The sequence below is a fragment of the Microbacterium algeriense genome (genome assembly GCF_008868005.1).
Taxonomy (GTDB): domain Bacteria; phylum Actinomycetota; class Actinomycetes; order Actinomycetales; family Microbacteriaceae; genus Microbacterium; species Microbacterium algeriense.
Window position 1 is genome coordinate 676,868 of the sequence record NZ_WAAO01000001.1, and the last position, 110,271, is coordinate 787,138.

The window sequence follows — 110,271 nt, forward strand, 5'->3', positions numbered from 1 at the left end:
GCGGAGCAGGAGCGACCGTGACGGTCTCGGTGGTGCCGTCAGCGGACGGCAGCGTGATGGTGCCGGTGGTCGGCTCGTCGAACCAGCCCTCGATCCCGGTGCGTCGCTTCGAGCGCTCGCTGCGCACGAATCCCTCGCCCATCGACAGCCACCATGTGCGCTCGGCGGACTGCTCCCAGGCGACGAGCGACTCCTCGCTCGCGAAGCGGTACAGCATGTGCCAGACCTGCGAGTGCTCGCCTGCCCGCACCCAGCCGGAACCGAGGAAGCCCGGGTACTTGGTCGCCAGGTTCACGCCGGTCTGCACCCAGGCGGTCGCCTCGGTGATGCGATCGGGATCGACCTCGCGGCGGATGGACACGGTGACGGGTTCGGACATGGTGCGGTCCTCGGGGACGGGCGCCCTGGGTGAGGGTGCCGAAGCGGATGCGCCAGGGGTGGCGGCGCCTCGACGATTCTAGTTCCGTGACGGACGCGGGACGGCGGTCGCAGCGCTCGACGGGCGGAAACGGAGAGGACCCCCGCCGACCCGATTCGGCGGGGGTCTCGCGGCATGGGCGCCGCAACGGGAGCGAGAGTGCTCACCGTGCGCGCGATTGACGTGACACCCGATCCGGTCTGAGTCTCCGTCCGCGCACCTGCAGTTGTAATCGACCGAGATGACCGGGCGGTGAACGAGACGGGAACACCGTGGATCCGGCGCTGAGGGGGGCGGAAGCACATTTACAAGGACGTCCTAGTAAATGTGCGGGCGCCAGAGTAAACTCTCCAAAGTGCCAACGACGGCACGGAGGGATGTCACACAATGACTCGTACTATCCCGCACTTCGTGGGCGGATCGCTGCTGACCCCGGATGAGGGGCGCTTCTCCGATGTGTTCGATCCGAGCACTGGCGCCGTGCAGGCGCGCGTGCCGCTCGCCTCCGCCGATGAGGTGCGCAGCGTCATCGCGAATGCCGAGGCGGCTCAGGCCGCCTGGGCGGCGACGAACCCGCAGAAGCGTACCCGCGTGCTCCTGCGGTTCCTCGACCTGGCACAGCGGGAGATGACCTCGCTCGCCGAGCTCCTCGCGAGCGAGCACGGCAAGACCGTGGACGATGCGAAGGGTGACATCCAGCGCGGCCTCGAGGTCATCGAGTTCTCCGCCGGCGCTCCGCACCTGCTCAAGGGCGAGTACTCCACGGGCGCCGGCGCCGGCATCGACGTCTACTCGATGCGCCAGCCGCTGGGCGTCGTCGCCGCGATCACGCCGTTCAACTTCCCCGCCATGATCCCGCTCTGGAAGGCGGGACCGGCCCTCGCCGCCGGCAACGCCGTGGTCCTCAAGCCGAGCGAACGCGACCCCTCGGTGCCCGTGCGCATCGCCGAGCTGTTCCTCGAAGCCGGCCTGCCCGCCGGAGTCCTCAACGTGGTGCACGGAGACAAGGAGGCGGTCGACACGCTGCTCGCCGACGAGCGCATCCGCGCGGTGGGCTTCGTCGGCTCCACCCCGATCGCCGAGTACATCTACGCCACCGCAGCCGCCAACGGCAAGCGCGCGCAGTGCTTCGGCGGCGCGAAGAACCACATGATCGTGATGCCGGACGCCGACCTCGACCAGGCCGTCGACGCGCTCATCGGTGCGGGCTACGGCTCCGCGGGGGAGCGGTGCATGGCCATCTCGGTCGCCGTCCCGGTCGGCCAGGAGACGGCCGATGCGCTCGCCGCGAAGCTCGCCGAGCGCGTCGCCCAGCTCCGGATCGGACCTTCGCTCGCACCGGACGTCGACTACGGTCCGCTCGTCACCCGCGATGCGGTCGAACGCGTCAAGGGCTACATCCAGCAGGGTGTCGATGAGGGAGCGACCCTCCTCGCCGACGGTCGGGGGTTCACGGTCGATGGTCACGAGGAGGGCTTCTATCTCGGCCCGACCCTCTTCGACCATGTCACGACCGACATGGCGATCTATCGCGAGGAGATCTTCGGCCCTGTCCTCGTGATCGCGCGAGCCGCCGACTACGAGGAAGCCCTGCGTATGGCCTCGGAGCACGAGTACGGCAACGGCGTCGCGATCTTCACCCGCGACGGCGATGCGGCCCGCGACTTCGCCGCGCGCGTCGAGGTCGGGATGGTCGGGGTGAACGTGCCGATCCCGGTTCCGATCGCGTACTACACGTTCGGCGGATGGAAGCGCAGCGGCTTCGGCGACCTGAACCAGCACGGCGCCGATGCGTTCCGCTTCTACACCAAGACCAAGACCGTGACGAGCCGCTGGCCCACCGGGGTGCGCGAGGGCGCGAGCTTCGTCATTCCCACGATGCACTGACCCTTCGACCGGATCAGCCCTTCGACCGGCTCGGCCCTTCGATCGGCTCAGCCCTTCGACCGGCTCAGGGACCCAACTCCTAAGGAAAAGCGATGAGCATGACCACCGTGACCACCACCGTCGAGGAGCGCGAGGCGATCCTCGACGCCGTCCGCGAGTTCGCCGAGACCGAGCTCGCGCCGTTCGCCGCGGAGCGCGACGAGAAGCACCTCTTCCCCCGGGACTCCCTGACCCGTGGGGGAGAACTCGGGCTGGGCGGCATCTATGCGAGCGAGGAGTTCGGCGGAAGCGGACTCAGCCGCACCGATACCGTGGCGATCTTCGAGGAGCTCGCCAAGGCCGACCCCGCCGTCGCGGCCTACATCTCCATCCACAACATGGTGGTGTGGATGATCGACAGCTACGGCGACCAGACGCAGCGCTCGACGTGGCTGCCCGCGCTCACGGCGATGTCCGCCTTCGGCGGGTACTGCCTCACCGAGCCCGGCGTCGGATCCGATGCCGCCAACGTCGCCACCAGTGCCGTCCGAGAGGGCGACGAGTATGTGCTGACGGGGGTGAAGCAGTTCATCTCCGGCGCGGGAGAGGCCGCCGTGTACGTGGTCATGGCCCGCACCGGCGAGCCCGGAGCCCGCGGGATCAGCGCCTTCCTCGTCCCCGGCGATGCGGAGAACCTCAGCTTCGGTGCGCCCGAGAAGAAGATGGGCTGGCACGCGCAGCCGACCCGGCAGGTGATCTTCGACGGGGTGCGGGTTCCCGCCTCGGCGATGCTCGGCGACGAGGGACGCGGCTTCGCGATCGCGATGTCGGCGCTCAACGGCGGCCGGCTCAACATCGCCGCCTGCTCGCTCGGCGGTGCGCAGGCCGCACTCGACAAGGCCGTCCAGTACGTGCACGAGCGCGTCGCCTTCGGAGAGCCCCTGGCGGAGAAGCAGTCGATCCTCTTCGCCGTCGCCGACATGCGCACCGACCTGCAGGCGGCGCGGCTCATGGTGCGCGACGGTGCGCAGGCCGTCGACGACAAGGCGCCCGATGCGACGATGCGCTGCGCGATGGCCAAGCGCTTCGCCACCGATGCCGGCTTCGACGTCGCGAACCGCGCCCTGCAGCTGCACGGCGGCTACGGATACCTGCAGGACTACGGCATCGAGAAGATCGTCCGTGACCTGCGGGTGCACCAAGTCCTGGAGGGGACGAACGAGATCATGCGCCTGATCGTCGGACGCGAGATGCTCCGACCCGCGGGATCGACCAGCATGCGGAGCGCATCATGACCACGGTCGCGTTCCTCGGGCTCGGGCACATGGGGCTGCCGATGGCGAAGAACCTCGTCGCCGCAGGGCACGAGGTGCACGGGTTCGACCTCGTCCCCGCGGCGATCGACGCGGCGCAGGCGGCCGGCATCCCGGTCGCGGCCAGCGGGGCGGACGCCGTCGCCGACGCGGAGGTCGTCATCACGATGTTCCCGGCGGGCAGGCACGTCATCGACGCGTATCGCACGGAGCTGCTCGCGGCCGCACGACCGGGGACGCTCTTCATCGAGTCCTCCACGATCGCCGTCGACGAGGCGCGCGCGGCGCACGCCCTCGCTCTCGCGGCAGGGCACCGCAACATCGACGCTCCCGTGTCGGGCGGCGTGGTCGGCGCCGAGAACGGGACTCTGGCCTTCATGGTCGGCGGCTCGGACGAGGACTACACGGCCGCGCTGCCGCTGCTCGAGGTCATGGGCAAGCGCATCGTGCACTGCGGCGGGTCGGGGCTGGGGCAGGCGGCGAAGGTCTGCAACAACATGGTCCTCGCGGTGTCGCAGATCGCCGTCGCCGAGGCGTTCGTGCTCGGGGAGCGGCTCGGGCTGGAGCATCAGGCGCTGTTCGATGTCGTGTCCCAGGCGTCCGGCCAGTGCTGGTCCCTCACGACGAACTGCCCCGTGCCGGGCCCGGTTCCCACGAGCCCGGCCAACCGCGATTATCAGCCCGGATTCGCCGGCGCGCTCATGGCGAAGGATCTGGGTCTCGCGCTGCAGGCGATCGAGCAGACGTCGACGGATGCGCGGATGGGGCGGCTGGCGCAGGAGCTCTACGCCGCCTACGCCGCGGGCGACGGCGGCTCCCGCGACTTCTCCGGCATCATCACCGACATCCGCGACGGCCGCGTGTGACCCGAGCCGGGCGCCGAGCGCGCGGGTCGGAGTGCGCGGGGCCCCGGGACGACGGAAGATACTGAAGGACACGACGACGGAGAGGGTGACATGACCGAGTACGAGACGATCCTGGTGGAGCAGCGGGGCCGCGTGGGGTGGATCACCCTGAACCGTCCCCAGGCCCTGAACGCGCTGAACAGCCGCCTCGCGGAGGAGGTCACCGCCGCGGCCGTCGCCTTCGACGAGGACGACGGGGTCGGGGCGATCGTCGTGACCGGTTCCGAGAAGGCGTTCGCCGCGGGGGCCGACATCAAGGAGATGGAGGGCATGTCCGCGGCGGAGATGCTCGAGACCGATCACTTCGGGATCTGGCATGAGTTCGCGGCGGTGCGCACTCCGGTGATCGCCGCGGTCTCGGGCTTCGCGCTCGGCGGCGGCTGCGAGCTGGCGATGATGTGCGACATCATCCTGGCCGCCGACACCGCGACTTTCGGCCAACCCGAGATCAACCTCGGTGTGATCCCCGGGATGGGCGGAACGCAGCGCCTGATCCGCGCGGTGGGGTACTACAAGGCGGCCGAGCTCGTGCTCTCGGGGCGGTTCATGAAAGCGGACGAGGCCGAGCGCTCGGGTCTCGTGTCGCGTGTCGTGCCCGCTGCGGAACTCCTGGCGGAGGCGGAGAAGCTGGCCGGCACGATCGCATCGAAGTCGCTGCCGTCGGTCTACGCCGCCAAGGCGGCACTGGACGCCGCGATGGAGACGACGCTGTCCGAAGGTCTCGCACACGAGAAGCAGGCTTTCGCTGCCCTGTTCGACACCGCAGACCAGAAGGAGGGCATGTCCGCCTTCCGCGAGAAGCGGTCGCCCGACTTCCAGAACCGATGAGTTCCTGACCGGATGCGCGTCGGAGTCGAGGAGCGGTCAGCCGCGCAGCGCGTCGAGGATCTTCGCGATCCGGCGCTCGCGCGTCGCGTCCTGCTTGGCTTCTGCGATGCTCCGGGCGTGCTCCTTGCGGGCGGTGTACGACAGGGCGTCGAACTTCGCCCGCAGCGCGGGGTCGGCGTCGAGGGCTGCGGCGAGTCCGGGCGGAACGTCGACCGTGCGCTCGGCGGCATCCACGCGGATCACGGCGTCGACCTCCTGGCCGATCTCGAGTCCCAGATCGGCGCGCACGGCCTTGCTGAATCCGATCATGTTCTCGCTGCCCATCCGCGCCACGCGCAGGCGAGCGGTGCGCCCGCCGATGGTGACGGCGACGGGGAAGGCTCTGCCGGCGCCGAGCGACGCGACCTGCTCGTCGCTGAGCAGGATCGCCGCGGCGGGGCCGCGGCCGGTGAGGACGGTGTGCAGGCGCAGTTCGCTCATTCCGAAACACTACGCCCCGGCCCGCCGAATTCGGCGGTGAGGATCTGGTTGCGCTCCAGGATCAGTCGCCGCATGTACTCCCCGAGGAACATCGTGTCGACGAGGCGCCCGATAGGGCCGAGCGGAGAACGGAAGGTCACCGTGTCGCGCATGAGTGTTCCGGCCGGATGCTCCTCGAAGCGATGCTCATGGAGGAACGACGCGAACGGGCCGGAGATCTGCCGATCCGAGAATCCCCGTGGCGGATCGATGTCGAAGACGACGGAACGCAGGCGGAACGGGATTCCGAAGTGTCGTGCGCGCCATGTCACCGTCGAGCCTTCAGTGAAGAAGCCTCCCACTGGAGCTTCGACCATGGTCTCGCCGTATCGCGCCATGCTCTTCACGTGGAGCGTGGGATCGAGCGACGCGGCGAACACTTCGGCGGGCGGGGCGCCGATGAGGGTCTCGAGCGCGAACCGGGGCATGTCAGAGGGCTTCGGGCTGGGGACGCGGGTCGGCGAAATCGCCCGCATTCTTCCGGAGTCGGGCGACGATCGCCACCAGCTCGGCGGCGTCGTCGCGGCTCATCCCCGGGTCCGCGAACACGTCGGCGTTGAGCGCCTGGGTGGCGCGCTCGACGAGTTCACGGCCCGCATCCGTCAGCACGAGGAGCGCGGCGCGGCCGTCGTGCGGGTGCGGTTCGCGCGCGATCAGTCCGTCGCGGACGAGGCGCTCCGCAGTGCTCGTGACCGTCGTGGGGTGCACCTGGAGCCGGGCGACCACGCTCGACAGCGGCAGGCTGCCGGTGCGGCTGAAGGCGAGCAGGCGCAGCACCTCGTACCGGGCGAAGCTCAGGGCGAACGGCTTGAGGGCGGCATCGACACGAGCGAGAAGCAGCTGCTGGGCGCGCATCACCGATGTGACCAGGGCCATGCCGTCGGCGGCATCCGTCCAGCCGTGCGCCAGCCATTGCCGTTTCGCCTCGGCGAGCGGATCGATGGGGAGCGGACGGAGTCGGGCCACGTCTCTACGGTAGTGGCGGGAGAAGGCGGCGTCGCGACGGCGCGCGCCACGGCGCCTCGCCGAACCCGTGAGTCTCAGTCGCAGTTGTACTGGGACTCAGTATCGCGGACTAGAATCGCAGCAGTCGTGAGGAGCATTCGATGAAGATCTTCGTCCTGGTCAAAGAGGTGCCGGACACCTATGGCGACCGCAAGCTGAACCTCGAGACCGGCCTCGCCGATCGAGCCGCAGGAGACGTTGTGCTCGACGAGATCACCGAGCGGGCGCTCGAAGTCGCGCTGAGCTTCGCCGACAAGAACGAGGGCACCGAGGTGGTGGCCGTGTCGATGGCTCCGGAGAGCTCGACCGCTTCCGTGCGCCGTGCGCTCGCGATCGGCGCGGCGTCCGCCGTGCACATCGCGGACGAGCAGCTGATCGGTGCCGACCTGGGCCTCACCGCGGAGGTGCTCGCCGCGGCCATCCGCCGGGGTGCCCCGGACCTCGTGATCACCGGCAACCTGTCGACGGACGGGGCCGGCGGCGTGATCCCGGCCATGCTCGCCGAGCACCTCGGGTTCGCCCAGGCCACGGCGCTCTCCTCGGTCGAGATCACGGCCGACGGGGTGTCCGGGACGCGCGGAGCCGATTTCGGCAGTCAGCCCGTCTCGGCCCCGCTGCCCGCCGTCATCTCGATCACGGAGGCGCTCCCCGATGCGCGCTTCCCCAACTTCAAGGGCATCATGGCCGCGAAGAAGAAGCCGCTCGAAGTGATCTCGCTCGCCGACCTCGGTGTCTCGGCCGATCCGGCGGCCGCGCCGCGGACCATCATGACGGCCGTGTCGGAGAAGCCCCCACGGGCCGCCGGCGTGAAGATCACCGATGAGGGCGACGCCGCCGACAAACTCGTCGAGTACCTCGTGCAGAACAGGCTGGTGTGAGATGACCGCTCTCGAGAACCCGATCCTCGTCCTCGTCGACGTCGACCCCTCCGGAAACGCCGCGAGCAGCACGGCCGGCCTGATCGGCGCCGCGTCGAGCATCGGCACGCCCGTGGCGCTCGTCGTCGGCGGCCGCCAGGCAGCGGTCGACCAGGCCGCGGCAGCAGGCGCGGCCGTCGTGCTCACGGCGGACGGCGACGCCACAGCGCTCACCGTTCCGCTCGTGGATGCGCTGCAGGCCGCGGCCGAGCGCGTGCACCCCGAAGCCGTGCTCGTCTCGAACTCGATCTCCGGACGCGACGTCGCCGGACGCTTCGCGGTGCGCACGAAGAGCGCACTCGCTGTGGATGCGGTCGGAGTCTCCCGGGACGACGAGGGCATCATCGCCCACCACTCCGTCTATGGCGGCGCGTACCTCGTCGACGCCGCCGCGACCTACGGAACCCTCGTGGTGACCGTGCGTCAGGGGGCCGTCGATGCGCGAGCCGAAGCGGTCGCCTCCCCGCAGGTCGAACAGCTCACCGTGACTCCCTCCGGAGCGGTCGCAGCGACGGCGGGGCCGGTCGAGGCGGTCGAGGCGACGTCTTCCCGTCCCGAGCTGCGTGGAGCGACGCGAGTCGTCTCGGGCGGTCGAGGTCTCGCGTCCAAGGAGAAGTTCGTGCTCGTCGAGGAGCTCGCCGACGCGCTCGGCGCCGCGGTCGGAGCCTCGCGCGCTGCCGTCGACGCCGGCTACATCCCGCAGTCGCACCAGGTCGGACAGACCGGCGTCTCGGTCTCGCCGCAGCTGTATGTCGCCCTCGGCATCTCCGGGGCGATCCAGCACCGCGCCGGCATGCAGACATCGAAGAACATCGTCGCCATCAACAAGGACCCGGAGGCGCCGATCTTCGACGTCGCCGACTTCGGGATCGTCGGAGACGTGTTCACCGTGGTTCCGCAGGTGATCGCGGCGCTCGAGGCGCGGAAGAAGTAGCGATGGCAACGCGGATGCTGCGACGCGGTCTCCCGCGCGTGCCGGGCGGCGAGCCCTGGCCTCCTGCCGCGCCCTCACCGCTCTCCGAGCCGACGCCGTCGACGGTCGCCGAGCAGGTGCCGTCCGCGGTGGTCGAGCAGGCATCGCCCCCGGTGGCCGAGTCTGCGGCGTCCGCGGTCGCCGAGTCTGCACCGTCCTCGACGTCCGGACAGCAGCCGCAACCCGCCGCCGTTCACGCGGAGCGAGCAGGAGCGCCCGCCACCCGCCTCCGCCGCGGTCTGCCGCGGGTGCCGGGCGGAGAGCCGTGGCCCCCGGCCGATGCCGCTCCCGCCTCGGTCGCCGCACCGGCCGCCGCCGATACCGCACCCGCGGCATCCGCGGCGCCCCAGCCCGCGTCCACCCCGACCGCCGACGCTGTGCCCGTCGCTGCTGCTGCCGCGTCCCCCGCCGTGCCCGCGGCGACGGGTGGGGAGAGCGTCCGTCGCGGGCTTCCTCGTGTCGTGGGCGGAGAGCCCTGGCCGCCGGAGGGGACCGTTCCCGCGACGGCGTCGTCGGTGCCCGAGAACTCCGCTTCGCCTGCCGAGTCCCCGGCATCGGCGGCCGCCGCAACCGCTCCTGTGGCGCCGGTGATCGAGGCCCCCGACACCGGTCCGGCCCCCGGCGCGATCGTGCCCGTGCTGGCCGACCTCAGCTCCCCGCTGCCCGCACCCCGCACCGTGTGGGACGGGCGTGCTCCGCGCCACATCACGGCCTCTCCGGCATCCGGTCGCCGTCGTCCGACGTGGACGCAGGCGATCGCGGTCCTGTTCGGCGCCGCGGCGCTCGGAGTGCTCGCCGGTGCGGCGATCGCGCTCGTGCGGACGCTGCTGAGCTTCCCGTTCATGCAGGACTTCCTCGCGGCGTTCCCGGGCGAGTACGAGCCGCCGTTCCCGGTCGAGCCCGGGTTCGCGCCCTGGGTCAACTGGGCGCACTTCTTCAACATGTTCCTGATCGTCCTGATCATCCGCTCCGGTCTCCAGGTGCGCACCGAGAAGCGCCCGACCGTCTTCTGGACGCCGCGGGGCAACGCGAAGGGCAAGATCAGCCTGAACCTGTGGTTCCACCAGGCGCTCGACATCCTGTGGCTCGTGAACGGCGTGGTCTTCGTGGTGCTGCTGTTCGTCACGGGGCATTGGGCGCGCATCGTGCCGACGAGCTGGGAGGTCTTCCCGAACGCGCTGTCGGCCGCGCTGCAGTACATCTCGTTCGACTGGCCGCACGAGAACGGCTGGAACAACTACAACAGCCTGCAGCAGCTCGCCTACTTCGTCACGGTCTTCGTCGCGGCTCCGCTCGCCGCCGTCACCGGATTCCGGATGTCGGGACTGTGGCCCAAGCGCGCGGAGAAGCTGTCCAAGGCCTACCCCGTCGAATGGGCGCGGGCGCTGCACTTCCCGATCATGCTCTACTTCGTGGCGTTCATCATCGCGCACGTGGCGCTCGTCATGCTGACCGGCTTCCTGCGCAACCTGAACCACATGTTCGCCGCGCAGGATGCCGTCACCTGGACGGGCTTCTGGGTCTTCATCCTCTCGCTCGTGGTGATCGCGGGCGGGTGGGCGGCTGCCCGGCCGCTGGTGCTCGCTCCGATCGCGAAGGTGTTCGGCAAGGTCTCCGGTCGCTGACGGCCCGGGCTAGCCTGGGCGGATGAGCGACAGCACCGACATCGACGCCTTCTGGAGCGCGGCCAGGCAGGCGACGCCCGGACTCCCGGCGACTCTGCCCGAGGCCTGGGCGTTCGGAGCCACCCCCGCGCACGCCGACGAACTGCTCGCGCTGGTGCTCGACGGGATCAAGGTCGGTACCGCGTCTTCGCTGTGGGACTACGAGGCGACCGGCGACCCGCTTCCGGTCGTGGGCGAGCTGAGCATCATCCTCGACGGCCGCGGAGCGCCGCGCGCCGTGATCGAGACCACCGCGCTCGAGACCGTTCCCTTCGACGAGGTCGACGCGGAGCATGCCTTCGCCGAGGGAGAAGGGGACCGCACGCTCGCGCACTGGCGAGAGGTGCACGAGCGCTTCTGGCGAGAGCACTCCGAGAACCCGCGCGGCTACGAACCGGACATGCCGGTGCTGTGCGAGCGGTTCCGCCTCGTGTATGCGGCCTGAACCGCGTCTGTCTCCCCCGACGGACGGGGTGATCACCCGCGACGCATCCGGCGCCCCGTCAGCAGCGCACCGCCGGCGAGCAGCAGCGCCGTCGCAGACGACAGCGCCGCCCCCGTCGCGTCGGGTACTCCACCGGTCGTGGCCAGGGAGGCCACGAGCAGGGCGCCCTCAGCCGCCGGGTCGGCTGTCGCGCCGTCGCCGGAGCCGAGGCTCTCGACGACGCTGATGTCGACGGCGGTGGAGGTCCCCTCCTCCGGGACGAGCACGATCTCGTGATCGCCGGGGGACGTGTCCACCGGCACGCGCCAGGTCAGTGTCGCGGTTCCGTCCGATGCCGCGACCACGGTCCCCATGTCGACGGGATCGGAGTGGAAAGCGAGGGCGGCCTGCGCCCCGCCGCCGAGGCCCGCGATCATGACGGTGACCTCCTCGCCGGCCGCGAGGCGCGTGCGGGACAGTGCGAGCTCCACCGCGCCCGTCGTCGATGACGCACGAGGTGCCGGCAGCGGCTCCGCCTGAGCCTGCGGTGGCAGCATGGTCGCCGTCGTCACCGTGAATAGCAGGGCGGAGGTGAGGAGCACGACCTGCGTGACGGTGGTCCTTCGTCTTCGACCCTGGCGGGACGAGGAGCGGACACGGTGCGTGCGGCGCACGTCCCTCGGCGACGGCGTGGAGTTCATGGAGCGTTCCTCTCGACGGTGAAAACGCCAAGAGTAGGCGGGGTGTTTGCGCTCTCACAACGCTCCCGCCCCGCAAGATGCCCATATTCCGTGGGGCCGGTGTCAAGCGGTCTGATGCAGGCGATGACGGGCGAACGCGATCGCCGCCGTGGCAGCGGCCAGGGCGATCCCGAGCAGTGCGCCGGCCGCTCCGATCAGGCTCACCGCGCCCAACCACCCCGCGATCGGATAGGTGAGCAGGAAGCAGGCGTGGGAGAGTGCGAACTGCGCGGTGTAGACGAGCGTGCGGTTCGCGGGGGTCGACGCGTCGGCCAGCAACCGCGACGACGGCGTGTTCACGAGCGAGGTTCCGATGCCCAGCAGCACCCAGGTGCCGAGGAGCGCGCTCCACCCTGCTCCGCCGGCTGCGGCGATCCCCGTCACGATGACCGCGGCGAGCAGCCCGGCGACGATCACGGCCGCCCCGATCGACATGGTGCGGATCACGCCCAGGCGTTCCACGATCCCGGGGATGCTCAGCGCGGTCACGAGGGATCCGATCCCGTAGCAGGCGAGCGCGAGCGCGAGGGCGGCGTCGTCGAGGGCGAAGACGGCGCGTGCGTAGACGACCGAGTTGACCAGCACGATCGCCGTGCCTGCGGCGACCACCATGTTCGTGAGCAGCAGGAAGCGCAGGGTGGGAGTGCGCGCGAACACCGCCGCTCCCGCCGGGAGGCGCTGCCAGAAGGAGGTGGCGGGAAGCCCGTCCTCGGCGCGGGGCAACGGTGTGCTCAGCACCAGCAGCGCGGAGAGCGCGAAGCCGATCGCCGTGCCCGCGAACAGATCGTGGAACGAGATCACCGTGAGCAGCGCTCCGGCGATGAGGGGACTGAGCAGCGCCTCGAGGTCGTACGCGAGTCGTGAGAGCGAGAGCGCGCGCGTGTAGTCCTTCGGGTCGGGGAGCACCGCGGGGATCAGCGACTGGAAGGCGGGCGTGAAGGTCGCGGACGCGGACTGCAGCACGAACACCAGCACGTAGATCTGCCAGGTCTCGCTGACGGCCGGGAGCAGCAGGGCGATCACGAGACGGACCGCGTCCGCCGTGATCAGGACCGCCTTGCGCGGAAGCCGATCGACCAGGGCCGCGATCAGGGGAGCGACGCCGACGTACGCCACCATCTTGATGGTGAGCGCGGTGCCCAGCACGGATCCCGCGGCGTCGCCCGCGATGTCGAAGGCGAGCAGCCCGAGGGCCACGGTGAGCAGCCCCGTTCCCAGCAGTGCGACCACCTGCGCCGAGAACAGGCGGGCGTAGACGGTGTCGCGCAGGACCCGGAGCACTACCGCGTCTGCTCGGGTGCGGGGTGTGCGCCCCGGTGGTGGGCGGGGTCGGTGCTCAGCGAGTGCTCCGCCTGGTAGATGGCATCGGCCACGAGCTGCCTGGCGTGCTCGTTCGCGAGGCGGTAGAACACCCGGGTGCCCTCCTGCCTCGTGACGACGATCCGGGCGAGCCGGAGCTTGGCGAGGTGCTGCGACACGGCGGGCGCCGGCTTGTCGACGATGTCGGCGAGGTGGTTGACGGAGAACTCCTGATCACGCAGCGCCAGAATGATGCGGATGCGGGTCGCGTCGGCCAGCATCGCGAAGACCTCGACGGCGAGTTCGACGTAGCTGCTGTCCGGCGTGAGGGAACATTGCTTATCTGCATGCATACGCAGATTATTGCATAAGCTGTGGACTGTCGGGCCAGCCCGCGATGAGGCAGGCTGGAAAGGTGGGACGCCGGCGACCACGGCGCCCGAGGAGGAGCAGCATGGCAGAGGCCTACATCGTCGACGCGGTCCGATCCCCGGTCGGCCGGAGAGGCGGCTCCCTCTCCGGAATCCACCCCGCGGATCTCGGTGCGCACAGTCTGACCGCGCTGGTCACGCGGACCGGGATCGACCCCGCCGCGGTGGACGACGTCATCCTCGGGGCGATCGACGCGATCGGAGGCCAGGCCGGGAACGTCGCCCGCACGGCGCTGCTCGTCGCGGGCTTCCCGGAGCACGTGCCCGGAGTGACGATCGACCGGCAGTGCGGATCGAGTCAGCAGGCCGTGCACTTCGCGGCGCAGGCCGTTCTCAGCGGCACGAGCGACCTCGTCGTCGCCGGCGGACTCCAGAACATGTCACGGATCCCGCTCACCGCGGCCGCGACCGTCGGGAAGGACTTCGGCTTCACGACACCGTATGCGGAGTCGCCCGGATGGCGGGCACGATACGGCGACCAGGAGATCTCGCAGTTCCGCGGTGCCGAGCTCATCGCCGAGCGGTGGGAGATCTCGCGGGAGGACATGGAGCGGTTCGCGCTGGAGAGCCACCGCCGTGCGGCTGTCGCGCAGGACGACGGTCGGTTCGCGAACGAGATCGCCCCGCTGAACGGCCTCGACCACGACGAGGGCGTGCGGCGCGATACGACGCTCGAACGCATGGCCGGGCTGCAGCCGCTCGCCCCGGGTGGGCGGATCACGGCAGCCGTGGCTTCGCAGATCAGCGACGCGTCGAGCGCGGTGCTCATCGCGAGCGAACAGGCCGTGAAGGACCACGGCCTGACGCCCCGTGCGCGCATCCACCACCTCTCGGTGCGGGGAGACGACCCCGTGCTGATGCTCACCGCGCCCATCCCGGCGACCAAGCACGCTCTGGAGCGCACCGGGCTGCGCGCCGACGACGTCGACCTGTTCGAGGTGAACGAGGCCTTCGCATCGGTCGTGCTCGCCTGGATGCGCGAGACCGGCGTCCCGCACGAGAAGGTCAACGTCAACGGCGGCGGCATCGCCCTCGGGCACCCGATCGGAGCCACGGGCACGCGCATCCTGGCCACGATGCTCAACGAACTGGAGCGCACCGGCGGCCGTTACGGCCTGCAGACCATGTGCGAGGGCGGCGGCGTCGCGAACGTCACGATCATCGAACGGCTCTGAGGGGGCACGCGAAAGGGCCGCCCCGCGGGGCGGCCCTTTCGGTGGTCGTGGCTGGACTCAGGGGCGGACGAAGCGCACCTCGGTCAGCGTCTCACCCAGGAAAGGCTCCGTGTGCGAGGCGCCGTCGAGATGGAAGCCGTTGCGCGTGTAGAAGCGGTGTGCGCGAGGGTTGTCCTCGGCGACCCAGAGGTACAGCGGCTCGTCCTTCTCCACGGCGGCGTCGAAGAGCTTCTGCCCGATGCCCGTGGAGTGATACGCGTCGAGCAGGTAGATGAAGTACAGCTCGCGGAATGCGGGAGCGTCCTTGTCGCGGGCCGGGCCGGAGCCGACGAAGCCCACGATCTCGCCGTCGACGAGCGCGGCGTTCATCTTGAACTCGGGGCCCTGCGCGGCCCAGTGCGTCCACAGCTCGGCCATGCGCCGCGGAGAGACCTTCTCGAGCGCTGCCTTGCTGATCAGGTGGTCGTAGGTCTCGTGCCAGCACTGGGCATGCACGCGACCGAGGGCTTCCGCATCCACATCACGGACCGGACGGACGATGACTTCAGGCTGGGCTTCGGCGCTCATGGTCGTGACTCTACGCGCGGCGTCCGAGAACAGGAAATCGAGCAGGAGCCGGATGACGCGGGGCGGACGGGCATGGAGGGTTCGCACAACGTTGTTCGCCGATCGTGCACTCCTGGCTACGATCGATCCTCGTGAATGTGATCTGGCGGACCCTCCTGGTGATCCTCGGCGCGCGCCGTCGCGTGCGGCAGGGCAAGACCCTCGATCCGACGTCGGTCGGCACCGTCACGGTGACCACCCTCCCCACCGACCTCGACATCCTGCGCCACATGAACAACGGCCGCTACCTGTCACTGTTCGACCTCGGCCGCTGGGACCAGCTCATCCGCACCGGGCTGTTCGACGCCATGAAGGAGCGCGGCTGGTACGCGGTCGTGTCGAGCGAGACGATCACCTTCCGCAAGTCGCTGCAGCTGTGGCAGCGGTTCGAGGTGCAGTCGCGGTTCATCGGCCACGACGACAAGGCGCTCTTCATGGAGCACCGCGCGGTCGTCGACGGCGAGGTCTACGCCAGGGCCATCGTCCGAGCGCGGATGCTCCGACGCACGGGCGGCACCGTCAGCAACGAGGAGCTCTTCGCCGCGGTGGGCAGGCCCGAGGGTGTGCCGGAGATCGACGCCTGGGTGCACGACTGGGCTGCCGCATCCGCCCTCCCTCCCGTGCGCACTCCCGCCCCCAGCGTCTGGCCCTGACGCCGCTGCAGGAGAGCGGGGTGGGCGATATATTGACCGTGTGCTGGCCATCCTGAGGACCACCGGGCGCGTGCTGTGGCGACACTGGCCCGCGCTCATGGCGTGGTACCTCGCCGGAGTGCTGGTGCATTACGTCTTCACCGAGGTCGCCGGGTTCGTGGGCGCCTCATCCGCGACGCTCGGGTTCCTCGTCCTGCCGATCGGCATCCTCGCGCGGCTGATCAGTCTCGTGGCGATGTTCCTGGTCCTGCGCGACGGTCTGCGCAATCTGCAGGAGATCGCTCCGCTGCCGGAATCGTCCGCGGAGCGGCGTCGCACCTTCCTGACGGCGCTGCTCGCGGGCATCCTGCCGTTCTTCGCCGTGTACTGGGCGCAGGGCCTGCTGAGCGAGGACATCCGCGCGTACTCCCTGCGCGCGCTCGAGGTGCGCCAGGGCATCGTCCTGACGGCGAGCGTCAACGGCGAGCCTCCCGTGGGCTCCGAGGACACGGTGCTGAACCTGCCGATCAACGTCTGGACCCTCTCGATCATCGTGATCGCGTTCGCCGGGCGGTGGGCGTGGTCGAAGTGGTCTCCGAAGCTCGCGGCCTGGCTGTCTCCCGTGGCGGTGTACTTCGAGGTCGTGTGGGTCTTCTTCTCGGTGATGGTCCTCGGCGACATCTTCGACGCGATCAAGGCGTGGGTCGACAGCCGTGCCGCGATGGCCTTCCTGGAGTCCGTCCGAGAAGGCGTCCTGGATGCGGTGGCACCGCTGCGCTGGCTGTGGGACGGGATCGGCTGGGTCATCTCCGAGGCCGGGCCCGTGCTTCTCGCACCGCTGGCCTGGCTCACGATCGCCGGAGTGGTCTTCGGTCAAGCGATCGTCGCCGAGAAGCTCCGCGTCGAGAGCGAGCTCGTCTCCCGCTTCCGGCAGCACACCGCCGTCATCCCCAACCGGCTCGTGCGCCGGTTGCGGGACCTCGGTGACGAGCTGGGAGCGCGCTTCCGTCCGATCGGCCGCGCCCTGCTGCTGATGTGGCGGGCGGGGCCGCTGCTCGTCGCCTCCTACGCCCTGCTCTACGTCGTGGTGAAGGCGCTCGAATCGCTGCTGGGGTTCGGCGTCACGCGACTGATCGGCCCCCAGGACTACGTGTTCTGGGCGGTGCTGGCGCCGCTGGTGTCCCTCATCCCGGTGCTGCTCGTCGAGCCGATCCGGATCGCCGTGATCAGCGGCGCGTACGATGCCACGCTCGGCAGGCTCCGTCGCCGCCAGCAGGAGCATCCGGCCTCGCCGACCGAGTCCACGGCCGAGTCCGAGATGCGCGCCGTGGCGGATGCGGCCGGACTCCTCCCGTCATCCGTCGACGCCGTGGCCGCCTCGGTCGTCTCCGCGCCGCCCCGCGATGCGGTCGGCGGTCAGGGGTCGAGCGTGAACCTCAGGAACGACGCGCCAGCGCCGTAGGGGCGCACATCGACCCAGAAGGGCCCCGTCGCATCCTCGGGGACGACGAACGGGACGATCAGCTCGTACGGATCCGCGCCTTCGCTGAGGCACGTCTCGGGTTCGTCGGCGCTCCAGGGCAGTCCGATCTCCAGACGCACCGGCCGCCACTCCCGCCCGGTCGCCTGCTCCACGAGCTTCGGCGTCTCGCAGCCGATGCCCTCGACGCTCGGATCCACCGGCACCGCGACGGCGATCAGGCGTGTGTCCTCGGGTACGTCCAGCCCCGAGACGTCGTCGATCTCACCGCCCCGGAGCGGCCCCCACTCCGCCCCGGCGAGTTCGGCGGTGTCGTCCGGGGCGACGGAGACGGCCGTGACCGGTCGCCCCCCGAAGCCGAAGAACTGGTACCACTCCTGCCATCCGACCGCCGCGGCGGTGAGCGGAGCGAGCACGAGCAGCGCCACGAGCGCCACGCGGTTCCGGCGCCACCACGAGGGCGGCTTCGAAACGGCGGGAGCCTCGTCGGCGGGGGCGGCTCCGGGATGCAGGGGAGGAGGGATCGTCATCAGCGCGCCCATCCGTTCTCGGCCAGGAGCACCTCGGGCTCGGTCGTGAGCTCGGCGAGGTCCAGCGGCAGGTCGATCACACCGTCCAGCTGCACGTCGGCCGACCCGCCCCCGGGAATGCCGAGCCGGAGCACCGCCTGATCATCCGTCACGTCGTCGGGGAGTTCGAAGGCGAGGCTTCCGGACCGCGGGACGCCCGTGACGAGGGCCTGCTTGAAGAACGTGGTGCCGCGGTCGGTCGCGCTGAAGGTGCGGTCGCCGACGGTGAGCTCGGCCAGCCGGAGGGTGCTCAGGTCCTGGGTGACCCGCGACGCCGCCGCCAGGTCGACGACGAGCCAGGTGCCGTCGGCGGACCAGTCCTTCGCGTCGGTCACTCGGTCGGCCAGCCGGACATCGGTGACGGTGACGGTGAGGTTGCGGGTGCTCGCCGGCTCGTCGATGCTCGCGATCTCCGGGAACGGGGCGCTCGCCGCGTCGTCGGACGGCGTGAGCTTCGATACGCCCCAGGCGCAGGCGAGCAGTGCGGCCGTCGCCGCCCAGACGAGCACGTGCTTCCTCACGGGGCGGCCACCTCCTCGATCGTCGTCGTCAGCGTCGCGCCGACACGGACGTCGTCCCAGAAGTCCCCCCGCACCACGGACTTGCCGACATAGTGCGTGGAGTCTGGGAGGGTCAGCGAGATCTCCTCGCCGTCGTGGAAGTCCTCCGGACCGACGATCCACGCCAGCAGCAGGCGGGCGGGAACATCCGGCTGCAGCACGGGGGAGGAAGTTCCGTCGTCGGCACGCGACACCGCGGCCTTCTCCTCGAGCCCGTCGATCCGGATGCCGTCGACCACGGCGGATGTCTTGTTGCCGGAGACCGACGATCGGGGTGCCGGGAAGGTGTTGACCACGTCGACGGTCACGACCAGCAGCCGCTCCTGCTCCTCCTCGTCGGGGTACAGGCCCGCCATCCCGCGCTCGTCACGCAGCTCGACGCCCACCACCGTCATCTCGAGGTCGGACCCGGCGAAGGTCTCGCCGACCGACGCTTCCGGCGTCGGATCCACCGCGGCGGCTTCGAGACCGCCGAACAGGGCGGTGCCGGCCAGCAGCACGGCACCCGCACCCGTGAGAAGCCAGGAGGTCGGGATCAGATCGATGCTCCGCCGTGCCCACCCGAGAACCTTCGCCCTGGCGCCCGCATTCGCGGCGGCGACGTCCGCGTCGGATCCCGGCCGGGAGCCCTCGGGCGGTGTCGTGGTCACGGCAACAGCATAGGACCGCAGGTGGAGGCGGGAGGCGGCCCGCCCGCGCATTCCCCGGAATCGCCGGAAGCGGATCTAGGCTGAAAGTCATGGCCGACCTCCCGCCGGATGCCGAGGCATCCGCTCCTCTCGCAGACCGCGCCGTCGAGCTCGCGCGGCGGTGGGCGATCGAGGCCGCGGCGGTCGATCCCGACCCGGCGGCGGCCCGTCTGGCCGGTGTGCTGCAGGATGCGAACGGCCTGCCGTTCACGCTCGGCTTCATCGACGGGGTGATGCGGCCGGAGAGCCTGACCGCCGCCGCCTCGCAGCTGCACCGGATCGCCCCGATCGTGCCGGAGTTCCTCCCCTGGTACCTGCGGTCGGTCGTGCGGCTCGGGGGAGAGGTCGCCCCCGTCCTCCCGTCACCGGTGGTGCCCATCGCGCGGCGGGTGCTGCGCGAGATGGTCGGGCACCTCGTCGTCGATGCCCGGCCCGCGAAGCTGGGTGCCGCGATCGAGCGGATCCGCGCCACGGGTTCGCGACTGAATCTCAACCTGCTCGGAGAGGCCGTGCTGGGAGAGGCCGAGGCGCGGCGACGGCTCGACGGCATCCACACGCTCATCCAGCGGCCCGACGTCGACTACGTCTCGGTCAAGGTCTCCGCCATCATCAGCCACCTGTCGATGTGGGCCTTCGACGAGATCGTGGACCAGGTCGTCGAACGACTGCTGCCGCTGTACATCACCGCGGCCGCCGACGGCACCTTCATCAACCTGGACATGGAGGAGTACCGCGACCTCGACCTCACGATCGCCGTGTTCACGCGCATCCTGGAAGACCCGCGGCTGCAGGCGCTCGAAGCGGGCATCGTGCTGCAGGCCTACCTGCCCGACGCGCTGCCGGCCCTGCAGGAGCTCACCGCGTGGGCGGGCGATCGCGTCGCGCACGGGGGTGCGCGCATCAAGGTGCGCCTGGTCAAGGGGGCGAACCTGGCGATGGAGCACGTCGAGGCGACGATGCACGGCTGGACGCCCGCGACCTACGACTCCAAAGTCGACACCGACGCGAACTACCTGCGCTGCCTGGACTGGGCGCTGCGCCCCGAGCACACCGCCGCCGTCAAGCTCGGGGTCGCGGGACACAACCTCTTCGGCATCGCCTACGCCTGGCTGCTCGCGGGCGAGCGCGGGGTGCGGGATGCCGTCGAGTTCGAGATGCTCCTCGGCATGGCGCAGGGACAGGTGCAGGCGGTCGCCCGCGAAGTCGGCCCCGTGCTGCTGTACGTGCCGGTGGTGGAGCCCGCGGAGTTCGATGTGGCCATCAGCTACCTCGTGCGGCGGCTGGAGGAGAACGCCTCCCCCGAGAACTTCCTCTCCGCCGCGTTCCGACTCGGAGAGGACGAGACCCTGTTCGCCCGGGAGCGGGACCGGTTCCTCGACGCGCTCGATCGTTCCGGCGACGACACCCTCTTCGTCGGTCCCCGCCGCACGCAGGATCGCCTCGCCCCCGTGCACGAGTCGGTGCGGCCCGCGCCCCTCGCCCCGCTGCCGGAGACCGATCTGACGAAAGCGGTGCTCGGCATCTCCCGCGGATCCGGTGACGGCGACCGGGAGGCCTTCCTCGAGACCGCGGTGTACTCGGCGCGCGAGATGGAGCAGGACGCCGGCGGTGCGCCCGGATTCTTCAACACCGCGGACAGCGACCCGGCGCTCCCGGCGAACCGGGATTGGGCGCGGGAGGTGCGCGAACGCATCAGCTTCTCTTCTCTGGGCGCCGACACCATCGCGCTCGCGCGGATCGCCGATGCCGAGGCTCTCGAACAGGCGATCCAGGGGGTCCGCCGTGCCGCGCCCGCGTGGGGAGGCCGTCCGGCCACCGAGCGCGCCGAGGTGCTGCTGCGCTGTGCCGCCGCGCTGGAGTCGCGCCGGGGCGATCTCATCGAGGTCGCAGCGTCCGAGACCGGGAAGGTCTTCGCGGAGGCCGACGTCGAGGTGAGCGAGGCCGTCGACTTCGCCCGGTACTACGCGGCCAAGGCACGGGAGCTCGACGCGATCGGCGGCGCGGTGTTCGTGCCCTCGTCGGTCACGGTGGTCACACCGCCGTGGAACTTCCCCCTCGCGATCCCTGCGGGCGGAGTGCTCGCTGCCCTGGCCGCCGGCTCCGGCGTCGTCTTCAAACCGGCACCGCAGGCGCGACGCTGCGCCGCCGTGATCGCCGAGATCCTGTGGCAGGCGGGCATCCCGCGCGATCTGCTGGCGCTCGTCGACATCGAGGAAGGCGAACTCGGCCGCGAGCTCATCACGCACGACGCGGTGGACCGGGTGATCCTGACCGGCGCGTGGGACACCGCCGCCCTGTTCCGCTCCTGGCGCCCCGACCTGCCGCTGCTCGCCGAGACGAGTGGCAAGAACGCGATCGTCGTCACCCCCTCCGCCGACCTCGACCTCGCGGTCGCCGACCTCGTCAAGAGCGCCTTCGGCCACGCGGGTCAGAAATGCTCCGCGGCGTCCCTCGCGATCCTCGTCGGACCGGTCGGGCGCTCCACCCGGTTCGCGCGACAGCTCGCAGACGCCGTGCGATCGCTGCACGTCGGACAGCCGACGGACCCGCTGTCCGAGGTCGGCCCGGTGATCGAGAAGCCCCAGGGCAAGCTCGCCTGGGCCCTGAACGAACTCGAGGGCGATGAGCAATGGCTCATCCGCCCGGTTCTCTCCCCGGACGACGACGGCAGCGGGCGGCTGTGGCGCCCCGGCGTCCGGGTGGGCGTGCAGCCCGGATCCCGCTTCCACACCGAGGAGTTCTTCGGCCCTGTGCTCGGGGTGATGCACGCCCCGACGCTCGCCAGGGCGGTCGAGATGCAGAACGCCGTGGCCTACGGCCTCACCGCGGGCCTGCACACCCAGGATCCCGACGACCTCGCGTTCTGGCTCGACCGGGTGCAGGCGGGCAACCTCTACGTGAACCGCGGCATCACCGGCGCGATCGTGCAGCGGCAGCCGTTCGGCGGCTGGAAGCGGTCATCGGTCGGACCGGGAGCGAAGGCCGGAGGCCCGAACTACCTCATCGGTCTCGGATCGTGGCGCTCCCAGCAGGGCGGCCCCGCGTCGAGCACCCTTCACCTGCGAGGCCTCGATTCCCGGATCACGGCACTCATCGAAGCCGCCCAATCCTCGCTCGAATACGAGTCGTTCGAGTGGCTGCGCCGCTCCGCGCTGTCCGACGCCCTGGCCTGGGACCGCGAGTTCGGGCAGGTGCGCGACGTCTCGCACCTCGGCGTCGAGCGCAACCTCTTCCGCTACCGTCCCGTGCCGGTCGAGATCCGGGCGACAGGCGATGCGGCGCTGCAGGACCTGCTGCGCGTCGTCATCGCCGGTGTCCGCTCCGGCGCGGACTTCATCCTGTCGACGCCGGTCGGGCTGCCGGCCGAGGTGCGCCGTGCCCTCGGCGACCTCGACGCTCCGGTGTTCCTCGAGAGCGACGACGAGTGGATGCAGCGGGTGCTGCGCGAGGGACACGACAGCGACCCCGCGGCACGACCGCGCCCCGATCGAGTGCGCCTGATCGGTGGCCGGACGCAGGTCGCGACGCTGCACACCGCGCTCGCGACGGCCTCCGGGGGAGACCCCGACCTCGCGGTGTACGACGGCGAGGTGACCGCGGCTGCTCGGATCGAGCTGCTGCCCTTCGTGCACGAGCAGTCGATCACCATCACCGCGCACCGCTACGGCAACCTCGACCCCTGGAGCGCCGAGGTCATCTGACTCCGCCCGCGGCCGCGCTCGCCCGCGGCTCTGCAACCGGGATGGAGCGTGGTGTAAAGAATTCTTGACACGGGATGGACCCGGGCGTAGCGTGAGTGTGTCAATAATTCTTTACATGGAGGGCGTCATGGTCTACGAAGAGCGCAACGCGTGGGCGGGTCTCATCGTCAGCCCGATCGTGATGGTCGTGTACGTCACGCTGGTGCTGCAGCAGGCTGCCGGAGGGCCGCTCACCGACGTGGACTGGTTCCCGCTCATGCTGTGGGTGATCGGCGGGGGCATCGTCGGCACGATCGTCCTCGGCATCGTCTGGGGCATGATCGCGGGTGTGAAGGACCCGGACGGCGTCGGGCGCTCGGACATCCGCGACCGGGACATCAGCCGGATGGGATCCCGCGTCGAGCAGGCGTTCGTCGTGATCGCGGGTCTCGGAGTGATCGTGCTCTGCGCGGTCGGGGCTGACGTGTTCTGGATCGCGAACACCATGTTCGCGGGGTTCGCCATCGCGGCGGTCGTCGGCGGCATCGCCCGCGTGACCGCCTACCGGCGAGGACTCGTCTGATGGTCAAGCCCACCCGTGTGTCGAACAGCATCCGTCTCCATCGCGAGCGTGCCGGGCTCACGCAGGCCGAGCTCGCCCGCACCATCGGCGTGACCCGGCAGACGCTCATCGCGATCGAGCAGGAGAAGTACTCGCCGACCCTCGAACTCGCCTTCCAGATCGCCCGCGCGTTCGGTGTCGGCCTCGACGAGGTCTTCGCCTACCCCGACGCGGAGGACGCATCATGAGCCGCACGATGTCCGCATGGCGACGCGAGAGCTACGGTCCCGCCGTCGGCATGACGCTCGAGCACATCGCGGTTCCGGTGCCCCGACGGGGCGAGGTGCTGCTGCGCGTGCGGGCCACGGCCCTCAACGCGGGGGATGTGCGGCTGATGCTCGGCGATCCGCTCCTCGTGCGCCCGGTCTTCGGCCTGACCCGTCCGAAGCACCCGGTCCGCGGGATGGAGGTCTCCGGCACGGTGGTCGCGGTCGGCCCCGACGTCGTCGGCGCCGAGATCGGGGAGGACGTCGTGGGCGAGCTGGTGGGCGGAGGCGGACTCGCCGAATACGTCCGTGTGCCCGCGTCGCGGCTCGTGCCGATCCCGCCCGACGTCTCGCCCGAAGCGGCCGCGTGCCTGCCCATCGCCGGAGGGACCGCGTGGCAGGCGCTCGATCTCGCGGGCGTCGGCCTGGCGCCGGGGACGGTGTCGCGGGTGCTGGTGATCGGTGCGTCCGGAGGTGTCGGAACGTTCACGGTGCAGCTCGCCGCGCTCCGCGGCGCCGAGGTCTGGGCGAGCTGCGGCTCCCGCAACGCGCCGCTGCTCGAGCGTCTCGGCGCCGTGCGCACCTTCGACCATCGGGAATCGCCGCTGAGCGACCTCCCCTCGGAGCGCTTCGACGCGGTCATCGACGTCGCCGGCGGGATGCCGCTGCGGGAGCTGCAGCGGCTGGTCGTTCCCAGCGGGCACGTGGTGCTGGTGACCGGCGACGGCGGTCGGGTGCTGGGCCCGGTTCCCCGGATGCTGCGCGCCGCGGTGCTGTCTCTCGGATCGCGGCGCATCCGCCCGCTGGCCGCGAAGCCGCGTCCGGAGGTCCTCGCGAAGCTCCTGGAGCTCGTCGCCGACGGTCGTGTGGTGCCCGTGATCGATCGCGCATACCCCTTCGCCGAAGCATCCGCCGCTCTCGCCCAGCTCGAGGCCGGCCACACGGTCGGCAAGGTCGTGGTCAACGCCCCCTGATGCGGCCCCGGGCGCGTACCTCTGCTCCGGCGGGAGCAGGGGGAGCGCGGGGCGAGGCGGGTGCTGGCGGGAGCGAGGGGTGGATGGCACAATGGATGCGGCGTGCCCGAGTCGCATCTTCCCCGCCTCCGACGGAGCAGCGGGTCGAAGGACCGCCGGGCCCCTGGACAGCGTCCGCCTCGCCCGTTCATCCGAGGAGCATCCATGTCGACGCCTGAAGCCGCCGTCTCCGCCGCACCCGCCCGCACCGCGCACCGCCGCCACTACCTGATGTGCCGTCCGGAGCACTTCACGGTGAACTACTCGATCAACCCGTGGATGGAGCCCTCGCGGCCCACGGACACCGCCAACGCGGTGGCGCAGTGGCAGAAGCTGTACGACCTGTACGTCGAGCTCGGACACGAGGTCGAGCTCATCGAACCGCTGCCCGGCTACCCCGACATGGTCTACACGGCCAACGGCGGCTTCCTCATCGACGGCCGCGCCTACGTGCCCGAGTTCCGGTTCGTGGAGCGACAGGGCGAAGCCCCCGCCTTCGCCGACTGGTTCCGCGCCGCCGGCTACGACACCGTCATGCCGAAGGAGGTCAACGAGGGCGAGGGCGACTTCCTGCTCGTGGGCGACGTGATCCTCGCCGGCACCGGGTTCCGCTCCACCGGCGACAGCCACCGCGAAGTGGGTGAGGTCTTCGGTCGCGAGGTCGTGTCGCTCAACCTCACCGACCCGCGCTTCTACCACCTCGACACCGCGATCGCCGTGCTCGACCCCGTGCAGGGCCTGGAGAACGGCGGACCGGAGCGGGCGAACATCGCCTACCTCCCCGGAGCCTTCGACGACGCCAGCCGTGCCGAGCTGGAGAAGCGGTTCCCGGACGCGATCCTCGTGTCCGACGAGGACGGCGCGGTGTTCGGCCTCAACTCGTCGAGCGACGGCTACAACGTGATCATCTCGCCGCGGGCCAAGGGCTTCGAGAAGCAGCTGCGCGAGCGCGGCTACAACCCCATCACGGTCGACCTCTCGGAGCTGCTCCTCGGCGGCGGCGGGATCAAGTGCTGCACGCTCGAACTGCGGGGTGCGAAGTGACCCTTCGACAGGCTCAGGGACCCATCGAGGGCGCTTCGACGAGCTCAGCGACCCAGGGGGGCGGCTCAGCGACCCAGGGGGGCGGCTCAGCGACCCAGGGGGGCGGCTCAGCGACCCAGGGGGGCGGCTCAGCGACCCAGGGTGGCGGGGCCGCGAACCGGGCGGAAGCGCACGTCGCGCACAACTACCACCCGCTGCCGGTCATGATCGCGCGGGCCGAAGGCGCATGGGTGACCGACGTGGAGGGCAAGCGCTACCTCGACCTGCTGGCGGCGTACTCCGCCGTGAACTTCGGCCACCGGCATCCCGCGCTCGTCGCCGCGGCCACCGAGCAGCTCGGCCGGGTCACGCTCGTCAGCCGCGCGTTCCAGAGCGACCGCCTCGAGCCGTTCGCGGCCGCACTGGCCGACCTCGCCGGCAAAGACCTCGTGCTGCCGATGAACACCGGTGCCGAGGCCGTCGAGACCGGCATCAAGGTCGCCCGTGCCTGGGGGTACCGGGTCAAGGGCATCGCCCAGGGCAAGGCGCGCATCATCGTCGCGGCAGGCAACTTCCACGGACGCACGACCACGATCGTCAGCTTCAGCGACGACGAGCAGGCACGCGACGACTTCGGCCCCTACACACCCGGCTTCGACGTCGTGCCGTACGGAGACGCGGAAGCCATCGCGGCGGCGATCACCGACGACACGGCCGCCGTGCTCGTGGAGCCGATCCAGGGCGAGGCCGGGGTCGTGATCCCGCCCGAGGGGTACCTGCGCCGGATCCGGGAGATCTGCGACGAGAAGAACGTCCTGTTCATCGCGGACGAGATCCAGGCCGGACTGGGCCGCGTGGGCGAGACGTTCGCGTGCGACAGGGAGGGCGTCGTGCCCGACCTGTACCTGCTGGGCAAGGCGCTCGGCGGCGGCATCCTGCCCGTCTCCGCGGTGGTCGGGAACACCGATGTCCTCGGTGTGATCCGCCCGGGTGAGCACGGCTCGACGTTCGGCGGCAACCCGCTGGCCGCGGCGGTCGGGCTGCGCGTGGTCGAGATGATGCAGACCGGCGAGTTCCAGGAGCGGGCGCGCGCACTGGGCGCCCACCTCGACGCCGCGCTGCAGCCGCTCCTCGGGAACGGCGTCGCGGCTGTCCGCATCGCGGGGCTGTGGGCCGGCGTCGACATCGACCCTGCGAAGGGGACCGGACGCCAGATCGCGCAGAAGCTCCTCGACCGCGGCGTCCTCGTCAAGGACACGCATGGCCAGACGATCCGCATCGCGCCGCCGCTGGTGATCCGCGCGACCGAACTCGACTGGGCGGTGGAGCAGCTCAAGCTCGTGCTCGCCTGATCTCCCTCGGCCGACCCACCCCCTCGCGCGCGAACCGCCCCCTCAGGGGTCGCCCGCAAGGGGGTGAGTCAGCCAAAGGAGCCGTCTCAGGCAGGCGGCGAGTCGGGATCGAGGGTCTTCAGCGTGTCTTCTTCGGCGGCGTTGTCGGCGTCGAGCTCGTCTTCGGTGCCCTCGTCTCCGCCGAGCGCGGAGCGGTGGCCCTGTCCAGCGTCGCCCTGGATGGCGCCGCCGGTCGACTCGCCGCGGGACGCGTCGCCCTGGATCGCGCCGCCGGTGCCGTCGCCCTGGCCGGAGTCCTCATCGGGAACGCCGACGCCCGGGGCGCCCTCGGCGGGGTCCTGCGGGTGGGGTGTGCTCTCCATGTTCTCGTCCATGCCCCCACCGTAGGAGCGCGGATCGACCCCGTGGAGGGCGTTGACAAAATCCGCCGGGAGGCTCAGGCTTCGAGATCGGGTCTTCTCGGCGTGCGGATCGGGGTCGTCACGGCCGCCTCGTCGCTGAACTCGATCGGATCGGGGCGATCGATGACGCTCAGCGGTCGCGTCTCGTCGAGGGTCAGCAGGAAGCGGCGGTTGTCGTCGCGACGCAGGCGCCCCGAGGTCGCCACCCAGATCACGCCGATCGCGCAGGCGATGAAACCGGCCGTGCCGCCGAGCATGATGGCGGCACGAGGACCGAACGTGTCGGCGACCCAGCCGGCGATGGGCGCGCCCACCGGCGTCGAGCCCATGATGACGGCCATGTACAGCGCGAGCACGCGGCCGCGCAGGGCCGGATCGGTCGTGATCTGCACGTAGCCGTTCGCCGTGGTGAGGAGCGTCACGATCATGAAGCCCGTGAAGGTGAGGGTGACGGCGTAGGAGGCGTAGCTCGGCATCGCGGACGAGACGAAAGCGGCGATCCCGAATCCTCCGGCCGCGAGGATCACGACACGCACCCGCGCCCGGTCGCGGCGAGCGGCGAGCAGGGCGCCGATCAGCGAGCCGATGGCGAGCACCGAGCTGAGCACACCGTAGCCGTCGGCGCCCGCCCCGAACTCCAGCGCCATGGTCGAGGCGAAGATCGGGAAGTTCATGCCGAAAGCGCCGATCAGGAACACCGTGACGAACACGACCTTGAGGTCGCTGCGTCCCCACACGTAGCGGAACCCGGCGGCCAGACCTCCGCGGTTCCTGCTCTTCAGCCGCGGGGCGAGCAGGCTGCGTCGCATCAGCATCAGGGCGAGCAGCATCGCGAGGAACGTCGCCGCGTTCACGATGAACACCCAGCCGGAGCCGATCGCGACGATCAGGAGTCCGCCGACGGCCGGGCCCACCATGCGGGCCAGGTTGAACGAGGCCGAGTTGAGGGCCACGGCGTTCGAGGTGTCGCCCGCCGAGACCATGTCGGAGACGAACGCCTGCCGCGCAGGGGCGTCGAAGGCGTTCACGATGCCGAAGCCGAGCGCGAAGCCGAACATCATCGGCAGGGTCATCAGATCGTTGAGCAGGAGCACGCCCACCGCGATGGCCAGCGCGAGCAGCGCCGACTGGGTCGCGAACAGGATGTGCCGCCGGTCGAAGCGGTCGGCCACCCATCCGGTGAGGCTCACCAGCACGAGCGGAGGCCCGAACTGCAGCGCCATGGTGACGCCCATGGCGGTGGCGTCGTTGTCGGTCAGCTCGGTGAGCACCACCCAGTCCTGGGCGGTCGCCTGCATCCACCCGCCGACGTTCGAGATCAGGGCGCCGGCGAACCAGATCCGGTAGTTGATGTTCGCGAAAGAACGGAACATGGCGCTCATCGCTCGACCGCCCTTCGCATCAGCGCGCTGGCTTCGCGGAGGGTCGTCAGCTCCGCCTCCGTGTAGTCGACCTCGCGCAGCATGTCGGCCAGCAGTTCGTCGCGCCGGCGGATCGTCTCGACGACGATCGCGGCTCCCGCATCGGTGATCTCGACCTGCACGCGGCGGCGGTCGTCCTCATCCGGCGTGCGCGCGACGAAGCCCTGCTCCTCGAGCCCGTTGACCGTGCTGGTCATCGAGGGCGCCGTCACCCGCTCGCGCTCCGCGAGGGCGGAGATGGTGCGTCGACCGTTCATGCGCAGGTCGGCGAGCACCGCGAGCTGCGCATCGCTCATGGAGTCGGCGGCGCGAGCGCAGCGGAGGCGCCGGGCCAGGCGGAAAGTGGCCATGCGCAGGTCTGTGGCGGTGAGGTGGAGGGATTCATCGGACGCAGACATTACTTAGATAGCCTATCTAATCTCCGCCGTGACCGACAGGGCAGGGGAGTGCCTCCGCACGCGGCACAATGGAGGGGTGACCCGAACGCTCGCGCTTGAAATCGCCGTCCAGGACCCCGCCGGAGTGCGCATCGCCCGAGAGGTCGGCGCTGCGCGCGTCGAACTCGCGACCGCCCTCGCTCTCGGAGGGCTGACGCCGTCGCCGGCCACGCTCGAGCTCGCGGTCGATGCGGCTGGAGCGGACGGCCCCGAGGTGCACGTGCTGGTGCGCCCGCGGGCCGGTGGCTTCCACTACGACGCCGACGAGCTCGCCGTCGCGGAGCGCGATGTGCGTCACGCGATCGCCGGCGGCGCCTCGGGCGTCGTGATCGGTGCGCTGGATGCCGACGGTCGCCTGGACGTGTCGGCGATGGCACGGCTGCGGGATGCCGCGGGCGGCGCGCCCGTCACCCTGCACCGCGCGATCGACGTGACGGCCGATCCGGTCGCGACGCTGCAGAGCGCCCGCGAACTCGGACTTCGCCGGGTGCTCACCTCGGGCGGCGCGTCCGCCGCGATCGACGGCATCGACACGCTCCGCGCGCTCGTCGCCGCGGCCGAGGGCGAGATCGAGGTCATGGCGGGAAGCGGCGTCGACGTCGCCAGCGCCCCGAAGCTCGCGGCCGTGGGCGTCGACGCGATCCACTTCTCCGCCAAGCGCGCCGTGACCGAGGACGGCGGCGTGCGCATGGGCTCGGCCTCCGACGGGGTCGGCGGCTACGAGGTGACCGACCGCGACATCGCCTTCGCGATCCGCGACGCCCTGGCCCGGTAGGCACCCGCGACGCGTGGTCGGTAGGCTCGCAGCGTGATGGATACCCGTGAGTTCACCGATGCCTACGGTGTCGACATCGTCTACGACGTCCATCCCGCCGAGGGGACACCCCGCGGCGTGGTGCAGCTGCTGCACGGCGTCGGCGAGCACGCCGGCAGGTACGGTGCGCTGATCGCGGCCCTCACCGGGGCCGGGTTCCACGTGTACGCCGACGACCATCGCGGGCACGGTCGCACCGGGATCCGCCAGCACGGCGGCCCCGAGCGGCTCGGCCGGCTCGGCAAGGGCGGACTGCGCGCGGCGAAGGACGCCATCTGGCAGCTGACCGGGATCATCCGCGAGGAGAACCCCGACCTGCCGCTCGTGCTGCTCGGCCACTCCTGGGGCTCGTTCCTCGCGCAGATGCTGGTCAACGACCACCCGGAGGCGTGGGATGCCGTCATCCTCTCCGGCTCCGCGCTGCGGACGCCGGGCTCTCTCAACGCCGCGCCGCTGAACACGCGCTGGGCCGCCGAGGGGGCGACGGGCCTGGAGTGGCTCAGCCGCGACCCCGCCATCTGGGCGGCGTTCGCCGACGACCCCCTGACCACGGACGTCCCGCTGCTCAAGCTCTTCGGCCCGATCGAGGCCGCCCGGCTCTACGGCCGCCCCGCGAAGAACCTGGGCCGCGACATCCCGATGCTGCTGCTGGTCGGCCGCGACGACCCCGTAGGCGGACCGCGCAGCGTGCACAAGCTGGCCGACGAATATCGCAGCCGATCCGGGCTGACCGACGTCACGACGCTCGTCTATCCCGATGCGCGGCACGAGATCTTCGCGGAGCTGCAGCAGGACGAGGTGCGCGCCGACGTGCTCGCCTGGCTCGACACGCACATCCCGTCGCGCTGAGAACCCTTCCCGGGCTTCCCGGGTGTGACGCGGCGTTACGCGCGGTGAAGGCGTGTGACGCGAGGCCATCCGGGTGCGGAGCGCCGCCGTAGATTCGGGGCAGTATTCCGCGTATGAGCGAGGATGCGCCCGCGCGGCGCTGCCCTCGCGGGGGAGGATCCGCTCGATGAGCTTCGTCAAGGACTGGCAGGACTGGCATGCGTCGCGCGAGCGCTATGCGGGCTCGGAGTACGGTCCCTCGGCGCTGGAATCGACGAACTGGCTCATCACCGAGGCCGCCGCGGTGGACGGCATCCCCGGGCTGTGGGCCCTCACCGGCGATGGCGGCATCCGCGGCAGCGAACTCGGACAGGCGGGGTCGACGGTCACGCTGCGCGGCACGGAGAGCATCCGGCTCGGACGACGCGAGCTGCGCGTGTTCGAGCGCCACGGCGCTCTCGCCCTGCGCGTGCTCAACCCGGCGCGTCCGCAGCGCGAGTGGTTCACCGCGATCGACGCCTACGCGCCGGATGAGCGGTGGCGACTTCCGGCGGTCTTCGAGGAGACCCCTGATGAGCAGATCGTGATCACCTCGGTCGACGGCGATGCCAGGGAGACACCGGTCGCCGGACGGCTGCGGTTCGAGCTCGCGGGGGCGCCGCAGACGCTGACCGTGACCAGGAACGGCCGTGGGGCGCTCGGCGCCGTCTTCGCGGACGGTACCAACGGGCTGGAGACGTATCGCTTCCGGTTCCTCCCGATCGACGAGCCCGCCGATGACGGGACCGCGGTGATCGACTTCAACAGGGCCTACCTGCCGCCATGCGCGTTCTCCGACCAGTTCGTGTGCCCGCTCCCTCCGCCCGGGAACCGCTACTCGACGCCCATCCGCGCGGGGGAGCGGGTCGTCGTGCTCGGCGGCTGACCCGCCGGATCGGGGCCGGCGCGCCTTAAGCTGGAGGCGTGCACGGAGAATACAAGGTCCCAGGTGGAAAGCTCGTCGTCGTCGACCTCGAGATCGAGGACGACCGGATCGCCCGCTTCCGTCTCGCCGGGGACTTCTTCCTCGAGCCCGACTCGGCATTGGACGACATCAACGAGGCGGTGAACGGCCTCCCTGTCGAGTCCGACGCGACCGCCATCGCCGCCGCCGTCCGCGGAGCGCTTCCCGAGGGTGCCCAGCTGCTCGGCTTCACTCCCGAAGCCGTGGGGACCGCCGTGCGCCGCGCCCTCGTCACCGCCCCCGGCTGGCGTGACTTCGACTGGGAGATCGTGCACGACAAGGCCGTCTCGCCGCGGATGAACCTCGCCCTCGACGAGGTCCTCACCGCCCGTGTGGGCGAGGGGCGTCGCCGTCCGACCCTGCGCATCTGGGAGTGGAACGAGTCGGCCGTGGTGATCGGGTCGTTCCAGTCGTACCGCAACGAGGTCGACCCCGAGGGCGCGGCCACGCACGGCTTCGACGTCGTCCGTCGCATCTCCGGCGGTGGCGCGATGCTCATGGCGGCTGGTCAGATCATCACGTACTCGCTGTACGTGCCGGCCTCCCTCGTCGCGGGCATGACGTTCGCCGACTCGTACGCGTTCCTCGACGACTGGGTGCTGCAGGCGCTGCGATCGCTCGGCATCGACGCGATCTATCAGCCGCTCAACGACATCGCGAGCCCCACAGGCAAGATCGGCGGCGCCGCGCAGAAGCGGCTCGCCAACGGAGGAGTGCTCCACCACGCGACCCTCTCCTACGACATCGACGGTCAGGTGATGACCGAGGTGCTGCGCATCGGACGAGAGAAGCTCAGCGACAAGGGCACCGCGTCGGCCGCCAAGCGCGTCGACCCGCTGCGCAGCCAGACCGGACTCGAGCGCGCCGAGATCATCGAGCGGTTCAAGGACACGTTCCGTTCGCTGACCGACGCCGAGACCGGCTCGATCACGGACGACGAGTACGCCGACGCCGAAGCGCTCGTGGAGTCGAAGTTCGCCACCGACGCGTGGCTGCATCGGGTGCCGTGACGACCCCGACCCCGACGACCTCTTCGACCCCTTCGACCCCTTCGACAGGCTCAGGGACCCAGGGGGAGGGCTCAGGGACCCAAGGCCCTTCGACAGGCTCAGGGGCCCAGGGGGAGGGCCCTTCGACAGGCTCAGGGGCCCAGGGGGAGGGCCCTTCGACAGGCTCAGGGACCCAGGGTGAGGGCTCAGGGAGCCAGGGGGAGGGCTCGGGGACCCGAGGGCGGGTGTCGATCATCGAGGGGGACAACCTCACGGTCGCGGCGACGCTGCCCTCCGGTTCCTTCACGCTCGTGTACCTCGACCCCCCGTTCAACACCGGGCGCACGCAGGGCCGGCAGGTCGTGACCGCCCGACGGACGGTCCTCGCACAGGATCCCGCGGAGGCGACCGGGGAGGCCCTCGATCCGGAGGCTTCCGCTCCGGACGCCGAGGTGCGGCACGGGTTCCACGGCCACGCGTACGAACGGGTGCGCGGGATGCTGCGCGCCTATGACGACCGGTTCGACGACTACGGGACCTTCCTGATGCCACGGCTCGAGGAGGCGTGGCGGCTGCTGGCCGACGACGGAACGCTCTACCTGCACCTCGACTACCGCGAGGCGCACTACGCGAAGGTCATGCTCGATGCCGTGTTCGGGCGGGACTGCTTCCTCAACGAGCTCATCTGGGCGTACGACTACGGCGCCAAGTCGCGCCGTCGCTGGCCCACCAAGCACGACACGATCCTCGTCTACGTGAAGAACCCGCGGGAGTACGTGTTCAACTCCGACGAGGTCGACCGGGAGCCCTACATGGCGCCGGGTCTGGTCACGGCCGAGAAGGCCGCGCGCGGCAAGCTCCCCACCGATGTGTGGTGGCACACGATCGTGCCGACGACAGGACGGGAGAAGACCGGCTACCCGACGCAGAAGCCGGAGGGGATCCTGCGGCGCATCGTGACGGCGTCGAGTCGCCCCGGCGATCGCGTGCTGGACCTCTTCGCCGGCAGCGGCACGACGGGAGCCGTGGCGTCGGCGCTCGGACGCGAGGCCGTGCTCGTGGACGACAACCCCGAGGCGGTCAGGATCATGACGGCGCGGATGCCGCACGCCGAGGTGCGCGCGGCCGACTCCTGAGGCCCGGCGCCTCGCCGCTCCCGGAGTGCGAGGCCCGACGCCGCTCAGGACGAGGGGGTGAGGTAGATCTTGCGCAGGGTCTCGGTGACGGTCCAGGTGGTGCGCATGCCGGCGGCGAGGCGCACCACGGAGCCGGGACCGACCTCGAGCGGAGGAAGCGCGGGAGACGTGAAGTCGATGCGCGCCCGTCCGGACAGCACCACGAACACCTCGTCGGCTTCGGTGTCGGTCGCGGTGCCGGGTGTCATCTCCCAGACGCCGATGCCGACGCCGCCGAGATCCCCGAGCTCGTGCACCGCGGTCGTCGGGTCCCCGGAGAGCACCTCGTCGACCGGCAGCGGTTCATGCGAGAGCGGCAGCGTCGTGGCATCCACTCCGGCGCCGGCGGCGAGGGCGCTCACGAGTCGAACCCCATGCCGAGTGCATCGAGCGTCTTGAGGAACAGGTTGCGCCTGCCTTCGTTGTGGTCGGCCCGGTTCATCGCGGCGCGCACCAGATTGACGCCGATCGAGGCCGCGGGCTCGGGCGGGAACGGGATCGGCTTCTCGCGCACCATCCGCAGCTCGGTGCGCTCGGTCCGCTCGCCGGAAAGCTTGTCGAGCATGACGTCGGCGGCGAAGCGGGCCGCTCCCACGCCGAGACCCGTGAAGCCGGTCGCATAGGTCACTCGCCCCTTGCGGGCGGTTCCGAAGAACGCGCAGAACCGGCTCGACGAGTCGATCGCCCCGGCCCAGCGGTGTGTGAAGCGCAGGCCCTCCAGCTGCGGGAACGTCGTGAAGAAGTGCGAGGCGAGCGTGCGGTGGCTCTCGATGCGGTCCTCGTACTCCGGGCGGATCCGGCCGCCGAAGTGGTAGATCGCGTCGTAGCCGCCGAACAGGATGCGGTCGTCCCCGGTGAGCCGGTAGTAGTGGAACTGGTTCGCGCTGTCGGCGAGCCCCTGTCGGTTCGACCAGCCGATGGAGGAGAGCTGCTCCGCCGAGAGCGGCTCGGTCATCAGGACGTAGTCGTACACCGGCACGGTCATCAGCCGGTTGCGCTTGAGCAGCGAGGGGAAGACGTTGGTGGCGAGCGCCACGGCGTCCGCGATCACGCGGCCGTTCGGGGTGGCCAGGGTGATCGGACCGGACCCGTCGCCATCGATCGCGCGGACGATGCTGTGCTCGTAGATCTCGACGCCGAGGTCGACGGCCACGCGGGCCAGCTCCACACCGAGCTTCGCGGGGTGCACCAGTGCGCACCCGTCGCGGTCCCAGTCTCCGGCGAGGAAGGTCTCGGAATGCACCTCGGCCTGCACGGCTTCGCGGTCGAGGAAGCCGGGCTCTTCGCGGTACCAGTCCACCTGGTGCGGCTCGACGGCGACGGCCAGCTGGCCGGTGCGCTCGAACTCGGCATCCATGCCGTAACGCTCGATCGTCTCCTCGATGCCGTCGAGGTTGGCGTGGCCCAGCTCTTCGAGCCGGTCGATCTCCTCCGGCCAGCGGTTCACTCCGTTCTCGTGCCCGTGGGTGAGGCTCGACTCGCAGAAGCCGCCGTTGCGACCGGACGCGGCCCACGCGATGCGCGAGGCCTCCAGCAGCACGACGCGGCGTCCGGGGTCGCGCTCCTTGGCGCGCACCGCGGTCCACAGTCCGGCGTACCCTCCGCCGACGATGGCGAGGTCGGTGCGGACAGTGCCGTTCAGCTGCGGGTGCGTCGGTCGGTCGACATCGTCGAGCCAGAACACCCGCAGGGCGGTGTCGCGGAGCGAGGCGTCGATGACGCCCGCTGCAGGCCGCTGGCGTTCGAAGACGGTGGTGCCCATGGTGTCCTCCGAGGTGTGCGGTCGCGCGTCAGCGCGTGCCCCAGTTGTAGAGGTCTTTGTAGAGGCCGGCGTAGAGCATGCTCTCGGTGTGCGCGACACCGGGGATGGTGCGGATGCGGGTCGCGATGAGATCGAGCAGGTGCTCGTCGCTCTCGCACACGGCCTCGACGAGGATGTCGAAAGCGCCGAGGGTGACGACCACGTACGCGAGTTCGGGGATCGCCGTGAGCTCTTCGGCGATCGTGCGGGGATCCCCCGAGACGCGTATGCCGATCATCGACATGCGGTGGAAGCCGAGCTGCATCGGATCGGTGACCGCGACGATCTGGATCACGCCCGCCTCCGTCAGCCGTTGCACGCGCTGGCGGGCGGCGGCCTCGCTGAGTCCGACCTCCCGGGCGATCTCGGCGTAGGGGCGGCGTCCGTCCTCCTGCAGCAGCTCAACGATCCGCTTCGAGATGTCATCGAGGGCGGGATGGGACGACTTCGCGCTCATGTGTCGATATTGTCACCGCCGAACGGTCTGCGCAACCGATTCAGTCGTCGCGTCCATTCTGATCTTCAGATTCCGCAGGGGAATCGATACCATGACCTCATGCTCAGTCAGCTTCTGAAGGATTCCGCGCCGCTGCAGAACTTCATCGGCGGGCGCTTCGTGCCCGCGCATGGCGAGGGGCGGATGCCTCTCATCGACCCGGTCACCGAGGAGACCTACGGTGAGCTCCCGGTCTCCGAACCCGGTGACGTGGATGCGGCCTACGCCGCCGCATCCGCCGCCTTCCCGCTCTGGCGCGACATGACGCCGGCCGAGCGGCAGCTCGCGCTGTTCCGCATCGCCGACGACATGGAGGCCCGCGCCGAGGAGTTCGCGGATCTGGAATCGCAGGACACCGGCAAGCCGCGGGGGAGCCTGGTCGCCGACGAGATCATGCAGTCGGTCGACCAGCTGCGCTTCTTCGCCGGCGCCGCCCGCAGCCTCGAGGGCAGGGCGGCGGGGGAGTACCTCGCCGGGCACACGTCCTTCGTGCGGCGTGAGCCCGTCGGCGTGATCGGGCAGGTCACGCCCTGGAACTACCCCCTGAACATGGCCGTCTGGAAGATCGCGCCCGCGCTCGCCGCCGGCAACACGGTCGTGCTGAAGCCCGCCGAGTCGACACCGCTCACCACGCTGCTGCTCGCTGAGATCGTCGCGCAGCACACGCCCGCCGGCACCCTCAACGTCGTGCTCGGCGACCGGGACACGGGCGTCGCGCTGGTCGAGCACCCGACACCGCAGATGGTCGCGATCACCGGCTCGGTGCGGGCCGGCATGGCGGTCGCGCGCTCGGCGGCGAACGACGTCAAGCGCGTCCACCTCGAGCTCGGCGGCAAGGCTCCGGCGATCGTGTTCGCCGACGCCTCGATCGAGAAGGCGGTCGAGGGCATCATCGCGGGCGCCTTCTTCAACGGCGGACAGGATTGCACGGCGGCGACCAGGGTGCTGGTGCACGCCTCGCGGCACGACGAGTTGGTGGCGGCGCTGGTCGAGCGGGCGCGCACGCATGCCCGCACCGGAGGTCCGCGCGAGGAAGGGGTGCTCTACGGGCCCCTGAGCAGTGCGGCGCAGCTCGCGCAGGTGCAGGGTTTCATCGATCGGCTGCCCGCCCACGCGACGATCGAGACCGGCGGTCGCCGCCAGGGCGATCGGGGGTACTTCTGGGAGCCCACGATCGTGTCCGGGGTGCGACAGGACGACGAGGTCGTGCAGGGCGAGATCTTCGGACCGGTCCTCACCGTGCAGGCGTTCTCAGCCGATGACGAGGCGCTGGCGATGGCGAACGACGTGCCGTATGCCCTGGCGGCATCGGTCTGGACGACCGATCACGCGCGGGCGATGCGGTTCTCCCGCGACCTCGACTTCGGGTGCGTGTGGATCAACACGCACATCCCGTTCGTGTCGGACATGCCGCACGGCGGATTCAAGCACTCCGGTTACGGCAAGGACCTCTCGCAGTACGGCTTCGACGACTACACGCGCATCAAGCACGTGATGAGCGCGCTCGACTGACGCGGAGCCGTGGGCGGGACGAGCCGGGCATGGAGGCTCAACGCAGGGGCTTCACCCGACGATGCTCGCTCATCGTGAGCTGCGGGCGCTCCTCGATCTTGATGGCGCCGTCCTCCACCCAGCCGTGCCGGGCGTAGAAGGCGTCCGCGCGCTCGTTGCCGTCGAGAACCCACAGATAGGCACGTCGGTATCCGGAGTCCGAGATGCGCTGCTCGGCGGCTTGGAGCAGCGCGTGCCCCGCGCCGGTCGACCAGGCCGAGGGGTCGGCGTAGATGCCGTACACCTCGCCGTCCGCGAGGCCGTCGGGGTCGCGGCCCGATCCGAACGACGTCCACGCGACGACCTGTTCGTCCCGCGTGGCGACGAGGAGTCCGAGCGTGGTCGGCAGCGGGTCGGCGATGTTGCGTCTCCAGCCGTCGGCCCGCTCGGTGATCGAGAGGCCGTCGAGGACCGACTGATCGATGAGCCCCCGATACGCGGCCTGCCAGGAGCGGACGTGCACGCCCGCGATCTCGTCGGCGTCTTCGGTGCGGGCGTCGCGGATCACCAGCGGGCTCATCCATCCACCCTAGAGGGCGGGCGGAGGCGAGGTCGCAGTGGCGCCGGACGCGTCGATCAGCTCACGTTGTTCTGAAGCCACGGCATCGGGTCGACGGGCACGGTGTTGATGTGGACCTCGAAGTGCAGGCAGGAGCCGAACACGTATCCCGTCGATCCGACGTCGCCGATGTACTGACCGGCTTCGACGCAGTCACCCACCTCGACCGCACGGCTTCCGTAGGTCATGTGCGAGTACACCGTGCTCACGGCCTGACCGTCGACGATGCTCTCGATCTGGATCGTGACGCCGTAGCCCTGGTAGCTCTCGGTGGAACGGGAGACGCAGCCCTTCATCGCGGCATTGATCGGGGTTCCGACGCCTGCCGCGAAGTCCTGGCCGAGGTGCGACCGTCCCGGGCGCGAGGCGCCGAAGCCGTCGCTGAACGAGTAGCTTCCGTCGGCCATCGGCATGACGATGCGATCCGCGACCGGGATGTCGATCGCGCTGCCCAGGGGCATGCCGGCCGCGACCGCAGCGGCAGCGGCGCGGGAGCGGGTCTGCTTGATCTCCTCGGGCGTCGTCGCCGAGAAGCTGCCGCGCGGAGCGATGTCGACGCGGATGCCGTCGTTCGCCGTGTACGACTGGGCGATCCCGTCCGCGCTCACGGCGACGCGCGCGGTGTCGTCCTGAGCCACGGCGGGCTCGATGGCCGGCAGGGCTGCTCCGGTGATGAGGGCGCCGACGGCGAAGGTCGCGCCGAGCGCCTTGGCCTTCGCCCACGGGCGCTGGGGCTGGGCGGTGCGAGAGGGGGTGCGAGGGAGACGGACGCGAGGCCGAGACGCGCGGCCCCGCTCCGGCTGCGGCGGGGTCTGCGGCTGCGGCTGCGGCTCTGCGGGCTGCGGCTCTGCGGTCGCGGAGCGCCGCAGGTCTCGCCGGAGGAGCGGTCGAGGGGAGGCGGGATTTTCGACGGGGGCGTCCGACGCGTTTCGGGCGCGCTCGGGAGGCAGGGAGTTCGTGGCGGGATCCTTCCGGGAAAAGCAGGCGTGCACGGCAGTCGATCCCCCCGGATGCCACCGTTACCGTTCTGTAACCTAAGCGACGCACCCGGGGGTCGTCAAATCGAGCGGGGGCCGGATCGCGCCGTCGTGCCTGTCGACGCGTGCGGGACGATGTGGCAGGCTGGGCGGGCACCGGCGCACGGACCAGACCCAGGGAACACATGTCCAGACCACTCGCGGGACCGCAGGGCCTGCTTCGCACGCTCAACGGTCGCGCGATCCTCGAGGCGCTGGCCGGCAGCGGTCCGCAGACCCGGGCGGAGCTGATGGCGAGGACCGGCCTGTCGCGCACGGCGGTCACCCAGGTGCTGCGGATGCTGGAGGCGGCGGGAGCCGTCGCCCCAGCCGGGGTCGACCGCGACACGAGGGGCCCTGCCGCCGGACGGGTCGCCCTGCACCCGAGACTCGGGTTCGCCGCCGCCGTGCACGTCGACCACCATGCGGCGCATGTCGTCCTCGTCGACCCCAGCGGCGCCGTGCGCGCAGAGGAACACGGCGACTTCCCGCCCAACGGCGATCGCGTCGCGCACATCGTCGCCCTCGTCGAGCGCTGCCGACGCGGAGTGCGGGCCGCGAAGGAGGCCATCCACCTCGCCGTCGTCGGCGTCCCCGGGATCGTCACCGCCGACGGGGGCATCCGCGACGATCTGGGCCCGGACGGCGGGGCGTTCCGATCGGCTCTCGCCGCCGCCCTCGGCTGCCCGGTCCGCATCGAGAACGACGTCAACCTCGCCGCGCTCGCCGAACTCACCTCCGGCGCCGGCGGCGACCTCTCCAGCTTCGCGCTCCTGCTCCTGGACGATGGACTCGGTGCCGGCATCGTGATCGACGGCACCCTGCACCGGGGCTTCTCGGGAGTGGCCGGCGAGGTCATGTACCTGCCGCAGACGCCGCTGCCGATCGGAGCGCCGGTCGTCAGCGACGCCGTCGTCGGGGACCTCGCGCTCGGGGTGGGCAGGGATGCCGACGCCCCTCTGGCGGAGCACCTGGAGGCGGCCGCCCGCGGAGACGAGGCCGCGAGCCGCATCATCGCCGAGATCGGCAGACGCATCGTGCTCGTCGCCGGCAGCGTGGGTCTCGTGCTCGATCCGGAGGCTTTCATCCTCAGCGGCGAAGCCGCGCACCCCGCCCTCGTCGCCGCGGTCGATCGGGTCGCCGGCGAATACGCCGCCCAGCTCCCGCTGCGGTTCCGCGTCTCGTCCTTCGGCCCGGAGGCCCCGCTGATCGGCGCGATCAGCGAAGCGGGGTCCGCGCTGCGGAGCATGCTCTTCTCCCGCATCCTCACCCCGGCGCCCCGAGCCGGTCGGTGAGCGTCCCCCTCCGCACCCGACAGGATCCGCGATGACCGCTCCCTCCGACCTCGCCGACCGTCTCGGCCTGCCGCCCGGCGCCAGGGCGATCATCCTGAACGCGGACGACTTCGGCATGTGCCATGCCGCGAACACCGCGATCGTCGACCTGCTCGCCGGCGGCGGCGTCGACTCCGCGACCGTGATGGTCCCCTGCTCCTGGTCGCCGGAGGCCCTCGCCTTCGCGGCTTCCCGCGCCGACCTCGACGTCGGGGTGCACCTCGTGCTCACCAGCGAGTGGTCGCGCTATCGGTGGCGCCCGCTCACGGGTTCTGCGACCAGCCTCGTGGATGATTCGGGATTCTTCCCCGCCGATGTCGCCGCGGTCGAGCGGAACGCGCACGAGGATGACGTCGCCGCCGAGATCTCCGCGCAGCTCCAGGCCGCGCTCGATGCCGGCGTCGACGTGACCCACCTCGACAACCACATGGGCTCGGTCTACGGCCTCATCACCGGGCGCGACTTCCTCCGTCCGGTCTTCGAGCTCGCGGCTCGGCACGGTTTGCCGTTCCGGCTTCCCCGGCGCATGGACGGCGTCGGCGAGGACCCCGCGCTGCAGGCACAGCTCGACGGGGCGGCTGCCGCGGCGGACGCGTTCGGGGTCGAGATCATCGATCGACTCTGGTCGCACCCCTTCGAGCTCTTGCGGGAGGGCTCGCCGGATGAGGAGACGTACGAGCAGGTGCGCGACGGGTTCATCGCCCTGCTGCGCGCCGTGCCGGCCGGCGTCACCGAGATCTACCTGCATCCGATGGTCGACGACGAGGAACTGCGCGCCGCGGTCGACTTCAGCGCGGCGAAGCGCGGCTACGAGGCGCGACTGCTCCGGGACCCGGCGGTGCTCCAGGCCGTGGCGGACGAGGGACTCGTGCGCATCGGCTGGCGCGCTCTGCGCGACCTGCAACGGGGGGCCGCCCAGTGACGTCGCTGAGCGAGCGCCTGCGCGACCGTCGCCTCGACGCCGCGCCCCGCCGCGCGCAGACGATCGCGTTCGGCGCATCGGGATTCCCCACGCAGCTGATGTCGCAGACGTTCTCGGCCTTCGTCGTCTACTTCTACGTGTCGCATCTCGCGGTGCCTGCGGCCTGGGTGGCGGTCGCGATGATCGCCCACGGCATCCTGAACGCCGTGCTGAACCCGATCGTCGGAGCGCTCTCGGACCGCATCCGCACGCCCTGGGGTCGCCGCATCCCGTGGATCGGCCTGGGCATCGTGCCGCTCGTCGTCGCGTTCGCGCTCGTGTGGATGCCGCCGGAGCTGCCGGCCGCCGGGCTCATCGTGTGGTTCCTCGTCGTCGTAGCCGTGTACGACGTCGCCTTCGTGGTGGTCGTGCTGAACATCTCGGCGCTGTTCCCCGAGATCTTCCGCACCACGGAGGAGCGCGCGCGGGGCAACGTGCCCCGACAGATCTTCGCGATCCTCGGGATGGTCCTCGGCACGGCCGGTGCCCCCGCCCTGTACAGCGCGCTCGGCTGGCCGGGGATGGCCGTCGTCCTGGCCTCTGTGTGCCTGGTGCTGCTCGTCTGGTCGTTCTTCGGCGGCATGATCGAGCGACGCGTCCCGGAGGCGTCGTCGGAGGCGATGCGCTGGCGCGACCAGCTCACGTACACGTTCCGCAACCGCGCATTCGTGCCGTACGTCCTCGGCTCGCTGTGCGTGCAGACCGCGATCGCGGTGATCCTCGCCGCCGTCCCGTTCTATGTGCGGTACTCGCTGCACGCGGCGGAGGGGGAGGGGAGCCTGCTGCTCGGGGCGATCTTCGTCACCGCGATCCCCTCGATCGTGCTGTGGAGCGCGGTGGTCCGTCGCACGTCGCCGCGGACGGCGCTGCTGTGGAGCGTCGCCGTCTTCGGTGTCGCCGTGCTCGGGTTCCTCGCGCCGTCGGACGTGCTGGGGGCGGCGCTGGTCGGCGTCGCGGTCGGCGTGGGCGTCGGGGGGCTGCTGCAGCTGCTCGAGGTCGTGCTCGCGCAGATCATCGACGAGGACGCCGTGCGCACCGGTCACCGCCGCGAGGGCGCCTACTTCGGGGTGAACGGCTTCGTGGTCCGCGGCTCCGTCGTGCTGCAGGCCGTGGTCGCCGCGGTGGTGCTGACGGCCTCCGGTTTCGACGCCGAGCTGGGGGACGCCCAGCCGGATGCGGTGGACGGCGCCATCCGGCTCATGCTGGCCGTCGTCCCTGTCGGCTTCACCGCGCTCGCCTGGCTCTGCTTCTGGCTGTACCCCATCCGCACGCGCGACCTCTGACACCGCCTCCGCGCTGTGTTTCGGAATACCGATGTGGGATGAGGGTCATCGGCCGACCCCGCCGCGCGTCGCGTGTTGGATGGGGGCGGCGGCCTGACCGGGGACGAGTGCGCGAGCACCGTTCCCCCACCGATGCGGAGTGACGACAGTGACCGAAGCGGGACGCGTCTCCGGCGATGTGCAGGTGGTCGCCGTGGACGATCTGTTCTTCTCGATGACCGATGATCGAGGGATCATCACGCACGCGAACACCGGGTTCGTGAAGTACGCACGGCATCCGCCCGCGCAGCTGCGAGGAGCGCCGCACAACATCATCCGGCATCCGAAGATGCCCGCGGGGGTGTTCTTCCTCATGTGGGAGACGCTGCGAGCGGGGCGGCCGTTCTCCGGCTACACGTACAACCTCGCCGCCGACGGCAGCACCTATTCCGTGTACGCCACCGTCACGCCGATGGACGGCGGCGGGTACCTCTCGGTCCGCCTCTCCCCGCAGTGTCCGGAATGGGAGAACACCGCGAACGCGGTCTACGCGACGGCCAGACAGCAGGAGGAGCAGCTGCGCTCGCAGGGGCTCCCGCGCCGCGACATCGCGCGCCGGGGAGCCGAGCATCTCGGCGCGCTCCTCCGTGACGCCGGGTTCGCGTCCTACGAGGAGTTCCAGTGGGCGACGCTCCCCGCGGAGATCGCCCGGCACGACCAGCTGTCGGTCGGGCTGCCGTTGCGCCCGTCCGCCGCGGGGTCCGAGGCCGCAGACGCCCTGGAGCTGGCGCATCACCTGCGGGGCGCGCTCGACAGCTGGTTCGGGGAGCAGGCCCTCCTAGCCGAACTGTCCGAGTCCCTTCAGCAGGTCGGTGCGAAGCTCGGGGTCGAACTCGGCGCGACGCTCGGCGGCGACGACGATCTGCTCGCGGTCCACGCGGCGAGCGATCCGCACTTCCGCGAGGCGCTGCAGGTGTGGACGCAGATGCAGCCGATCGTCCGGACCTCGGTGCGTGACCTGACGAAGACGATCCATCAGCTGCGCCTCGAGAGCGAACGCACCCGGTTCTCCGTCGCGCTCGCGCACCTGCAGGCGACGATGACGGCCACGTTCCTCGCCGAGGTCGTCGATCGCGGCGCCGAAGGCCGCGGATCCGTCGAGGAGGTCGTCTCCCTGACGGCGGCGCTGCGCCAGGGCCTGCGGGCGATGCAGGCTCAGACCGCCGCTCACCGAGCGCTGACCGCGAGCGCGATCAGCGCACTGGAGCGGACCTCGTCCATCATCAGCATCCCCCGGACCCTGCTGCTGAACTGGGCGTCCGAGGCTCCGGCCGTGACGGCGACCGGGGCGGGAGCGGCGATCGCGGCGGCCGTCTCCGAAGCCATCCATCGCACGGGAGGGACGTTCGCCGAGTTCACCGCTCTCGCCCGGCGGTGTCACGCGTCGGGACAGGAGCACGATTCCACGAGAGTCGGGGAGCTGCTCACGCGCCTGGAGGAGTCGGCGGCGCGATTGGGTGTTCCGCGGCCGGCTCCGGACGAGCGCTGACCGTCAGACGCGAGCGGCCTGCCGCGCCTCCCACCCGGTGCGCACCATCTCGTCGACGGTGTACCGCATCCGCCAGTCGAGGTCGCGGGCGGCCAGCTCGCCGGTCGCCACGATGCGGTCGGGGTCTCCGGGGCGACGCGGCCCGATCTCCGGCTCGAAGTCGATGCCCGTGACGCGCGCCACGGCATCCATGATCTGCTTCACGCTGAGTCCATCGCCGGAGCCGAGGTTGTAGGCCGCTTCGATGGGCTGGCCGGCCGTGAGGCGCTGGGCCGCTGCGACGTGGGCGGCCGCGATGTCGCCGACATGCACGTAGTCGCGCACGTTCGTCCCGTCCTCCGTGTCGTAGTCGTCGCCGTTGATGCGCGGGGTCTTCCCCGCGAGCAGCGCCTCGAAGACGATCGGGAAGAGGTTGTGCGGGCTGACGTCGTAGACGGTCGGATCGGCGGATCCCACGACGTTGAAGTACCGCAGCGAGGTGTGCCGCAGCGGGTGCTCCGAGTCCGCCGTCGCGATCGCCTGGTCGCGCAGCAGCCATTCGCCGATGAGCTTGGACTCGCCGTAGGGACTCGCCGGCTTCTTCGCCGTGTCCTCGACCACGAGAGAGACGTCGGGGGTGCCGAACACGGCCGCGGATGACGAGAACACGATGTTCGCGACCCCGGCGGCTTCCATGGCCTCGAGGATCACGCGGGTGCCCTCGACGTTCTGCGCGTAGGTGTGCAGGGGGCGCTGCACCGAGACCCCGGCGTACTTGAAGCCGGCGACGTGGATCACGCCCTCGGCCTCGTGCTCGCGCAGCGTCCTCTCGACCAGAGCGCGATCGAGGATGCTGCCCTGCACGAAGGGCACGCCCTCCGGGACGAACGAGGCGACGCCGCTGGACAGGTCGTCGAGCACGACCGGGGGAAGGCCGGCCTCGGCGAGGGCCCGCACGACGTGCGCACCGATGTAGCCGGCGCCGCCGGTGACGATCCAGGACATTGCTCTCCTCTTCCCCTGCCGCGGCGGCGCCACGGTCGGAACGACCATTCTCTCAGGCGTCTCGGTGCGCGCCGGCGGAGGGGGTCACCGGGAACAGGAGCGGGGTCGCGAACCCGGCGGCGGCGAACGCCGCATTCACGGCCTGCGACACCGTGCCGACGGCTTCCTGCTCGACCACGGCGATCGCCGCGCCCCCGAAGCCGCCGCCGGTCATCCGGGCGCCCAGTGCTCCCGCGGCCAGGGCGGCGTCGACGGCCGTGTCGAGCTCGGGGGTCGAGATCTCGAAGTCGTCGCGCATCGACGCGTGCGATGCCACCAGCAGGTCGCCGATCGCGCGGACGCCCCGCTCGTCGAGCAGTCGCACGGTGTCGAGCACGCGCTGGTTCTCGGTGACGATGTGCCGCACGCGGCGGAACGTCACGTCATCCATCCGCTCCTGCGCGCGCGGAAGGTCGGCGACGGACAGGTCGCGCAGCGCGGGGACGCCCATGATCCGGGCGCCGAGCTCGCACGAGGCTCTGCGTTCGCGGTAACCGCCGGTGGAGTGGGCGTGCTTCACGTGCGTGTCCATCACGAGGATCGCGAGTCCCGACGCCGCGACGGGCAGTGGCACGACGCGGGTCTCCAGCGAACGGCAGTCGAGGAAGATCGCGGCGTCGGGCTCGCCGAGCATGGACGCCATCTGGTCCATGATCCCGGTGGGCGCGCCGACGGCCTCGTTCTCGGCACGTCGTCCGATGCGTGCGAGTGCTGCGCCGTCGAGGCCCGTGTCCCACAGCGCATCGAGAGCGGAGGCGGTAGCCCCCTCGATCGCGGCGGAGGAGGAGAGCCCCGCGCCGACCGGGACGTCGGACGCGATCGCGATGTCGACCCCGCCGGGGAGAGGACCGGGGGAGTCCGTCGCCTGCCGCAGCGCCCAGGCGACCCCGAGCGGGTAGGCGGCCCACTCCGGAACGCCCGGCTCCTGTCCCTCCCGGGTCGGGAAGAGGTCGTCCAGTTCGCCGATGCCCACCTCCACCGCGTCGGCGGCGAAGGTGGAGCGCACCCGGATGCGGTCGTCCTCCCGGCGCCCCACGGCGGCGACGGTGCGCTGCGGGATGGCGAACGGCAGCACGAAGCCGTCGTTGTAGTCGGTGTGCTCGCCGATCAGGTTGACGCGGCCCGGCGCCGACCAGAGGCCATCGGGCTCGCGACCGGTGAGGTCGACGAAGAGGGCGCGTGCGGCATCGCGTGCGCCGCCTTCCTGCGGAGCTCGGCCGGTCATGCGGACTCTCCCTCGGCGGACGGGGCCGGCGAGGTGCGCGCGATCGCCTCGCGCAGTCGTGCGGCGCCGAGCTCCGGCGGGACCTCGGCGGCCCACGCTCCCATCGCGGCCTCCGATCCGGCGAGGAACTTGAGCTTGTCGGCGGCCCGGCGGGGGCTGGTCAGCTGGAGGTGCAGGCGCACCGTGTCGCGGCCGACGTGCACGGGGGCCTGATGCCAGGCGGCGATGTACGGGGTCGGGCTCTCGTACAGGGCGTCCACTCCGCGCAGCAGGCGCAGATACAGAGGGGCGAGCTCGTCGCGCTCGGCGTCCGACGTCTCCGCGAGGTCGGCGACATGGCGGTGGGGCAGGAGGTGCACCTCGAGCGGCCATCGGGCGGCGAACGGCACGAAGGCCGTCCAGTGCTCGCCCTGGAGCACCACCCGCTCCGACGCCTGCTCCGATTCCAGGATGCGCGCGAACAGGTCGGGGGAGGTGCGCGCGATCGACTCCCGCAGCCGGGTCGTGCGCGGGGTCACGTAGGGATAGGCGTAGATCTGCCCGTGCGGATGCGGCAGGGTCACGCCGATCGCCTCGCCGCGGTTCTCGAACGGGAACACCTGCTCGATGCCGGGCAGGCGCGAGAGCGTCGCCGTGCGGTCGGCCCAGGCCTCGATGACGGTGCGCGCCCGGGTGACGGACTGGGTGCCGAACGAGCCGGAGTGCTCCGGGCTGAAGCAGACGACCTCGCAGCGCCCGACCGCGGTGCGGGTGCGACCGAGGTCGAGCGTGGCCAGATCGTCGAGCCCCTGAGGGGCGTCGTCCGCCCGCGGTGCCGGGCCGACGGCTTCGGCGAGCGCGGGCCCGAAGGCGGGGGACCGGTTCTCGAAGACGGCGACGTCGTAGCGCGAGGGCACCTCGGACGGATTGCCCGGGGTCTGCGGTGCCAGCGGATCGGCGTCGGCGCCGGGCATCATGACCCGGTTCTGCCGGTTCGCGGCGACCGTGATCCAGTCGCCCGTCAGCACGTCCAGGCGCATGGTGGCGGTGTCGGGGCGCGGGTCGAGCACGCGGGCGTCGACCGCGCGTTCGGAGCCGAGGAGGGTGCCGGGGTCGTCGTAGTAGATGAGGTCGCGGCCGTCGGCGAGCGTGGTCGCGCGCTTGACGACGCCGGCGCCGAGGATCTCGACGCTCGGCTCGGGGAGATCGTCCGTGTTCACGTCAACATGGTAAGCGTCCCGCCGTGATAACGTCAACACGCGAAAGGTGCGTCCGGGCTTTCCCGGCCCGCACGACCGGGAAAAGGGAGTCCGTGGTGGCCGACGCGCGAAACGACGCCTCGTCGCCGACGTCGCGCCCTCGCGAGCTGCCCCCACGCGTCTCCATGGCCACGGTCGCCGCGCGAGCGGGGGTTTCGGGTCAGACCGTCTCCCGCGTGGTCAACGGCAGCCCGCGCGTCGACCCCGAGACCCGCGCCCGCGTCGAGAGCGCGATGGCCGAGCTCGGCTATCGTCCGCACCGCGCGGCCAGGGCGCTGCGCACCGGTCGCTCGCAGACGATCGGGCTCGTGGCCACCACGCTGGCGACGGTCGGCAATTCGCGCATGCTCCAGGCGACCGCGGAGGCCGCGGCCGAACGCGGCTATGCGCTCACCGTCGTCAGCGCCGCTCAGGGCGTCGAGGAGGCGTTCGACCGCCTCGCCGAGCAGGAGGTCGACGGCGCCGTGGTCCTGAACGAGGCATCGGCCCTGGTGCCGGGAGCGCGGCCACCCGGCGGCCTGCGCCTCGTCGTGGTGGACGCGCCCGCCGGAGGGAGCTTCGTCTCCGTGCACAGCGATCACCGCGGCGGTGCGGTGGCCGCGACCACTCGCCTGCTCGAGCTCGGCCACCCGACCGTGCATCACCTCGCCGGCCCCGTCGACTCCTTCGCGGCGAGCGAGCGCGAGCGGGGCTGGAGTGCCGCGCTCGACGCGGCGGGCGTGGTGCGCCCCGAGGTCGTGCGCGGCGACTGGAGCGCCGATGCCGGTTTCGCCGCGGGGCCCGCTCTCGCTGCGGCCTCCGCCGTGTTCTGCGCCAACGATCAGATGGCGCTTGGGGTGCTGCGATGGTTCGCGGAAGCGGGGCGCCGCATTCCGGAGGACGTGAGCGTGGTCGGCTTCGACGACGTTCCGGATGCGGCCAACTTCCGGCCTCCGCTCACGACGGTCAGGCAGGACTTCCGGGCCCTGGCGGAGCGGGCGGTCGCGACTCTCGTGGCCGAGATCGAAGGCGACGTGGCGTCTCCTCCTCCAGGACCGGTCGTGCCGACCCGCCTCATCGAGCGGGCGAGCACCGCTCCGCGTCAGTGATCTGCGGAATCAGCAACTGATATCGCCTGAAGGCTAGCAATCGCGCAGGCTCGGGTATAGATTCTCGCTCAGATCACTAAAAAGTGGTCCGCGATATGCCAATTTCGTAGTTCGCCGACGAGGCTGCCCGAGTCTCGTCCGCACCGAATGGAAAGAACGTGACCATGCACACGACCAATCCCACGACGAAGTGGGTGATGCTCGGACTGTCCTACCTGGTCCTCATCGCCTGCTTCATCCCCTATATCGGCTGGAGCGTCAGCCTTCTCGACATCTCGGCCGAGTTCTCGCTCAGCGCCGCGCAAGCAGGCCTCCTCGGATCCATCACGGCGCTCGTCGGCGGCCTCGTGCTCCCGTTCGCCGGCGTGATCGGCGACCGCTGGGGCATCAAGCGGATCATCCTCGTCGGCATCGCCGCCGCCATCGTCGGACAGCTGCTGTTCGCATGGGCCCCCGACTACACCCTCCTCATGCTCGGCCGCGCGATCAGCGGCATCGGCGTCGGCCTGCTCTTCGTCGGCCCGTACACGATGGCCGTCAACTGGTTCGAGCGGGAGCGTCGCAGCGGCATCGCCCTGGGTGTCATGTTCACCTCGGACGGCATCGGCACGGCCTTCGCGCTCTACGTCTTCGCGCTCGTGCTCGTCGCGGTCGGATGGCGCACCGGATCGGCGATCGGCGGAGGGCTGCTCGCCGTCGTGTTCGTCATCGCGGCGCTGTTCCTGAAGGATGCGCCGCGCGACGACGCGCCGGGCGTGGCGGAGGAGGCCGACGCCTCGGGCCGCTCGCTCGTGAGCTGGCTCCTCAGCCGCAACGTGCTCATCGCCGCGGCCTTCTTCATCGGCGAGTGGGGCATCTTCGCGGTGGTCGCGGTGTGGATGCCGACGATCCTCATCGAGGGGGCCGGATGGGATCCCGCGCTCGCCGGTCTCTTCTCCTCCCTGTACGTGCTGATCGGCATGATCACCTCCATCGTGTTCGGTCTCGTCTCCGACCGGATGGGGCGGCGCAAGGGGCTGATCGTGGCGGCAGGACTGGCGATGACCGTCTTCCTCGCCGCTCTCACGATGAGCCTCGCCGCCGGCGACTTCGTGCTGGTCGCGCTGTTCCTGCCACTGGTCGGCCTCGGCGTCTACACGGGAATGCCTCTCGCGCTCGCGCTGGCGGCCGAATCCGTGCCCACCCGCATGATCGGCGCGGTGAACGGTTTCGTCCTCGGCATCGGCTTCATCGTCGGCGGTTTCGTGTATCCGTATCTCCTCGGCGTCGTCAAGGATGCGACGGGCGACTACACGGTCGGCTTCGTCGCGATGGTCATCGCCACCTTCGCGCTGAACTTCGTGTGCGCGCTCTTCGCGAAGGACGTCCGTCGCGTCCCGCAGGAGGCCGTCGCCGTCTGACGCCTCCCGCAGGACAGAGGGCCCCGACCGCTCCGGCGATCGGGGCCCTCTCTCCTGCCAGGGGTCAGACGTCAGGAATCGAAGCCGAGCTTGCACTTCTCGAGGATCCACAGCCACAGTCCCTGCTTGCCGCCGCGCCGGTCCGATCGAGCCATCTGCGCGGCGGTGAAGCGGATCGCCGGCCAGGCGAACGGCTCCGGCGGGAACGGGAAGGGGCGTCGGCGGACGAGACGGGATCGGGTGCGCGGGGTGTCCTCGTCGTTGAGCAGGTCGAGCATGGCGTCGGCGGCGAAGCGGGTCGACGCCACCCCGAGCCCCGTGAAGCCCGACGCCGACACCGCCTGCCCGTGGAACGCCCGCGTGAAGAAGGCGAAGAAGCGGCTGCACGTGTCGATCATCCCGCCCCAGGCGTGGCTGAATCGCACGCCCTCGAGCTGAGGGAACAGGACGCCCAGGTGCACGGCCAGCCGCTCGAAGGTAGGTTCGCTGACGTCGTACTCGGGCGCGATCCGCTTGCCGAAGTGGTAGATCGCGTCGTACCCGCCGAGCAGCAGGCGGTCGTTGCCGTCCGCGTCCTTCAGCAGGCGCAGGTAATGGAAGCGGCTGTTCAGATCGGTGACACCCTGTCTCTTCTCCCAGCCCAGGCTCTCGCGCTGGGCGGGGGTCAGCGGCTCCGTCACCAGCGCATAGTCGTACACGGGCACCGTGAACAGCCGATTGCGACGGAGCAGCGAACGGAACCCGTTGGTCGCGAGGGCGGCGTGCGCGGCGCGGATGCGTCCGCGCGGGGTGCTGACCTCCACCCCGGCTCCGCGGCCGAGGTTCCTGATCCGGGTCGCCGGCGTCGTCTCGTAGACGCGGCACCCGAGGCGGATGCAGGCGTCGAGCAGACCCATGGCGAGCTTCGCGGGATTGAGCGTCACGCCCTCGGCGGTGGCCCATCCCCCCACGCGCGCCGCGGCTGTGCGCACCTGCGCCTGCAGCTCCTCGTCCGTCAGCACGACGATGGACGGATCGGCGGCAGCCAGGCGTCGGATCGTCTCCTCCTGGTGCGGCTCGGTGGCGAGCTTGATGACGCCGTGGGGCTGGATGTCGCACTCGATGCCGTACCTGTCCACGGTGGCGAGGAGCTCGGCGAGATTCTGCTCGCCGAGCTCGGCCGCCAGCTTCTCCTCGCCGGCGACGTGGATGGCCGCGTTCGCTCGACCGTGGGTCAGGCTCGGCTCGCAGAATCCGCCGTTGCGCCCGGACGCCGCCCAGGCGACGCGGTTCGCCTCGACGAGGACGACATCGCGGTCGGGGTACCGTTCCTTGGCGCGCAGTGCGGTCCACAGACCGGCATAGCCGCCGCCCACGACGACGAGGTCCGTCGCGGTGTCCTCCTCGAGGGGTGGCAGCGTGGGGCGACGGTCGAGGTCGTCCAGCCAGAAGGGGGTGCGGCGAGCGCCGGCGACCGCCGCGGCCGCCTTCCGGCGATCGGCTCGCTGCTCGGCTCGTTCGAAGCTCGTGGGTGTCTGCACGGCGGATGCACTCCTCTTCCGATTGTCACATCGAACACATTCGTGCCCAACATCTGTTGAATCAGCAACTCTGCTCGTCTCAGATTATTGGATCAATCACGAGTGCGCGATATCTATTGTCAATTCCGCAACCCGTGGCTAGGCTGACCATCATTCACGAAGGTCACCGACGACAGGAGAATCGCGCCATGTCCCTGCAGCTCCCCGCGCCCACACCTCAGCTCTTCATCGACGGGGCCTACACCGACGGCACAGGAGGCGACCGGTTCGAGGTGATCAGCCCGGCGACGGGCGAGCGGATCGCCGCCCTTCCCGTCGCCACCGACGCGGACCTCGACCGTGCGGTCGCCGCAGCCAACCGGGCGCAGCGCGAATGGCGCCGGGTGAACGTGTGGGAGCGGGCGCAGATCTGCCACCGCATCGGCGACACGATCTCCGCGCACGTCGAGGAGCTCGCGCTGCTGCAGACCCTGGAGCAGGGCAAGCCCCTGGCCGAGTCGCGCGCCGACGTCAACGAGGCGGCGCAGCTGTTCCACCTGCACGCCGAGGACGCCCTCCGGCTGTACGGCGAGACACTCCCGTCCTCCGACCCGCTCAAGCGGATGCACACCTGGCGGCAGGCCGTCGGCACCTGGGCCATCATCACGCCGTGGAACTTCCCGCTGCTGATGTTCACGGAATTCGCCGCTCCCGGACTCGCGACCGGGAACGCCCTCGTCGTCAAGCCGCCGATCCACACCTCGCTGACGGTGCTGAAGGCGATGGAGTACCTGGCCGAGGCCGGTCTTCCCGACGGACTGGTCAACATCCTGCCCGGCGAGGGAGCCTTCGGCTCGCGGCTGGTGTCGCACCCGGGCATCCACGCGATCGGCTTCATCGGGTCGTCGGCGACCGGCGCGAAGATCCAGGCGACCGCCGGTCTCAAGCGATCCGTCATGGAGTGCTCCGGCAACGGTCCCGTGGTCGTGCTCGACGACGCCAACATGGAGCGCGCGGCGAAGGCGGCCGTCGACTCCGCCTTCTACTGTGCGGGACAGGTGTGCTGCGCGACCGAGCGCGTGATCGTGCATCGCAAGGCGCACGACGCCTTCCTCGAAGCGGCCCTCTCCTACGCGAAGACCGTCAAGCTCGGCGATCCGTTCGACCCGGCCACCAACCTCGGCCCGCTCAACAACGCCGGCGTCGCCGACAAGATGGATCGGCACCTGGACGAGGCGCGCGCCCTCGGATTCGACGTCCTGCTGGGCGGGGGTCGTGCCTCCGGCTTCGCGACCGACCTGTACTACGACTTCACGATCGTCGACGGCGTGACCGAGCAGTCGCTGCTGTCGCGTGAGGAGTCCTTCGGGCCCGTGCTCCCGATCATCACCGCCCAGGACGACGACGACGCGCTCCGGATCGCGAACGCGGACTCGCTCGGCCTCCAGTCGGCCGTGTTCACGCGCGACATCGCCCGCGGCTTCCGCTTCCTCGAGGAGCTGGAGACCGGCCAGGTGCTGCTCAACGAGTCCAACGGCTGGTGGGACATCAACATGCCGTTCGGAGGCGCCGGCGGAAAGGGCACCGGCTGGGGGCGCATCGGCGGCATGTACACGCTGCACGACATGACCGATCTGCGCACGTCGGTGATCCACATCGGAGACTGACGCGGTGTCGGGGCGGCGGTCGAACGACGGGACGGCCGCCGCCCGTCTATAGGATGAGGGGCGTCACCCCGAGCCGAGGAGGATCTTGATGCCGGATCGCGAACAGGCCGCCACGCCGCTCGACCTCGATGACCTCGACCGGAAGCTGATCGCCGCGCTGCAGATCGACGGACGCACACCCTTCAGCGTGCTCGCGCAGGATCTCGGGGTGTCCGCCTCCTCGGTGCGCTACCGCGTGCAGCGGCTGCAGGACAGCGGACTGTTCCAGATCGTCGGCATCGCCAACCCGCTCAACATCGGCTTCGATCGCCTGGCGCTGATCGGGATCCGCTGCGCCGCCGGCACCGGACCGGACGTCTGCGAGGCGCTCTCCGCGCTGCCGGAGACGAGCTACGTCGTCCTCACCAGCGGCTCCTTCGACGTCATGGTCGAGGTCGTGTGCCGCGACATCGACCACTACACCGAGTTGATGTTCGGCACTCTGCAGAAGATCCCCGGCGTGGTCCAGACCGAGTCGTTCTTCGTGCTGAAGGCGCACAAGCTCGCCTACGGCTGGGGCGTCGGCGACAGCCGCTGAGCAGGGCGCCTAGGCGCTCCGGGCCAGTTCCGCCCTGTCGACAGGATGCGCGGCCGGTCGCCCGCCGCTGTACGCCTCGAGTTCATCGAGCGCGGCGTCGACCAGGCGCCGGGTCTCGGTGCCGAGGGAGCCGGCCAGGTGCGGCGTCACGGCGACGTTCGGCAGCCGGAGGAGCTCGGAGTCGGCGGGCAGCGGCTCCGGATCGGTCACGTCGAGGATCGCGTCGAGTCGACCGGAGCGGCATTCCCGCAGCAGCGCGTCGTGGTCGACCAGTGCCCCTCGCGCCGTGTTGATGAGGGTTGCCCCATCCGGCAGGGCGGCCAGCTGCGCGGGGCCGATCAGGTGCCGCGTCGACGGCAGCGCGGGGGCGTGCAGCGTGAGCACGTCCGACACGGGGAGCACCTCGGCCAGCGGAGCCAGTCGGGCGCCGGCGGCTTCGACCGCACGGCGATCGGCGAACGGATCGGCGACGACGACGTCGAGGCCGTCGAACGGACGCAGCAGATCCACGACGCGGCGTCCCGTCCGCGAGAAGCCGACGACGCCGATCGTGCGGCCGTGGTTGCCCAGCTTCGCGTGTCGGCCGAGGCCCTCGTCGGGCAGGCGCGGGGCTCCCGGAGTCCGCACGTGCACGAGAGCCCGCTTCCCCGCGAGGAGGATGGCCGCGAGCGTGAACTCGGCGACGGGCACCGCATTGACGTCGGCCGCGGAGGTGATCAGGATGCCGCGCTCCCAGAACGCCTCGGTCACATGCGCCCGGACGCTTCCGGCCGCATGGAACACGGCGCGCAGCCGCGGCAGCCGGGCGAGCAGGCGCGCGTCGAGGGCGGGGGCGCCCCAGGAGGTGATCAGCACCTCGACCTCGGCCAGCTCGGGATCGTGGGCGGTGTCGTCGAGGTCGGCGAGGGTGGTGAGGTCTCCGAGGTCCGCCAGCGAGGCGAGCCGATCGAGCCGCTCCTCGTCGAACAGGGCGGAGAACGTGTCCGAGCCCATCAGGACGAGGGCGCGAGGGCGCGTCGGCATGGGATCTCCGGTCGGTCGTCAGGGTGGGGAACGGCGGGTTGCGGGACGTCGTGGTTTCAGTGAAGACTGTGCGACCATGCGAGAGCAACAGATTCGGATCGGATCGATCGAAGTCGAACAGAATCGAACACGGATCTTCCGATGGACGCGCTGATTCCCCGGGGTGCGCTGCGCGAACTCTGGACGCGGAGCCGTCGCACGGACGAGCCGCTGCTCGTGCCGCCCTCCGGCGACCGGGACGTGTGGGACGCGATCGACCCCGGAGCGCGCGCCTTCGTGCTCGCGGCAGCGGAGGAGTCGGCGGGGACGGCGTGGCCGCACCCTCTGCTGTCGCAGTGGGCGGCGTACGCCCGCACGGGCGACCGCATCGGCTACGAGGCGGTCGTCTTCGCGCGGGACCGGCGACTGCGTCTGGCGGTCCTCGCCGCGGCCATCGATCCGACGCCCGATCGCGTCGCCGAGGCGGCGGACGGGCTCGCGCTGCTCTGCGAGCAGTCGACGTGGTGCTGGCCCGCCCACGACGATGCCTTCACTCGGGGGCTGCGGGCTCCCGACACGACGCGGCCCTTCGTGGACCTGGGAGCCGGGGAGGAGGCGGCGCTCGCCGGTTGGGCGGTGCTCCTGCTGGGCGACGCCCTCGAGAAGGCGTCCCCCGGACTCGTCGCGCGCCTCCGGCGAGAGACGAACGCGCGCGTCCTCCGGCCCTTCGTCCGCCGTCGGGACTGGGCGTGGGAGGGCACGGAGGGCCACGTGCACAACTGGGCCCCGTGGATCCACGGCAACCTGATACCGGCCGCCGTGGCGTTCCGTGCGAGAGCGGCGCGGGCGGAGGTGCTGGACCTGTGCGTCGACGGCCTCGATCGCTACCTCGCGCAGCTCCCCGCCGACGGGGCGATCGACGAGGGCTTCGCGTACTGGTGGCAGGGTGCGGCGCGGGCTCTCGACGCGCTGTCGCTGCTCGACGGGCTCACGGGGGGCGAGGTCGCCGCCGCGGTGGCCGACGGCCCGCTTCGAGGACTCGCCGAGCTGGTCCGGTTCCCGGAGCGGGTCCAGCTCGGGGCGGAGTGGTCGGCGAGCTTCTCGGACACCGAGGCCAGGAACGCCACCGGGCTGCCCTGGCACGCACTGTATCGAGCCGCGCGACTGTGCGGACAGGACGAGACCGCGGGATTCGCTGCCCGCTATCGGGAGGACGGAGTCCTGCGGGGCGCGGCGGCCGATACGGCCTCGGGGTTGGGCCGCCTATCCGCCGAGGTCCTCGATGAGTCCTGGTGGACGGCTCCGCGCGGTCCCGCACCGCTGCCGTCGCCCGTGGAGCTGGCCTCGATCGGCTTCGGCCTCCGCCGCCGGACTCCCGGCGACACCGCCGGCCTCGCCGTGACGGTGAAGGGCGGGCACAACGCCGAGAACCACAACCACAACGACCTCGGTTCGATCTCGGTCGCCGTCGACGGCGTGCCCCTCCTCGCGGACTTCGGCCGAGCGACGTACACGGCCCAGACTTTCTCGGCGGCGCGCTATGAGCTCTGGTACGTCACCAGTGGCTGGCACAGCGCGCCTCTGCCGTACGGCCGGGAGCAGCGTGCCGGGCGCGAGTGGCAGGCGCCCGTCCGTGCGCTCGACGACGGGTGGGAGATCGACCTCAGCGCGGCATACCCCTGGCCGGACGAGGCGGAGATCTCGTGGCTGCGCACCGTGCGGCACGGGGACGGCGAGGTCAGCGTCCGCGACGAGGGAGCGGCGGTCGGGCATCCCGACACCCGCATCGTCGTGGTGTGCGCCGGAGTGCCGGAGCTCCGGCCGGACGGCGTCCGCATCCCCGGGCGCGAGGGATCGGCGGACCTGCTGCTGTCGTACGATCCGGCGGAGGTCGAGGTCGAGACCCGGTCCGTGGCCGATCCCTACCTGGAGCGGTCGTGGGGACCGGAGGTCTCGCGGCTGCTGTTCGCCCCCATGCCGGGGACCACGTCGTGGGAGCTGAGAGGAATGGCCGGATGACCGACGAGGAGCAGGCGCCGCGGTTCGGCATCTCCCGACGCGAGCGCATCATGGACGAGCTGCGGCGGATCGGCGCCGTGCGCGTCGCCGATCTGGCACGCGAGCTCGGCGTCGCGGAACTCACGATCCGCCGCGACATCGGCGCGCTGGCCGACCGCGGGCTGCTCACGAGGGTGCACGGTGGCGCGACGCTGCGCAGCGCCCTCGACACCGCTGTCGTGCGGGGCGGGCCGGCGGCATCGAGGTTCCGGATCGGGATGGTGGTGCCGTCGCTGAGCTACTACTGGCCCCAGGTCGTGATCGGCGCACGGGCCGCAGCGACGGAGCTCGGCGCGCAGCTCATCCTGCGCGGCGCCAGTTACGCGGCCGACGACCAGCGGCGGCAGATCGCGTCTCTCGTCGACGCGGGCACCGTCCACGGACTGATCGTCGCCCCGGAGAGTCTCGGCCCCGACGGTCATGCGCTCCTGCAGTGGCTGGACGCGCTCCCGCTCCCGGTCGTGCTGGTCGAGCGGCGCGCGCCGTCGACGCTCGCGCTGTCCGGTCTCGAGAGCGTGACCACCGATCATGCGTTCGGCGGGGCCCTCGCGGCGCGCCACCTGTTCGAGCTCGGCCACCGCAGGGTCGGCATCCTCACCTCCGCGCCGTCGCCCACCTCCGGGCGGCTCCGGCGGGGCTGGGACCGCGCCGTCGACAGGCTGGGCCTGACCGCGACGGTCGACCGCGACGTGTCCCTCGATCGACTCGACGCGGAGGAGCGGGACGCGGCCGTGACCGCGCTGCTGGCGGAGGTGCGGGGGACAGGCACCACGGCCATGCTCATCCACGCGGATCCGCAGGCCCTGCTCGTGCAGCAGCATGCGGTGGACAGCGGGTGGTCGCTGCCGGACGAGCTGTCGATCGTCGCCTATGACGACGAGGTCGCCGAGAGCGGGACGCCGCCGATCACGGCGTTGCGCCCTCCCAAGCAGCATGTCGGTCGCCGCGCGGTCGAGGTGCTGCTCGCTCGGCTCGACGAGGGCCGACGGCGACCCGTCGAGCGGGTGCAGGTCGTGCCGTCGCTGCACGTGCGCGCCTCGACCGCCCCCTACGCCGAGTAGCGGCGGTTGCGATCCATCGAAGTCTCGTGGCATGATCTCGGAAAGCGCTTTCCGATCGATCGACCGAAGCGCCCTCAGCTCCCGCGAGAGAAACGGAACACCATGGCACAGGCGAACACCCGCGAGATCGGGATCATCATGAACGGGGTCTCCGGACGCATGGGATATCGGCAGCACCTGGTGCGCTCGATCCTCGCGATCCGCGAAGAAGGCGGCATCGAGCTGCCGGACGGATCCCGCGTCACGGTGAAGCCGATCCTGGTCGGCCGCAACGAGGCGAAGCTCGCCGAGCTCGCCGCGAAGCACGGGATCGAGGACTGGACCACCGACCTCGACGCGGCCCTCGCCGACCCGCAGTGGGAGATCTACGCCGACTTCCTCGTGACCAAGGCCCGCGCCTCCGCGATCCGCAAGGCCATCGCCGCCGGCAAGGCGATCTACACGGAGAAGCCCACCGCCGAGTCGCTCGAAGAGGCGCTCGAACTCGCCCGTCTCGCGAAGGAGGCCGGCGTGAAGACCGGCGTCGTGCACGACAAGCTGTACCTCCCCGGTCTGCAGAAGCTCAAGCGGCTGATCGACTCCGGCTTCTTCGGCCGCATCCTCTCGGTGCGCGGCGAGTTCGGCTACTGGGTGTTCGAGGGCGATTGGCAGCCGGCGCAGCGTCCCAGCTGGAACTACCGGACGGAGGACGGCGGCGGCATCATCACCGACATGTTCCCGCACTGGAACTACGTCCTCGAGAACCTGTTCGGCGAGGTCACGAGCGTCTACGCGCAGGCGGCCGTGCACATCGCGGACCGCTGGGATGAGAAGGGCGAGCACTACACCGCCACCGCGGAGGACGCCGCCTACGGCATCTTCGAGATCTCCGGCGGCGTGATCGCCGAGATCAACTCCTCGTGGACCGTGCGCGTCAACCGGGACGAGCTCGTCGAGTTCCAGGTCGACGGCACCCACGGCTCGGCGGTGGTCGGCCTGTTCGGGGCGAAGATCCAGCCCCGCAACGCGACCCCCAAGCCGGTGTGGAACCCCGACCTCGAGGACACCCGCGACTACGACGCCGACTGGCAGCAGGTCCCCACGAACGACGTGTTCAAGAACGGCTTCCGCCAGCAGTGGGAGGAGTACCTGGTCTCCTACGTCGAGGGCACGGACTACCCGTTCGACCTGCTCGCCGGCGCTCGCGGGGTGCAGTTCGCCGAAGCAGGACTGACGTCCAGCGCCGAGGGTCGCAAGATCGCCCTCGAGCCGCTGACGCTGGACTGAGCCGCATGAGCACTCTCCGACTCCTCCGTACCACGGGCGACCTCGCCGACGTCGACCTCAACGACTCGGGCGCCTACGTGCGTCCGACGGGGCCGCTGCGCAGCCGTGTCGCCTACGCGGCCGCGCACGTCGTGCCGAAGGTGCACGCCGACAACACCCCGGGGGAGCCCGCCGACATCGACTGGGACTCCACGCTGGCCTTCCGCCGCAACGTGTACTCCTGGGGGCTCGGTGTCGCGGACGCGATGGACACCGCCCAGCGGAACATGGGCCTGGACGCCGCAGCCACCCGGGAGCTGATCTCCCGCAGCGCGGAGGTGGCGCGCGAGGAGGGCGGCTCGGTCGTGGTCGGCGTCAACACCGATCACGTGGCCGACTCGCACATCTCTATCGAGCAGGTGATCGCGGCCTACCTCGAGCAGCTGCACTTCACCGAGGAGCAGGGCGCCGGTCCCGTGCTGATGGCCTCGCGGCACCTCGCCCGTGTCGCGACGGGGCCCGAGGACTACCGGCGCGTCTACCGCGAGGTGCTGTCGCGGGCGTCGGTGCCCGTGGTGCTGCACTGGCTCGGCACCGCCTTCGACCCGGAGCTGAAGGGGTATTTCGGCGCCGACGACTGGCAGAGCGCCTCCGCCGTGCTGCTCGAGATCATCGAGGAGAATCCGGACCGGGTCGCCGGCGTCAAGATGAGCCTGTTGAACGCCGAGTCCGAGATCTCGGTGCGCAGCCGGCTCCCCGAGGGCGTCCGCATGTTCACCGGCGACGACTTCAACTACGTCGCCCTCCTCGCCCCCGCTCCCGCCCCCGCTCCCGCTTCCGATTCGCCGAGTGCACGGGATGCCGCCGAGCGCACGGGCTCCGCACGCACCGAAGCCGTGCCCTCGACGGCAACCCGTGCGCTCGGCGAGGATCGCGGATACTCGGACGCGCTGCTCGGGGCGTTCGCGGCGATCACTCCCGTCGCGTCGGCGGCGATCCAGGCGCTCGACGCGGGCGATCACGCGCGGTATCTCGAGATCCTCGGCCCGACCGAGGAGCTCAGCCGTCAGGTGTTCGCGGCGCCCACGTTCTACTACAAGACGGGGGTGGCGTTCCTCTCCTGGCTCAACGGCCACCAGCCGGCGTTCCAGATGGTGGGAGGGCTGCACTCCGCGCGGAGCCTTCCGCACCTGAGTCGCATCGTCGAGCTCGCGAACGCCTCGCTCGCCCTCGAGGACCCCGACCTCGCCCGACAGCGGTGGCACGGCATGCTGCGCCTGAACGGAGTGGACGCATGACCGCCCCCGACCCGCGCCTGTCGATCAATCAGGCGACCATCAAGCACGCCGACCTCGCCACGGCGCTGCGCGTCACAGCCGAGGCGGGCGTCCAGGCGATCGGACTCTGGCGGGAACCCGTGAACGAGGTCGGCCTCGACGAAGCGGCGCGGATGCTCGCGGACTCGGGTCTGCGCTTCACGACGCACTGTCGCGGCGGGTTCTTCACCCTCCCGGTCGGCCCCGAGCGCGAGGCCGCCCTCGACGACAACCGCCGTGCCATCGAGGAGACCGCGACCCTCGCCGCCGCCGGTGCGGAGGGCTCCACCGCCGTGCTCGTGCTCGTCGCGGGCGGCCTGCCCCCGGGATCGCGGGACCTGATCGGCGCGCGCGAGCGTGTGCGCGATGCCGTCGGCGCGCTCGCCCCGGAGGCGGAGGCCGCGGGGGTCACCCTCGCGATCGAGCCGCTGCATCCGATGTACGCATCCGACCGTGCCGTGGTGTCGACCCTGGGTCAGGCGCTCGACATCGCGGCGGACTTCGACCCCGAGGTGGTCGGGGCCGCGGTCGACACCTTCCACATCTGGTGGGACCCGCAGGTGCTCGACCAGATCGCACGAGCGGGTCGCGAAGGACGCATCGCCACGTACCAGGTGTGCGACTGGAAGACGCCGCTCGCCGCGGACGTGCTGCTGTCCCGGCACTACACCGGCGAGGGCGTGATCGACTTCGGCTCCCTCACCCGCGCCGTGGTCGCCACCGGATACGACCGCGACATCGAGGTCGAGATCTTCAACGCCGACGTCTGGGCGGATGCCCCGGACCGCGTCGTGCGACACACAGCCGAGACCTTCGCCTCCGCCGTCTCCCCGCATCTGCCATGACCCTCCGCCCCCTCCGACGCCCGTCCGATGCCGCCCGTCCGGACACTTGTCGGGCGGATTCACGGATGTCGGGCGAAAGGGGCTCGTCTCGTCCGGCATCCGTCCGCTCGTCCGACATCCGTCCCGTGGCCGGCGGCCGGCGGATGGCGCCGGGGTGGGAGCTGAGAGGATGAAGACATGACGGGGATCCGGCCAGGGCTGTGCTCGGTGACCTTCCGTGCTCTCACGCCGGAGCGGATCGTCGAGCTCGCCGCGCAGGCGGGGCTCGAGGTGATCGAGTGGGGCGCCGACGTGCACGTGCCGCCGGGCGACGAGGCCAGGGCGGCGGAGGTCGCGCGCGCCACGGTCGACGCGGGGCTCGCGGTCGCCTCCTACGGCTCGTACTTCCGTGCCGGCGTGCAGGAGCCTTTCACACCCGTGCTCGACAGCGCGCAGGCGCTGGGCGCACAGCGGGTGCGGGTCTGGGCGGGCGAGGTCGGCTCGCTGGAGGCGACACCGGTCGAACGGGCGGCCGTGGTCCTGCGCCTCCGGGCCGCCGCGGAGGAAGCGGCCGAGCGCGGGGTCACACTCGCGCTGGAGTTCCACGGCGGCACGCTCGCCGACACCGCCCCGAGCACGCTGCGTCTGCTGACCGAGGTCGGCAGTCCGTCTCTGTCGACGTACTGGCAGCCCACCGTCGGCGCGTCGGTCGACACCGTGCTGGAGGAGTACCGCGCTCTGGCGCCGCACGTCACCGCGGCCCATGTCTTCTCGTGGTGGCCCGAGCGGGAGCGGCTGCCGCTGCGGGCACGCGACGCGCTCTGGACGCGGTACTTCGCCGAGGCGGGGTCCGCGGCGTCTCCACCTCGTGACGCGCTGCTCGAGTTCGTGCCGGACGATGATCCCGCGCTGCTGTCAGCCGAAGCGGCCGCCCTGCGCGCGTACCTCTCGGACCCGCGGCGATGACGGCCCGGGAAGTAGGCTCTGGGGCATGACAAAGCCCGCATCGTCCGCGGAACAGCCGGCGCGGGCTCAGCGCCATGCGCGGGGGCCCGCCGCCACGCTGCACGACGTGGCCCGCGAGGCCGGCGTGTCGCTCGCCACGGCATCCCGCGTGCTCAACGGCTCCGAGCGCAAGGTCGCGGAGTCGTTCCGCGAACGCGTGGAAGCGGCGGCCGTGAAGCTGGGCTACACCGCGAACGTCTCGGCTCAGGCGACCGCGCGAGGTACGTCACCGGTGATCGCGCTCCTCGTCGCCGACATCGCCGACCCCTACTTCGGGTTGATCGCATCCGGAGTGGCGCGCGGCGCCGACGAGCATGGCCTGGTGGTGACGATCGCGATCACCGAGCGCGATCCGGCGCGGGAGGCTCGGATCGTCCGGGCGCTGCGCGGTCAGCGGCCGCTGGGGTTGATCCTCGCGGCCTCGCGCACGCAGGAGCCGATGGAGGCCGACACCGCCCGGGAGCTGGCGGACTTCGCGCGTCTGGGTGGCAGAGTCGTCGCGTTCGGCCCCGAGGGCGAGGGGGAACGGCACATCGAGATCGACAACCGGTCCGGGGCGGAGGCGCTCGGGCGGCGGATGGCGGCTCTCGGTTACCGTTCCGCGATCGCGATCGGCGCGGCGGAGGGCGTGCGCACCTCGGACGACCGTCTTGCCGGGTTCCGCACCGGTATCGAGGCTGCGGGCGGCACGGTCGCGGCCGTGCGGCGCGGAGACTTCCGCCGCGAGTCGGGTGCAGCGGTCATGACGGATGTCCTGGCCGACGGTGTCCCCGCCGGCACACTGGTGTTCGCGATCAGCGACGTGCTCGCGATCGGGGCGATGTCCGCGATCCGCGACGCCGGACGCGAGGTGGGGTCCGACATCGCGGTGTGCGGGTTCGATGATGTGCCTTCCAGCCGCGACGTGTCACCGGCGTTGACGACGGTCCGTGTGCCCTTGAGCGAGGTCGGCTACCAGGCGTTCCGTGCGACGGTCGACGCCGATTGGGAGCAGGCGCCGCTGCCGCTCGAGGTCGTCGTCCGCGCGAGCACTCCCGGTGTCGCGCCGTGACCCGCGTCGTGCTGGCACCGGACAGCTTCAAGGGCACGATCACCGCTGTCGACGCCGCGGTCGCGCTGGCGGAGGGATGGGCCTCCGTCGAGCCGACGGCCGAGTTCGTGCACCGGCCGATGGCGGACGGCGGGGAGGGCACGGTCGACGCGTTCCAAGCCGCTGTCGCCGGCGCGGTGCGAATGCCGGTCACGGTCGACGGACCCGCGGGCGTGTCCATCGACACCGCCTGGCTGCTGCTGCCGCCGACCGAGGACGCGCCGGGAGGGACCGCGGTCGTCGACCTCGCCTCGACCTCCGGAATCGAGCTCCTGGACGGGCTGCGCCCCTGGGACGCGGACACCACGGGTCTCGGACAGGCGATTGCCGCGGCGCTCGATCACGGCGTCTCCCGGCTCGTCGTCGGCATCGGATCGAGCGCTTCGACGGACGGCGGCACCGGGATGCTCACGGCGCTGGGCGCCCGCTTCCTGGATGCCGCAGGCGTCCCCGTCCCCCGCGGGGCGCGAGGCCTCAGCGAGATCACGTCGGTCGATCTGACGCGATTGCGGACGGCGCCGGAAGTGCGGGTGCTGACCGACGTTACCAACCCGCTCACCGGCCCGCGCGGCGCCGCCGCGGTGTTCGGTCCGCAGAAGGGGCTACGGGACGCTGACGACATCGCCCGGGTGGACGAGGCGCTGGGCCGACTGGCCGCGCGGCTCGGGCTCGATCCCACACAGCCCGGCGCCGGAGCGGCCGGGGGCACCGGCGCCGCACTCGTGCGGTGGGGTGGAGTGCTCGCTCCCGGTGCCGCCGAGGTGGCCGAGCTCATCCGCCTGCCCGCCGCGATCGACGCAGCCGACATCGTCATCACGGGGGAGGGCTCCTACGACGGGCAGTCCGGCGACGGCAAGGTTCCCTCGTTCCTCGCCGACCTCGCTGCGACGGCGGGCGTCCGCGCGATGCTCGCGGCGGGCCGGATCACCGACGACTCCGACACCTCGCTGTTCGCGGCGTCCACCTCCCTCACCGACCTTGCCGGCTCGGCCGAGGCCGCGCTCACCGAGCCCCCACGCTGGTTACGCGAAGCGGGCGCGGCGCTGGCGCGCGCCACGACGTCCTGAGTCCACGTCCCACACGCCGGCGGGGTCACGGGATTCGAAGTTCTCGAATCGGTTCTCGGCTGCTGGCCGCGATTGCCGGAGTGAGTGCCGCTGCCAGTGCCGTGGTCACAGTCAGCACCGCCAGCGCGCCGGTGAAGGACGCACCCGGCAACGGGTCGCCGGCCGAAGCCAGCACGATGAGTGAGATGCCGATTCCCAGTGCGGTGCCGGCGAGGCAGAGCACAGCAGTCTGCGTCAAGAGAAGGCAGATGATGAGTGCGCGACTCGCCCCCAGTGCCCTCCGCCGTCCGAAGTCTTTGCGGCGCATCTGGACCAGGCCGTACAGCAGAACAGCGAGGAGGAGGCTGGTCAGGCTGAGCAGAGCGATCACCAGGCCTCGAGAGAAATCGCGGAGTTGTGCGTCGATCAGACCGCGCAGCTTCGACAGGGCCTCGCTGGTCTGGATCGTCACCTTCGATGGATCGTCCACGCCGAGGAGGGACACCACAGCCTTGCTCACGGGAGAGACGAGGTCGGGCGTCTCTGCGATGACGACCAGGACGGACAGCCGCTCGTCGCCGTCGGCTGCCTGCGGCACGAGTGCCAGGGGCTCGAACGGGCGGAGGAAGTCGGGAACCTCCAGTCTTCCGCCGAGCCCGAAGGAACCGCCGGCGTCGACGATCGACACCCCGCCGACGAAGTCGGGAGTGCCCAGCTGATCCGCGGCCTCGTCCGACACCCATACCAGTGCTCCCGGCAGCGGTGAGTCGATCGGGATGCCGAGTCTCTCGAGGTGGGACCCGTAGACGATGCGAACCGGCACGCGCGTGCCATCCGGTACAGCGCTGTTGGTGGCATCGACGGCGGACGACAAGCCTGCAGCCCACTCGATTCCCTCGATCCCGTCGATCCGATCGAGAACGTCGGCTGTCAGGCCGGCGTCCGGATCTGCTCTGATCGTCACGGATCGGGTGCCCGCCGAGTCGATCGAGTCGAGCACGTCCTGCTCCGCGCCGACGGTGCGTCCGGTGGTGAGCATGACGACGAGGATCATGCCGACCACCATCAGCACCGTGATGGCTGACGCCACGGGCTGGGAGCGTATCGATGAGTGAGCCTCGCGGAGAACGGCACCGATCACAGCGTGATCTCCCGGTCGCAGGTGTTCGCCACTTCAGGTGAATGGGTCACGATGACGACCGCCGCACCTGTGCGCGCGTGTTCCTGCAGGGCGTGGACGACGACCCCCGCCGTCGTCGGATCCAGATTTCCCGTCGGTTCATCGGCAAGAACGATGTCGGGCGCGTGGAGAAGAGCGCGGCAGAGCGCGATGCGCTGTGCCTGCCCTCCGGACACCTGTCCGGGCTTGCGGTGCGCGGGGACGTCGACTCCGAACAGGTCGAGGAGCTCTCGACCCCTCGACTCGACCGATCCCCGAGGCATCCCGCGATAGAGAGCCGTCTCGGTGACGTTGTCGAGTACGGATCGTGTGGTGTCCAACGCTGCATCTTGGAAGACGAAACCGAATCTGTCGGCGCGCAGATGGGCGCGCCGCGCATCGCGAAGCGTGCGGCTCGGAATCCCATCGATGAGCACGTCGCCGGCGTCCGGCGTCAACATGAGGCCGAGGAGGTACAACACCGTGGACTTCCCTCGGCCGGACGGACCTGTCAGCGCCGTCGTCGAGCCGGCCGGGAACTCGGCGGACCAACCTGCGACGAGCGGATGATCCGCCTCATAGCCGAAGGTCAGGTCTTCGGCGCGCAGCCTCACCTCTTTCGTCGCGCTCATCTCCTCGCAGTCCCTGATGCTGGGGTCTGCACGCGCAACCCCTCGCGCACTCCGGTGACCACCGACATGCCTTGAGCGGAAGCCACGATTCCCACCCGCTGCTGTCGCCCTTCTTCGTCGACGACAGCTGTTGATCCGTCTGCCACCGTCACAAGCGCCGCGGACGGCACGACCAGTCCCTCGACCTCTTCGACCACGATGATGCGCGAGCCGAGGGCAGTCTTCCCGGTGGGCGTTATCTCCGCGCACGCGTGGGCGCAGATGGATTTCTCATTCGGCCCGCGCAAGCGGATGGCGATCGCGCCCTCGTCGCTGCGCAGCTGTTCTTCGGCGACGGCCTCCCAGGTCTCGCCTCGAGGGGCTGTGATCTCCACTCTTGTCCCCGCGGGCATCATCGCGGCTTGGGCTTCGGTGACGGGGATCTCGAAGGTGGGTGTCGACGAGAGCCCGTTCACGACGATCTCGCCCCCGGAGAGCGTCGCTCCTCGAACGATCACGGTCGTATCGAGCGTGACCCTCGTTGGCAGGGCGGGTACGAAGATGACGTCGCCAGTGTCGACGACGCCTGTGGCCGGTGCGCCGATCGCAGCCTGCCAGTGGCTGACGGCACTTCTGGTTCCCTCGCCGAACAGCCCGTCGATTCGGCCGTCGTACTGGCCGACAGCGCGAAGCATCTCCTGCAATTGCCGAACGTCGGGACCCGCGCTGTCGGGACCGAGCGGCCGGAACATCGGCACCGCTCCTTGCGCGATGACGACGGGCTGCAGATCGATCGTGTACAAGACCGCACCCGAGACGACCTCCTCGCCTGCTTCGACGGCGACGTCCGTGACGACGCCCGCGGCGCGGTTCGTGCCGATGGGTTGCTGCGACCACTCGGCCATCGTGTTGAGATTCAACGCTTGCCCGACGGTGCCCTGCTCGACGGCGACGAAGGAGTGACCTGTCGAAGCCAGGGGGTCTTCGGTGGGGCCGAGGATGGTCGCGACGGCCCACGCACTCGCGGCTCCGATCAGCAGCAGGGTGATAGCCACGACGACAAGCGCGCCGCGTCCGGGTCGGGGTCGCGCGGCAGCATTCTGGCTGTCCGTCATCTCAGCGGCTGGCATCTAATACCCCGGCCGGGGGCACTTCTCGAGGAGAGCGAAGTACTCGTCTTCGGTCACCTGCGAGTTCGAAGTCGTGTACACCGTCGCATACGGGTCCCAGGCGTTTCCGTCGACGAGGGCCGCCTCCACGAAGCTCTGCTCGCTCGGGGCGATGCCGGGATCGAGGCCCTCGCCGCGTAGGCACGCGGCCGTGTCCAACTCCATGAGATACAGCAGCCGCAACTCGGGTTCGGTGAGTGCGGGTGCGATGCTGTCGAACCCGTTCTTCTCCTCACATTCCGCGAGGTCCGTGTCGTAGGACTCGTCCTGACCATCGGGTATGTCGCTCATTATTCCGCCGTCGCCGGTGACGACCGCATCCCATCCTCGTTCGACCATGCACGAGGCCATGACGGTCCCGAACTCCGGGTCGACTCCGAGGTCGACGCTTTCGGCTGTGGGCAGCGGCTCAGGCGAAGCCTGCGCGCATCCGGCGATGGCGAGCAAAGCCCCAGCCGTCAACGCCGCGACGAGAGCGGGCGCTTTTCGCATCAGTCTCCGCCTCAATAGCTGCAGTCGTAACCCTGGTACACCCAGCGCGCAGCGTTCGGTCTGTTCACGTGACTGCGGGTGGCGATCGAGCCGCCTCTCTGTGTGTCGATGATCGTCCCTCTCGCGTCGATGTAATGAGTGACGAGTATAACATTACTCATGTGGGACGGGCAGAGGAATGAGCGCTGTCCCCCTTTCGGAGGACAGCGCTCAACCGGGCGGCTCGGCTCGCGTCAGCCGCCGAGTGCGGCCGACACGACCGCGCGGGCCTCGGCCTGCACCTCGGCGAGGTGGTCCGGGCCGCGCAGGCTCTCGGCGTAGAGCTTGTACACGTCCTCCGTGCCCGAGGGGCGGGCTGCGAACCAGGCGTGCTCGGTCTGCACCTTGAGGCCGCCGATCGCCGCGTCGTTGCCGGGTGCGTGCGAGAGCTTCGCGGTGATCTCCTCGCCCGCGAGGGTGGTCGCGGTCACGGACTCCGGAGCGAGTCTCGCGAGCGTCGCCTTCTGCTCCGGGGTCGCGGGGGCGTCGACGCGCTGGTACGCGGAGGCCCCGAACTCCTGCTCCAGCTCGGCGTAGCGCTGCGACGGCGTCTTGCCGGTCACGGCGATGATCTCGGCGGCCAGCAGGCACAGCAGGATGCCGTCCTTGTCAGTGGACCAGACGGAGCCATCTCTGCGGAGGAAGGACGCGCCGGCGGACTCCTCGCCGCCGAAGGCCACAGAGCCGTCGAGCAGGCCGGGCACGAACCACTTGAAGCCGACCGGAACCTCCAGCAGGCGACGACCCAGCGATTCGGCGACGCGGTCGATGATCATGGACGACACCAGGGTCTTGCCCACGGCCGCGTCGCTCGGCCACTGCTCGCGGTGCGAGAACAGGTAGTCGATCGCGACGGCGAGGTAGTGGTTCGGGTTCATCAGACCCGCGTCCGGGGTCACGATGCCGTGGCGATCCGCATCCGCGTCGTTGCCGGTGAGCACGTCGTACGACCCCTTCTTCGCCACGAGCGAGGCCATGGCCGACGGCGAGGACGGATCCATCCGGATCTTCTCATCCCAGTCCAGGGTCATGAACCGCCAGGTGGGGTCGACCTCGGGGTTCACGACGTCGAGGTCGAGGTCGTGCATCTCGGCGATCAGCGCCCAGTACTCCACGGATGCCCCGCCGAGCGGGTCGGCTCCGATGCGGACGCCGGCTTCACGGATCGCGTCGAGGTCGATGATGGAGGGGAGGTCGCGGACGTAGGCGTCCCGGAAGTCGTACCCGGTGAGGGCGTCCCAGTCCACGTCGGCGAAGCGCTCGCGGGCGACGCCGTCGAGTCCGGCGGCGATCAGGGCGTTCGCGCGGTCGGCGATCCAGCCCGTGGCATCGGTGTCGGCGGGGCCGCCGTGCGGCGGGTTGTACTTGAAGCCGCCGTCCCGCGGCGGGTTGTGCGACGGCGTGACGACGATGCCGTCCGCCCTGCCCGCGTCGTCGGCCGCGCGTCCGCGGTTGTAGGTGAGGATCGCGTGGCTGAGCGCCGGGGTCGGCACCCAGGCGTCGCGGGAGTCGACGCGCACATCCACGCCGTTCGCCAGCAGCACCTCGATCGCGCTGCGCTCGGCGGGCAGCGACAGGGCGTGCGTGTCCCGTCCGAGGAACAGAGGGCCGGTGATCCCCTGAGCTGCGCGATAGTCCACGATCGCCTGGGTCGTGGCGAGGATGTGATTCTCGTTGAAGCTGTTCGTGAGCGAGGAGCCGCGGTGGCCGCTGGTGCCGAACACGACCCGCTCTGCCGGGACGTCCGGGTTCGGGGCGCGGTCGTAATAGGCGGCGATCAGCTCGTCGACATCGATCAGGTCACTTTCCTCCGCGGGGAGGCCGGCACGGCTGGTCATGTCTTCAGTCTGCCCCCACTTTCGCCCGATCGCATCCGCGGCGTCGTCCGGAAGTCGTCATCGCTGCCGAGGACTAAGGTGAAAACCGTGACCGAACGCCGCACGTACAGCTATCTGGGACCAGCCGGAACCTTCACGGAAGCGGCGCTCGACCAGGTCGCCGAGGCCCGTGGCCAGGAGTGGCGCCCGGTGCACAACGTGGGCGAGGCGCTCGCGGACGTGCTGGAGGGTCGCAGCGACGCCGCGATGATCGCGATCGAGAACTCCATCGAGGGTGGCGTGTCGACGACGCAGGACGCCCTGGCGACGCTCCCGGGTCTGCGCATCATCGGCGAGTACCTCGTGCGGGTGAACTTCGTGCTCGTCGCCCCGCGCGGGACGACGCTCGATCAGGTCGACGTGATCGCCGCGCATCCGGTCGCCTACGCGCAGTGCCACGGCTGGCTCGGCGCTCACCTGCCGTCGCACTCGCACGTGCCGGCCGCGAGCAACGTCGCCTCGGCCATCGGCGTGCTCGACGGCACGCTGCCCGCCCAGGCGGCGATCGCGGCCCCCGGCATCGTGAACCACTACGACGTCGAGGTGCTCGCCGAGGGGATCGGCGACAACGCGCAGGCCGTGACGCGCTTCGTCCTGGTGACCAGGACGACCCGCTCCCCGGAGCCGACGGGAGCCGACAAGACCTCCCTCATCGTCGAGCTCCCGCACGACCACCCCGGCTCGCTCCTGGAGATGCTCGAGCAGTTCTCGACGCGCGGCATCAACCTCTCGCTCATCGAGTCGCGGCCGATCGGCGACGAACTCGGCCGCTACCGCTTCGTGATCGACGCAGACGGGCACATCGAGCACGAGCGCATGGCCGACGCGCTGCTCGGCATCCGCCGGTTCAGCCCGCGTGTGGTCTTCCTCGGTTCATACCCGCGCGCCGACCGTCAGATCGTGCAGTACCCGGACCGCTACTCCGACGACGTGTTCGTCGAGGCGCGCGACTGGCTGCGCGGCATCCTCTCCGGCGAACCCGAGTCCTGAGCCCTGACGTCATCCGCCCGACCGCCCAGCACGGTCAGGCGGATGCCGCGACTCAGTGCTCCTGGAAGCGCGGCCAGTCGCTGCCCGGAGCCATGTGCGAGTGCAGGGCGCCCTTCGCCGAGGCCAGGCTCGGATAGGTCCCCGTCGTCGCGTCCGAGCCCGCCATCGTGACGGTGTAGCCGTCCTCGTCGTGCCGGATGCTCCCGACCACGCCGTTGCGTCCGTAGGCGACCCACAGGGCGAGTGTCTTCGTGGTGCTCATCGTCGAACCCCTCTCTCCGGCTGAGGGTACGCTCCCTCGCGCCGGAAGACCAGGGGTCGGCGTGCGCTCGAGCGCGGGTGGTCAGAGCGCGGCGGCGATGAGCTCCAGCGTCTGCGCGCGACCCGTGGCGGAGTCCTTCGGCTCGGCGTCGAGCGCGCCGGCGACCGGAGACAGCATGACCTCGTCGACGCCGTGGCGCTCGGCGAAGGAGCGGACCTCGGCGGCGACGGCTTCCCCGGTCCCGACGAACCAGCGCGACCGTGCGTCCTGCACGACCTGGTCGGTGGCGGGGTCCGCAGCCGCGGCCGCCGCCTGCTCCACGGTCTCCAGCGCACGGAGGGGCTGGTTCAGGCGCAGACGCGCCATCATCCTCAGCTGCGGCAGGGCACGCGCCTCCGCCTCCTCCGTCGTGGGCGCGGCGACGGCGTTCACCGTGAGGAACGTGCGGGGCTCCGGGTGCTCTTCGCTCGGGCGGTAGCCGGTGCGGTAGAGGTCGAGAGCGCGCTCCAGCCCCTGCCCGGAGAAGTGGTTCGCGAACACGTACGGCAGCCCCTGCGAGGCGGCGAGCTGCGCGGAGTAGTCGCTCGATCCCAGCAGCCACACCTCGGGGGAGCCCGTGGCGGCCGGTGTCGCGCGGACCGTGTACTCCCCGCCCGACGTGAAGCGCACGGTGGCGCCGTCGCCGGACAGCAGGGCGGCGATGTCCTGCACATGACGCGGGAACTGCTCCACGTCGCTGGTGGTGCCCGATCCGCGCAGCAGTTGGGTGATCACCGGGTCGCTGCCGGGCGCGCGGCCGAGACCGAGGTCGATGCGGCCCGGGGCGATGGCCTCGAGCGCGGCGAACTGCTCGGCGACGATGAGCGGCGCGTGGTTGGGCAGCATGACCCCACCGGAGCCCAGGCGCAGGCGCGCGGTGCGGGTTGCCGCGGCCGCGATCAGCACGGGAGGCGTGGTAGAGGCGACCGCCGGCATGTTGTGGTGCTCGGCGAACCAGTAGCGGCGGTAGCCGAGTCGATCGGCGATCTCGGCGAGGGCGAGGGAGGAGGCGATGGCCTCGGTGCTCGTCTGCTCGGTGCGGACCGGGACGAGGTCGAGGACGGAGAGGGCGACGTCATTCATCCCGAAGGACAACCGGCGGCGCCCTCCGCGCATTCCCTCGACACGGCGGTTCGCGAGCGCTCAGGCGGCCGCGGGCGCTGTCGTGGGGGAGAGGCCCTCGACGAACGAGCGCCGCGCCAGGCGATAGCGGATGTGCCATGCGGCGCTGTAGCTCTGCTCCGGCAGGTCGGCGAGCAGGGCGCGGTCGTCGGGGCCGAGGCCTTCGCGCGCGGCCTCGCGCAGCAGGTCGTCGCGCGTCGCCGGGTACTCCATGCCGGCGAGGAAGCGATCGAGCGTGGGGGTGAGGGACATGGGACTTCCTTTCCGTTCAGGGGAGCGCGCGGGGGCGGTGCGGTGTGCACCGCCCCCGCGTCGGTCAGGCGTCGATCGCCTGTCGCTGCTCGGACGTCTCGACGGCGATCTTGCGCGGCTTCGCGCGTTCGCTCACCGGGATGATGACCGACAGGACGCCGCTCTCGTACGAGGCGCTGATCCCCTCGAGGTCGACGCCCTCGCCGAGCGTGAACTGGCGGAGGAACGAGCCGGCGCCGCGCTCGCGCGCCAGCCAGCGCACACCTTCTCGGGTGTCTGCGGTGCGCTGCGCGCGGATCGTGAGCTGCCCGCCGTCGAGGTCCACGTCGATGGAGCCCGGGTCGACGCCGGGGAGGTCGGCGTGGAGCACATAGCGGTCTCCGTCGCGGAACAGGTCCACCGGCATCAGCCGGGGTGCGCGAACGGAGTCCAGCACGCTCGCGGCGAAGCGATCGAGCTGGCTGAAGGGGTCGAAGGTCAGTGCCATGAGGTTCTCCTTTCGTGCGGCCCTGGTGGGGCGAGGTGGGATACAGAGAATCTGTATCCGTTGCTGTAGATTTGTTATACGACAACTCGTGCTAGGTTTGCAACCCCGGAAGAAGATCTCATGGCAAGGAGCGTTCGGATGCCGCATCGGGACTCCCGCACACCGCTGTACGGCATCGCGGTGGCCGCCCAGCTGGTCGACCTCCCCGAGGCCACACTGCGTCTCTTCGAGAGCAAGGGGCTCCTCACGCCTGCGCGCAGCGACGGCGGCACGCGCCGGTACAGCGACGACGACATCGACCGCCTGCGCCGAGCAGCACGGCTCCGCGAGGACGGCGTCAACATCGCCGGGATCGCCCGGGTGCTCGAGCTGCAGGACGCGAACGATCACCTCCAGGTGCAGAACGACGGTCTGCGTGATGCGCTCGACGGCCGGCGCGGGACGGACGCCACGGTCGCCGACTGACCGGCGCACGGCGAGGCCGCGGGGGAGCGCAGTCCCTCGCCCGGTTACGCTTCCTGCATGGAAGCAGGCATCTTCTACGTCCTCGTCGGGTCGGTCGCCGTGGCGGCGTTCGCACGATCGAGGGGATGGCCCGCCCCGCTGCTGGTGACGGTGGCCGCGCTCGCCGCCTCCTTCCTCCCGTTCGTACCCGAGCTCGACATCGACGGGCACCTGCTGCTGAGCCTGGTGCTGCCGCCGCTGCTGTACTCGGCCGCGCTCGACGTGTCCTTCGTGGGATTCAAGCGCAGCCTCCCGCAGATCCGCCGTCTCGGGATCTGGCTGGTGCTCATCACCGCGCTCGCGGTCGGGTTCGTGGCGTGGTGGATCATGCCGTCGCTGACGCTCCCCGGCGCGCTGCTGCTGGGGGCGATCGTCGCTCCGCCCGACGCGGTCTCGGCGGCCGCGATCGGCCGCCGCCTCGGCCTGCCCCGACGCATCATGACCGTGCTCTCCGGAGAGAGCCTCATCAACGACGCGACCTCGTTGACGCTGTACCGCGTCTTCGCGGCGATCCTCGCCGGAGCGACCGTCTCGGTCTGGGGCGGGATCTGGCAGTTCCTGGTCGCCGTCGGCGTGGGCGTCGGGATCGGTCTCGTGTTCGGGATCGTCCTGCACCAGCTGCGCATGCGCATCAGCGATGCGGTCGTGATCGGCACGTTCGGCCTGCTCGCACCGTTCGGCGCCTACGCGATCGCCGAGCACCTGCTCGGATCCGGGGTCCTCGCGGTCGTCGCGATGGGACTCTACGTCGGCTACAACTCCCCGCGCACCGACTACACGACCCGCCAGCAGGAGAAGCCGCTGTGGCTGTCGGCCGATCTGCTGCTCGAGAGTTTCGTGTTCGCCTACATCGGCCTGCAGTTCCCCCGCGTGCTCAGCGACCTCGGCAGCGAGTCCGTGGGCGAGATCCTGCTGCTCTCCGGGGTGGTGCTGCTGGTCGTGCTCGTCGTGCGTCCGCTGTTCATCTATCCGACCAGCGCGTGGTCCAACTTCCAGGACCGAAGGCGGCTCGAACGGTGGGACCGGGGCGTGGCATCCGGCGAGTTCGAGAAGCGGCACCGTGCATCGAGACGGTGGGGAAGCTACACCGCCGACGAGTTGCGCGGCCACATCGTCCGGGAGCAGATGGCAGGGCTGCAGCTGACCTGGAAGGACAGCGCCGTGATCTCCTGGGCCGGGATGCGGGGTGTCGTGACCTTGGCGATCGCGGTCGCGGCGGCCGACCTCGCGACGCTCGACACCGAGGCCTCGCATGCGATCGTCGTCGTGGCGTTCATCGTCACGGTGGGCACGCTGCTGCTGCAGGGACTGACGCTGCCGCTGCTCATCCGGAGCCTCGGGATCGAGAGCGACGTCGACGAGCAGGAGGATGCGGAGGCGCTCGCGGCCGTCCGGGAGAAGAGCCGCGAGGCGGGGAAGGCCTTCCTCGCGGAGAAGCGTGTGGAGTGGGAGGCGAAGTACGGCGAGGTCGACCTCCGCGTGTTCGACGCCTTCACGCGACGCATGACCCGTGTCGAGAAGGACACCGACGAGGCGCAGAGCATGGAGGACGCGACGAGCCGTCCGTCCTATGAGGACCTCGTCGCGCTGTCACGCGGCTGGTTGCAGGTGCGCCGTGACATCCTGCTCGCCGAGCGCGATGCGGGCAACCTCGACGAGGAGGTCATGCGGGAGCTGATCGCCGCGATGGACGCCGAGGAGCTCGCCCTCGACACCCGCGGGGCCACCCGTCAGCCGGGGCGCGCCTGACCGCAGCGACGTTCCGCGCCCGGGAAGCGGGTGCGACGACAGAGCGCCCCGTCCCGGAAGGACGAGGCGCTCTGTCGTGAGGTGTGGGTGCGATCAGCGGGCGCCGACCGGCTCCTTGTCGGCGGAGGCATCCGTTTCCGGCGCTTCCTCCTCGCCCGAGTCGTCGGCGAAGGGCAGGCCCTCGCGGGGCGCGTTGTAGAGCTCCTCGTTCAGGATGCCCTCGCGCTTGGCGACGATGGTCGGGATCAGCGCCTGGCCGGCGACGTTGACCGCGGTGCGGCCCATGTCGAGGATCGGGTCGATCGCGAGCAGCAGCCCGACGCCCTCGAGCGGCAGGCCCAGGGTGGACAGCGTCAGCGTGAGCATGACGACCGCGCCGGTGGTTCCGGCGGTGGCGGCGGAACCGACGACCGAGACGATCACGATCAGCAGGTACTGCACGAAGTTCAGCTCGATGCCGAAGAACTGCGCGACGAAGATCGCGGCGATGGCCGGGTAGATCGCGGCGCAGCCGTCCATCTTCGTGGTCGCGCCGAGCGGCACGGCGAAGGAGGCGTAGGAGCGGGGCACGCCCAGGTTCCGCTCGGTGACGCGCTCGGTGAGGGGCAGCGTGCCGATCGAGGAGCGGCTGACGAAGGCCAGCTGCACCGCCGGCCACACGCCGGAGAAGTACTGCTTGATCGACAGGCCGTGCGTGCGCACCAGGATCGGGTACACGACGAACAGCACGAGTGCGAGGCCGATGTACACCGCGCCGGCGAACCAGCCGAGAGAGGCGAGCTTCTCCCAGCCGTACTTGATCACGGCCGAGCCGATCAGGCCGAACGTGCCGAGGGGCGCGATGCGGATGATCCACCACAGCACGCGCTGGATGACCTTGAGCAGCGACTCGGTGAAGACGAGGAAGGGCTCGGCCTTCTTGCCGGCCTTGAGCGCGGCGATGCCGACGACAGCGGCGACGACGATGACCTGGAGGATGTTGAAGCCGACGCTGGAGCTGAACGTGCCCTCGACGGCACCCGGGTTGGTGCTGACCGTGAGGCCGAGGAAGTTCTGCGGGATGAGGCCGAGGAGGAAGTTCCACCACGTTCCGACGGTGTACGGGTCGCCGGTCTCGAGGCCATCGCCCGCGTGGTTGCCCGGCTGGATCACGAGGCCGAGGCCGATGCCGATGATCACGGCGATGAACGCGGTGATCGCGAACCACAGGATCGTCTGGCCGGCGAGGCGCGCGGCGTTCTGCACGCGGCGCAGGTTCGAGATGCTCGCGACGATGGCCGTGAAGATCAGCGGGACGACGGCGGCGCGCAGCAGCGTGACGTACGAGCTGCCGATCGTGTCGAGGGTCGCGGACAGGCCGTTCGGGTTCTCGGCGGTGGCGCCGAGCTGACGGCCGATCAGGCCGGCGGCGACGCCGAGGACGAGGGCGGCGAGGATCTGGAAGCCGAACGAGGTCAGCAGCTTCCGGACCGGGCCGCGGGTGTCTGGCGCCTTCTGGGCGCGTGCGGTGGTGCTCATTGAGGTGGGGACTCCAGAAATCGCGGCGCGCCGGATGCACGCCCTCAGGCTCAACGCTATGGCTGCCTGAGAATTCCCTGGGCGGATATGACGAACGATGACGCGGTGCGCTCAGCGCGCGCCGTGCTCCGGCATGTCCGAACCCGGATCGAACCATCTCAGGTCGGGGAATCGAGCGAAGCCGCGGTCGCGGGTCGCGAGGCGTGCGCCGTTCGCCAGGGTCACCGCGGCGATGTACGCGTCGGGGACGAGGTTCCCGCGGATGCCTCGATCGCTTGCGGCGAGGGCGTCGAACCGGTCCCAGGCCGGGGATCCTGTCGTGAGCCATTGCGTGCGCGGGGCAGCGAGGAGGCTGCGGGTGAAGGCCATCGCGGCGTCGATCGGTGCCGGGGCGGTGGTGATCCGGGGGTGGGTGACGATGCGGACGAATCCGCTGAGGATCGTGTCCGACACTCCGATCGACTCGTGGGCGAGCGCCTCGTTCAGCCACGGGCCATAGGTCGGGTGTTCTGCGGAGTCGGCGCGGAACGCGTAGACGAGGATGTTGACGTCGGGCACGATCATCGGATCGGTGCCTCTTCGAGTGCCTCCCACAGGGCGTCGCGGTCATCGATGTCGACGAGGAATCGTGATGTGCGCGGGTCGCCGAAGGTCGGCAGGGGTTCGACGGTCGCAGCGGGTCGGCGCTTCGCCAGGTGTTCCCGCAGGGCTTCTTCGATGAAGCTCGTGAAGGTTCGACCCTCGGCGGCGGCGCGGGCCTTCGCCTCGGCCGCGAGAGCGTCGGAGAGGTTCAAGGTGGTGCGCATGCAGACAAGCATACGCGTGCGCGCAGACATCTGCCTCGGTGTCAGCGCGGGGCGAGCACGAGCAGGTCGCCGACCTCGCAGTCCAGGGCCTCGCAGATCGCGCGCAGCGTCGAGTAGCGGATGGCGCGGGCGCGGTCGTTCTTCAACACGGAGAGGTTCACGATGCTCACCCCCACCGCGGCGCTCAGCTCGGTGAGGGTCATGCCGCGGTCGACGAGGAGCTCGTCGAGACGGCAGTGGATGCCCGTGAACTCGTCGTCGCTCTCGGCCGGGCTCACACCAGACCCTCCGTGTCCTTCTGCAGTCGCTCGGTCTCCTGCTGCAGGCGCTCCTGCTCGCGTTGGAGTCGCATGCCCTGTCGGAAGACCGCGGCGAGAGCGGCGAGGCCGAGCGCCGCGGCGAAGGGCAGCGGTGTGACGGTGAGCTGGTAGGCCGAGGGATACCAGGGGCTGCCGGGCGAGAAGGCTTCGCGCAGGCCGGCGGTGGCCGCGATGCCGCTCAGCAGATCGGCCGCCACTCCGAGCAGCAGCACGGCGACGGCGGCGCTCGCGAGGGTCCGTGTCACGGTGCGCGAGAACGCCCGTCCGCGAAGCGTGTAGAAGCAGATGACAGCCACGATGACGGCCGGCATGGTCGTCAGGGCGAGACTGCTCAGCTGCGCCGCCGCCGCGAGCAGCCGCAGGCCGAGGGAGGCGTTCCCGACCGTGAAGGCCGAGAGGGATTCGCCGCTGCACGTCAACATCGTCGTCCCGCTGTCGCCGAACTCGGCGCAGGGAAGGTCGGCCGGCCATGCCACATACACATGGGTCTCGCCGTGAAGCTCGGCCCAGTCCACGGCGAACGCCTTCACGATGAAGATGACGGCACTCACCGCGGACAGCAGGATCCACCACCCGGAGAGCGTGAGTGCCGCATCGAGCGCGATGGTCCGGCTTCCTCGCCGGCGCCCGTTCCAGACGAGGAGGCAGACGAGAAGGGCGATGACCGCGAGGGCGATGGCGATGTTGAGCAGAGACGGCCAGAGCTCGTCCGATCCGAAGGACAGCATCAGACGAGTCCCTCCGTGTCGCGCTGCAGTCTCCGCCCGATCTCGAACACCCCGGCGACGAGGGCGAGAGCGAACGCCCAGCCGACCGGGGCGAGGTCGACCTGGACGAGGAAGGTCCACAGCACGTTCTGGACGTCCGGATCGGTCGAGGCCAGGTCCTGGACGATCATGGCCCTGCCGACGCCGCCGGCGAGCTGGCCGAGGAGGGCGCCGGCGATCATCAGGCAGGCTGCGGCACCGAACAGCCACCCCAGCGACGGTCGGAACGGGTGGGAGCGGATCAGGGAGACGCCGAGCCACCAGACGCCGGCGCACAGGGCGATGGTCGCGAGGGCGGGAAGGGCGGTCTCGAGCAGCAGCATCCAGCGTGCGCCGGAGGGCACCGACGCCAGCGTGATGACGGCGGAGTCGACGGCGGCGCGCTCGATGCCGGGGACGCCGTCGAGGGCGGGCAGGTCGGTGTCGTGCACCGGCATCCGAATCGCGGGCGAGCGTCCGAAGATCTCGGCCGCAGCGGCAACGACGGCCACGATCGCGCCGATCCCGACGCTCACCGCCCCGGTCGCGATGATCCCGAGCCCGATCCCGTCCGCCAGGGAGGGGCGTCTCTCCGTCGTGCGCATCCGTGCCTCCTGTGTGTGCGTGCTGTCGCCGCGGTGTTATCGACTTTCGTTAACATAACGACAGTCGATAACCCCGTCAACCTCCGGTATGCCCACGGCGAACACGGGCATACACGGCATCCGCGGTGGTTACTCTCGATGTACAGGCGCAGAGAACGCCATAGGTGTCAGCGCTTCGCCCCGTGCGAATAAGGAGTCACAGCATGTTCGAGAGATTCACGGACCGAGCCCGTCGAGTGGTCGTCCTCGCCCAAGAAGAGGCGAAGATGCTCAACCACAACTACATCGGAACCGAGCACATCCTGCTCGGTCTCATCCACGAGGGTGAAGGTGTCGCTGCCAAGGCGCTCGAGTCGCTCGGCATCTCCCTCGACGCCGTGCGCGAGCAGGTGCAGGACATCATCGGCCAGGGTCAGCAGCAGCCGACCGGCCACATCCCGTTCACCCCGCGCGCCAAGAAGGTGCTCGAGCTCAGCCTCCGTGAGGCCCTGCAGCTCGGCCACAACTACATCGGAACCGAGCACATCCTGCTCGGTCTCATCCGCGAGGGCGAGGGCGTCGCGGCCCAGGTGCTGGTCAAGCTCGGCGCCGACCTCAACAAGGTCCGCCAGCAGGTCATCCAGCTGCTCTCCGGGGCCCCTGGTCGCGAGCCGGCCTCCGTCGGCGCGCAGACCAACGACTCGCAGTCCAGCGCTCAGGGCGGCTCGGCCGTGCTCGACCAGTTCGGTCGCAACCTGACGCAGGCCGCACGCGACAACAAGCTCGACCCGGTGATCGGGCGCGAGAAGGAGGCGGAGCGGGTCATGCAGATCCTCTCCCGTCGCTCGAAGAACAACCCCGTCCTGATCGGCGAGCCCGGCGTCGGAAAGACCGCCGTCGTCGAGGGCCTGGCCCAGGCGATCGTCAAGGGCGATGTGCCCGAGACGCTGAAGGACAAGCAGCTCTACTCGCTCGACCTCGGCTCGCTCATCGCCGGTTCCCGCTACCGCGGTGACTTCGAGGAGCGCCTCAAGAAGGTCACCAAGGAGATCCGCACGCGCGGCGACATCATCGTCTTCATCGACGAGATCCACACCCTCGTGGGTGCGGGTGCCGCCGAGGGTGCGATCGACGCGGCCAGCATCCTCAAGCCTCTCCTCGCCCGCGGTGAGCTGCAGACGATCGGCGCGACCACGCTCGACGAGTACCGCAAGCACTTCGAGAAGGATGCCGCGCTCGAGCGCCGCTTCCAGCCGGTGCAGGTGAACGAGCCGACGCTGCCGCACGCGATCAACATCCTCAAGGGGCTGCGCGACCGCTACGAGGCGCACCACAAGGTACAGATCACCGACGGTGCGATCGTGGCCGCGGCGAACCTCGCCGACCGCTACGTCTCCGACCGCTTCCTCCCGGACAAGGCCATCGACCTGATCGACGAGGCCGGCGCACGCCTGCGTCTGTCGATCCTGTCCAGCCCGCCCGAGCTGCGCGAGTTCGACGAGAAGATCGCCGCCGTGCGCGAGCAGAAGGAGATCGCCTCCGAGGAGCAGGACTTCGAGAAGGCCGCCTCCCTGCGCGATGAGGAGAAGAGCCTCCTCGCCGAGCGTCTGCGCCTCGAGAAGCAGTGGCGTGCGGGCGACGTCGCGACCCAGGCGGTCGTCGACGAGGGCCTGATCGCCGAGGTGCTCGCCCAGGCGACCGGCATCCCGGTGTTCAAGCTGACAGAGGAGGAGTCCAGCCGACTCGTCTTCATGGAGAAGGCGCTGCACCAGCGCGTCATCGGTCAGGAGGAGGCCATCGCGGCTCTCTCCAAGACCATCCGTCGTCAGCGTGCCGGCCTCAAGGACCCGAAGCGTCCCTCCGGCTCGTTCATCTTCGCCGGCCCCACGGGTGTCGGAAAGACCGAGCTGGCCAAGGCGCTCGCCGAGTTCCTGTTCGACGACGAGGCCGCGCTGATCTCCCTCGACATGAGCGAGTTCGGTGAGAAGCACACCGTCTCGCGTCTGTTCGGTGCCCCTCCCGGATTCGTCGGATTCGAAGAGGGTGGCCAGCTCACCGAGAAGGTGCGGCGCAAGCCGTTCAGCGTGGTCCTCTTCGACGAGATCGAGAAGGCACACCCGGACATCTTCAACTCGCTGCTGCAGATCCTCGAGGAGGGTCGTCTCACCGACGGTCAGGGTCGGATCGTGGACTTCAAGAACACGGTCATCATCATGACCACCAACCTCGGTGCGCGCGACATCGCGGGCGGCCCGGTGGGCTTCCAGATCGAGGGCAACAACTCCACGAGCTACGAGCGGATGAAGGGCAAGGTCAACGAGGAGCTGAAGCGGCACTTCAAGCCCGAGTTCCTCAACCGTGTCGACGACATCATCGTGTTCCCGCAGCTGAGCAAGGAGGAGCTCGTGCAGATCGTGGATCTGTTCACCAAGCGCCTCGGCGAGCGTCTGCTGGACCGCGACATGACGATCGAGCTGTCGCAGGCCGCCAAGGAGCGCCTCATCGAGATCGGGTTCGACCCGGCTCTCGGCGCCCGTCCGCTGCGTCGCGCGATGCAGCACGAGGTCGAGGACCGTCTGTCGGAGAAGATCCTGCACGGCGAGCTCAACTCGGGCGACCACGTGAAGGTCGATGCGGAGAACGGCGAGTTCCTGTTCGAGCACGGCCCGCGCGGCGAGAAGGTCGCTGTCGGTGTCAACACCGGCGGCGGCGCGATCGCCGGCACCCCCGACCTGGCGGTCGCCAGCGGAGAGTGACCCTGACGCAGAAGGGGCGGATGCCACGGCATCCGCCCCTTCTGCGTCCCCGCCCCGCCCCTGCCTCTGCTCCCGCCCCTGCTCCTCCTGCCGCTGCCCCTGCTCCTCCTGCCCCTGCCCCTCCTGCCGCACAGCTTCGGAGATCCGGGGCGACGCGCCGAGGTCGGGCCGCAGATGTCCGGCGTGTCGCCTCCGATCTCCGAAGCTGTGTCGCGTCTGGGAGGGGCTGGGGGGAGCGGGTTCTAGGCTGGAGCGGTGAGCGAGTACATCGTCCGGCCGGCGCGCAGCGCCGACATCATCGGCATCCGCAACCTGCTGCAGCCGCTCGTCGAGAAGCGGATCCTCCTCGGCAAGGACCTGGCGGTGCTGTACGGCGCGGTCCAGGAGTTCGTGGTCGCCGAGGCCGACGGGGTGCTCATCGGATGCGGCGCGCTGCACGTGATCTGGGAGGACCTCGGCGAGGTGCGCACGCTCCTCGTCAGCGAGGACTGGCTGCATCACGGCGTCGGGCGGGCCATCGTCGAGCGCCTCGAGGAGAACGCGCGGATGCTCGGGCTGACGCGGCTGTTCTGCCTCACGTTCGAGGTCGAGTTCTTCGGACGACGCGGCTTCACCCCGATCGGCGAGCAGGTCGTGGACCCCGACGTGTACTCGCAGCTGCTGCGCAGCGGTGACGCGGGTGTCGAGGAGTTCCTCGACCTCGCCCACGTCAAGCCGAACACGCTCGGCAACACCCGCATGCTCAAGGTGCTCTGACGGCGCTCGCCCACACCGTCGGGCTCCCAGGGAGCGGGCGTCCGATCGCATAACCTGGAGGCATGCCCCGTCGTTCCGCCGCCGTGTACCGCCGTCGGCGACTCGTGGTGATCCTCGGGCTCATCCTCGTCGTCGCTGCCATCGGCGTCGGTGCGTGGCTGCTGATCGCGCGGCCGTGGGCGGCGGCGGACACCACCACGCCGCAGCCGTCGTCTTCCTCCTCGGAGACGCCGACCACCCCGGCGACCGACACCACGTCTCCGTCTCCGTCTGCCACGCCCTCGGGCGAGCAGACCCCCGCGGTCGTCGCGTGCGAGGCGAAGGACATCGAGGTCACGGCCGTCACCGATGCCGAGTCCTATCCGTCCGGGGCGCTGCCGAAGCTCTCCATCTCCCTGACCAACAAGGGCGCGAAGGACTGCACGATGGACGTGGGGTCGACGACGCAGGTGTTCACGGTCTCCAGCGGCGCGGACGTCTGGTGGCGCTCGACCGACTGCCAGGAGAACCCGAGCAGCATGATCGCCACGCTGAAGGCGGGCACCACGGTCACCAGCAAGGACCCGGTGGTCTGGGATCGCACCCGGTCGAGCGTCGAGACGTGCGACCAGGAGAATCGCCAGAGGGCACCGGGCGGAGGCGCGTCGTATCACGTCGAGGTCTCGATCGGCGGCTTCCCCAGCCTCAGCACCGCGCAGATCCTGCTCTACTGACGCCGCGCCTGCGGATTCCGAAGCCGAAATGCTGCGAGATCACCGAGGCAACCGGGCCGGAGGCTGACATCCGTCCTTCTTTGGGATACCATTGAGGTGACTCTCCGCATCATGCGGCACATGCCATCCCCAGTGGCGTCGAATCACAGCGTCCCCAGCGCTTCGACACCGCCGCTCGAGAGTCCGAGGGCCCTCTCGAGTACCCCAGTCCCCAATGTGGGACTCGAGAGGGCCCCAATCGTATCCGCCGCCCTTCCGGGCGCTTCTCGCCTCGCGCCGTGCATAAGCTGGTGACATGGCAGCGAAGAAGGCGAAGTCCGCGAAGAACAAGCCCGCACCCGAGGACTTCCGGTCGGAGGCCCTGGCGCTCGCGCTGGAGAAGCAGGATGTCGCCGCGGTCGCGCTCGCTCTTCGTCACGGCACCACCGTCGTGCCGCTGATCAAGCCCGGGGCGCGCGACAACCCGCTCGACAGCGGCGAGGTGTGGACCTACCGCGACCCGAACTCGGGCGATCTCGCGCTGCTGCTGTTCAGCGACGCGAAGAACAAGCCCGCGAACCTGCCGCCCGGTGTCGGCATCTACGACGCCACGTGGCTGCGGAAGTTCCTCGCCGCGCACCCGATCACGACGGTGTTCCTCGACATCGCCGGTCCCCACCCCATGCAGGCGGATCCGGTGGAGCTCCTGAAGGCGCTCGACGCCTGAGGCGCCGGTCTCAGAACGGCGGGATGTCGCGGTCAGACCGGCGGGACGTGTTCCGCGCTCTGACGTCTCCGAGGGCGGCCCGGAGCGTCTTCGAACGATCGTCCACCACCTGCTCGTAGCCGAGGCGCGCGGCCTCCGATCGACGCTGCGCCGCCTGCGTGACCGGCCGGATCTCGCCGGCGAGGCTCAACTCGCCCACCGCGGCGACCGTGCGCGGCACCGAGATCTGCTGGATGGAGCCGGCCACCGCGATGGCGATCGCGAGATCCGCCGCCGGCTCGGTGAACCGCACGCCTCCGACGGTCGACACATAGACGTCGAGGCTGCCGGTGGCGATGTTCGCGCGCTTCTCGAGGATCGCCAGCACCATCGCCACGCGTGACGAATCCACCCCGTGCACGATGCGGCGCGGATTGGGCGTGTTGCTGGGCACGGTGAGCGCCTGCACCTCGACCGGCAGGGCGCGGCGCCCCTCGAGCGAGATCGCGACGCATGTGCCGGGCTCGGTGGCGCCCTGAGACAGGAAGAGACCGGAGGGGTCGGGCACTTCGGCGATCCCATCGCCGGTCATCTCGAAGCAGCCGACCTCGTCGGTGGGCCCGAATCTGTTCTTCAGCGCGCGGATGAACCGCAGCGACGTCTGCCGATCACCCTCGAAGTGGCAGACGACGTCGACCAGGTGCTCGAGCACCCGCGGTCCGGCGACCTGCCCGTCTTTCGTCACGTGTCCGACGATGATGATGGGCAGATCGCGGTCCTTCGCGACGCGGATCAGGGTCGCCGCGACCTCGCGCACCTGGCTGGGCTGCCCCGCCGCGCCGTCGATCAGGGACGAGGAGACGGTCTGCACGGAATCGACGATCACGAGCTGCGGCTGCACCTCGTCGATGTGGCCGAGGATCGTGGCCAGGTCGGTCTCGCTCGCGAGGTACAGCTCGTCGTGGAGAGCTCCGGTGCGCTCGGCGCGCAGGCGCACCTGACCGGGGGACTCCTCGGCGCTCGCATACAGCACCCGCCGGCCGCCGCGTGCCGCCTGTGCGGCGACCTCGAGCAGCAGAGTCGACTTCCCGACACCCGGCTCGCCGCTGAGCAGGATCGCGGCACCCGGCACGATGCCGCCGCCGAGCACGCGGTCGAACTCGCCGACGCCGCTCGTGCGCCGGGGAGCGTCCTGCGTGGTGATCTGCGTGATGGGCCGTGCGGAGCGGTCGGCGCTCGGGGCGACCGGGCCGATCCGACGGAGGATGCCGGTCTGCACGGCCTGCTCCTGGACCGTGCCCCATTGCTGGCACTCCGCGCAGCGGCCGACCCACTTCGCGGTCGTCCACCCGCATTCCGTGCACACGTACGCAGGGGGAGCGGGTTTCCGGGTGGCCATGCCCCCAGGCTATCGCCGGGATCGGACATCCCTATCGACCAGGTGATTATTCACGGCCCTTGGTCCCCTGACGCCGCCGTCCCCGCGCGATACTGGTGTCATGTCCAACGGCGGGTCCGTCTGCGGGCCGATCTCGAGCTACTCCCGGGTGCGCATCCTGCACCTGCTTTTCGAAGCGCGTCACACGCATCCCGAAGGCCAGCTCTCGATCGGCGATCTGTGCGAGGCCACCGGCCTGCACGCCAACACGGTGCGCGAGCACCTGCAGCGGCTCATCGAGGGCGGGTACGTGATCCCGACGATCGAGCACCGCACCACCCGGGGGCGTCCCCGCACGCTCTACAGCGCCGCCACCGGCGACCCCGGCGCCTCCAGCCCGGTCGCGCGGGACAAGGCCAAGGCCGCCGCCCGCCGAGGCGATCTCCTGCGGAGCATGCTCCCCGGCATCGCCACCGACCTCGGCCGCGAAGCGACCTACCAGCTCGACGCGCTCGTCGAGCACCTCGAGGAGAGCGGGTTCGAGCCGATCGTCGACGACGAGCGGCTCACGGTCGACCTCAGCCCCTGCCCGCATGCGGCGGGGCGTCCGGAGAACCGGCCCATGCTGTGCCAGGTGCACCTCGGGCTCATGCAGGGCGTGCTGAACGAGGCCGGCGGCCCTCTCGCCGCCGAGCGCGTGCGCGACGCCGTGCTCCCCTCCGACTGCACCGTGCAACTGCGCGACACCTCCGCGCGGCCGAGCGAGCAGCTGCGTCACCGCACGGCGCAGTCTCACAGAACAGGAGTCGTGCATGGAATGGCTTGATCCGCTTGCGCTCGCCCGATGGCAGTTCGGGCTGACCACGGTCTACCACTACCTCTTCGTGCCGCTCACGATCGGCATGGCGCTGATCGCCGCGATCTTCCAGACCGCGTGGGTGCGCACCGCCAAGGTCCAGTACCTGCACCTCACCCGCTTCTTCGGCAAGATCTTCCTCATCAACTTCGCGATGGGCGTGGTCACCGGCATCGTGCAGGAGTTCCAGTTCGGCATGAACTGGTCCGACTACTCCCGGTTCGTCGGCGACGTGTTCGGCGCCCCGCTGGCGTTCGAGGGTCTGCTCGCGTTCTTCTTCGAGGCGACCTTCATCGGTCTGTGGATCTTCGGCTGGGACAAGCTCCCGCAGAAGCTGCACCTCGCCACGATCTGGTGCGTGTCGATCGGCAGCATCCTCTCGGCGTACTTCATCATCGCGGCCAACGCGTTCATGCAGAACCCGGTCGGATACACCTTCAACGAGGCCACCAACCGCGCCGAGCTCACCGACTTCTGGGCGCTGCTGACCAACCCGGTCGCGCTCGCCGCGTTCCCGCACACGATCTTCGGCGCGCTGATGTTCGCCGCCGGCGTCGTGATCTCGGTCTCGGCCTGGCACCTCTCCCGCGGCCAGCACTTCGACACCATGCGCATCTCGCTCAAGTTCGGGCTGTGGGCGATGATCGTGTCCACCGCGGGCGTCGTGCTCACGGGTGATCAGCTCGGCCTCGCGATGTACGCCGCACAGCCGATGAAGATGGCAGCAGCGGAGGCGACGTTCAACACCGTGTGCGGTCCGGACGCCGCGTTCAGCATCTTCACGCTCGGCACACCCGACGGCAGCTCCGAGCTGTTCTCGATCCGCGTGCCGTACCTGCTCTCGCTGCTGTCGACGCACACGCTCGACGCCTGCGTGCACGGCATCAACGACCTCAACGCGGAGTACGCGCAGACCTACGCGTCGACCGGGCTGACGGACTTCGCTCCGATCCTCTGGATCACGTACTGGGCGTTCCGTTGGATGATCGGCCTGGGCATCGCCGCCGCGCTCGTCGCCGTCGCCGGTCTCTGGGTCACGCGCAAGGGCGCCAAGAAGCCCGTCGCCCCGTGGATGTGGAAGGTCGCCATCTGGTCCTTCCCGCTCGCGCTCGCCGCCAACATCATGGGCTGGGTGTTCACCGAGATGGGCAGACAACCCTGGATCGTCTTCGGGCTGATGACGACGCAAGACGGTGTCTCGCCGGGCGTCAGCGGGCTCGAGGTGCTGATCTCGCTCATCGCCTTCACCGCGATCTACGCCGCGCTCGCCGTGGTGGAGATCCGGCTCATCATCCGGGCCGCGCAGAAGGGCCCTGACACCGAAGAACAGCCGCACGAAGAGACGGCCCAGCTGCCGTCGGTCGTCTACTGAGAAGGAGGAGCATCATGGATCTCGCAACGCTCTGGTTCTTCATCGTCGCCTTCTTCTTCGTGGGCTACTTCGTCCTGGACGGCTTCGACTTCGGCGTCGGGATGTCGCTGCCGTTCCTCGGCAAGGACGACGTCTCCCGCCGCCAGGTCATCAACACGATCGGCCCGGTCTGGGACCTCAACGAGACCTGGGTCATCGTCGCCGGCGCCGTGCTGTTCGCATCGTTCCCCGAGTGGTACGCGACGCTGTTCAGCGGGTTCTATCTGCCGCTCCTGCTCATCCTGCTGGCGCTGATCCTGCGCGGCGTCTCGTTCGAGTACCGTCACCAGCGCGAGGGCCGGAAGTGGAAGCAGGGCTTCGACCGCATGATCGTGATCGGCTCGGTCGTGCCGGCGCTGCTGTGGGGTGTCGCGTTCGGCAACATCGTGCAGGGCGTCGCGATCGATGAGAACCACATCTACGTGGGTGGCTTCTTCTCCCTCCTGAACCCCTACGCGCTGCTGGTGGGCGTCACCACGCTGCTGCTCTTCTTCCTGCATGGGGTGCTGTTCGTGGCGCTCAAGACCGACGGTCAGGTGCATGAGGATGCGCATCGACTGGCGAAGCAGGCCGCCATCCCCACGATCCTCCTCGCGGCCGCAACGGTGATCTGGACGGTCGCGATCGCGATGGGCCGGGAGGCTCCGCTGCTCTGGCTGGTCATCGGAGCCGGGGCGCTCGCAGCGGTCAGCCTGATCGCCGCCGTAGGGTTCTCGCTCGTCCGTCGTGACGGGTGGGCGTTCTTCGCGGGCATGCTCACGGTCATGTTCGCCGTGGTCATGCTCTTCTCCGCGCTGTTCCCGTACGTGATGCCGTCGACGATCGACCCCGCCTACAGCCTCACGATCGCGAACGCCTCCAGCACGCCGTATACGCTGCAGATCATGAGTTGGACGGCCCTGATCGCGATGCCGCTCGTGATCGCGTACCAGGCGTGGACCTACTGGGTCTTCCGCAAGCGCGTCACCCGGACCTCCATCGAGGGGGCTCCGGCGCACGCGTGAAACCCGTCGATCCGAGACTGCTGAAGTACGCAGGTGCCGCGAGGGGCTTCCTCGCGGCATCCGCGTTGATCGGCATCGTGCAGACAGCCGTCACGATCGTCTTCGCCTGGCTGCTGACCGACGCGATCACGGGAGCCATCGCGGGTCGCGACGTCTCCGGCTCGCTGCTCTGGCTGCTGCTCACGGCTCTGCTGCGGGGCCTGCTGATCGCGGCTTCGGACGCGGCAGGCACCCGCGCGGCGGCGAAGACCGGGATGCAGCTGCGTTCCGCTCTCATCGCCGCCGTCGGACGCCTCGGTCCCGGGTGGCTCGCGCAGCGGAACCAGGCCGCGCTCGCGGTCACCGCCGGGCACGGACTGGAGGCGCTGGACGCGTACTTCGCCCGCTACATCCCGCAGCTGGTCCTCACCGTGATCGCGACGCCCGTGCTGGTCGCGGTCATGTGGTGGCAGGACTGGCCCAGCGGCTTGACCGCCGTGATCACGCTGCCGCTGATCCCGCTGTTCCTGATCCTGATCGGGATGGCGACCCGCACCGTGCAGACCCGGCAGTGGCAGACGCTGCAGCGGCTCGCGGCCCGCTTCGCCGACACGGTGCAGGGGCTGTCGACGCTGCGACTGTTCGGGCGTGACCGCAGGGCGGCCGACCGCATCGAGGTCACGGCCGAGGAGTACCGCCGCGAGACCATGAAGGTGCTCCGGTTCTCGTTCCTGTCGGGCTTCGCGATGGAGCTGCTGGCCTCGATCGCGGTGGCGCTGATCGCTGTGTCGGTCGGATTCCGGCTGCTGTCGGGCGACCTGACGCTCGAGGTCGGGCTGTTCGTGCTGCTGCTCGCCCCGGAGGCCTTCCTGCCGATCCGCCAGGTGGGGGTGCAGTTCCACGCCGCGTCGGAGGGCGTCGCCGCGACCGAGGACGTGTTCGCCGTGCTCGACGCCGACCGCACCCGCGCGGACGCGGCCGCGGGCGCGGGGGCGGGCGCGGGGGCGGGCGCGGGGGCGGGCGCGGGACGGATGTCGGACGGATTCACGGATGTCGGACGGACCGGTGGGGAACGGTCCGACAGGCGGGAAACGGTCCGACAGATGGCGGCGGGCGGGGCGCTCGTGGTCGAGGGCCTGCGGGTTCGGGACCTGCCGCCCGTGTCGTTCACGGCCGAGCCCGGCACGATCACCCTCATCGAAGGGCCGAGCGGATCGGGCAAGTCGAGCCTGCTCGCGGCGCTGCGGGGCGCGAGCGACTTCGACGGAACGGCCGTCTACGGCGGACGGGATGTGCGTGACCTCGCGCCCTCGGCGTGGCTGGCGTGGGCCGGGCAGAGCCCCGGTCTGATGCGGGGGACCGTGGCCGCGAACGTCGCGCTGGGAGAGGGAGAGCCGGATGCGGAGGGCGTCCGCACTGCTCTCGCCGCTGCCTGCGCCGAGGGCATCGACCCCGAGCGCGAGCTCGGCGTGCAGGGCGCAGGCCTCTCCGGGGGTCAGGCGCAGCGGGTCGCCGTCGCGCGGGCGCTGTACCGGCAGGGTTCAGGGGGCGGAGCGGTCCTCGCGCTGGACGAACCTTCCAGCGCCCTGGACCCCGAGACCGAGCAGCAGCTGTGGCGGTCGCTTCGAGGCAGGGCGGATGCCGGAGCCACGGTGCTGCTCGTCTCGCACCGCCGCTCCGCACGCGAGATCGCGGACCGGATCGTGCCGCTGGGGGTGCGCGTATGAGCGCCGACACGCGGTCGCAGCGGGTGCGAGGCGTTCTCCGTCTCGCGCAGCCGCCGACCGGACGTTTCATCCCGGGACTGGTGTGGGGAGTGCTCTCGGCCGGGGCGGCTGTGAGTCTGCTCGCGGTCAGCGGCTGGCTGATCGTCAGCGCCTCGATCGTCGACTCCCTGGTGCCGCTGTCCGTCGCGGTGGTCGGGGTGCGCTTCTTCGCGGTGACGCGAGCTGTGACGCGGTATCTGGAGAGGCTGAGCGGACACGACGCCGCCCTGCGCCAGCTCGCCGCGACCCGTGCGGACATGGTGCGTCGTCTGACCCCGCTCTCTCCCGCCGGCCTGGGCTCGACCGACCGCGGCCAGGTGCTCACGGCTCTCGTGGACGATGTGGAGAACCTGCAGAACCTGCCCCTCCGAGTTGTCCAGCCGCTCGGCGTCGCTGCCCTCGTCGCCGTCGGCGCCGTGGGGTTCATGGCGTTCGTCTCGCCCGCTGCCGCCCTCACTCTTGCGATCTGCCTGCTCCTGGCCGCGGCGGCCGCGATCGGGCTCGGCTGGCTCTTCGGATCGAAGGCCGAATCGCTGGTCTCCGCACGGAGGGCTGAGCTCTCCGCCGCGCTGGTCGACTACTTCGGCAGTCTGGACGTGCTCCTCGCGTACGGCGTGGAGGGGCAGGCCCGTGCGCGCATCGCCGCTGCCGACTCGGCGCTGCGTCGGGTGGTCGACAGGGCGTCGCTCGCTCAGGCCGTCGCCGCCGGCGCGGTGTCTGCGGTCGCGGGAGCGGCGTCGGTCTGGGCCCTCGCGGCAGCTGCTCCCGGACTCTCCGACGGGACGATCGACGGGCCGTGGCTCGCCGTCGCGGTGCTCGTCCCCATGGTCGTGTTCGAGATCTTCGGGGCGGTGCCGATCGCCGCCGGGTCCTGGCGCAGCGTCCGCTCCAGCGCCGAGCGCATCGTCGACGTGCTCCCGGAGCGGGTGCCGGACGAGCTGCGGCCCGACGCGGGGGAGGACGTCGCGTTCGACGGGACGCCCGAGGTGCGGCTGCGCGGTGTGCGGGCGAACTGGCCCGGCGGCGCGGCTGCCTTGCGGGGTGTGGACCTCGACCTCGGGTCCGGTGAGCGGGTACTCGTGGCGGGACCGAGCGGTGCGGGGAAGAGCTCCCTGGCTGCCGCTCTCGTCGGGTTCCTGCGTGTGGAGGGCGAGTACCGCATCGGCGGGCACGATGCCACGGGGCTTTCGGGTCCCGCGCTGCGTCGCGTGATCGGGCTGTGCGAGCAGAGTCCTCAGCTGTTCGACGAGGACGTCCGCCAGAATCTGCTGTTCGCGCGTGACACCGCCACGGACGACGAGCTGCTGGCGGTGCTCGACCGGGTGGGGCTGGGCGCGTGGGTGCGCGAGCGCGGCGGCCTCGACGCGCGGGTCGGCGATCGGGGAGCCCTGGTCTCGGGCGGCCAGGCGCAGCGCATCTCACTCGCCCGGGCGCTGCTGCGCGGTTTCCCGATCCTCGTGCTCGACGAGCCGACGGCGGGCGTCGATCCCGACGCCTCCGACGCCCTGCTGCGCGATCTGCTGCAGGCGGCCGGTGACCAATCGGTGCTGCTGATCTCGCACGTGGCGCCCCCGGCGGGGACGGTCGACCGCGTGGTCCGCCTGGACGGCGGTCGCACGGTCTGAGCGTCTGCTCAGACGCTCATGTCGACCGGGGGCTCCATCACGATGCCCTGGGCTTCGAACGCGCGGCGACGTTCCTCGATCCGACGGTGCATCTCGACCTGGGCGGCGTCGACGAACTCCGGGTCGAGGTCGACCGTGCGGGGGTGCGGGTCGCCGTGGTTCGCGGCGATGTATGCGTCGAGCTCGGGACCGCTGGTCCACGACGTGATGAGCGCGTAGCGCGGAGCGGTGCCGCGGTGCCAGACCGCGTGCCAGAAGCGCTGGGTGTCGACGATGATCCGCGATCCGGCACGCAGGGGCAGACGGATCTCGGTCGCCGGGTCGAAGCGGTCGGAACGGAGGATCAGCATCGAGTCGGCGTCGTCGGAGAGGTTGAAGAACCCGCGGACGACCCAGCCGGTACCCTCCTCGTTCAGGCGGTTGTTGTCGTCCTGGTGCAGGTTGTAGATCGCGTCGGCGTACTCGTTGGGCTGGAGCTCGATCACGCGGCAGCGTCCGACGCCGGCGCCGGGTTCCTGGGCGCACCGCTGCAGCGTCGGAGCGACCGCGACCTGCGAGGCGACCCAGACGCCGTCCTTGTCGGTGCGGGGCGGGGTGTGGTTCCAGAAGCCGTTGCAGTCGACGTCGCCCGCATAGCTGGTGAGCGGAGCGAAGCGGGTGATGCCGGACGAGCGCCAGCCGACGTACTCGAGGTCACGCCATTCGGCGGGATCGATCGACGTGGTGTGATCGTCGAGGACCACGTATCCGGTCTCGCCCAGAGCCTCGGACCTGATGAATCCCACGGTGCGCATCCTTCCCGTCATCGCTGCCCCCACAGGCGGCGGGTTCTTAGGCAATCCTAACCGGGTTCGTCGCGATCTGCTCTCGAGCTGCTCCGTGCAAAAACCGGCGCCGATATCCTGAGGTGATGACTCAGCCGCAGGGCGCCCTCCTCGTGGGCAGCGTGAACTACGACGACGCCGAGACCACGATCCGCACGGCGGCGGACATGCTGGGCGACCGGCTCCGCCGCATCCCCGACGGCGAGGTGGGCAAGCGGTTCCACTGGATCATGTTCCAGCCCGACGTCATCGGACAGGCGGAGGGGATCGAGCGCATGGGCGATGAGCCCATCCCGTTCCCCGCGGGGATCGACGCCCGTGGACTGCGCATCGGCGAGGGCGTGGATGCGGCGCAGATCCAGCTGCCCCCGCTCGGCTACGCCGCTGCCGCGATCGAGTCGTATGCCGTGTTCACGCGTCTCCGGGCCGAGGGTGCGGTTCCCGCGGGCGTGCGGTTCCAGGTGTCGCTGCCGACGCCGCTCGCGGTGATCTCCTCCTTCTTCCACGGCGACGATCGCGCGGCCATCGAGCCCGTGTACACCGCCGCGATCCTGCGTGAGCTCGACGAGATCCTGGCGGCGATCCCGCACGAGGACCTCGCGGTGCAGTGGGACGTCGCGAGCGAGATGGGCATCATCGAGCGCGCGGCCGGGTACGGCGCCGTGATGGAGGCCTGGTGGCCCGGCGATCCGTTCGACGGTCTCGTCGCGCGGCTGGCATCCCTGGTCGACGCCGTGCCCGTCGACGTCGAGGTCGGCGTGCACCTCTGCTACGGCGACGCGGGGGAGAAGCACTTCTTCGAACCGGCCGATGCGGCGAATCTCGTCCGGTATGCGAACGCCGTCGTCGCGGCATCCGCCCGTCCGCTCACCTGGCTGCACCTGCCGGTGCCGATCGCGCACGACGACGAGGCGTATTTCGCGCCGCTCGCCGACCTCACCCCGGTCGAGGAGCTGTACCTCGGACTCGTGCACCGCGAGGACGGCGCGGAGGGCGCCGAGCGCCGCATCGACGCCGCCCGCCGGTTCGCGCCCGAGTTCGGCGTCGCGACCGAGTGCGGCATCGGACGCGCTCCCGCCGGGTCGACCGAGGGCATCCTGCGCACGCACGCCGAGGTCGCCGCCGCCTGGTGACCGTTCGATTCGCGCGTCCGGCCCGCGTCGCGTAAGCTATTCCGCGGTGACGTGTCCGAGCGGCCGAAGGTGCAACTCTCGAAAAGTTGTGTAGGGTAACCCCCTACCGTGGGTTCAAATCCCACCGTCACCGCCACCACGAAGGCTCCGACTCCCTGAGAAACACTGGGATGCGGGGCCTTTGTCATGTCCGGAGTCGCGGTTGCGGTAACGCAGCGGTATCGCAGCGCCTCGTTCGTGGTCTACGGCGCCTGAGGCTCGAATCGACTACAGATTCATCCGCTCCCCGATGGGGGATTCTAGCCGCGAAAATCGACATTCCGTCCGCGGCCCGTGGCACAGGCTCGTTGATACACGTGCCATGCGGCGACGCAGTCCTGGAGGGGGAGACCAGCGGCGATGTAGACGCTCGGCCACGCCGTCGGGGCGTCTTCTCTCAGCGCTGCGCTGATGGGAAGTGATGTCTGTCGGATGATCGGACGGACGAGGGCGGGGTCGTCTGCATAGACGGTGGCCATATTCAGGAAATCAGGAGGCAGCTCCTGCTTCCCCGGCTCGTCCATTCCCAGCACCGTGACATGGTCCAAACCCTGCAGTGCCGGCGTCGACGCTACGGGACGTCGCCCCCACGTTGCCGTCACCGCTGACGAGCTGGCCCGCACGGCCGCCTCGGACGATGGTGCGACATCGGCATGCGCGGCGCCCAGAGCCTGCTGCAGGGCGAGGGCCCTGCGCTGATCTGAGTCATAGATCGTGAAGTGTCCGCCGCGACGGCGGGAGAGAGCGAGTGCGGTTGCCGTTCCTTGCGCACCGGCACCGATGATGCCGATGGATCCGGGTGAGTGCGACGTGAGCCGGTCGTGGACGAACGCGGCGGTCAGCGCTGTTCGCTGCGCCGTCAACCAGCCGCTCTCGATCACTGCGAGGAGGGCGCCGCCGGGCAGATCGTGCAGCAGCATCAATCCCCGGATCGCCTCATCGGCGTCAGGATTCTTCGCGTGCACCTTGACCGTGTACGCGGGCACGCCGTCGGCGAGGCCCGGCATCAACACCATCGCGGTCAATTCAGCGCTCAATCGGCTTCGAACCCGTTGAGGGGCTCCTGCGCCGACGTATTTCACGAGTGCGGACCCGAGTTGCTCGGTCAGCTGGTCGGTGTCGACGACAGCCTGCACGGTGCTGCGGTCCAGGAGCAGGGTGTCGGTCGGCATGAGGCCAGTACACCACGACGGGCGTGGCGTCGGCGGACTGGTGCACTGCGTTGCCGGACACGATTCTGGCTATGCCGCTCTCCGGGGGCTGGCGCGGGCGGATCGGCGGTCGGCACGGTTGCGGCACTCAGGCGACAACCGTCGCGGTCTCGGGGTGCTGGTCCGCGTCAAGTCTGACGATCTTCACCCGCTCGTCGCACCATCTGCAAGGTCGCGTAGTTGTCTAGTGTGGGGCCATGAGGGAAGAACCGGATCTCATCGAGGTGGCTCGCACAAAGCTCAACCCGCATCGTGTGGGCGATCGCCTGTTCGGCGACGTCGCTGCTGCGCTCGAGACCGTCACGGGCGCGATCCACGTAGGCGTGTGCATCGATACCGGTTCCGGAACAGGCTTCTGCGCCGAGCACGCTGCGATCGCATCGATGGTTACCAGCGGCGAGTACGCAATAGCCCGCATCGTCGCTGTGTGGCGGGACGCGGAGGGGTGTCTGACAGTGCTCGCCCCGTGTGGCCGTTGCCGAGAGTTCATCAAGCAGATAGACGAGTCGAATATCAAGACAACTGTCCTCCTCGGTCAGGGCAGAACGGCAGCGCTTCGCGATCTGCTCCCGGAATGGGAGTGGCCCGAGCCGGAGCCAGTTGCGACGCCACGCAGCGCCAGCCGGTAGCGAGGATCGCGGCGGGATTGATACCGCGATACGGCAATATCATCATGTCGCTGGTGCGGGCGTCTGCTCCGAGGCGGTGGGAAGCTCTCTCACTGCGGGGAGAGCCGAAGCGAGCACGACGAGCAGCTGTAAAGCAAATACGATCACTGCGGCTGCGATGCACCATGTCATCCCGAACGTGGCCGAGATCGCAACTCCCAGTCCGGCGCCGATGGGTCGAGCGCCGTAGGTGGAGACCACGACCAACGACGACACCCGGCCGATGAGCGATGCCGGCGTGACCGCCTGCCGCAGCGAGGTCGTGGATATCGTCCACAGGACGGGGCCCAGTCCGAAGAGGAAGAACGAGGCGAAGGCAAGAGCCGGAGACGGAATCCACAAGCTGGTGGCCATCAGCATGGCCGCGATGAACCCGCCTGCCGGTCCGAGCACCGTCATCACCCCGAACCGGAGGCGCCGTGACAGCGGCTGCGAGAGCGCCGCGCCGATGACCATGCCCGCCCCGTACGCTCCCATCGCGAGTCCCACCGTGGCGGGTGTCATCCCCAGCCAGTCCAATGCATAGACGACGAACACCGCTTGAATCAGGAACCACCCGATGTTGAAGATCGTCGAGGTCGCGATCATCGGACGCAGGAAGCGGTGGGACAACACGTATCGCATTCCGTCTGCGGCCTCGCTCCATGCCGAGGTGCGGGGCGACGGCGCGTTTCGAGGGATGTCGAGTCGGATCAGCAGCACACCCGCAGCCGCGCAGGCGATGGTGGCGACGACGAGCGCCGCTCCTGCGCCGGCCGCTGAGACGATGGCACCCGCGAGGACAGGACCGCTGACGAACGCGGTACTTCTTCCGAGCTCCAGCCACCGGTTGGCGTCCATCAGGCGAGCGGCATCCACGAGCCGCGGCACCGATGAGGGGACCGCGACGCTGACACCGACGGTCCCGATCGCCCCCACACAGCTGAGCGCGAGGAGCGCGCCGAAGGACAGGGCGTCGAGCGTGATCAGCACGACGATCCCGCCGAGGGTGGCCATGCGCAGCAGTTCCGACGCGATGAGGACCCGCTGCGGAGAGGTGCGATCGATGACGAGTCCGAACGGCAGCGCGAGCACGAGGAAAGGCAGCGTCTGCGCAACCTGCAGCAGCGCCGTCTCGGTGGCTCCGGCGCGCAGCATCAGCACGGCGGCGAGAGGCACGGCGACCAACGCGATCTGTTCCGCCAGCTGGGTGAGCACGCTCGACCACGCGATGCGCGTGAATCGGCTCGGGAGGGGATCGCGTCGAGGTGTCGTCATGTGTCAAGTCCACCAGCGTTGCGCGCTCGGTTCCGGCGGGAATCAGACATCGCATTCCCGCGCACGAGGACGTGGCTCCGTCGGGCGGTGAAGAACGCCGACCTCAGCGGCGCCGGCGTCGCGCGGGGTCGGTCAGCCAGGGATAGCTCGGCGGTGATGCGTTGTAGATCCGGTCGCCGGGGGCGACGATCTCGTCGATGCGGTCGAGGACTGCATCGTCGAGAGCGAGGTCGGAGCCGGCGAGCGCCGCGTCCAGCTGCGGCATCGTCCGGGGCCCGATGATGACCGAGGTGACCGCGCGGTGGGCGAGGGGGAATGCCACGGCGAGCTCCGGGAGCGTCACACCGATGCCCTCGGCGACCTCGACGAGTTGCTCCACGACGTCCAGCTTCCGCGCCGTCGTCGGGTCGCTCGGGTCGAACCACGCTGGGCGGATCGCAGCGCGCCCGGCGTTCTCGACCGTGACGCCCTTGCGGTATCTGCCGGTGAGGAACCCGAAGGCCAGGGGGCTCCAGGTGAGCACCCCGAGGCCGAGCCGCTCGGTGACGGGGAGGACGTCCGCTTCTGCGCCTCGATCCAGGATGTTGTACGGCGGCTGCTCGGTACGGAAGCGCATGAGGTGCCGCTCGCGGGCGACCTGGTCTGCATGCACGATCTCGTGTGCGGGGAACGTCGAAGTCCCGAAGGTGCGGATCTTGCCGTCGCGGACGAGGTCCGTCAGGACTCCGAGCGTCTCCTCGATGTCGGTGTCCCAGTCCGGCCGGTGGACCTGGTAGAGGTCGATGTAGTCGGTGCCGAGTCGCTTCAGGCTCGCTTCGACGGCTCGGATGAGGTACCGCCGCGAGTTGCCGCTGGTGTTCGGTGCCGGGTCCTCGTCGAGCGAGAAGTGTCCCTTGGTTGCGAGCACGACCGCATCCCGACGCCCCCGCAGCGCCTTGCCGACGATGATCTCGGACTCACCTGCGGAGTACATGTCGGCCGTGTCGACGAAGTTGATCCCTCGGTCGAGGGCCGAATGGATGATGCGCACGGCATCGTCATGGTCGTCATTGCCTATCGAGCCGAACATCATCGTGCCGAGAGCGAAGGGAGAAACGGATATGCCCGTCCCCCCGAGTGGTCTGTAAGGAAGCATCGTCACTCCATGTCAGGTTCGTCCGGCGATGAGGGGTAGGACGCCGTGATCGTCGGATGTATTCCCTCGGCGACATCGAGGGCTGCCGGCGTCATGGGTGAGCCCGATGCTGTTCGAGCCAGCGGGAGAGCTCAGCCGTGAGCGCTTCGGGACCGTCCAGCTGGATGAGGTGCCCGGCGTCGGCGACCCCGGCGAGGGAAGCGTTCGGGATCATCGCTTGAAGTCGGGTGGCGCGGTCGGCCGGGATCCATGCGTCCTGGACACCCCAGATGATGTGCACGGGTTCGTCGATGTCGCCGTACCGGCCTTCCACCTCGTCGGTGTAGACCTCATCGGCCTGGGCAATCTGACGGTAGAAGGCAGGCTGCCCGTCCGGTCCCGTCCACGGATGCACGAGCATGTCCAACGCCTCTTCGCTGAGTCCGCGGAAGCTCGCGCCTCGAACATACGCTTCGACGGCTCCACGGTGCACGGCAGGCGGCAGCTGGGCGAAGACCTCTGCATGCTCCTTCACGAGCTGGAAGAACGGCGAGCCCCAGGGCGAGAGCGCAACGACATCGACCAGACAGAGGGAGGCGTAGGTCATGCCGTGCAGGAGTCGTGCCCGTAGCGCGACTGCCCCACCGAAATCGTGCGCGACGACGTGCGGGCGCCGGACGCCCCACAGCTCGCACAGGTGCGCGAACAGCTCGCCTTGGACACCGAGATCGACGGGATGATCCGCATCCTTTGAGGAGGCGCCGTACCCGGGCATGTCCCAGAGATACACCGTGAACCGCGACGAGAGGGCATCGGCGATGGGGCGCCAGAGCGCCGAAGACCACGGCGTTCCATGCAGGAAGATGAGCGGTGGACCATCGCCGAATCGATCCCACGCGACCTGTCGCCCTCGCCAGTGAACCGTGCGGTCGAGCTGATGGTGAGTCATGGCTCCATGCTTTCAGAGGTCGAGAAGGGCGGATCGGGGGGCAAGGACTTTCCGGAGACGCCGCACCTCGTTCTGCTCCGGCGGGCGCCTCGGCGCTCGGTGATCACCGCAGCGCTCGGAAGAACTCGCGGACATCGGTCAGCAGCGCATCGGGCTCCTCGAGTGCGGCGAAGTGGCCGCCGCGCCCCTCGACATCCGTCCAGCGCACGATGTCGTTCGCCTTCTCTTCGGCGAATCGCAAGCCCACGTCATGGGCGAAGACGATCACCGCGGTGGGCACGCCGGAACTGGTGGGCACCGCACCCCAGCCGGCGTCCTGCGCGTAACCAACGTAGGCCGCCGAGCCTCCGGTCGCGGTGAACCAGTACAGCGAAGCGTTGTCGAACAGGAATCGCTCGCCCACGATCTCGGCGACGGGCGTCTCGGCGGGATGGGTCCACTCCTGGAACTTGTCGTGGATCCAGGCGAACTGCGCGACCGGGCTGTCCGCCGTCATGGCTCCGATCAGAGCAGGCCGCGTCGATTGGATCGCGATGTACCCGAACTCCTTCTGCATGAACTCTCCGACCCGGCGCAGGCGATTCTGCTCGAGCGGTGTCAGCGCCGCCGCCGTCTCCTCGTCGACCTGTCCGACAAACGAGCCGAGAGAGCCGTTGGCGTGCACCCCGATCACGCGGTCAGGCGCGAGGCGCCCGATCTCGGGGGCGACGCCCGCTCCCATGTCGCCGCCCTGTACCGCGAAGCGCTCGTAGCCGAGTCTCGTCATCAGCTCGAGCATCGCTGCGGCGATGTCGCTGCGCTTCCAGTCCCGGCCGACGAGCGGGGTGGAGAATCCGAAACCCGGGTGCGAAGGGATCACCACGTCGAACGCATCGGATGCGTCGCCGCCGTGAGTGGTCGGATCGGTGAGCGGTCCGATCAGCGCCTCGAACTCGAGGAAGGACCCGGGCCATCCGTGCATCAACAGCAGCGGTGTCGCGTCCGGATGCGGTGACCGCACATGCACGGCGTGGATGTTCTGCCCGTCGATCGTCGTGACGACCTGCGGGAACGCGTTCAGGCGGGCTTCGGTCGCGCGCCAGTCGTGATCCGCCCAGCGTGCGATCAGCGTCTGCAGTTCGGCCGCGGGGATGCCGGTGCTGCGGTCGTCGATGGGAAGAGGAGACGCGAACCGCGCCCGGGTGAGCCGACTGTGAAGGTCTGAGATGGCGGACTGGGGAATGTCGATGCGGAAGGGGCGGACCGTCTCGTTCGTGTTCATGACTTCATCCTCCCCAGCTAAACGGCCATAATATGTCCTGATATGGAATGAGGCTGACGGCATGACTCGTACCACCGGGCGCACGCTCGCTCTCCTGTCTCTCTTGCAGGTTCGACGGGAATGGAGCGGTGCGGAACTCCGTGATCGCCTCGAAGTGAGTGATCGCACGCTCCGACGTGATATCGACGACCTGCGCGAGCTCGGATATGGGATCGAGGCGACCCGCGGACGGCACGGCGGCTACCGCTTGGGACCGGGCGCCGAGGTCCCGCCGCTGGCGCTCGCACCCGACGAGTCCGTCGCCATCGCCGTGGGGCTGCGAGCTGCCGCAGGTAGCGTGATCACCGGTATGGAGGACGCCGCGGCGCGGGCCTTGGCCAAGCTCGAGCAGTCGCTGTCGTCGGCGACTCGCCAGCAGATCAGTGAGGTTGAGCAGGCGATGGTGCCGCTCGCGGGTCAGGTGCGCTCGGACATCGATCTGACCATCGTCACAACTGCGGCCTCCGCGATCGCCGGTCGCCTGCGACTCCGCATCGACTACACGCGCCACGATGGCGTCGAGGTGCAGCGCATCGTCGAACCGCATCGCATCGTTCACACGACGACACTCTGGTATCTGATCGCGTGGGTGCCGGAGCATGAAGCCTGGCGAACATTGCGCGTCGACCGCATTCGCCGGCCTGTCCTGATGCGCGACGTCTTCCCCCGCCGTGACATCCCCGATGAAGCACTGCGGGAGTTCACCACACGGAGCATCACGACAGCGCCGTACCCTTACCGGGCGCGACTGAAGATGCACGCTCCCGCAGCGGAGGTTTCACGGCTCTTCGATGCCACGGTGGCCACGGTCGAAGCCCTCGGTGACGATGCCAGCACCCTTACTGCGGGGTCACGCAGTCCGGAGGAGTTCGCCCTGTACATCGGCATGAGCGGCATCGAGTTCGAGGTGCTCGAAGGAGAAGAGGTGCGTCAGGCCCTGGTCGATATGGCCCAACGGCTGCTGCGTGCCGCCGCGTAACAAGGCTACCGACGGCACTTGAGTCGCGGACGGGCCTGGTGCGCACGGCAGTGTCATATCCCGAAGAACGGTAGACACGGGGCGAGTCCCTCGACAGCGACCGTCGGGCGTTGAACCCGAAACCACGTGCCTCGATCCAGCCGCAGCCGGTCGGAGACAAGGACGAGCCCATCTCGATCATCCCGGGAGATGCCGTCCGAGCGATGGCCGAGCCGACGCGACACTCCATGAGAAGCAGCGTTGTCCTGAAACACCTCACCGAGGGGCGGATGCCGCCTACATCACGCTGATCCCCGAGAAAGAGTCCGGCCGCTCCGTGCGCAAGAGGACACCTTCCCCGGCTACCAGAACGTTCGGCTGCGGCACCACGAGCTGCAGCGCATCATCGCCGGCGACGAGCCCAGCTGGAAGGACGCGCTCTCCAGCGTGAAGGGCGTCTACGTCATCACCGACCTCAGCTGCGGGCGGCTGTACGTCGGGTCAGCATCCGGAGAGGCCAACGGCCTGTGGCAGCGCTGGTCCAGCTACGCGCACCTGAAGAACCTCACCGGCGGCAACCGGGAGCTCGAGCAGCTGCGCCAGACCCTCGGCGACGCGCACATCGTGGAGAACTTCCAGTACTCCATCCTGGAGATCTTCGACCCCAAAACCCGCGCTGACACGATCCTGGCGCTGAGTCGTTCTGGAAGAACGCGCTGGACAGCCGCGCCCACGGAATGAACTGGAACTGAGGATCTGGGCTCCGAGGGTGAAGCCGAGTCGATCTACGGGCGCCCCACCGCGCGGAGCACTCTCGGGCGGTATTCGGACAGGCCGTAGTCGCGCAGCCAGCTGAGGCGGGAGTCGCGGAAACACTGGGATGCGGGGCCTTCGTTCTCTGCGGTCGAGGCGTTCGTCGTACCCTCGATCCATGGCGGGATCGATCGACCGGCGGAGCCTTCGCTTCCATCGCGCCATGCTCGGCTTGTGCGCGGGCCTGTTCGGATACATGATCGGCTTGCTCACGAGGACCATCCAGACCGGCAGCGACTATTCGCTGCCCCAGTGGATTCTCGTCGGATCACTGGTCGTCGGTTCGGCGGCGCTGCTCACGTATCAGATCGGGCAGGTCCGGCGTCGTGGCGGTGGACGCCCACGGGGCTCCAGACGGAGTCGACGCCTCGAAGCCTCCGCCGCCGACGGGAGCGACGATGCAGGACAGTGACGACGACGAGGATCTGAGCGAAACCGAGTTGAGGGCTCGCCTCCGCAGTATCGAAGACGAACACACGATGCTCCTGTCGACGACGATCGGAGCGGTCAGCCTGGGTAACGCCGAGCTCGCTGAGCAGGCCAACGGGCTCCGAGGCGCATGATGCCCTCAGGTGCGAGCGTGTCGCGTCTGAGGGCATCATGACGATCACAACGGCGCCGGGGTGCGTGCGGGACCGGTTCTCCGCGTGATCCACCAGACGGCGGAGGTGATCAGGACCAGTGCCGCGCTGGGGATGAGAGTGGCGATGGATCCTGCGATCTCTCCCCGGCTGTTGAGCGCGCCGCCGAGATCGACGTGCAGCGTCGTGCCGAGCACGAGGGCCGACACGTTGTAGACGACGTGGAGGACGACGGCGGTCTCGAGCCCGCCGGTGCGCCAGGTGACGATCGCCAAGGATCCGAACAGCACGAGGTAGGAGGTGAGGATGTACGGGTCGAGCGAGCCGTGGAAGAGAGAGAAGAGGACCGTCGGGATGACGATGCCGATCACTGCGCCGAGACGCGCACCTCGCGTCCACCCGCCGATGATGCGGAACATGAACCCGCGGAAGCCGTACTCCTCGCCTGCTGCCGCGAGTGGTGTCAGCAGCATGCCGATCACGAAATAGGCGACGAGGTCGAATGTCGACCAGGGCACCTGGTCGACGGGCGCCAGGAGGAAGCCGACAGCGACGACGACGAGCAGCAACGGACCGAAGGCGAGCAGCGCTCGCCCGAGCACGCCGTATCGGAAGCGCCCGGCGACCGAGTGCAGCGACCGGAAGGGCACGCCGTAGAGCAGGCGCTGCAACAGCATGCAGTAGGGGATGAGCGCGGCGAGCGACAGTGCACCCGCAGCCTGCTGAAGAGGCGTGAAACCCGAGCGCCCCAGGATCTCGGTGTCGAGATAGCGTGCCCCGAGCAGGAGCAATTGCGCGAAGACGACCATCCCGACGACCACCAGCACGATCGCGAGGATGCCGCGGAGGATGCGGCGCTTCTCGCCGGCGTAGACGCGGTGGTACTCGACGCCAGGGGGAACTCGAGGACTGGGGACGGGTTCGTCCAGCTGGAGGAGCCAGTTCGGCGCGGTGTCGGTCATGGGTGATCCTCTTCGGTGCTAATACGGCGTGATAGTTGCAAGAGGTATCAAACTAGCACAGTGTGCTAGCCGGTCGTGGACCGGGGAGCGAGAGGGGACAGAGCGCGTCGAGTACGCGATCCGCCCAGGCGATCTGCTCGCCGTGGCCTTCAGTGTCTGAATGCGATCGTGAGCCAGCTCGATGCCACGCCCGTGATGCCGACGAGCGTCGACGGACGTCTGCGAACGGCGATCATGAGGTGCTGCGGTCGAGCGCGTGCAGGGTGATGGATGCGGCACTCGCCACAAGCGTGTCGTCGAAGTCTGCGTGCGGGTCGTTCCGCGACGTCAGCACCGTGATGATGATGGGGTCCTGTCCGGGGCGCGTGACGACGGCGATGTCGTTGCGGATCGGACCTGCGCCTCCCGATTTGTCGGCGACCGTCCAGCCGGCGGGCGCGCCGGAGCGGATGAGGGCGTCTCCGGTCCGGTTGTCGCTCATCCAGTCGACCAGCAGCGCCGCATCCGCAGCGGACAACGTGGAACCGTCCAGGATCCGCGTAAGCGAGGCGGTGAAGGCGGCGGCGGTCGTGGTGTCGTCGGTGCTGCCCGGTTCGATCGTGTTGAGAGTCGGCTCGTCGTTCACGACCTCCGTGGTGGCATCGCCCAGCTCGGCGAGTGCGTCGTCGAGGGCTGCGGAACCACCGATCCGGTCGACGATGAGATTGAGAGCGGCGTTGTCGCTGACCCGGACGGCCGCTTCGGCGAGCTGCGCGTAGGTGAGGCCGTCCTCGACGTGCTGCGACGTCACGGGTGCGTGGCCGGCGGCGGCGGCTTCTTCTGCCGTCCAGTGCACGATCTCATCGCGGGCTGCGCCCGGCACGGACTGGAGGAACACTGCAGCGGCGAAGGCTTTGATGGTGGATGCGAAGCCGAAGCGGCGGTCCTCGCCGTACGAGACGGATTCGCCGGTTCCGGTGTCGACCGCCATGACGCCGACAGTCGCGTCGTACTCCTGTTCGAGAGCCGCCAGTTCGTCTGCCACGAGCTCGTCGAGGTCCGTTGTGGTCGCACGGGCCGTCGGAGATGCCGGGGCAGATTCGGCGGCAGGCGGGGGCGCGCCCACGCACCCCGCGAGCGCGAAGCCGGCGAGAAGGCAGCAGAGGCTGAAGGCCGGAGTTCGGCGCATGTGGTCACGCACCGAGGAACGCTCCGGTGGGCGCGAGGACGAGGTCTCGCACGTTCGTGAGCAGCGAGGTCACGCGGCGGGCCACTCGCTCAAGACCGCGTGGACCGCGAGCCGCAGACTCGTCGTCTCGGCCTCGATGCCCACGGCGTCGGAAGGCAGCGCGCGTTCGGTCATGAGCCCCGCCAGCACGGTCGAGAGGAACCGTGCTCGCTCCTCGACTCGACCGGCGGGGACCGCGCCCTCGTCGATCAAGACGGTCAGCCATTGCGCGATCCGATGTCGCCCCATGCGGTCCAGCGCGATGTAGGTGGCTGCCTCGTCTTCGGACGGAGCCGTGGCCACGTACGCCTCGTAGAGCGCCCCCCACTGCCTCCGTGCGCTTTCACCCACGCCGACTTGACGGAGGATGAGCTGCAAGCACGCGATGAGTCGCTCCTCCGCCGTCAGAGAGCGGTCGTTGATCGGATCATCGGGGAGCTCCAGGTCGTACATCGCGGCCACCACTGTCTCGATGAGCTCCCGCTGTGTTGGGAAGAAGTGGCGTAGCGACCCCGTGCTCACCTGAGCGCGGGCGGCCACTGCTCTCACGCTCAGGCGTGCGGTGGGGTTCTCGCCCAGCATGGTCGCCGCGGCGATGAGGATCTTCTCCCGCGTTCCCGGTTCCTTCGACGCTTCGTCCATTTCTCCCTCATGAGCCATCCGTCTATAACAGTGTGCTAGCTTAGCCCGTCGTCGGCTATCACGCTGTATTAGATTATGGAGGGCGAGATGATGGCGGGAAACAACTGGCGGAACCGTCGCGTCCGTGTCGGTTCCGGCGAACCGCTGCGCCGCTATCGCTGGTGGCAGATGTTCGGCCGGTCTCTCCGATCGATCACGCTGCGCTCTGACGCCGGCACGATGTCGACGTACACGATCGACGTCCGTCATGCCGGCGATATGACCGACGGCGAGATTCGTGCGCGTCTCTACGTCGACGGAGCTCTGCAGTCCTACGCGAAGATGCCCACACGCTTCGCCGTGCCTGGCGGGCACATCGAGGTGGCGATCACCGGGTTCGGGCTCAAGCGGTGCCACTATGTGCGGGCAGACGGCACCGAGCAGCAGCTGTCGCCCGATCCTCGATCCGCCGAAGGGCGTCGCGCTCGTTTGCACGAGCGGCATCCCGGAGTGAGCCGCGTGATCGGCCTCGTCTCCATCGCGTTCGTCGTGGTGGGCCTCAGTGTCGAGGTCCCTCAGATCATCGAGGCCCTCTCGAAGATCCCCCTGATCGCCGACTCGATCGGCACTTTCACCTCTCCCCTCCGACTCCCGCTCGAGCTCAATCTGCTCGTCGGTCTCGCCGCTGTCCTCGGCAGCACGGAACGAGCCCTGCGAATGCGTTCGAGCTGGATCGACGAGCTCGCCAGCTGACCTCTCCGAAAGGGATGACCATGCATCAGATCGGCCCTGCCACGACACCGGTACCGCATGTCGGCGACAGCCCCGGCGTGGGGAGAGGAGGCCGCCCCTTCGGAGTGCACTTCCGGATGGCGGGGTGGAAAGCACTCATCGTGATCGTGGCGCTGCCGGCGACGCTCCTGGTCACTCAGCTCGGGCTGTACCTGCTCGCGGGACTCGTCGAAAGCGGGGACCCGTTCGCACCCGAGCTGACGCCCCTGAAGCTCCTGGCGGCGAACATCAGCACCGGCCTCACCGCGTTGTTGGCGCTCGCCCTCGTCGGGTGGTTCGCGAAGGTGCCGTGGCGCGTCGTCTTCAGCGCGCCGCGCAGCTTCGACCGCCGTCGTCTGGTGACGTACTTCCTGGGCTCGCTCGCGATCGTCGGCCTGGTCATGGGGGCAGTCGGGCTGACAGCTGCGGAACAGGTCGGCTGGACCGGGCTCTCGATCACCGGCACGACGGCAGGCCTGCTCATCGTCATGCTCCTCTCGACGCCGATGCAGACCGTCGGTGAGGAGATCATGTTCCGTGGCGTGCTTCTGCCCGCTGCCGGGTCATGGTTCCGGTCTGCGAAGCCGGCCTTCCTTGCGGGCCTCATTCTCTCGAGTGCGATGTTCGCCCTCCTGCACGGTTCCAGCGACCCGCTGCTGTTCGCGTACTACCTCTTCTTCTCCGTGTGCACGGCGGTGATGGGACTGCTCACCCGCGGACTCGAAGCAGCGATCGCCTTTCATACGGCGAACAACCTCCTGACGACGACACTCAACGCGGTCTTGAGCGGGGGCGGTGCTGTTGCTGTCGATCGCTCAGAGGGGTCCACCGGCGGGTTCGCCCTTCTCCTGCCCGCAGCCGGGAGCCTCGCAGCGCTCGTCATGGTCGGGGTTCGGGAGCGTTCGCGCCACCGGGCCGGGACGCACCGGTAGGTTCGCCGGGATGGCGACGCTACCGGCCCGCTGCCACATTCGCGAGACTCTCGGCGAGCTCCTCCGCGCCTTCAGGGACATCGAGCGCGGTGTGACGAGGGAGCTCCCCGTCCTCGCCGCGAGCGTAGAACGCAGCCAGGAGCGCGATGATGTTCGGGTACCAGTCACCACGTACGATCGGCGACCGCGGCGATCGCTCTCATCGCGCGGGCGGCACAGCTGGCACTGACGGATCCTCGCTTGCGGTTCTGCGCAGGCGCCGAGTGCGCGCGAAGGCGGCAGCGTACCGCCGTCGCGTCTCCGCGAGGTCCTAGTCCTATCGGAGCTCCGACGCCCGCAGGGCCCGTTGCGTCGACGCCGATCGGTCAGACCTCCCCGGCGGTCAGCAGCGCGTCGAGCTTCGCGTAGCCGTCGTTGACGCCGACTTCCATGCCCGACTCGAGCCAACCGTCGCGCGCTTCGAAGGAGTCGACGAGCGACTGTGCATGCAGTCGGGTGCGCCCGTTGCCGAGATCCTCGAACCAGAGCGTCTCGAGGGAGACGTTCTCCGGCATCGCATCCCAGGTGAACGTCTGCACGATACGGTCCTCGGTCACGTCGTGGAAAGAGCCGTGGAAGCTGTACTCCTCGCCACCACGGATGTTGCGCATGCGCCAGCTGCCGCCGGTGCGGGCTTCCCACACATCGAGCACGGTGGTGACGTCATTGGGTCCGACCCACTGGGCGTAGAGCTCGGGGTCGAGGTGTGCGCGCATGAGCTGCGCGGGGGTCGCGTCGAAGTCCCGCGTGGTGCGGATGATCGGGAGAGTCGGGTCGGCCTCGATGGTGGCGGTGGTGGTGGTCATGGCATGCTCCTCATTCGTGGTCTTCGGCGGGTGCCGAGTCGTCCTGCGGCAGCTGCGCGAGCAGCGCGTCGAGGCGCGTGAAGCGCTCCTCGGCCTGTCGCTGATGGCGCTCGATCCATGCCGTCATGAGACCGAGCGTCTCCGCCTCCAGGTGCACGAGCCGCCGCTGGCCGTGCTTGTCCTTGGTCACGAGACCCGCCTGCTCGAGCACGGTGATGTGCTTGGAGACGGCCTGGAGGCTGACGTCGAACGGGGCCGCGAGCTCGCCGACAGTCGCATCCCCGACCGCCAGTCGTGACACGATGTCGCGACGGGTCGGATCGGTGAGCGCCTGGAAGACCTGGTTCAGCGTCGCCGCGTCGCCGGTGGATTCGCCCGAGGTCCTGTTCATGATGTACTCCTCAACCGTTTGGTTGAATATGAGAATACGAACCGGACCGCTCTTTGTCAACCGTTTGGTTGAGGACAGATGCTCAACCGAGCAGTTCCACCCCGAACTCGGAGACGACGGCGCGCAGTTCGGCGAGGTAGCGCTGCGCCTGCTCGGTGAGCGGGATCGCCGAGTGGCCGATCCATCCGATCTCGATGTTCTCGTCGACGTCGAGCGGGATCGCGACGATCTCGGGGTCGAGGTCGTCGCTGATGATGCCGGTCGAGATGGTGTAGCCGTCGAGGCCGATCATCAGGTTGAAGATGGTCGCGCGGTCGGAGACGCGGATGTCCTGCGGGCTGGAGAGGGTGGAGAGGATCTCCTCGGCGAAGTAGAAGGAGTTGTTCGCCCCCTGGTCGAACGTGAGCCTCGGCACACCGGTGAGATCCGCGAGAGTCACGCGATCCCGGGTGGCGAGGGGGTTCTTGCGGGAGATGAAGATGTGCGGGTCTGCGACGAAGAGCGGATGGAAGGCGAGTCCGGAGTCGCGGAGCAGCTTGTCGATCACGTTGCGGTTGAAGTCGTTCCGGTAGAGGATCCCCAGCTCGCTGCGGAGGGTGCGCACGTCTTCGATGATGTCCCAGGTGCGCGTCTCGCGCAGGGAGAACTCGTACTCGGTCGCCGCGGTCGCCTTCACCATGCGCACGAGGGCGTCGACCGCGAACGAATAGTGCTGGGTCGAGACGCCGAGGAGCCGCCGGGAGGGCGGACGCCCGAGGTAGCGCTGCTCCAGGAGTGCCACCTGCTCGACGACCTGCCGGGCGTACCCGAGGAACTCGACACCATCGGTGGTGAGTGTCACACCGCGAGCGGAGCGGATCAGCAGTTCGCGTCCCACTCTGCCCTCGAGATCCTTCATCGCCGCGGACAGGGTGGGCTGGGCGACGTAGAGCAGGTCGGCGGCGGCACTGATCGATCCTTCCGCGGCGACCTCGATGTAGTAGGTGAGCTGCTGCAGGGTGATGCCGTTCGAACGCTTGGCCATAGATTCAACCTATGCCACGGCATAGTCGACGCGCATTACCCGATGGGAGCCTGCAGTCGTCATCATGGAGAAACCCCGATCGAGGCCGAGCCCGGCCGATCTTCCACCGATTGGCCGCTCATGGCATCCGAATTCACGTTCCGCAT

Annotated in this window: 111 protein-coding genes and 1 tRNA gene (2 of these 112 only partly in view); 60 read left to right on the top strand and 52 right to left on the bottom strand. The window is 69.9% G+C overall.

Annotation, left to right across the window (positions count from 1 at the left end):
- Positions 1-379, bottom strand: the 5' portion of a protein-coding gene (locus F6A08_RS03220; protein WP_124896496.1) for an antibiotic biosynthesis monooxygenase. The gene continues 206 nt to the left of window position 1, outside the view; only the first 379 of its 585 coding nucleotides appear in the window; its start codon is at positions 377-379; the stop codon falls past the left edge of the window.
- A 426-nt stretch (positions 380-805) separates the two neighbouring features.
- Here F6A08_RS03220 and F6A08_RS03225 point away from each other — a divergent pair, with 426 nt between their 5' ends.
- From F6A08_RS03225 to F6A08_RS03240, 4 genes are all read left to right on the top strand, one after another.
- The gene (locus F6A08_RS03225; protein WP_151458599.1) at positions 806-2,305 is read left to right on the top strand and encodes a CoA-acylating methylmalonate-semialdehyde dehydrogenase; all 1,500 of its coding nucleotides are present in this window, start codon (positions 806-808) and stop codon (positions 2,303-2,305) included.
- Positions 2,306-2,397: 92 nt separating this feature from the next.
- A complete protein-coding gene (locus F6A08_RS03230; protein ID WP_151458600.1) occupies positions 2,398-3,579 on the top strand; it encodes an acyl-CoA dehydrogenase family protein in 1,182 nt (393 codons plus the stop codon).
- Entirely contained in the window at positions 3,576-4,463 is an 888-nt protein-coding gene (gene mmsB / locus F6A08_RS03235) for a 3-hydroxyisobutyrate dehydrogenase (protein WP_151458601.1), read from the top strand. The genes F6A08_RS03230 and mmsB overlap by 4 nt, the downstream gene beginning before the upstream one ends.
- A gap of 90 nt (positions 4,464-4,553) precedes the next feature.
- A complete protein-coding gene (locus F6A08_RS03240; RefSeq protein WP_017204153.1) occupies positions 4,554-5,330 on the top strand; it encodes an enoyl-CoA hydratase-related protein in 777 nt (258 codons plus the stop codon).
- Positions 5,331-5,366: 36 nt separating this feature from the next.
- On the opposite strand, the gene F6A08_RS03245 is transcribed toward F6A08_RS03240, so the two are convergent.
- Genes F6A08_RS03245 through F6A08_RS03255 form a run of 3 tightly spaced genes read right to left on the bottom strand, consistent with a single transcriptional unit; the run spans position 5,367 to position 6,815 of the window.
- Positions 5,367-5,810, bottom strand: coding sequence for a YdeI/OmpD-associated family protein (locus tag F6A08_RS03245; protein WP_124896491.1), 444 nt, complete (start codon positions 5,808-5,810; stop codon positions 5,367-5,369).
- Complete coding sequence (locus F6A08_RS03250; protein WP_192576672.1) at positions 5,807-6,277, bottom strand: SRPBCC family protein; 471 nt, start codon at positions 6,275-6,277, stop codon at positions 5,807-5,809. Before F6A08_RS03250 ends, F6A08_RS03245 begins: the two co-directional genes overlap by 4 nt.
- Position 6,278: 1 nt before the next feature.
- Complete coding sequence (locus tag F6A08_RS03255; RefSeq protein WP_151458603.1) at positions 6,279-6,815, bottom strand: MarR family winged helix-turn-helix transcriptional regulator; 537 nt, start codon at positions 6,813-6,815, stop codon at positions 6,279-6,281.
- Positions 6,816-6,955: 140 nt separating this feature from the next.
- On the opposite strand from F6A08_RS03255, the gene F6A08_RS03260 reads away from it, so the two are divergent.
- Genes F6A08_RS03260 through F6A08_RS03275 form a run of 4 tightly spaced genes read left to right on the top strand, consistent with a single transcriptional unit; the run spans position 6,956 to position 10,853 of the window.
- Positions 6,956-7,732: an electron transfer flavoprotein subunit beta/FixA family protein gene (locus tag F6A08_RS03260; RefSeq protein WP_017204156.1), complete on the top strand. Its 777-nt coding sequence runs from the start codon at positions 6,956-6,958 to the stop codon at positions 7,730-7,732.
- Between the two features lies 1 nt (position 7,733).
- The gene (locus F6A08_RS03265; RefSeq protein ID WP_151458604.1) at positions 7,734-8,705 is read left to right on the top strand and encodes an electron transfer flavoprotein subunit alpha/FixB family protein; all 972 of its coding nucleotides are present in this window, start codon (positions 7,734-7,736) and stop codon (positions 8,703-8,705) included.
- Positions 8,706-8,707: 2 nt separating this feature from the next.
- Positions 8,708-10,369, top strand: a complete 1,662-nt coding sequence (locus F6A08_RS03270; protein ID WP_151458605.1) for a cytochrome b/b6 domain-containing protein — start codon at positions 8,708-8,710, stop codon at positions 10,367-10,369.
- Positions 10,370-10,391: 22 nt separating this feature from the next.
- Positions 10,392-10,853: an ASCH domain-containing protein gene (locus F6A08_RS03275; protein WP_151458606.1), complete on the top strand. Its 462-nt coding sequence runs from the start codon at positions 10,392-10,394 to the stop codon at positions 10,851-10,853.
- Positions 10,854-10,885: 32 nt separating this feature from the next.
- On the opposite strand, the gene F6A08_RS03280 is transcribed toward F6A08_RS03275, so the two are convergent.
- From F6A08_RS03280 to F6A08_RS03290, 3 genes are all read right to left on the bottom strand, one after another.
- A complete protein-coding gene (locus F6A08_RS03280) occupies positions 10,886-11,533 on the bottom strand; it encodes a hypothetical protein (protein WP_151458607.1) in 648 nt (215 codons plus the stop codon).
- 102 nt (positions 11,534-11,635) lie between these two features.
- Complete coding sequence (locus F6A08_RS03285) at positions 11,636-12,853, bottom strand: MFS transporter (protein ID WP_124896483.1); 1,218 nt, start codon at positions 12,851-12,853, stop codon at positions 11,636-11,638.
- Entirely contained in the window at positions 12,853-13,224 is a 372-nt protein-coding gene (locus tag F6A08_RS03290) for an ArsR/SmtB family transcription factor (RefSeq protein WP_017204162.1), read from the bottom strand. Before F6A08_RS03290 ends, F6A08_RS03285 begins: the two co-directional genes overlap by 1 nt.
- A gap of 101 nt (positions 13,225-13,325) precedes the next feature.
- On the opposite strand from F6A08_RS03290, the gene F6A08_RS03295 reads away from it, so the two are divergent.
- A complete protein-coding gene (locus F6A08_RS03295; protein ID WP_124896482.1) occupies positions 13,326-14,477 on the top strand; it encodes an acetyl-CoA C-acetyltransferase in 1,152 nt (383 codons plus the stop codon).
- A gap of 57 nt (positions 14,478-14,534) precedes the next feature.
- Here F6A08_RS03295 and F6A08_RS03300 read toward each other — a convergent pair whose 3' ends face one another.
- Positions 14,535-15,044, bottom strand: coding sequence for a GNAT family N-acetyltransferase (locus tag F6A08_RS03300; RefSeq protein ID WP_026049959.1), 510 nt, complete (start codon positions 15,042-15,044; stop codon positions 14,535-14,537).
- 131 nt (positions 15,045-15,175) lie between these two features.
- Between F6A08_RS03300 and F6A08_RS03305 the strand changes: the two genes are divergently transcribed.
- Positions 15,176-15,736, top strand: coding sequence for an acyl-CoA thioesterase (locus tag F6A08_RS03305; RefSeq protein WP_017204165.1), 561 nt, complete (start codon positions 15,176-15,178; stop codon positions 15,734-15,736).
- A gap of 40 nt (positions 15,737-15,776) precedes the next feature.
- Positions 15,777-17,177: a hypothetical protein gene (locus tag F6A08_RS03310; protein WP_151458608.1), complete on the top strand. Its 1,401-nt coding sequence runs from the start codon at positions 15,777-15,779 to the stop codon at positions 17,175-17,177.
- Here F6A08_RS03310 and F6A08_RS03315 read toward each other — a convergent pair.
- From F6A08_RS03315 to F6A08_RS03325, 3 genes are read right to left on the bottom strand one after another with little or no spacing between them, the layout of a single operon-like run.
- Positions 17,132-17,725, bottom strand: a complete 594-nt coding sequence (locus F6A08_RS03315) for a hypothetical protein (RefSeq protein WP_151458609.1) — start codon at positions 17,723-17,725, stop codon at positions 17,132-17,134. The two genes, F6A08_RS03310 and F6A08_RS03315, sit on opposite strands and share 46 nt — an antisense overlap.
- Positions 17,725-18,285 (bottom strand): DUF4352 domain-containing protein, encoded by a 561-nt coding sequence (locus tag F6A08_RS03320; protein ID WP_151458610.1) that lies wholly within the window; start codon positions 18,283-18,285, stop codon positions 17,725-17,727. Before F6A08_RS03320 ends, F6A08_RS03315 begins: the two co-directional genes overlap by 1 nt.
- Complete coding sequence (locus tag F6A08_RS03325) at positions 18,282-18,974, bottom strand: hypothetical protein (protein WP_151458611.1); 693 nt, start codon at positions 18,972-18,974, stop codon at positions 18,282-18,284. The genes F6A08_RS03320 and F6A08_RS03325 overlap by 4 nt, the downstream gene beginning before the upstream one ends.
- An 89-nt stretch (positions 18,975-19,063) precedes the next feature.
- Between F6A08_RS03325 and F6A08_RS03330 the strand changes: the two genes are divergently transcribed.
- The 6 genes from F6A08_RS03330 to rocD all read left to right on the top strand — a co-directional run bounded on the left by F6A08_RS03330 (position 19,064) and on the right by rocD (position 26,909).
- On the top strand, positions 19,064-22,714 hold the full coding sequence (locus F6A08_RS03330) for a proline dehydrogenase family protein (RefSeq protein ID WP_151458612.1): 3,651 nt from the start codon (positions 19,064-19,066) through the stop codon (positions 22,712-22,714).
- A gap of 115 nt (positions 22,715-22,829) precedes the next feature.
- Positions 22,830-23,276, top strand: coding sequence for a hypothetical protein (locus F6A08_RS03335; RefSeq protein ID WP_225855716.1), 447 nt, complete (start codon positions 22,830-22,832; stop codon positions 23,274-23,276).
- Positions 23,276-23,503, top strand: coding sequence for a helix-turn-helix transcriptional regulator (locus F6A08_RS03340; protein WP_124896475.1), 228 nt, complete (start codon positions 23,276-23,278; stop codon positions 23,501-23,503). Before F6A08_RS03335 ends, F6A08_RS03340 begins: the two co-directional genes overlap by 1 nt.
- Positions 23,500-24,495, top strand: a complete 996-nt coding sequence (locus F6A08_RS03345; protein WP_151458613.1) for an NAD(P)-dependent alcohol dehydrogenase — start codon at positions 23,500-23,502, stop codon at positions 24,493-24,495. Before F6A08_RS03340 ends, F6A08_RS03345 begins: the two co-directional genes overlap by 4 nt.
- Positions 24,496-24,699: 204 nt before the next feature.
- Complete coding sequence (gene ddaH, locus F6A08_RS03350; RefSeq protein WP_017204173.1) at positions 24,700-25,578, top strand: dimethylargininase; 879 nt, start codon at positions 24,700-24,702, stop codon at positions 25,576-25,578.
- Positions 25,575-26,909, top strand: a complete 1,335-nt coding sequence (rocD, locus tag F6A08_RS03355) for an ornithine--oxo-acid transaminase (RefSeq protein WP_151458614.1) — start codon at positions 25,575-25,577, stop codon at positions 26,907-26,909. Before ddaH ends, rocD begins: the two co-directional genes overlap by 4 nt.
- A gap of 86 nt (positions 26,910-26,995) precedes the next feature.
- Here the strand turns inward: rocD and F6A08_RS03360 are convergent, their stop codons facing one another.
- The 3 genes from F6A08_RS03360 to F6A08_RS03370 all read right to left on the bottom strand — a co-directional run bounded on the left by F6A08_RS03360 (position 26,996) and on the right by F6A08_RS03370 (position 29,081).
- Positions 26,996-27,283 carry a hypothetical protein gene (locus F6A08_RS03360; RefSeq protein WP_017204175.1) on the bottom strand — a complete coding sequence of 96 codons (288 nt, stop codon included), beginning with the start codon at positions 27,281-27,283 and terminating at the stop codon, positions 26,996-26,998.
- Between the two features lie 62 nt (positions 27,284-27,345).
- Complete coding sequence (locus F6A08_RS03365) at positions 27,346-28,683, bottom strand: MFS transporter (RefSeq protein ID WP_151458615.1); 1,338 nt, start codon at positions 28,681-28,683, stop codon at positions 27,346-27,348.
- A gap of 5 nt (positions 28,684-28,688) precedes the next feature.
- Positions 28,689-29,081 carry a MarR family winged helix-turn-helix transcriptional regulator gene (locus F6A08_RS03370; RefSeq protein ID WP_192576673.1) on the bottom strand — a complete coding sequence of 131 codons (393 nt, stop codon included), beginning with the start codon at positions 29,079-29,081 and terminating at the stop codon, positions 28,689-28,691.
- A 124-nt stretch (positions 29,082-29,205) separates the two neighbouring features.
- Here F6A08_RS03370 and F6A08_RS03375 point away from each other — a divergent pair, with 124 nt between their 5' ends.
- The 5 genes from F6A08_RS03375 to F6A08_RS03395 all read left to right on the top strand — a co-directional run bounded on the left by F6A08_RS03375 (position 29,206) and on the right by F6A08_RS03395 (position 33,938).
- Positions 29,206-29,943, top strand: coding sequence for a copper homeostasis protein CutC (locus F6A08_RS03375; protein ID WP_124896470.1), 738 nt, complete (start codon positions 29,206-29,208; stop codon positions 29,941-29,943).
- Between the two features lie 36 nt (positions 29,944-29,979).
- Positions 29,980-30,831 carry an alpha/beta fold hydrolase gene (locus tag F6A08_RS03380; RefSeq protein WP_151459090.1) on the top strand — a complete coding sequence of 284 codons (852 nt, stop codon included), beginning with the start codon at positions 29,980-29,982 and terminating at the stop codon, positions 30,829-30,831.
- Positions 30,832-30,997: 166 nt separating this feature from the next.
- A complete protein-coding gene (locus tag F6A08_RS03385) occupies positions 30,998-31,735 on the top strand; it encodes a DUF1684 domain-containing protein (RefSeq protein WP_017204180.1) in 738 nt (245 codons plus the stop codon).
- Positions 31,736-31,773: 38 nt separating this feature from the next.
- On the top strand, positions 31,774-32,823 hold the full coding sequence (locus F6A08_RS03390; RefSeq protein WP_151458616.1) for a lipoate-protein ligase LplAB: 1,050 nt from the start codon (positions 31,774-31,776) through the stop codon (positions 32,821-32,823).
- Between the two features lie 224 nt (positions 32,824-33,047).
- Positions 33,048-33,938, top strand: a complete 891-nt coding sequence (locus F6A08_RS03395) for a DNA-methyltransferase (RefSeq protein WP_151459091.1) — start codon at positions 33,048-33,050, stop codon at positions 33,936-33,938.
- 44 nt (positions 33,939-33,982) lie between these two features.
- Here the strand turns inward: F6A08_RS03395 and F6A08_RS03400 are convergent, their stop codons facing one another.
- Genes F6A08_RS03400 through F6A08_RS03410 form a run of 3 tightly spaced genes read right to left on the bottom strand, consistent with a single transcriptional unit; the run spans position 33,983 to position 36,235 of the window.
- Positions 33,983-34,339 (bottom strand): cupin domain-containing protein, encoded by a 357-nt coding sequence (locus F6A08_RS03400; RefSeq protein ID WP_017204183.1) that lies wholly within the window; start codon positions 34,337-34,339, stop codon positions 33,983-33,985.
- On the bottom strand, positions 34,336-35,739 hold the full coding sequence (locus F6A08_RS03405; protein ID WP_151458617.1) for an NAD(P)/FAD-dependent oxidoreductase: 1,404 nt from the start codon (positions 35,737-35,739) through the stop codon (positions 34,336-34,338). Before F6A08_RS03405 ends, F6A08_RS03400 begins: the two co-directional genes overlap by 4 nt.
- 28 nt (positions 35,740-35,767) lie before the next feature.
- Positions 35,768-36,235, bottom strand: a complete 468-nt coding sequence (locus F6A08_RS03410) for an Lrp/AsnC family transcriptional regulator (protein ID WP_017204185.1) — start codon at positions 36,233-36,235, stop codon at positions 35,768-35,770.
- 99 nt (positions 36,236-36,334) lie between these two features.
- On the opposite strand from F6A08_RS03410, the gene F6A08_RS03415 reads away from it, so the two are divergent.
- On the top strand, positions 36,335-37,786 hold the full coding sequence (locus tag F6A08_RS03415; protein ID WP_151458618.1) for a gamma-aminobutyraldehyde dehydrogenase: 1,452 nt from the start codon (positions 36,335-36,337) through the stop codon (positions 37,784-37,786).
- 37 nt (positions 37,787-37,823) lie between these two features.
- Here F6A08_RS03415 and F6A08_RS03420 read toward each other — a convergent pair whose 3' ends face one another.
- On the bottom strand, positions 37,824-38,345 hold the full coding sequence (locus F6A08_RS03420) for a GNAT family N-acetyltransferase (protein WP_151458619.1): 522 nt from the start codon (positions 38,343-38,345) through the stop codon (positions 37,824-37,826).
- A 56-nt stretch (positions 38,346-38,401) separates the two neighbouring features.
- A complete protein-coding gene (locus F6A08_RS03425) occupies positions 38,402-39,376 on the bottom strand; it encodes a M23 family metallopeptidase (RefSeq protein ID WP_225855717.1) in 975 nt (324 codons plus the stop codon).
- A 170-nt stretch (positions 39,377-39,546) separates the two neighbouring features.
- Between F6A08_RS03425 and F6A08_RS03430 the strand changes: the two genes are divergently transcribed.
- The 4 genes from F6A08_RS03430 (at position 39,547) to F6A08_RS03445 (ending at position 44,506) form a co-directional block, all read left to right on the top strand.
- Positions 39,547-40,695 carry an ROK family transcriptional regulator gene (locus tag F6A08_RS03430; RefSeq protein ID WP_151458620.1) on the top strand — a complete coding sequence of 383 codons (1,149 nt, stop codon included), beginning with the start codon at positions 39,547-39,549 and terminating at the stop codon, positions 40,693-40,695.
- A 31-nt stretch (positions 40,696-40,726) separates the two neighbouring features.
- Entirely contained in the window at positions 40,727-41,656 is a 930-nt protein-coding gene (locus tag F6A08_RS03435) for a polysaccharide deacetylase family protein (protein WP_124896462.1), read from the top strand.
- Complete coding sequence (locus F6A08_RS03440) at positions 41,653-42,978, top strand: MFS transporter (protein WP_017204191.1); 1,326 nt, start codon at positions 41,653-41,655, stop codon at positions 42,976-42,978. Before F6A08_RS03435 ends, F6A08_RS03440 begins: the two co-directional genes overlap by 4 nt.
- Before the next feature lie 139 nt (positions 42,979-43,117).
- Positions 43,118-44,506: a PAS domain-containing protein gene (locus F6A08_RS03445; protein ID WP_151458621.1), complete on the top strand. Its 1,389-nt coding sequence runs from the start codon at positions 43,118-43,120 to the stop codon at positions 44,504-44,506.
- 3 nt (positions 44,507-44,509) lie between these two features.
- Here the strand turns inward: F6A08_RS03445 and galE are convergent, their stop codons facing one another.
- From galE to galT, 3 genes are read right to left on the bottom strand one after another with little or no spacing between them, the layout of a single operon-like run.
- On the bottom strand, positions 44,510-45,490 hold the full coding sequence (galE, locus tag F6A08_RS03450) for a UDP-glucose 4-epimerase GalE (protein WP_124896459.1): 981 nt from the start codon (positions 45,488-45,490) through the stop codon (positions 44,510-44,512).
- A gap of 52 nt (positions 45,491-45,542) precedes the next feature.
- Complete coding sequence (gene galK, locus F6A08_RS03455; RefSeq protein WP_151458622.1) at positions 45,543-46,754, bottom strand: galactokinase; 1,212 nt, start codon at positions 46,752-46,754, stop codon at positions 45,543-45,545.
- The gene (galT, locus tag F6A08_RS03460) at positions 46,751-47,953 is read right to left on the bottom strand and encodes a galactose-1-phosphate uridylyltransferase (RefSeq protein ID WP_151458623.1); all 1,203 of its coding nucleotides are present in this window, start codon (positions 47,951-47,953) and stop codon (positions 46,751-46,753) included. Before galT ends, galK begins: the two co-directional genes overlap by 4 nt.
- Positions 47,954-48,117: 164 nt before the next feature.
- Here galT and F6A08_RS03465 point away from each other — a divergent pair, with 164 nt between their 5' ends.
- A complete protein-coding gene (locus tag F6A08_RS03465; protein WP_192576714.1) occupies positions 48,118-49,080 on the top strand; it encodes a LacI family DNA-binding transcriptional regulator in 963 nt (320 codons plus the stop codon).
- A gap of 164 nt (positions 49,081-49,244) precedes the next feature.
- Positions 49,245-50,480 (top strand): MFS transporter, encoded by a 1,236-nt coding sequence (locus tag F6A08_RS03470; RefSeq protein WP_151458625.1) that lies wholly within the window; start codon positions 49,245-49,247, stop codon positions 50,478-50,480.
- A gap of 71 nt (positions 50,481-50,551) precedes the next feature.
- On the opposite strand, the gene F6A08_RS03475 is transcribed toward F6A08_RS03470, so the two are convergent.
- Positions 50,552-52,000 carry an NAD(P)/FAD-dependent oxidoreductase gene (locus tag F6A08_RS03475; RefSeq protein WP_124896455.1) on the bottom strand — a complete coding sequence of 483 codons (1,449 nt, stop codon included), beginning with the start codon at positions 51,998-52,000 and terminating at the stop codon, positions 50,552-50,554.
- Between the two features lie 188 nt (positions 52,001-52,188).
- Between F6A08_RS03475 and F6A08_RS03480 the strand changes: the two genes are divergently transcribed.
- Together F6A08_RS03480 and F6A08_RS03485 are read left to right on the top strand one after the other, a co-directional pair.
- On the top strand, positions 52,189-53,646 hold the full coding sequence (locus F6A08_RS03480) for an aldehyde dehydrogenase family protein (protein ID WP_017204199.1): 1,458 nt from the start codon (positions 52,189-52,191) through the stop codon (positions 53,644-53,646).
- 88 nt (positions 53,647-53,734) lie between these two features.
- Positions 53,735-54,223 (top strand): Lrp/AsnC family transcriptional regulator, encoded by a 489-nt coding sequence (locus F6A08_RS03485; protein WP_017204200.1) that lies wholly within the window; start codon positions 53,735-53,737, stop codon positions 54,221-54,223.
- A gap of 9 nt (positions 54,224-54,232) precedes the next feature.
- On the opposite strand, the gene F6A08_RS03490 is transcribed toward F6A08_RS03485, so the two are convergent.
- Complete coding sequence (locus F6A08_RS03490; RefSeq protein ID WP_151458626.1) at positions 54,233-55,246, bottom strand: hydroxyacid dehydrogenase; 1,014 nt, start codon at positions 55,244-55,246, stop codon at positions 54,233-54,235.
- A gap of 141 nt (positions 55,247-55,387) precedes the next feature.
- Here F6A08_RS03490 and F6A08_RS03495 point away from each other — a divergent pair, with 141 nt between their 5' ends.
- From F6A08_RS03495 to F6A08_RS03530, 8 genes are all read left to right on the top strand, one after another.
- Positions 55,388-57,244, top strand: a complete 1,857-nt coding sequence (locus tag F6A08_RS03495; RefSeq protein ID WP_151458627.1) for a heparinase II/III family protein — start codon at positions 55,388-55,390, stop codon at positions 57,242-57,244.
- Positions 57,241-58,344, top strand: a complete 1,104-nt coding sequence (locus tag F6A08_RS03500) for a substrate-binding domain-containing protein (protein ID WP_151458628.1) — start codon at positions 57,241-57,243, stop codon at positions 58,342-58,344. Before F6A08_RS03495 ends, F6A08_RS03500 begins: the two co-directional genes overlap by 4 nt.
- A 102-nt stretch (positions 58,345-58,446) precedes the next feature.
- Positions 58,447-59,610, top strand: a complete 1,164-nt coding sequence (locus F6A08_RS03505) for a Gfo/Idh/MocA family protein (RefSeq protein WP_017204204.1) — start codon at positions 58,447-58,449, stop codon at positions 59,608-59,610.
- A gap of 5 nt (positions 59,611-59,615) precedes the next feature.
- On the top strand, positions 59,616-60,887 hold the full coding sequence (locus F6A08_RS03510; protein WP_151458629.1) for a dihydrodipicolinate synthase family protein: 1,272 nt from the start codon (positions 59,616-59,618) through the stop codon (positions 60,885-60,887).
- Complete coding sequence (locus F6A08_RS03515; protein ID WP_151458630.1) at positions 60,884-61,750, top strand: sugar phosphate isomerase/epimerase family protein; 867 nt, start codon at positions 60,884-60,886, stop codon at positions 61,748-61,750. Before F6A08_RS03510 ends, F6A08_RS03515 begins: the two co-directional genes overlap by 4 nt.
- Before the next feature lie 177 nt (positions 61,751-61,927).
- A complete protein-coding gene (locus F6A08_RS03520; protein WP_151458631.1) occupies positions 61,928-62,695 on the top strand; it encodes a sugar phosphate isomerase/epimerase family protein in 768 nt (255 codons plus the stop codon).
- 25 nt (positions 62,696-62,720) lie between these two features.
- A complete protein-coding gene (locus F6A08_RS03525; RefSeq protein ID WP_225855718.1) occupies positions 62,721-63,785 on the top strand; it encodes a LacI family DNA-binding transcriptional regulator in 1,065 nt (354 codons plus the stop codon).
- A complete protein-coding gene (locus F6A08_RS03530) occupies positions 63,782-64,891 on the top strand; it encodes a glycerate kinase (RefSeq protein WP_124896447.1) in 1,110 nt (369 codons plus the stop codon). Before F6A08_RS03525 ends, F6A08_RS03530 begins: the two co-directional genes overlap by 4 nt.
- Positions 64,892-64,916: 25 nt before the next feature.
- Here F6A08_RS03530 and F6A08_RS03535 read toward each other — a convergent pair whose 3' ends face one another.
- From F6A08_RS03535 to pgm, 5 genes are all read right to left on the bottom strand, one after another.
- Positions 64,917-65,960 carry an ABC transporter permease gene (locus tag F6A08_RS03535; protein WP_225855719.1) on the bottom strand — a complete coding sequence of 348 codons (1,044 nt, stop codon included), beginning with the start codon at positions 65,958-65,960 and terminating at the stop codon, positions 64,917-64,919.
- 47 nt (positions 65,961-66,007) lie between these two features.
- Positions 66,008-66,661: an ABC transporter ATP-binding protein gene (locus F6A08_RS03540; RefSeq protein WP_151458633.1), complete on the bottom strand. Its 654-nt coding sequence runs from the start codon at positions 66,659-66,661 to the stop codon at positions 66,008-66,010.
- On the bottom strand, positions 66,658-67,695 hold the full coding sequence (locus F6A08_RS03545) for a peptidoglycan-binding domain-containing protein (protein WP_225855720.1): 1,038 nt from the start codon (positions 67,693-67,695) through the stop codon (positions 66,658-66,660). The genes F6A08_RS03540 and F6A08_RS03545 overlap by 4 nt, the downstream gene beginning before the upstream one ends.
- Positions 67,696-67,770: 75 nt before the next feature.
- Positions 67,771-68,301 (bottom strand): hypothetical protein, encoded by a 531-nt coding sequence (locus tag F6A08_RS03550; RefSeq protein ID WP_151458634.1) that lies wholly within the window; start codon positions 68,299-68,301, stop codon positions 67,771-67,773.
- 233 nt (positions 68,302-68,534) lie between these two features.
- The gene (gene pgm / locus F6A08_RS03555) at positions 68,535-70,178 is read right to left on the bottom strand and encodes a phosphoglucomutase (alpha-D-glucose-1,6-bisphosphate-dependent) (RefSeq protein WP_151458635.1); all 1,644 of its coding nucleotides are present in this window, start codon (positions 70,176-70,178) and stop codon (positions 68,535-68,537) included.
- A 78-nt stretch (positions 70,179-70,256) separates the two neighbouring features.
- On the opposite strand from pgm, the gene pheA reads away from it, so the two are divergent.
- The gene (gene pheA, locus F6A08_RS03560; RefSeq protein ID WP_124896441.1) at positions 70,257-71,207 is read left to right on the top strand and encodes a prephenate dehydratase; all 951 of its coding nucleotides are present in this window, start codon (positions 70,257-70,259) and stop codon (positions 71,205-71,207) included.
- A 52-nt stretch (positions 71,208-71,259) separates the two neighbouring features.
- On the opposite strand, the gene F6A08_RS03565 is transcribed toward pheA, so the two are convergent.
- From F6A08_RS03565 to F6A08_RS03580, 4 genes are all read right to left on the bottom strand, one after another.
- A complete protein-coding gene (locus F6A08_RS03565) occupies positions 71,260-71,469 on the bottom strand; it encodes a hypothetical protein (protein WP_017204219.1) in 210 nt (69 codons plus the stop codon).
- Positions 71,470-71,550: 81 nt separating this feature from the next.
- Positions 71,551-72,591, bottom strand: a complete 1,041-nt coding sequence (locus F6A08_RS03570) for an LLM class flavin-dependent oxidoreductase (RefSeq protein WP_124896440.1) — start codon at positions 72,589-72,591, stop codon at positions 71,551-71,553.
- A 60-nt stretch (positions 72,592-72,651) separates the two neighbouring features.
- Positions 72,652-72,882, bottom strand: a complete 231-nt coding sequence (locus F6A08_RS03575) for a DUF2795 domain-containing protein (protein ID WP_124896439.1) — start codon at positions 72,880-72,882, stop codon at positions 72,652-72,654.
- Positions 72,883-72,946: 64 nt separating this feature from the next.
- The gene (locus F6A08_RS03580; protein WP_017203779.1) at positions 72,947-73,369 is read right to left on the bottom strand and encodes an Hsp20/alpha crystallin family protein; all 423 of its coding nucleotides are present in this window, start codon (positions 73,367-73,369) and stop codon (positions 72,947-72,949) included.
- A 120-nt stretch (positions 73,370-73,489) separates the two neighbouring features.
- On the opposite strand from F6A08_RS03580, the gene F6A08_RS03585 reads away from it, so the two are divergent.
- A complete protein-coding gene (locus F6A08_RS03585; RefSeq protein ID WP_225855721.1) occupies positions 73,490-73,834 on the top strand; it encodes a MerR family transcriptional regulator in 345 nt (114 codons plus the stop codon).
- Between the two features lie 57 nt (positions 73,835-73,891).
- Positions 73,892-75,622 carry a cation:proton antiporter gene (locus F6A08_RS03590; protein ID WP_151458636.1) on the top strand — a complete coding sequence of 577 codons (1,731 nt, stop codon included), beginning with the start codon at positions 73,892-73,894 and terminating at the stop codon, positions 75,620-75,622.
- 93 nt (positions 75,623-75,715) lie between these two features.
- On the opposite strand, the gene F6A08_RS03595 is transcribed toward F6A08_RS03590, so the two are convergent.
- The 6 genes from F6A08_RS03595 to F6A08_RS03620 form a co-directional block, all read right to left on the bottom strand.
- A complete protein-coding gene (locus tag F6A08_RS03595) occupies positions 75,716-77,140 on the bottom strand; it encodes a dicarboxylate/amino acid:cation symporter (protein ID WP_192576674.1) in 1,425 nt (474 codons plus the stop codon).
- 111 nt (positions 77,141-77,251) lie between these two features.
- Complete coding sequence (locus F6A08_RS03600) at positions 77,252-77,704, bottom strand: TA system VapC family ribonuclease toxin (RefSeq protein ID WP_151458637.1); 453 nt, start codon at positions 77,702-77,704, stop codon at positions 77,252-77,254.
- Complete coding sequence (locus F6A08_RS03605) at positions 77,701-77,946, bottom strand: type II toxin-antitoxin system VapB family antitoxin (RefSeq protein ID WP_017203774.1); 246 nt, start codon at positions 77,944-77,946, stop codon at positions 77,701-77,703. The genes F6A08_RS03600 and F6A08_RS03605 overlap by 4 nt, the downstream gene beginning before the upstream one ends.
- Before the next feature lie 41 nt (positions 77,947-77,987).
- Complete coding sequence (locus F6A08_RS03610; RefSeq protein WP_124896437.1) at positions 77,988-78,224, bottom strand: helix-turn-helix domain-containing protein; 237 nt, start codon at positions 78,222-78,224, stop codon at positions 77,988-77,990.
- Positions 78,221-78,994, bottom strand: a complete 774-nt coding sequence (locus F6A08_RS03615; protein WP_151458638.1) for a hypothetical protein — start codon at positions 78,992-78,994, stop codon at positions 78,221-78,223. The genes F6A08_RS03610 and F6A08_RS03615 overlap by 4 nt, the downstream gene beginning before the upstream one ends.
- The gene (locus tag F6A08_RS03620) at positions 78,994-79,617 is read right to left on the bottom strand and encodes a hypothetical protein (RefSeq protein ID WP_151458639.1); all 624 of its coding nucleotides are present in this window, start codon (positions 79,615-79,617) and stop codon (positions 78,994-78,996) included. The genes F6A08_RS03615 and F6A08_RS03620 overlap by 1 nt, the downstream gene beginning before the upstream one ends.
- Positions 79,618-79,820: 203 nt before the next feature.
- Between F6A08_RS03620 and F6A08_RS03625 the strand changes: the two genes are divergently transcribed.
- The 4 genes from F6A08_RS03625 to F6A08_RS03640 all read left to right on the top strand — a co-directional run bounded on the left by F6A08_RS03625 (position 79,821) and on the right by F6A08_RS03640 (position 84,527).
- Positions 79,821-82,352: an ATP-dependent Clp protease ATP-binding subunit gene (locus tag F6A08_RS03625; RefSeq protein ID WP_017203770.1), complete on the top strand. Its 2,532-nt coding sequence runs from the start codon at positions 79,821-79,823 to the stop codon at positions 82,350-82,352.
- A gap of 255 nt (positions 82,353-82,607) precedes the next feature.
- Complete coding sequence (locus F6A08_RS03630; RefSeq protein ID WP_017202736.1) at positions 82,608-83,108, top strand: amino-acid N-acetyltransferase; 501 nt, start codon at positions 82,608-82,610, stop codon at positions 83,106-83,108.
- A 62-nt stretch (positions 83,109-83,170) separates the two neighbouring features.
- Positions 83,171-83,821, top strand: a complete 651-nt coding sequence (locus F6A08_RS03635; protein ID WP_151458640.1) for a hypothetical protein — start codon at positions 83,171-83,173, stop codon at positions 83,819-83,821.
- Positions 83,822-84,116: 295 nt separating this feature from the next.
- Complete coding sequence (locus F6A08_RS03640) at positions 84,117-84,527, top strand: hypothetical protein (RefSeq protein ID WP_017202738.1); 411 nt, start codon at positions 84,117-84,119, stop codon at positions 84,525-84,527.
- A gap of 10 nt (positions 84,528-84,537) precedes the next feature.
- Here the strand turns inward: F6A08_RS03640 and radA are convergent, their stop codons facing one another.
- Complete coding sequence (radA, locus tag F6A08_RS03645; RefSeq protein WP_026049790.1) at positions 84,538-85,905, bottom strand: DNA repair protein RadA; 1,368 nt, start codon at positions 85,903-85,905, stop codon at positions 84,538-84,540.
- 100 nt (positions 85,906-86,005) lie between these two features.
- On the opposite strand from radA, the gene F6A08_RS03650 reads away from it, so the two are divergent.
- From F6A08_RS03650 to cydC, 5 genes are read left to right on the top strand one after another with little or no spacing between them, the layout of a single operon-like run.
- The gene (locus F6A08_RS03650; RefSeq protein WP_151458641.1) at positions 86,006-86,710 is read left to right on the top strand and encodes a helix-turn-helix transcriptional regulator; all 705 of its coding nucleotides are present in this window, start codon (positions 86,006-86,008) and stop codon (positions 86,708-86,710) included.
- Positions 86,697-88,112, top strand: a complete 1,416-nt coding sequence (locus F6A08_RS03655) for a cytochrome ubiquinol oxidase subunit I (protein ID WP_151458642.1) — start codon at positions 86,697-86,699, stop codon at positions 88,110-88,112. Before F6A08_RS03650 ends, F6A08_RS03655 begins: the two co-directional genes overlap by 14 nt.
- 14 nt (positions 88,113-88,126) lie before the next feature.
- On the top strand, positions 88,127-89,155 hold the full coding sequence (gene cydB, locus F6A08_RS03660; RefSeq protein ID WP_151458643.1) for a cytochrome d ubiquinol oxidase subunit II: 1,029 nt from the start codon (positions 88,127-88,129) through the stop codon (positions 89,153-89,155).
- The gene (gene cydD / locus F6A08_RS03665) at positions 89,152-90,861 is read left to right on the top strand and encodes a thiol reductant ABC exporter subunit CydD (RefSeq protein WP_151458644.1); all 1,710 of its coding nucleotides are present in this window, start codon (positions 89,152-89,154) and stop codon (positions 90,859-90,861) included. Before cydB ends, cydD begins: the two co-directional genes overlap by 4 nt.
- The gene (cydC, locus tag F6A08_RS03670; protein ID WP_151458645.1) at positions 90,858-92,525 is read left to right on the top strand and encodes a thiol reductant ABC exporter subunit CydC; all 1,668 of its coding nucleotides are present in this window, start codon (positions 90,858-90,860) and stop codon (positions 92,523-92,525) included. The genes cydD and cydC overlap by 4 nt, the downstream gene beginning before the upstream one ends.
- Positions 92,526-92,533: 8 nt before the next feature.
- Here the strand turns inward: cydC and F6A08_RS03675 are convergent, their stop codons facing one another.
- Positions 92,534-93,310, bottom strand: a complete 777-nt coding sequence (locus tag F6A08_RS03675; protein WP_026049791.1) for a hypothetical protein — start codon at positions 93,308-93,310, stop codon at positions 92,534-92,536.
- 125 nt (positions 93,311-93,435) lie between these two features.
- Here F6A08_RS03675 and F6A08_RS03680 point away from each other — a divergent pair, with 125 nt between their 5' ends.
- On the top strand, positions 93,436-94,482 hold the full coding sequence (locus F6A08_RS03680; RefSeq protein WP_151458646.1) for a hypothetical protein: 1,047 nt from the start codon (positions 93,436-93,438) through the stop codon (positions 94,480-94,482).
- 45 nt (positions 94,483-94,527) lie between these two features.
- A tRNA-Ser gene (locus F6A08_RS03685) sits at positions 94,528-94,618 on the top strand.
- A gap of 163 nt (positions 94,619-94,781) precedes the next feature.
- Here the strand turns inward: F6A08_RS03685 and F6A08_RS03690 are convergent.
- On the bottom strand, positions 94,782-95,693 hold the full coding sequence (locus F6A08_RS03690) for a hypothetical protein (RefSeq protein ID WP_151458647.1): 912 nt from the start codon (positions 95,691-95,693) through the stop codon (positions 94,782-94,784).
- A 236-nt stretch (positions 95,694-95,929) separates the two neighbouring features.
- On the opposite strand from F6A08_RS03690, the gene F6A08_RS03695 reads away from it, so the two are divergent.
- Positions 95,930-96,361 (top strand): cytidine deaminase family protein, encoded by a 432-nt coding sequence (locus F6A08_RS03695; RefSeq protein ID WP_151458648.1) that lies wholly within the window; start codon positions 95,930-95,932, stop codon positions 96,359-96,361.
- 42 nt (positions 96,362-96,403) lie between these two features.
- Here the strand turns inward: F6A08_RS03695 and F6A08_RS03700 are convergent, their stop codons facing one another.
- From F6A08_RS03700 to F6A08_RS03715, 4 genes are all read right to left on the bottom strand, one after another.
- Positions 96,404-97,657 carry an MFS transporter gene (locus F6A08_RS03700; RefSeq protein ID WP_151458649.1) on the bottom strand — a complete coding sequence of 418 codons (1,254 nt, stop codon included), beginning with the start codon at positions 97,655-97,657 and terminating at the stop codon, positions 96,404-96,406.
- A gap of 103 nt (positions 97,658-97,760) precedes the next feature.
- Positions 97,761-98,792: an aldo/keto reductase gene (locus F6A08_RS03705; protein WP_151458650.1), complete on the bottom strand. Its 1,032-nt coding sequence runs from the start codon at positions 98,790-98,792 to the stop codon at positions 97,761-97,763.
- 91 nt (positions 98,793-98,883) lie between these two features.
- Positions 98,884-99,720 (bottom strand): alpha/beta fold hydrolase, encoded by an 837-nt coding sequence (locus F6A08_RS03710; protein ID WP_151458651.1) that lies wholly within the window; start codon positions 99,718-99,720, stop codon positions 98,884-98,886.
- A gap of 103 nt (positions 99,721-99,823) precedes the next feature.
- A complete protein-coding gene (locus F6A08_RS03715; protein WP_151458652.1) occupies positions 99,824-100,981 on the bottom strand; it encodes an epoxide hydrolase family protein in 1,158 nt (385 codons plus the stop codon).
- A 61-nt stretch (positions 100,982-101,042) separates the two neighbouring features.
- Here F6A08_RS03715 and F6A08_RS03720 point away from each other — a divergent pair, with 61 nt between their 5' ends.
- The 3 genes from F6A08_RS03720 (at position 101,043) to F6A08_RS03735 (ending at position 103,203) form a co-directional block, all read left to right on the top strand.
- Positions 101,043-101,999: a helix-turn-helix transcriptional regulator gene (locus tag F6A08_RS03720; RefSeq protein WP_151458653.1), complete on the top strand. Its 957-nt coding sequence runs from the start codon at positions 101,043-101,045 to the stop codon at positions 101,997-101,999.
- Between the two features lie 426 nt (positions 102,000-102,425).
- Positions 102,426-102,719, top strand: coding sequence for a GIY-YIG nuclease family protein (locus tag F6A08_RS03730; protein ID WP_225855722.1), 294 nt, complete (start codon positions 102,426-102,428; stop codon positions 102,717-102,719).
- A gap of 190 nt (positions 102,720-102,909) precedes the next feature.
- Positions 102,910-103,203 (top strand): hypothetical protein, encoded by a 294-nt coding sequence (locus F6A08_RS03735; protein ID WP_151458654.1) that lies wholly within the window; start codon positions 102,910-102,912, stop codon positions 103,201-103,203.
- A gap of 195 nt (positions 103,204-103,398) precedes the next feature.
- Here the strand turns inward: F6A08_RS03735 and F6A08_RS03740 are convergent, their stop codons facing one another.
- From F6A08_RS03740 to F6A08_RS03750, 3 genes are all read right to left on the bottom strand, one after another.
- The gene (locus F6A08_RS03740) at positions 103,399-104,334 is read right to left on the bottom strand and encodes a CPBP family intramembrane glutamic endopeptidase (RefSeq protein ID WP_151458655.1); all 936 of its coding nucleotides are present in this window, start codon (positions 104,332-104,334) and stop codon (positions 103,399-103,401) included.
- A 232-nt stretch (positions 104,335-104,566) separates the two neighbouring features.
- The gene (bla, locus tag F6A08_RS03745) at positions 104,567-105,358 is read right to left on the bottom strand and encodes a class A beta-lactamase (protein ID WP_192576675.1); all 792 of its coding nucleotides are present in this window, start codon (positions 105,356-105,358) and stop codon (positions 104,567-104,569) included.
- A 213-nt stretch (positions 105,359-105,571) separates the two neighbouring features.
- Entirely contained in the window at positions 105,572-106,183 is a 612-nt protein-coding gene (locus F6A08_RS03750; protein WP_124896429.1) for a TetR/AcrR family transcriptional regulator, read from the bottom strand.
- Between the two features lie 87 nt (positions 106,184-106,270).
- Between F6A08_RS03750 and F6A08_RS03755 the strand changes: the two genes are divergently transcribed.
- A complete protein-coding gene (locus F6A08_RS03755; RefSeq protein ID WP_124896428.1) occupies positions 106,271-106,915 on the top strand; it encodes a hypothetical protein in 645 nt (214 codons plus the stop codon).
- Between the two features lie 14 nt (positions 106,916-106,929).
- Positions 106,930-107,865 carry a CPBP family intramembrane glutamic endopeptidase gene (locus F6A08_RS03760; protein ID WP_151458657.1) on the top strand — a complete coding sequence of 312 codons (936 nt, stop codon included), beginning with the start codon at positions 106,930-106,932 and terminating at the stop codon, positions 107,863-107,865.
- Positions 107,866-108,230: 365 nt separating this feature from the next.
- Here the strand turns inward: F6A08_RS03760 and F6A08_RS03765 are convergent, their stop codons facing one another.
- The 3 genes from F6A08_RS03765 to F6A08_RS03775 form a co-directional block, all read right to left on the bottom strand.
- Complete coding sequence (locus tag F6A08_RS03765; protein ID WP_124896426.1) at positions 108,231-108,710, bottom strand: SRPBCC family protein; 480 nt, start codon at positions 108,708-108,710, stop codon at positions 108,231-108,233.
- A 10-nt stretch (positions 108,711-108,720) separates the two neighbouring features.
- Positions 108,721-109,101: an ArsR/SmtB family transcription factor gene (locus F6A08_RS03770; RefSeq protein ID WP_151458658.1), complete on the bottom strand. Its 381-nt coding sequence runs from the start codon at positions 109,099-109,101 to the stop codon at positions 108,721-108,723.
- Positions 109,102-109,183: 82 nt separating this feature from the next.
- Positions 109,184-110,125, bottom strand: coding sequence for a LysR family transcriptional regulator (locus F6A08_RS03775; RefSeq protein WP_124896424.1), 942 nt, complete (start codon positions 110,123-110,125; stop codon positions 109,184-109,186).
- A 120-nt stretch (positions 110,126-110,245) separates the two neighbouring features.
- Here F6A08_RS03775 and F6A08_RS03780 point away from each other — a divergent pair, with 120 nt between their 5' ends.
- On the top strand, positions 110,246-110,271 hold the start of the coding sequence (locus F6A08_RS03780) for a DUF1852 domain-containing protein (RefSeq protein WP_151458659.1). 979 nt of this gene lie beyond the right edge of the window; 26 of the gene's 1,005 nt are visible here — the first part of the coding sequence; it begins with the start codon at positions 110,246-110,248; its stop codon lies beyond the right edge, outside the window.

What these genes read in the sequence shown, in the direction of transcription:
- F6A08_RS03640 (WP_017202738.1), top strand. Translation starts at nt 84,117, where the DNA reads ATGGCAGCGAAGAAGGCGAAGTCCGCGAAGAACAAGCCCGCACCCGAG.
- F6A08_RS03230 (WP_151458600.1), top strand. Translation starts at nt 2,398, where the DNA reads ATGAGCATGACCACCGTGACCACCACCGTCGAGGAGCGCGAGGCGATC.
- F6A08_RS03480 (WP_017204199.1), top strand. Translation starts at nt 52,189, where the DNA reads ATGTCCCTGCAGCTCCCCGCGCCCACACCTCAGCTCTTCATCGACGGG.
- F6A08_RS03520 (WP_151458631.1), top strand. Translation starts at nt 61,928, where the DNA reads ATGACGGGGATCCGGCCAGGGCTGTGCTCGGTGACCTTCCGTGCTCTC.
- F6A08_RS03750 (WP_124896429.1), bottom strand. Translation starts at nt 106,183, where the DNA reads ATGGACGAAGCGTCGAAGGAACCGGGAACGCGGGAGAAGATCCTCATC.
- F6A08_RS03300 (WP_026049959.1), bottom strand. Translation starts at nt 15,044, where the DNA reads ATGAGCGCCGAAGCCCAGCCTGAAGTCATCGTCCGTCCGGTCCGTGAT.
- F6A08_RS03625 (WP_017203770.1), top strand. Translation starts at nt 79,821, where the DNA reads ATGTTCGAGAGATTCACGGACCGAGCCCGTCGAGTGGTCGTCCTCGCC.
- F6A08_RS03635 (WP_151458640.1), top strand. Translation starts at nt 83,171, where the DNA reads ATGCCCCGTCGTTCCGCCGCCGTGTACCGCCGTCGGCGACTCGTGGTG.
- F6A08_RS03775 (WP_124896424.1), bottom strand. Translation starts at nt 110,125, where the DNA reads ATGGCCAAGCGTTCGAACGGCATCACCCTGCAGCAGCTCACCTACTAC.
- F6A08_RS03420 (WP_151458619.1), bottom strand. Translation starts at nt 38,345, where the DNA reads ATGAGCCCGCTGGTGATCCGCGACGCCCGCACCGAAGACGCCGACGAG.
- F6A08_RS03540 (WP_151458633.1), bottom strand. Translation starts at nt 66,661, where the DNA reads ATGAGCGCGACGAAAGAGGTGAGGCTGCGCGCCGAAGACCTGACCTTC.
- F6A08_RS03600 (WP_151458637.1), bottom strand. Translation starts at nt 77,704, where the DNA reads ATGATCGTGCCCGACGTCAACATCCTCGTCTACGCGTTCCGCGCCGAC.
- F6A08_RS03435 (WP_124896462.1), top strand. Translation starts at nt 40,727, where the DNA reads ATGACCGCTCCCTCCGACCTCGCCGACCGTCTCGGCCTGCCGCCCGGC.
- F6A08_RS03225 (WP_151458599.1), top strand. Translation starts at nt 806, where the DNA reads ATGACTCGTACTATCCCGCACTTCGTGGGCGGATCGCTGCTGACCCCG.
- F6A08_RS03265 (WP_151458604.1), top strand. Translation starts at nt 7,734, where the DNA reads ATGACCGCTCTCGAGAACCCGATCCTCGTCCTCGTCGACGTCGACCCC.
- F6A08_RS03655 (WP_151458642.1), top strand. Translation starts at nt 86,697, where the DNA reads ATGGAATGGCTTGATCCGCTTGCGCTCGCCCGATGGCAGTTCGGGCTG.
- F6A08_RS03760 (WP_151458657.1), top strand. Translation starts at nt 106,930, where the DNA reads ATGACCATGCATCAGATCGGCCCTGCCACGACACCGGTACCGCATGTC.
- F6A08_RS03365 (WP_151458615.1), bottom strand. Translation starts at nt 28,683, where the DNA reads ATGTTCCGTTCTTTCGCGAACATCAACTACCGGATCTGGTTCGCCGGC.
- pgm (WP_151458635.1), bottom strand. Translation starts at nt 70,178, where the DNA reads ATGACCAGCCGTGCCGGCCTCCCCGCGGAGGAAAGTGACCTGATCGAT.
- F6A08_RS03495 (WP_151458627.1), top strand. Translation starts at nt 55,388, where the DNA reads ATGGACGCGCTGATTCCCCGGGGTGCGCTGCGCGAACTCTGGACGCGG.
- F6A08_RS03465 (WP_192576714.1), top strand. Translation starts at nt 48,118, where the DNA reads ATGGCCACGGTCGCCGCGCGAGCGGGGGTTTCGGGTCAGACCGTCTCC.
- cydB (WP_151458643.1), top strand. Translation starts at nt 88,127, where the DNA reads ATGGATCTCGCAACGCTCTGGTTCTTCATCGTCGCCTTCTTCTTCGTG.
- F6A08_RS03330 (WP_151458612.1), top strand. Translation starts at nt 19,064, where the DNA reads ATGGCCGACCTCCCGCCGGATGCCGAGGCATCCGCTCCTCTCGCAGAC.
- F6A08_RS03315 (WP_151458609.1), bottom strand. Translation starts at nt 17,725, where the DNA reads ATGACGATCCCTCCTCCCCTGCATCCCGGAGCCGCCCCCGCCGACGAG.
- F6A08_RS03335 (WP_225855716.1), top strand. Translation starts at nt 22,830, where the DNA reads ATGGAGGGCGTCATGGTCTACGAAGAGCGCAACGCGTGGGCGGGTCTC.
- F6A08_RS03575 (WP_124896439.1), bottom strand. Translation starts at nt 72,882, where the DNA reads ATGTCCCTCACCCCCACGCTCGATCGCTTCCTCGCCGGCATGGAGTAC.
- F6A08_RS03765 (WP_124896426.1), bottom strand. Translation starts at nt 108,710, where the DNA reads ATGACCACCACCACCGCCACCATCGAGGCCGACCCGACTCTCCCGATC.
- F6A08_RS03370 (WP_192576673.1), bottom strand. Translation starts at nt 29,081, where the DNA reads ATGGCCACTTTCCGCCTGGCCCGGCGCCTCCGCTGCGCTCGCGCCGCC.
- F6A08_RS03280 (WP_151458607.1), bottom strand. Translation starts at nt 11,533, where the DNA reads ATGAACTCCACGCCGTCGCCGAGGGACGTGCGCCGCACGCACCGTGTC.
- F6A08_RS03430 (WP_151458620.1), top strand. Translation starts at nt 39,547, where the DNA reads ATGTCCAGACCACTCGCGGGACCGCAGGGCCTGCTTCGCACGCTCAAC.
- F6A08_RS03490 (WP_151458626.1), bottom strand. Translation starts at nt 55,246, where the DNA reads ATGCCGACGCGCCCTCGCGCCCTCGTCCTGATGGGCTCGGACACGTTC.
- F6A08_RS03690 (WP_151458647.1), bottom strand. Translation starts at nt 95,693, where the DNA reads ATGCCGACCGACACCCTGCTCCTGGACCGCAGCACCGTGCAGGCTGTC.
- F6A08_RS03290 (WP_017204162.1), bottom strand. Translation starts at nt 13,224, where the DNA reads ATGCATGCAGATAAGCAATGTTCCCTCACGCCGGACAGCAGCTACGTC.
- F6A08_RS03710 (WP_151458651.1), bottom strand. Translation starts at nt 99,720, where the DNA reads ATGACTCACCATCAGCTCGACCGCACGGTTCACTGGCGAGGGCGACAG.
- F6A08_RS03260 (WP_017204156.1), top strand. Translation starts at nt 6,956, where the DNA reads ATGAAGATCTTCGTCCTGGTCAAAGAGGTGCCGGACACCTATGGCGAC.
- F6A08_RS03380 (WP_151459090.1), top strand. Translation starts at nt 29,980, where the DNA reads ATGGATACCCGTGAGTTCACCGATGCCTACGGTGTCGACATCGTCTAC.
- F6A08_RS03250 (WP_192576672.1), bottom strand. Translation starts at nt 6,277, where the DNA reads ATGCCCCGGTTCGCGCTCGAGACCCTCATCGGCGCCCCGCCCGCCGAA.
- F6A08_RS03735 (WP_151458654.1), top strand. Translation starts at nt 102,910, where the DNA reads ATGGCGGGATCGATCGACCGGCGGAGCCTTCGCTTCCATCGCGCCATG.
- F6A08_RS03470 (WP_151458625.1), top strand. Translation starts at nt 49,245, where the DNA reads ATGCACACGACCAATCCCACGACGAAGTGGGTGATGCTCGGACTGTCC.
- F6A08_RS03385 (WP_017204180.1), top strand. Translation starts at nt 30,998, where the DNA reads ATGAGCTTCGTCAAGGACTGGCAGGACTGGCATGCGTCGCGCGAGCGC.
- mmsB (WP_151458601.1), top strand. Translation starts at nt 3,576, where the DNA reads ATGACCACGGTCGCGTTCCTCGGGCTCGGGCACATGGGGCTGCCGATG.
- F6A08_RS03720 (WP_151458653.1), top strand. Translation starts at nt 101,043, where the DNA reads ATGACTCGTACCACCGGGCGCACGCTCGCTCTCCTGTCTCTCTTGCAG.
- F6A08_RS03275 (WP_151458606.1), top strand. Translation starts at nt 10,392, where the DNA reads ATGAGCGACAGCACCGACATCGACGCCTTCTGGAGCGCGGCCAGGCAG.
- F6A08_RS03705 (WP_151458650.1), bottom strand. Translation starts at nt 98,792, where the DNA reads ATGCTTCCTTACAGACCACTCGGGGGGACGGGCATATCCGTTTCTCCC.
- F6A08_RS03700 (WP_151458649.1), bottom strand. Translation starts at nt 97,657, where the DNA reads ATGACGACACCTCGACGCGATCCCCTCCCGAGCCGATTCACGCGCATC.
- F6A08_RS03680 (WP_151458646.1), top strand. Translation starts at nt 93,436, where the DNA reads ATGACTCAGCCGCAGGGCGCCCTCCTCGTGGGCAGCGTGAACTACGAC.
- F6A08_RS03405 (WP_151458617.1), bottom strand. Translation starts at nt 35,739, where the DNA reads ATGGGCACCACCGTCTTCGAACGCCAGCGGCCTGCAGCGGGCGTCATC.
- radA (WP_026049790.1), bottom strand. Translation starts at nt 85,905, where the DNA reads ATGGCCACCCGGAAACCCGCTCCCCCTGCGTACGTGTGCACGGAATGC.
- galK (WP_151458622.1), bottom strand. Translation starts at nt 46,754, where the DNA reads ATGACCGGCCGAGCTCCGCAGGAAGGCGGCGCACGCGATGCCGCACGC.
- F6A08_RS03485 (WP_017204200.1), top strand. Translation starts at nt 53,735, where the DNA reads ATGCCGGATCGCGAACAGGCCGCCACGCCGCTCGACCTCGATGACCTC.
- F6A08_RS03580 (WP_017203779.1), bottom strand. Translation starts at nt 73,369, where the DNA reads ATGGCACTGACCTTCGACCCCTTCAGCCAGCTCGATCGCTTCGCCGCG.
- F6A08_RS03550 (WP_151458634.1), bottom strand. Translation starts at nt 68,301, where the DNA reads ATGCGAAAAGCGCCCGCTCTCGTCGCGGCGTTGACGGCTGGGGCTTTG.
- F6A08_RS03585 (WP_225855721.1), top strand. Translation starts at nt 73,490, where the DNA reads ATGGCAAGGAGCGTTCGGATGCCGCATCGGGACTCCCGCACACCGCTG.
- F6A08_RS03415 (WP_151458618.1), top strand. Translation starts at nt 36,335, where the DNA reads ATGCTCAGTCAGCTTCTGAAGGATTCCGCGCCGCTGCAGAACTTCATC.
- F6A08_RS03650 (WP_151458641.1), top strand. Translation starts at nt 86,006, where the DNA reads ATGTCCAACGGCGGGTCCGTCTGCGGGCCGATCTCGAGCTACTCCCGG.
- F6A08_RS03345 (WP_151458613.1), top strand. Translation starts at nt 23,500, where the DNA reads ATGAGCCGCACGATGTCCGCATGGCGACGCGAGAGCTACGGTCCCGCC.
- F6A08_RS03340 (WP_124896475.1), top strand. Translation starts at nt 23,276, where the DNA reads ATGGTCAAGCCCACCCGTGTGTCGAACAGCATCCGTCTCCATCGCGAG.
- cydC (WP_151458645.1), top strand. Translation starts at nt 90,858, where the DNA reads ATGAGCGCCGACACGCGGTCGCAGCGGGTGCGAGGCGTTCTCCGTCTC.
- F6A08_RS03620 (WP_151458639.1), bottom strand. Translation starts at nt 79,617, where the DNA reads ATGCGCACGACGGAGAGACGCCCCTCCCTGGCGGACGGGATCGGGCTC.
- F6A08_RS03515 (WP_151458630.1), top strand. Translation starts at nt 60,884, where the DNA reads ATGACCGCCCCCGACCCGCGCCTGTCGATCAATCAGGCGACCATCAAG.
- F6A08_RS03360 (WP_017204175.1), bottom strand. Translation starts at nt 27,283, where the DNA reads ATGGACGAGAACATGGAGAGCACACCCCACCCGCAGGACCCCGCCGAG.
- galE (WP_124896459.1), bottom strand. Translation starts at nt 45,490, where the DNA reads ATGTCCTGGATCGTCACCGGCGGCGCCGGCTACATCGGTGCGCACGTC.
- F6A08_RS03755 (WP_124896428.1), top strand. Translation starts at nt 106,271, where the DNA reads ATGATGGCGGGAAACAACTGGCGGAACCGTCGCGTCCGTGTCGGTTCC.
- F6A08_RS03770 (WP_151458658.1), bottom strand. Translation starts at nt 109,101, where the DNA reads ATGAACAGGACCTCGGGCGAATCCACCGGCGACGCGGCGACGCTGAAC.
- F6A08_RS03715 (WP_151458652.1), bottom strand. Translation starts at nt 100,981, where the DNA reads ATGAACACGAACGAGACGGTCCGCCCCTTCCGCATCGACATTCCCCAG.
- F6A08_RS03240 (WP_017204153.1), top strand. Translation starts at nt 4,554, where the DNA reads ATGACCGAGTACGAGACGATCCTGGTGGAGCAGCGGGGCCGCGTGGGG.
- F6A08_RS03510 (WP_151458629.1), top strand. Translation starts at nt 59,616, where the DNA reads ATGAGCACTCTCCGACTCCTCCGTACCACGGGCGACCTCGCCGACGTC.
- F6A08_RS03500 (WP_151458628.1), top strand. Translation starts at nt 57,241, where the DNA reads ATGACCGACGAGGAGCAGGCGCCGCGGTTCGGCATCTCCCGACGCGAG.
- F6A08_RS03410 (WP_017204185.1), bottom strand. Translation starts at nt 36,235, where the DNA reads ATGAGCGCGAAGTCGTCCCATCCCGCCCTCGATGACATCTCGAAGCGG.
- F6A08_RS03570 (WP_124896440.1), bottom strand. Translation starts at nt 72,591, where the DNA reads ATGAATGACGTCGCCCTCTCCGTCCTCGACCTCGTCCCGGTCCGCACC.
- F6A08_RS03565 (WP_017204219.1), bottom strand. Translation starts at nt 71,469, where the DNA reads ATGAGCACCACGAAGACACTCGCCCTGTGGGTCGCCTACGGACGCAAC.
- F6A08_RS03270 (WP_151458605.1), top strand. Translation starts at nt 8,708, where the DNA reads ATGGCAACGCGGATGCTGCGACGCGGTCTCCCGCGCGTGCCGGGCGGC.
- F6A08_RS03525 (WP_225855718.1), top strand. Translation starts at nt 62,721, where the DNA reads ATGACAAAGCCCGCATCGTCCGCGGAACAGCCGGCGCGGGCTCAGCGC.
- F6A08_RS03245 (WP_124896491.1), bottom strand. Translation starts at nt 5,810, where the DNA reads ATGAGCGAACTGCGCCTGCACACCGTCCTCACCGGCCGCGGCCCCGCC.
- F6A08_RS03605 (WP_017203774.1), bottom strand. Translation starts at nt 77,946, where the DNA reads ATGCGCACCACCTTGAACCTCTCCGACGCTCTCGCGGCCGAGGCGAAG.
- F6A08_RS03595 (WP_192576674.1), bottom strand. Translation starts at nt 77,140, where the DNA reads ATGAGCACCACCGCACGCGCCCAGAAGGCGCCAGACACCCGCGGCCCG.
- F6A08_RS03695 (WP_151458648.1), top strand. Translation starts at nt 95,930, where the DNA reads ATGAGGGAAGAACCGGATCTCATCGAGGTGGCTCGCACAAAGCTCAAC.
- F6A08_RS03505 (WP_017204204.1), top strand. Translation starts at nt 58,447, where the DNA reads ATGGCACAGGCGAACACCCGCGAGATCGGGATCATCATGAACGGGGTC.
- F6A08_RS03295 (WP_124896482.1), top strand. Translation starts at nt 13,326, where the DNA reads ATGGCAGAGGCCTACATCGTCGACGCGGTCCGATCCCCGGTCGGCCGG.
- F6A08_RS03590 (WP_151458636.1), top strand. Translation starts at nt 73,892, where the DNA reads ATGGAAGCAGGCATCTTCTACGTCCTCGTCGGGTCGGTCGCCGTGGCG.
- F6A08_RS03740 (WP_151458655.1), bottom strand. Translation starts at nt 104,334, where the DNA reads ATGACCGACACCGCGCCGAACTGGCTCCTCCAGCTGGACGAACCCGTC.
- F6A08_RS03615 (WP_151458638.1), bottom strand. Translation starts at nt 78,994, where the DNA reads ATGCTGTCCTTCGGATCGGACGAGCTCTGGCCGTCTCTGCTCAACATC.
- ddaH (WP_017204173.1), top strand. Translation starts at nt 24,700, where the DNA reads ATGTCGACGCCTGAAGCCGCCGTCTCCGCCGCACCCGCCCGCACCGCG.